Below are 115,343 nucleotides of genomic sequence, written 5' to 3'. Positions count from 1 at the left end.
GGTCGACGTGGTGCGTGCCGAATTCCTGCGCGGGCGCAACCTTGAATACGTGCGTGCGGCGCGGGCACTGGGCATGCAGAACGGCGCAATCATGTTCCGCCACATCCTGCCCAATGCCATGGTGTCGACCATGACCTTCATGCCGTTTATCCTCACCGGCGCAATCGGCACCTTGACCGCACTGGACTTCCTTGGCTTCGGCCTGCCACCTGGCGCACCCTCGCTTGGCGAGCTGGTCGCACAGGGCAAGTCCAACCTGCAAGCGCCTTGGCTGGGTATCAGCGCATTCGCGGTGCTGGCAATCATGCTCAGCCTGCTGGTGTTTATTGGCGAGGCTGCTCGCGATGCCTTCGACCCGAGGAAGTAAGATGAACGACACTGACAACCTCATCGAAGTACGCGACCTGGCCGTTGAATTCGTCACCGGTGAAAACCGCCAGCGCGTGGTGGAAAACATCAACTTTGACATCCGTCGTGGCGAAACCCTGGCGCTGGTGGGTGAAAGCGGCTCTGGCAAATCGGTCACCGCGCACTCCATCCTGCGCTTGCTGCCCTACCCGATTGCCCAGCACCCAAGCGGCACCATTTGCTACAAGGGTGAAGACCTGCTGAGCATGAACGAGAAAAAGCTCCGCGGTATCCGTGGCAACCGCATCGCCATGGTGTTTCAAGAGCCCATGACCTCGCTCAACCCGCTGCACAGTATCGAAAAACAGATCAACGAAGTGCTCGCCTTGCACAAAGGGCTCAGCGGCAAGGCGGCGACCGCGCGCACCTTGGAACTGCTCGACCTGGTGGGCATCCCTGAGCCACGCAAGCGGCTCAAGGCCTACCCCCATGAATTGTCGGGCGGTCAGCGCCAACGCGTGATGATCGCCATGGCACTGGCCAACGAGCCAGAACTGTTGATTGCCGATGAGCCCACCACTGCGCTCGACGTCACGGTGCAGCTGAAGATCCTTGAATTGCTCAAGGATTTGCAAGCGCGCCTGGGCATGTCGCTACTGCTGATCAGCCACGACCTGAACCTGGTTAGAAGAATTGCCAACCGGGTATGTGTCATGCAGCGCGGAATGATCGTCGAACAGGCGTCATGTGAAGATTTGTTCACTGCGCCACAGCATTCCTATACTCAGGAGCTGCTTGGTGCGGAGCCCAGCGGTGACCCGGTCGATAACCCGCCAGGCGAACCAATACTGGAAGTTGACGACCTGCGCGTGTGGTTCCCGATTAAAAAAGGACTCATGCGCCGCACAGTTGATTATGTAAAAGCGGTGGACGGCATCAACTTCAGCCTGCCCCAGGGTCAGACCCTGGGCATCGTTGGCGAAAGTGGTTCCGGTAAATCCACGCTCGGCCTGGCGATCCTGCGCTTGCTTGGGAGCCAGGGCGCGATACGCTTCCAGGGCCAGGCGGTAGATGGTCTTTCGCAAAAGGAAGTGCGGCCGCTACGGCGACAGATGCAGGTGGTGTTCCAGGACCCCTTCGGTAGCCTGAGCCCGCGTATGTCGGTTGGCCAAATCATCGGTGAAGGGCTGGACATTCACAACATGGGTAGCGCAGCCGAGCAGGAACAGGCTGTGATTGATGCGCTCAAAGAGGTAGACCTCGATCCGGAATCCCGGCATCGCTACCCTCATGAGTTTTCAGGCGGACAGCGGCAACGTATTGCCATTGCCCGGGCACTGGTACTTAAACCGGCGCTGATACTGCTGGATGAGCCCACTTCGGCGCTCGACCGCACCGTTCAGCGTCAAGTTATCGAGTTGTTGCGGTCGTTGCAGGCCAAGTACAACCTGACCTACCTGTTCATCAGCCACGACCTGGCCGTTGTTCGGGCAATAAGCCACCATTTAATGGTGGTCAAGCAAGGTCAAGTGGTTGAACAGGGTCCGGCAGAGGCGATATTTGCCGCACCGCAGCATATTTATACTCAGCAACTGCTGGAGGCAGCCTTCTTGGCGCCAGCAAAAGCTGACTAATCCTTGTAGATAGGAAGAGGAACAACACATGGGTTTTCTAACCGGTAAGCGCGTACTGATCGTTGGCGTTGCCAGCAAACTCTCCATTGCCTCAGGCATTGCTGCAGCCATGCACCGTGAAGGTGCCGAACTGGCGTTCACCTATCAGAACGAAAAACTCAAGGGCCGGGTTGAAGGCTTTGCCGCTGAGTGGGGTTCAAGCGCTGACCTGTGCTTCCCGTGCGACGTGGCCAATGATGATGAAATCGTTTCTGTATTTGAAGCCTTAGGCAAAAAGTGGGACGGTCTTGACTGCATTGTTCACTCGGTCGGCTTCGCTCCGGGCGACCAGCTCGATGGCGACTTCACGGATGTCACCACCCGCGAAGGCTTCCGCATTGCCCACGACATCAGCGCCTACAGCTTCGTAGCCTTGGCCAAGGCTGGGCGCGAGCTGATGAAAGGCCGCAATGGCAGCCTGCTGACCCTGTCGTACCTGGGCGCCGAGCGCACCATGCCTAACTACAACGTAATGGGTATGGCCAAGGCCAGCCTCGAAGCCGGTGTTCGTTACCTGGCTGGTAGCCTGGGCCCTGAAGGCACCCGCGTAAATGCCATCTCGGCCGGTCCAATCCGTACGCTGGCAGCCTCGGGAATCAAGAGCTTCCGCAAGATGCTGGCCGCCAACGAAAAGCAAACACCATTGCGCCGCAATGTCACCATCGAAGAGGTTGGTAACGCTGGCGCGTTCCTCTGCTCTGACCTGGCCTCAGGCGTAAGCGGTGAAATCATGTATGTCGACGGTGGCTTCAACACCACTGCCATGGGTGCGATGGACGAATAACTTTTCGCACACAAATAGGCAGTTTCCCCAAGAACCCGGCGTATGGATTACGCCGGGTTTTTTGATTGAAATAACCAGTTGCTGGATTGTTTCTATCAGCCTTATACCGCTTTAGCTCGGGGCTAAATTTGTTTTTTCGCACCACGAGGACGAAAGAACCAGCTACGCTTTATTAACGGTCTATTCATGCGCATGGAGCCATAGCAATGTCGAAAGCCTATACCGGTCGCAACGGTAATCCCTTTAAGCCCAGCAACCGTACGCTGGCATTGGAGCCGAGGATTCTGTTCGACGGTGCAGCAGCAGTTGCCACAGAGCAACACACTACTGACACCTCGGCAAATTCTGCCCCCGATGGCCAAGACAACAGCCACATTCCTGCAACCCCCGTCGAGGCAGCCCGCTCTGCCCCGCCACCTACCTCGGCAGCACGCGCATTGCTGGTGATCGACAGTCGCCTTGAGAATAGCCAGCAGCTCTCCCAGCAGCTGCCACAAGGTGTCAAGGCCATTATTGTCGACACTCAGCAAGACGGCATTGCCGCCATTGAAAAAGCCCTGGAAACCATGGGCCAGGTGGACTCTGTACAAATCCTCTCCCACGGCGCCGCTGGCCAATTCACCTTGGGCAGCACGACCGTGTCGAGTGACAATATCGATCAACTTGGCAGTCGCTTCGCGCAATGGAGCAATAACCTCAGCGCCGGTGCGGACATTCAACTCTACGGCTGCCGGATTGGCGCTGGCGAGGTTGGCAAAACCCTGGTCGCTGAACTGGCCCGCTGGACGGGCGCTGATGTCGGGGCATCCAACGACGACACCGGCAATAAGGCCGCAGGTGGCGACTGGGAACTGGAAGTGCGCGATGGCGATATTGATAAATCAATTGCCCTTGGCGCTGCAACCATCGACGGCTTTTCTGGCTTGCTGGCCGACGCAGCGCCTACGCTATCTGCGGCAGGCACAGGGGCCGATGTGCAACTGGGCAGCAACTTCACCTTTACCCTGAACTTCTCCAACACCTCATCCCAGTCCGGCTACGCCCCCTTTGTCGATGTGTTCCTGCCTACAACAGGTATCGATGGCGCCGGCGCGGAGATTGATGACGGTATCAGCTTCGTTTCAGCCAGCTACCAAGGCCAGGCACTGGTCGCTCACGTCATTACCTTTGATGCCAATGGCCAGGCAGTCCACCCCTTGGCCGTCGGCGCTGATGGCCAGCCACTGGTCGTGAACGCCGCCGCCTACGGGATGCGCGCCGGTGACCAGATGGTGGTGCTGGAATTACCCTTTGCCAGCGTCAGCCAGGGCCAGCCCAATATTGGCATCCAGGTTACAGCGACCCTGAGTGATCTAGCAGACACCGATTTCTCGTCTTCGGCAGCAAGCCCTGATTTGACTATTCGCGCGCGCAGCGGTTTCCAATACGGCAACGATGCACTGAACAACCCAAGCGTTGACCCAAGCCTGGTTCAGTCCGGCTCCACCAGCTATGTGATACACCCAACGGTCATCACATTCGATCAACAGATCATAGCGCCCGAGGGTGAAACCGCGACCGGCCCCAACTATGGCCGCGAACTGCAAATTACGGTGAGCCCGGCAACCTCGCAGACCATCACCGACCTGGAGATCACCCAACCGGTTCCCGACGATGTGATCATCACCCAGATAACACCGGGGGCCAACGGCACCCTCACCTCGATCACCCTGTACAACGGCGACACCATCAGCAACCCGACATTGATCAATGCGGTATTTGCCCGCAATAACGATGCCGACCAGACCAACGACGTCTATATCCAGTCGTTTACGGTCGCCTACAGCGACTTCTCGGCGCCTGTAACGACCAATGTCGATTTCTTCGTGCCTGACGCCGATGTCGACGGCAATCCGGTGATCAACCCGATCACCGGCGATGACACCACTATTACCTTCGGCCCGCCCACGGCTACTGGCCAATGGCAACCGCTTGACCCGCGCGACGTTGCCAATCCGGGCGATACCATTGCCTTCAGCGGCGATGGGTTTGCGACCAGCATAGTCGCCAAGTCGATCACCCTGGAAAAACAAGTCAGCCTGCAGACCGATATCGGCAGCGCCGGACTGAGCCCGGGCGACACCCTCAACTACGTCATCAACATCAATGTCTCTGACTATTTCGCCTTTGGTAAAACCCTGCTCAACCAGGGCAGCTTTGTCATTACCGACACCCTGAGCGACGGCCAGACACTGGTCGATGGCACATTGACGATCTCCGCCAATATCGATGGTGTCGACTATCAAATCCCGGTCGTCTTCACCCAGGTTGTAAACCCGGACGGCACCACCTCGCTGGTGTTCGATATCGCCGCCTCGATTGAGAACTACTATCCCAATCACCAGTGGATCAACGGTGACCTGGCCTTTGATGACATCCTGCAGGGCGCCAGCACAGCGGTGCTCAGCTACCAGGCGGTGATTGGCCAAAGCTATACGCCCCCCGCAGGCGCCCCCCACAGTGAGATCAACGAGGGCGACTCATTCGGCAACAATGCGACCGTTACCGCGACCATAATGGAAGACGAAGTCAACCTCACGGGTGAAGACCAGTCGGACTCATCAAGTACCACCAGCACCATTCCAACCAGTACCATTGATATCGAACTTGCCGACCTGAATGGCAATGGCGCCCCGCCGCCAGGCACCGAATTGCGCCCAGGCGATGAAGTCACGTTCAGCCTGACCTATGATCTGGTAACCGGGGACTACGAAAACTTCACCCTTACCGCCTACCTGCCATTGCCGCTGTTCGACCTGACCGGTCTCGATGCCAGCACCATCTGGCAGCTCGGCACTGACAATACCAACCCCAACAGCCCAAGCTCGGTCACTATCGGCCCGGGCAACTCGTTGATCTTTACCTTCGACGACTACGTCAACAGCGGCACTGACGGCAGCACCATCCAAATTGATTTCACCCTCACGGTCAGCGATCAACCCTTTGCTGACCAGCGCTCATTCAACGTGTTGGCCGAATCTAGCCAAACCACAACCCTCGACAAGACCGAAATCCTGTCTTCGGATGATGTCACCCTTATTGCCTCGGTCGCCGAACCAGACCTGAGCATCACCCACGGCGTGGTTTCCTCGAGCAACGGTACAGTCACCGGCACCACCGGCGGCTGGAACGCCCCCGGCACCGGCGGTGCCCCGTTCACCGGCAGCGTTACCGATATCAATGCGATTGAAGGCAACGTCACCGATATTGACGCCAGCGACACCATTCGCCTGGCCACTGCAATCGAGAATACCGGTGGCGGCAATGCCTTTGATGTCAGCACCCAGATCACCCTGCCACCTGGCCTGTCTTTCGTCGGCGGAAGCTTGTCCAGCGCCAACCTGCTGATTTTCCGCGGTGATGGCTCACAACTGATCGCCGGGGTCGACTTCACCGTCGACAACGCCACCAATACCATTACCTTTGTTGACAATGCCGGGGTTGGCGCTCTCCTCGCGGGTCGTCCGGGGACAGCCGCCGATAACAGTGGCGCCAACCTGATTGTCATCACCTACGACACTGTGGTTGCGGGCAACATCAACGCCAGCGCAACACTTGAAAGCACCGGCACATTGCTCAACTACGCCAGCATTGAAGGCGGCGCGAATTTCCTCGACAGCGGCGTGCTCAGTGATACCGCAGCGCAACAAGTGGCAGCCCCCGAGATCAGCAAGGGCTTTGCCGGTGGCGGCCTTGATAACTCAGATTCGAGCGCCAGCCACACCACAGGCGCTGACCTGGTCGTGGGCGAAAGCATGCTCTACGACATCATTGTCACCCTGCCTGAGGGTGTCACCCAGTCACTCAACATCAACGACCTGATTCCACCCGGCATGCGCCTGGACACCAGTTACAGCGGCAGTGGCTATCAATTGATCACCACCGCCGGAGGCTATCTCACCCTGGACTTCGGCGGCACGGTAAACATCAGCCAGCTCAATACAACAGGCACCGATGGCGGTGATTCAAACTTCGTGTTCAGCATCTCCTCGGTCAATGGCGACAACAACAGTTCAGCATCTCCTCGGTCAATGGCGACAAAAACCCCGACAACAACAAGTTTGTGATTCGCGTGCGCTTGATCGCCACCGATGTCAGCAGCAACCAGGCCAATAAGGTTCTGCAAAATGACGCGACGCTCACCTACAACGACACCGACGGCGACACCCCAAACAGCACTGATCCGGCCGATGGCATCAACCGCATTGTCACGCTCACCGGTGATAAACCGACAATCACAGTGCGTGAACCGACGCTGCAAATCAGCCAAACCATCAACACCCCGACTGACTTCGGCTTTGACCAGGATGACCCCGTCGACTTCACCATCACCATCAGCAATGGCAACAGCGCTACGGACTTTGATGCCTTCGATATCGATTTCAGCGACACCCTTCCCACTGAACTTGATAACCTGACACTGACCAGCGTGATCTATACGGTCAATGGTGTAAGCACCGACATCACCAGCAGTTTCAGCCTGGACCCAGTGACCCGCACGCTGGTCAACACCGGCAATATCGATATCGCCAAGGGTGGCAGTATTGCGATCAATGTCAGCGGCGTAGTCAATGCCAGTGGCGCCTCGGTTCCGGACTTTGACAACCAGGCCCAAGTGCAATGGACCAGTATCGATGGGGTCAACAGCGACGAACGTACAGGCGTGGACGGCCTGCTCAATAGCGGCGCCCTCAACGATTACCGCCTCGAAAGTACCTTGGTGATTCCGGTTGCTCAGGGCATCAGGATTTCCCGTGTAGGCGGTCTGGATGACACCACTGCGCCGAACCCGACCAATGCCGAAGTCGAAAATGTCGCGGTCGGCGAGTTGGTTCGCTACCGCGCTGCCGCACTGATTCCAGAAGGTGAAAACCCCAACTACTCGATCAGCATCACCCTGGATGCCGGGCTGACGCTGGCCGACCTCGCCAGCATGCGCGTGGCCTTCGTCTCCAATGGTGGCCTGGTAACCGACCTGAGCGACTTGATCACTAGCGGTGTGCTGGCCATTGATGGCGACGAGAACTCCCCCGAAGCCCTGTTTATCACCCCGGACTTGTCTGGCGCGGGGCCGACCGGGGTGCTCAATCCCGATTATGTAACAGTCACTACCGATGCCAATGGGCGCCAGGTCATTACCATCAACTTTGGCAACGTCACTAACGGTGCAGGCGCCGCAGGTGATGACAGCAACGATGACAACCTCGAAGGGATCATTGTTGAGTTCAGCGCCCGGGTAAATAACCAGGTCAGCAACCAGGCCGGGGATCAGCTAGGCGTATTTGTTCAGGACCGTGTAGACGGCGCATTGCGTGCCACCAGCGATACTCTGTTTGAGCGTATTGTCGAAGGCGGCTTTAGTGGCCTGGACAAAACAGTCACCAACTTTGACCCCAATGTCGGCGATAGCAGCGGCACCGCAACAGTGACCATCGGCTTTAACCAGAGCGGCGAACTGCCCGCCTATGACGTCAACTTGAGCGACAGTTTTCCAACGGGCAGCAACTATCAACTGGTCAGCATCACTGTTGGCGGCACCACTTACGCGGCCGCTGATCTGCCTGCGGATGGCATCAGCTTCAGCACCGCCGGGGGGCTCAGTGTGGACTTCAGCCAGGTTGATGTGGGCAGCCAGATCAGCGTGGTCTACACCGTCGATGTGCCCAACGACGCCATTGTTGCCAACACCAACGCCAGCCTCACCTGGAGCAGTCTGCCGGAAACCTTCACCACCTGGGGCGGCAGCACCGTCGGCGCCGATGGCAGCGCCGATGGCGAGCGCACCAGCGCTGACGGCGTTGGCCCGGATAACGACGCGGTGCTCAACAACTACCAGCTGGTGGAGGCCGCGGGCCTGGGCATCATCAGCGGAACCCTGTGGAACGATACCGGCTCGGCCGACGGCTCCATTACACCCGATGGCCCGGGCATTGCTGGCCAGGATGTAACCCTGACCTGGGCTGGCAATGATGGCATTTTCGGCAACACCGACGATGCGACCTTTACCGCAACCACCGATGCCAATGGCCAATTCATCTTCGGCGTATTGCCTTCGGGCTTGTATCGCATCGACGCGCCTACCGAGGTCAACGGTATCGTCGCCTTTGGCGACATGCGCATTCGCATCGACACCGATGGCAGCACCCTTGGCCAGGTTAATATCACTCTCGGCGAAGCTGACAGCCAGAACGCCGACTCGGGCTATGTCGAAATCAACGACGCACCGGTCAACAGCCTTCCCGGCACCCAAAATGCCCAGGAAGATATCGCCCTGGCCATTTCAGGCATATCTGTCAGTGACGTCGATGCCGAGCGCGACCCGGATATCACCGACCGGGCAATCCAGGTGACCTTGAGCGTCACCCAAGGCACCCTGTTTTTCACCGGCGCCACCACGGGTGTGACTGTCACTGGCAGCAACAGCATCTCAGTGGTGCTGGTCGGTCGTATCGCCGATATCAATGCGGCGCTGGCCAGCCTCAACTACCTGGGCAACGCCAACTTCAATGGTAACGACACCCTGACCGTACTGACCGATGACCTGGGCAACTTCGGTGATTTCGACGGCAATGGCATCCCCGGCGAATCAACTGACGCTCGCACCGATCAGGACTCACTGCTGATCGTGGTGGCTCCGGTCAATGACCCACCGACGGCTGTAAACGATGAAGCAACCGCCGTCGAAGCAGGTGGCCGGGACAACCAGACCCCGGGCGTAAACCCCACCGGCAACCTGACCGACAACGACACCGACGTCGACCTGATTACCAATCCGGATACCGAAAATCTCATCCTGGTTTCGGTCACTTTCAATGGTACGACCGTCCCCGTCCCTGCGACTGGCACCGTTGAAATCGAAGGCAATTACGGTAGCCTGTTTGTCGATAGCAGCGGCGCCTATGAATATGTTGTCGACAATGACAACCCTGAAGTCCAGGCCCTGCGCCTGAGCGGCCAAACCCTGAGTGAAACCTTCAGCTATGAGATCAGCGACAGCGGTGTACCGCTGGCGACTGCCAACTCCTCCGCGCTGCTGACCCTGACCATAGAGGGCGCCAACGACACACCAGTAGGCGTAGACGATAACGGCCTGGCCATCGAACAAGGTGGCGTCAACAATACCGATGTCGGCAATCCTGGCGACACTCCACCGAGCGGTTTCCCAGTTCCAGGCCAGGACGCAACCGGTAACGTGCTCGACAACGACACCGATGTCGATGGCGGCGCTGGCGACCCGGTAGACTATGGCGAAAGCAAAAGCGTAACCGCTATCCGCAATGTGCCTAAAGATGAAATCGGCACACCGCTGATCGTGCCTCCAGGCGGGTCCATCAGCATTGATGGCACCTACGGCACCTTGACGATCTTTTCCGATGGCGAGTACAGCTATGTAATTGATAACGACAACATCGCCGTACAGCGCCTCGGCCCGAATGACACCCTGAGCGATGAGTTCAGCTATCAGGTGACCGATGCACTGGGTTTGAATGATCTGGCCAACCTGACCATCGTCATCCAAGGCAACTACGACAACCCGGTTGCCAGCGATGACCATGCCCAGGCGCAAGCCAGTGAGGTTGATGACGACGGTAATGAAGTCAACCCAACCGGCAATGTCATTACCTTCCCTAGCCGTCCTGACAACACAGGCCTGCCCGGTGGCAACGGTATCGACCAGGATGTCGACAGTGCTGACCGCCCCAACACCAACCTGACCGTTACCGGCATCCGCAATGGCACCGAGGTTGCTGGCGGCGCATTGGGTGCAGTGACGACTGGCACCACGCTCGACACCCTGTACGCCCAAGACTCAACAGGCACGCCACTGACCAATGCCAGCAATGAGTCCTACGGTGAACTGACAATCAACCCCGACGGCTCATTCAGTTTCGACGTCAACAGCGACCATCCAGAGATAGTCGCCCTGGCGCTTGGCCAGACCCTTGATGTGGTCGTGACCTATCAAATCACTGATACGGCAGGATTGACCGATACCGCGCAGCTTGTGATCACTGTCACCGGCGCCAATAACGTGCCCCTGGCAAACAATGGTGTGGCATTGGCAACCGAAGCTGGTGGTGTCAACAATACAACTCCCGGGGTCAACCCCGCAGACAATATCTCGGCCGAAGACCCGGATGGTGACCCTCTTACCGTTACTGCAATTCGGACCGGCGCGGAAACCGCAGGCGGTACCTCTGGCATCGTCGGCCAGGCACTGCAGGGCCTATACGGTCAGTTGACCATGAACGAAGATGGCAGCTACAGCTATGTGGTCGACAATAGCCTGGCAGCGGTACAGGCTTTGCGCCAACCGAGCGACACCCTGATAGAGCGCTTCACCTATACAGTGACAGACCCCGGTGGACTCAGCGATAGCGCTGAAATCATCGTGGTGATTCGTGGCCAGAACGATAACCCGGTTGCCGACAACGACACCGCAACTGCGATTGAAGCTGGCGGCGTCAACAATGCAACCGGCGGTGTTAACCCCGTGGGCAACGTGCTGGACAATGACGCCGATGTCGACAGCGTCGCCAATGGCGAGACCAAGGCTGTTGATTCAGTGCGTACCGGCGCAACCGAAGGCGCGGGCACTGCCGGCACCCTGGACGTAGAACTGCGCGGCACCTATGGCTGGTTGACCATCGGCGAGGATGGCGAGTATCGCTACCGGCTGGACAACTCCATGGCGGCGGTCCAGGCCCTGCGTGCAGGCAACAGCCTGACCGACAGCTTCAACTACACCGTCATTGATGCAGCTGACGCAACCGATACAGCAGTATTAACCATTACCATTCAAGGCAGTAACGATACCCCGGTTGCCAACGATGACAGCGCCGCAGCGGTTGAAGCAGGCGGGCTGAACAACACAACGCCGGGGGTCAATCCAAGCGGTAATGTGCTGGACAATGACACAGACGTCGACCGCTACGGCGAAACGCTCACTGTTTCAGCCGTTGCTGGCGGCAGTATTGGCAGTGCGTTCTCTGGCAGCTACGGCAGCCTGACGCTCAACAGCGACGGCAGCTTCACCTACACCGTCGATAACAACAACCCACTGGTCCAGGCGCTGCGCACCAATGCCAACAAACTGAGCGAAAGCTTTACCTACACCATCCGCGATTTGGCCGGCGCAACCAGCAGCGCAGTACTGACAATCACCATTTCAGGTCGCAACGACAACCCTGTAGCAGTCAACGATACCAATACAGCGACTGAAGCCGGTGGCGTCAACAATGGTACGCCGGGCACCAATCCAACCGGTAACCTGCTGGCCAATGACACTGATGTCGACAGCGGTGATAGCAAAACCCTCGATGGGATTCGCACCGGTCTGGAGGTCGCCGGAGGTAGCTTTACCAGCGTCGGTGCCATCCGATCGATCGTCGGCCAATATGGCACCCTGACAGTCCGTGCCAATGGTGACTACAGCTACGTGGTCAATAATAGCCTGGCCGCAGTGCAAGCCCTCAAGCCTGGCGACACCCTGCGCGAAGCCTTTAGCTACCGCATGCACGATACGGCTGGCGCACAAGATATCGCCCAGCTACTGATCACCATTGAAGGCGCCTGGGACACCCCGGTGGCGGCCAATGACCTGGGTATCGCGGTAGCCGACAATGGCGACGGCCGGTTTATCGACCCAAGCGGCAACGTGCTGACCAATGACACCGATGTCGATGCTGGCGACAACCTGACCGTTACCGCGATCCGCACCGGCCAGGAAGCAGGCAGCGGTACTGCTGGCACGGTCGGCAGCGTTCTGGTGGGGCAATATGGCAGCCTGGTACTCAATGCCGACGGCAGCTACCAGTATGTGCTGGACAAGACCAACCCGGATGTACTGGCACTCAACCTGCTCGATACGCTCTACGACTACTTCACCTACACCGCGACCGACGATGGCGGGTTGAGCGACCCTGCGCAATTGTCGATTCTGATTATCGGTCGCAACGATCCACCAGTGGGTGTTGATGACAGCGCCACGGCCATTGAGGCAGGCGGCGTCAACAACGGCACAGCCGGGGTCAACCCGAGCGGCAATGTGCTAAGCAACGACACCGACTTGGAAAACGGCGTGCTAACCGTAACCGGCGTCCGTACCGGAACAGAGTCAGGCACAGGTACCAGCGGCGCAGTGGGCACCAGCTTGCGCGGCCTCTACGGTAACCTGACCCTTAACAGCAATGGCAACTGGACCTATGTGCTCGATAACAGCCTTGCGGCCGTCCAAGCACTGCGTATCAGCGGCCAGACCCTGACTGAAACCTTCACCTACACAGTCGAAGACCCCTATCTTGCCGATGACACCGCGCAGTTGGTGATCACCATTGACGGGCGTAACGACACGCCTGTAGCCGTAGACGATAACGCCACGGCGGTGGAAGCCGGTGGCATTTTCAACGGCACGCCAGGGGTCAATCCGCAAGGCAATGTGCTGGATAACGACACCGACGTCGACAGTGTAGCCAATGGCGAAACCAAGCAGGTGGTCAGCGCCAGCAGCGAAACCGGCAACACTTCAAGCGCAGGCCAGGTGCTGGTGGGCCGCTACGGCAGCCTCACGCTTAACGCCGACGGCACATACCAGTACGTGCTGGACAACAACAATCCAACAGTTCAGGCCTTGCGCACGGCAAGTGAAACCCTGCGTGAAACCTTCACCTACCGCATGCGTGATACCGCCGGTGCAGAATCCACTGCACGCCTGAACCTGTTGATTCAAGGCGCCAACGACAACCCGCTGGCCGTCAACGACAGCAATGTGGCCAGTGACCAGGTCCCTGCCCCGCAGACCAGCGGCAACGTGCTGCCCAATGACAGCGATGTCGACGGTGGCGACAGCCTGCAGGTCGTGGCGATCCGCACTGGTGCGGAAAACGCCAGCGGCACGGCCGGGACGCTGGGCCAACCACTGGTCGGACGCTACGGCACCTTGGTACTCAATGCCGACGGCAGCTACACCTACAGCATCGACCTGACCAACAACGAAGTCCTGGCTGCCGCAGGATTGGGCCAGGTGCTCAGCGATGTCTTTACCTACACCTTGAGTGACCTGGCCGGAGCCACGGACCCTGCCGAACTGGTGATTACCCTGGATATCACGGCGCCCTTTATTCCAGCGCCCAAAGATGGTCCATTCCACCACGAAGACGACCGGGATCCGGCGGGTCAATATCAGCCACTGCTCAAGGATATCGAGCCGGTGGTGTTCATCAGCCCCGTGGTGCAACGCGATAGCAGGCTCAACGCCTTCATCGCCCGTGAGTCGGACGGCAGCAAGGTACTGCTACCGGCGTCGGCAGGCTTGCTCAGCGACATCGACGAGGCTTATCAGGTGCCTGGCCAGTTTGTTCACCAACAGCTGCTCGACAGCCAGTTCGACAGTGAATTGGACATGACCTGGATTCTGGGTCGGCAACAGCGGGTCGACTTGACCGCCGACGGTCTACTCAGCGACCCATCGTTGTTTGGCACCAGTGTCGATGGCTTGACCCAGCCATGGCAGGCGCCCGAGCGCCAAGAGCAGCCACAACAGCCGCAAGAACAGGCCGCCCCTGCGCAAACTGCCAGCAGTTTCCACAGTCAACTGAAGAATGCCGCGCTGCAGCGCAGCCTGATCAGGCCACAAAGCTAGTACCAGGAGGTTGCCATCACCCTGAACGTGCAGGGTGATGGTGGCTTCATTGGTGCTTCACTCAGCCTTGGCCACCTTGCCGATACTGTGCTCGCGCAGCTTGTTGGCAATGGTGGTGTGCGATACACCAAGCCGCTTACCGAGTTGGCGACTGCTTGGATACTCACTGAACAGGCGCTCAAGCACGGCTTTTTCGAAACGCCCGACAATCGCATCCAAGCCCCCTTCCAGCGAGAAATCACCAATCGGCTGAGGGGCACCATAATCTGGCAAGCGAATGTACTCGGGCTTGATCATCCCCCCATCACACAAGGAAACAGCCTGGAAAAGCACGTTTTCAAGCTGGCGCACATTGCCTGGCCAGTGATAGTGAGCGAGCCGCTCCAGCACCTGAGGCGCAACCTTGGGCAATGCACAGCCAATCTGCCGACTGGCCTGGTCGAGAAAGTGATCAACCAACGGAGCCAGCCCATCCAGGCACTCGCGCAAGGGTGGGATATGCAGGCTCAGTACATTGAGCCTGTGATACAGGTCTTGACGAAACTCACCGCGCGCGCAGAGTTCCGATAGATCCACCTGTGTCGCACAGACCACGCGCACATCGAGGTACACCTCTTCATCGCTGCCAACCCGGCGGAAACAGCCATCTTGTAAAAAGCGCAGCAACTTGGCCTGCAAGCGCGGGCTCATCTCTCCCACGCCATCAAGAAACAGCGTACCGCCAGCCGTCAATTCGAGCAGGCCCAGCTTACCTTCGGGCCTGGCGCCTTCGAATGCGCCCGGCCCATAGCCAAACAGCTCGGTCTCGGCCATCGACTCGGGCAAACCGGCGCAGTTAAGCGCCATGAAGGGTGACTGGCCTCGTGGGCTGGCCAAGTGGCAAGCACGGGCCAGCAGTTCCTTTCCCGTGCCGGTTTCCCCTTCGATCAACAGTGGCGCATCCAGTGGCGCCATGCGCCGTGCCTCGCGCACTACCGCAGCCATGACCTTGGAACTTTGGAAGATACTGTCGAAACCACGCAGTTCCTGCTTGCGCACATTGTAGATACGCTCGCCGACACGGTCCGCGCGATGCAGGGTCAGCACCGCGCCAGCCAGGGCTTCGCTTTCATCATGTTCCGATTGCAGCGGCGCGATATCGGCCAGAAACACATCGCCCTTGACCTTGACCCTCAAGCCATTGATCCGCGATTTGTTCGCGCGCACCAACTCCGGCAAGTCGAAATCCTCGGCATAACGCGACAAGGGAATGCCCGGCACCTCGTCGACCCGCACGCCAAGCAGTTGCGCCGCGGACCGGTTGGCAGCAACGATAGAACCGCCCATATCGATGGACAACACTGGAAAATCCAGGGCTCCGAGCAACGCATTGAGCTCCAGGTGCCGCCGTTCACTGGGCATCAGCCCTACGCGCTTGACGCCAAACACACCGGTAATGGCTTCAAACTTGGCGCGCAGTGACTGGAACTGCAGGTTGATCAGGTTCGGACAGTGCAGGTAGATGGCATTGCCATGCTCACCGCCGACCTCGCCACGGGCCACGTTGATGCCGTACTCGACCAGCAGATTAAGGATGTCGCGCAAGATGCCAATGCGGTTTTGGCAGTGAACTTTGATACGCATGACTGGGCCCGGATCGTATTTTTATGGGCCGCGATGCCGAAAAATCAGTATCACAGCGGATTATTCGTCAAGAATATGTGACAGCTTAGACCTTCGGCAAGATGATACTTAGCCAACGCCAGCAACTTGTAATTTTTTCTTTACGATTTTAGCCACCCAAACAGCACCCGGACCACAAAACCAGGGCTGTAAAGACGCTGCTTCCGAGTTATTCATAGCTGATCAAAACAACAAAAGCTCCATCAGGAGGCGATTAGATGAAGAGCACGCAATATGTGGCTCGGCAACCGGATGACACCGGTTTTATTGATTACCCCGAAGCCGAGCATCAGCTTTGGAACACCCTGATCACGCGTCAGCTGCAAGTGATTGAGGGCCGTGCGTGCCAAGAATACCTCGACGGCATTGAGCAACTTAAGCTGTCCCATGAACGCATTCCGCAGCTCAATGACGTCAACCGGGTGCTGCACTCGACCACCGGCTGGCAAGTTGCCCGGGTTCCGGCACTGATCCCCTTCCAGACATTCTTCGAATTACTGGCCAGCAAGCAATTCCCAGTCGCGACCTTCATTCGCAGCCCGGAAGAACTCGACTACCTGCAAGAGCCCGATATCTTCCACGAGATCTTCGGTCACTGCCCCCTGCTGACCAATCCCTGGTTCGCCGAGTTTACCCATGCCTACGGCAAGCTGGGCCTAAAGGCCAGCAAGGAGCAACGTGTGTTCCTGGCTCGCCTGTACTGGATGACCATCGAGTTTGGCCTGGTCGATACCAGCCAGGGCCGCAAGATTTATGGTGGCGGTATCCTTTCCTCCCCCAGGGAAACGCTGTATTGCCTATCCGACCAGCCGCAACACCTGGCCTTTGATCCTGTTGAAGCCATGCGCACACCCTACCGCATAGACATTCTGCAACCGGTCTACTTTGCCTTGCCCAACCTAAAGCGCTTGTTCGACCTTGCCCACGAAGACATCATGGCAATGGTCACTCAAGCCCGCGAGCTAGGCCTGCACGCGCCCCTGTTTCCACCTAAACACGCCGCCTGAACGCCTGCCATTTTTCGGCGTCACAGCTGTGTGACTAACATTCAATGAATTTCAAGGAGTCATCATGACTGCTCTTAGCCAAGCCCATTGTGAAGCCTGTCAAGCTGGCGCCCCCCAGGTATCGGATCAGGAGTTGCCGGAGCTGCTCAAGCAAATCCCGGATTGGAACATCGAAGTCCGTGACTCGATCATGCAGCTGGAAAAAGTCTATCTGTTCAAGAACTTCAAGCATGCACTGGCCTTCACCAATGCCGTTGGCGAAATTTCTGAAGCCGAAGGTCATCATCCTGGCTTGCTCACCGAATGGGGCAAAGTGACAGTGACCTGGTGGAGCCACTCGATCAAGGGCCTGCACCGTAACGATTTCATCATGGCTGCCCGTACCGACGAGGTCGCCACACACGCCGAGGGCCGCAAGTGAATCACTTTGCGTCCATCGCCCGCGTACCCGGAGACCCTATCCTGAGCCTGATGGAGGCCTACCGCGCCGACAACCGCCCGGAAAAACTCGACCTTGGCGTTGGTGTCTATAAGGACGGCCAAGGCCTGACGCCTATTCCCAAGGCGGTCAAGCTCGCGGAGCAGCGCTTGATTGATAGCGAAACAACCAAGAGCTATGTCGGCGGTCACGGTGATCCAGTGTTTTGCCAACTGCTGGCAGAATTAGTCCTCGGCACTGACAGCCAGGCGCTGGCCGAACAGCGCGTCGGCGCCACCCAAACTCCTGGCGGCACCGGTGCATTGCGCCTGGCCGCAGACTTCATCAGCCATCACCTGGCCGGGCGGGGCATCTGGTTGAGCGACCCGACCTGGCCGATCCACGAAAGCATCTTTGCCGAAGCAGGCCTTGAAGTCAGCCATTACCCCTATGTCGGCGCGGATAACCGCCTGAATGTCGAGGCGATGCTCACGGCCCTGGGCCAAATCCCGCAAGGCGACGTGGTGCTCCTGCATGCCTGCTGCCACAACCCCACCGGCTTCGACCTGAGCCATGAAGACTGGCAACGCGTACTCGAAGTGGTCAAGGCCCGGGGGCTGCTGCCACTGATCGATTTTGCCTACCAGGGCTTTGGCGAAGGCCTCGAGCAGGATGCCTGGGCAGTTCGACTGTTCGCTCAAGCGCTACCGGAACTGCTGATTACCAGTTCTTGCTCGAAAAACTTTGGCCTGTATCGCGAGCGCACGGGCGCGTTGCTGGTTTGTGCGGCGGACACTGAGAAGCTCGTCGATATTCGCAGTCAACTGGCGTTTCTGGCGCGCAACCTATGGTCGACACCACCGGCCCATGGTGCAGCCGTGGTCGCTATCATCCTGGCCGATCCGGAACTGAAAGCAATCTGGAGCCATGAGTTGAACAGCATGCGTGAACGAATTGCCAGCTTGCGCGAGGGCTTGGTCAACGCACTGGAACCCCACGGATTGGCGCAGCGCTTTGCGCATATCAATCAGCAACGCGGCATGTTCTCCTACACCGGCTTGACGCCATCGCAGGTCACGCGGCTTCGCGAAGCGTTCAGCATTTATATGGTCGGTTCAGGTCGAGCCAATGTCGCCGGAATCGATGCCGAGCGTTTCCCGCAGCTGGCGCGGGCCATTGCCCAGGTCTGCACCGAATGACCGCCCTGGCCGCTTGGCAGCGCTGCCAAGCGGCCAGCCAACAAGGGTCCGGCACAACGAAACGGCTCGTGAAGCTGCATTTATTGTTTTATGGCCCAAGCCTACTTTAGCTATAGTTCGGTGACTGTCTGATAAGGAACGCCAGTGATCAGTCCATCGAACATCCTCTTTCGCGTCTACCAGCGAACCATTCATAGCCTGGCCTTCTATCCCACGCTGATTGCCTTGGGCTTTGTCCTGGCCTGCCTGCTGAATATCTCGATCGAATACCAACCCTGGCTGATGGAGCTCAAAGCTAAATTTGACATCGGCCTGGTGCGCAATGCCGATAACGCCCGGCTGATTCTCGGCACCCTGGTCGGCGGCCTGGTATCGCTGATGGTATTTAGTTTCTCAATGGTGATGGTGGTTCTCAACAATGCAGCCTCGGTGCTCTCTCCCCGCGTCCTTCCAGGGCTGGTAAGCAGCAAGAGCCACCAGAAAACCCTTGGTTTCTACCTGGGCACCATCATCTATGCACTGCTGCTGATAACCACCATTGAGCAAAATGGCAGCGACAAAGTCCCCAGCCTTGGCGTCCTTATTACCCTGGCGCTGGGAATTGCCTGCCTGGGATTGTTCGTTTACTTCATTCGCTCAATTTCACAGTCGATCCAGGTCGAGCACATCCTCAGCAACCTTTATCAAGTGACGCGCAAAAAACTGGAGTCGCGCATCTGCAAGATGGCGGCACAGAGCCCGGCGCCAAAGTGGCCCAATGACCAGAAGTGGCAGCAGATTCGCTCTGAACGCAGTGGTTACTTCAAGGAAATCAACGCAACAATGGTCAATGAACTGCTCTGCGAGCATGACCTGAAAATGACCATTCAGGTGCATCGCGGTTTTTTCGTCATGGAAGGACACCCACTGTTCAAGCTCGACCGCAAGGTCGACGAAGCGCTGATAAACCAGTTACTCGATTGCTTCGACTTTTTTATCGAGGAGTACCCCAGCACCCATTACTTGTTTGGCTGCAAGCAGATATCCGAAATTGCAGTAAAGGCACTTAGCCCCGGGATCAACGACCCAGGCACTGCGATCAAGTCCATCGACATGCTCAGCGTGCTTTTAAGCCAGCGCCTGAACCTGCCAGCCTTTGACTTCAGCGAGCTCGAAGACGAGCCGCCGCGCCTGTTCCTCAATGAGCTATCACTGGACCAGTTGCTGCAACAGGTCCTCGGCCCCATTCGCACCTATGGCGCTGCTGATCCCAGCGTATTGGTCAGCTTGCTCCAGGCCTTCAAGAACCTGCTTCACCAAAACCCCAAGGCTGAGTACAAAGTGCAGCTTCTGCGCCACGCCCGTAGCGTTATTGAAAGCGCTGACGAACATTTGACGACGCCGCGAGACCGTGAAGAAATCAATGATTTTATCGAGCGAATCAACAGTGCAGCCAAGGAGAGCCTGCCTGCACTGTCGCGGATAAAAACGCCTTAGCTCGCATAAAACCGCACCAACCCGGTGCAAGCCTGCTTCATGAAAAATTAAATAAAATTTTTTAACCACAACTAATCCATATAAATCATACACTTAACAAAACAAATCAAAAGTTAGTGGCGCGCTTTGTGCTTGCTATCTTAGGACTAGTTCCATAGGGTAGATCGCCATGTGGTCCCTTATTGCCCCTATCAGCTCACTGCTGAGCGGGGTCGCGTTACTCCTGCTCGGCAATGGCCTGCTCAACACTCTTCTGACCCTGCGCGGCGTAGCCCAAGGCTATTCCACCGGGATGCTCGGGCTGATTATGTCCGGGTACTTTGTCGGCTTTCTCCTCGGCACCTGGCTGGCGATCCCGCTGGTACGGCGCATTGGACATATCCGTGCGTTCGCGTTTTGTGCTGCATTGGCGGCCATCACCGCCCTGCTCCATGTGCTGATTGTCAACCCCTGGGTCTGGCTCGGCCTGCGAGTCATCTATGGCCTGGCGCTCGTCAGCCTGTACATGGTTATCGAAAGCTGGCTTAACGCGCAGGTGCCCAATGACAAGCGCGGCACCGTATTCGCGATCTACATGGCGGTCAATTTGGGCGCATTGGCAGCGGCGCAACAGTTGCTGAACCTGGCCGAACCAACCGAGTTTCTGCTGTTCGCCCTGGCAGCAATTCTGATCAGTGCAGCATTGATGCCGATCACCCTGACCCGGCAAATTCAGCCAACGGTGCCTGAAACCCTGCACACAGATGTTCGCCAGATCGCAAGAATCGCGCCTTTGTCTATCGCCGCCGCGGGCTTGTCTGGCTTGGCCCTGGGGGCCTTTTGGGGCATGGCGCCGGTGTACGCCAACCTCAGCGGCTTCGACGCCAGGGGCGTCGGCCTGTTGATGAGCAGCGCCATTCTTGGCGGCGCATTATTGCAACTGCCCATTGGCCGTTATTCGGACAAGCACGACCGTCGCCTGATCATGTTCTGGGTCGTGACGCTGGCCGTGGCAGTCGCCCTGCTGATGAGCTTCATGCCTGCTGGCCCATTGCTGTTGGGCTTGATGTTTATTTGGGGTGGCCTGGCGTTTGCCATCTATCCCATTGCAGTTGCACAGCTGATCGACCAGTTGCACAGCGACGAAATCCTTGCAGGCTCAAGCAGCTTGTTGATGGTCAACGGTATCGGCTCGGTTTGTGGCCCGCTCCTTGCTGGTGTTCTGATGCAGCACCTGGGCGCCCACGCCTTGCCACTGTACTTTGCGGTAGTACTGGGATTACTGGCCGCCTACGCACTTTACCGCCTGCGCCATGTCACTGACCTGGTCAGCGGTGATCAGGCGCACTTCGTGCCCATGCTGCGCACCAGCCACACTGTATTGGAGCTCATGCCTGATACACCGCCGGCCGACCTGGACTCAGGGACCAACAACGCAGGCCCGGAACCCGAATCACCGTAGCAGCAGGCACGTCCTGTTGCTGCATAACAACAAAGGCAGTCACCCACGATGTGGATGCAACTGCCCGAAACGCAGAGCCTGCTGCCCCAACAACAGGCTCAAGCTCGTCGGCTGATGTCGGCGCGTCAACTGCACCCACTATATGGACAGGGAGACAGCGCATGCTACTTGCAACCGATCTTGACGGTACTTTTCTTGCTGGCGATCCAGAGGATCGTTTAAGCCTTTACCAAACCATTGCCGCCCACCCAGAAATCAAGCTGGCCTATGTCACCGGGCGCAGCCTGGAAGCGGTATTGCCCTTGCTGGCGGACCCGACACTGCCACATCCCGACTACATCATTGCCGATGTTGGCGCGACCATGGTCCATGGCGACAGCTTGCAACCCATTCAACCCTTGCAAAATGCCGTCGATGCCCTCTGGCCAGGTGAAAGCCAGGTCGCAAGCGCCATCGAGGGCTTCAACCTCGAGCGCCAGGACGTGCCGCAAGTCCGTCGCTGCTCCTACTTCTGCACCCCCGAGCAAGCCGCAGCGCCAGAGCTGCAAGCCGTCGCCGACTCGCTGGGATGCGACCTGCTCTACTCCGCAGCCCGCTACCTCGACTTTTTACCCAAAGGCGTGAACAAGGGCAGCAGCCTCGAAGCATTGGCAACCTGGCTTGAACTGGATGACGACCAGGTCCTGGCTGCTGGCGATACACTCAATGACCTTGGCATGCTCGACACCAAGTTTCACGGTGTCTGCGTGGGCAAGTCCGAACAGGCCTTGCTCGACGCCACCTTGCACCACTCACGCACCCTGCATGCGCAACGCACCGGTTGCGGCGGGATTCTCGAAGCATTTGCCCACTTTGGCTTTCTTGGCGAGCACGGTATAGCCGCGGAAAAGCGCCAAGCCGCACAACCGGGCAAATCCGAGATGGTCATGGTTTATCACCGCCTGCCCTATGAAGAATATCGCGGCGCCGACGGCAAGCTGCAGCGCCGCCGGCCAACGTCTCCCAATGGGATCATTCCCACTCTGTTGAGCTTCTTTGGTGATGGCCGTCCCGGCTCCTGGGTCGCCTGGGCCATCCATGAAGGCGATGAGCAAGAACCCTTTGAAACCCACACCACGGTTGATGCCGAGCGCTATCCGAAGCTCAAGGCTGCGCGGGTCGCACTGACCAAGGAAGAAGTCGATATCTTCTACAAGCGCTTCTCCAAGGAAGCCTTCTGGCCAACGCTGCATACCTTTTGGGAGCGTGCAACCTTCCGCGAAGATGACTGGCAAGTGTTCCTCAAGGTCAACCGGGCCTTTGCCGAGCGCACCGCCCTTGAAGCGGCCGAAGGCGCAACGGTGTGGCTGCACGACTACAACCTGTGGATGGTGCCGGGCTACCTGCGTGAACTGCGCCCAGACCTGAAGATTGCCTTTTTCCACCATACCTACTTCCCTTCGGCTGACGTGTTCAATGTGCTGCCATGGCGTCGCCAGATCATCGGCAGCCTGTTGCAGTGCGACTACATCGGTTTCCATATCCCACGCCAGGTTGAGAACTTCGTCGATGTTGCGCGTGGCGTAACGCCACTGCAGACGGTCAGCCGCCAGAACTGCGCACCACGCTTTATCACCTACGGCTGCGCGGTTGGCCTTGAGCGCATGACCACTGCCGTCGACACCGGCAGTCGCACGGTCAAGCTCGGCGCGCATCCAGTTGGCCTGGACATCGACCGGGTACGCAGCGCGCTGGACAATCCGAAAATTCGCGAAATGATGGCGCGCCTGCGTGAAGAACTCACCGGCATCAAGCTGATCCTCTCGGTCGAACGCCTCGACTACACCAAGGGCATCCTGGAAAAGCTCAACGCCTACGAGCGCCTGCTCGAGGAAAATCCGGAACTGCTCGGCAAGGTCACGCTGGTCACCGTTTGTGTACCTGCCGCCAAGGAGATGACCATCTACGACGAACTGCAATCGCAGATCGAACAGGCAGTTGGCCGCATCAATGGTCGCTTCGCCCGCATAGGCTGGACGCCGTTGCAGTTCTTCTTCCGCAGCTTGCCATTTGAAGAAGTCAGCGCCTGGTATGCCATGGCCGACGTGATGTGGATCACTCCGCTGCGCGATGGTCTCAACCTGGTTGCCAAGGAGTTTGTTGCAGCCCAGGGCCTGCTTGGTGGCAGTGGCGTGCTGGTGCTTTCCGAATTTGCTGGCGCTGCCGCCGAACTCAAGGGGGCGCTGCTGACCAACCCCCATGATCCGGCCGACCTGACCAGCACCTGCTATTGGGCACTCAACTTGCCAAAAGTCGAGGCGCAAGCGCGATTGCGCGAGTTGTTCGATATTGTCAGCTACAACGACATTCGCCGCTGGGGCGACGAGTTCCTTGGCGCAGTGGCCGAGGCACCGCTTGAGGTGGAAAAGCCTGATAATGTCAGCTCGATTGGCCTGGCCTCTTAATTTGCCTGAAGCCTGAAAATGCCCGCTACAACCCTGCAGTTGTAGCGGGCATTTGCTTTACTCGCTGACCTCGCAGTTAATCAGCCAGGGCACCCCAAAGCGATCCTTGACCGAACCAAAGCGAGTCGCCCAGAAGGTTTGCTGGAAGGGCATTTCGATGGTCCCGCCCTGGGCCAGGGCATTGAAGATCCGCTCGCCCTTTTCGATGCAGTCCAGATTAATGGCCACCGAATTGCCTCGGATGCCTTCGTAAGGACTCATGGGACATGCATCTGAAGCCATCAGGACCTGATCACCCACGACTAGGCGCGCATGCAAAATACGCTCAGCGAGTTCGGGCGGAACATCCCCCGCCGCAGCAGGCATCTCGGAAAAACGCATGAGAGCCTCAACCTTGCCGCCCAGGCAGTCGGCATAAAAGTTGAAAGCCTCTTCGCAGTTACCATCAAATGTCAGGTAGCTATTAATTTTCATCGTTCACTCCCAATCAATTCACTTGGCTTTTTGCTCGATCTGCTCGCGCAGACGTCGCTCTTGCTCTTGCAGTTCCGGGGTAAATTCCTCGCCAAAATCCTCGGCCTCGAATATCGGGCGGATTTCGATCTCAGAATCACTGGCCATAGGGTTCGGGCAACGCTTGACCCAGTCGATGGCCTCTTGCATGGAAGCCACATTGAATATCCAGAACCCGGCGATCAGTTCCTTGGTTTCCATAAATGGACCATCGACCACAGTACGCCGATCACCTGAGAACTGAACGCGCACGCCTTTGCCGCTCGGATGCAAACCTTCACCTGCGAGCATCACACCCGCCTTGACCAACTCTTCGTTGAAATTACCCATCTGCTCAAGCAAGGCTTCAGAGGGCATCTCACCTGCCTCCGACTCGGGACTGGCTTTGACTATCACCATGCAACGCATAACAAACTCCTTATTATTTTCGGCTTCACTGTGCAGTAGTCGAACCGGCGCACGGCAAATCGACAGGTCCCGAAAATTAATTTCATGCAATGCTGGCTGGACGCTCAAACGCAGCGAGCATCACGACAAAGAGGGTTGTTTAAGCGATGCGCTGGAACGGTCGAATGACCATAGAAGAGAGATGCAACCGTCGCCAGAGAAGTCGACTGGCGGTGAAGCTGAAAAACAGCGGGTCGACTGGTTGCCAGGCGACCCGCAGACCACGACCTAGCTTGCCAATAGCGCCAAAGCCTCTGCGCTGGCTTGCTCAACCCGCGCCCAGTCTCCGGCCTTGATCCAGGCACTGTCGAGCATCCAGGTGCCGCCCACGCACATCACGTTAGGCTGGGCCATGTAGCTTTGCACATTCGCCAGGCTGACACCGCCCGTCGGGCAGAAGCGCACGGCCGGAAACGGCCCGCCAAGGGCCTTGAGTGCCGCAGTACCGCCGCTGACTTCAGCCGGGAACAGCTTGAAGCGACGATAACCCAGGGCATAGCCCATCATGATCTCCGAGGCACTGGCGATCCCCGGCAACAGTGGAACATCGCTGGCAAGGCTTGCCTCGAGCAACTCGGGGGTACAGCCGGGCGTCACAATAAATTGCGCGCCAGCCGCTTCAGCCGCTGCAAGCATGTCGACATCGAGCACCGTGCCGGCACCCACCACCAAGTCCGGACGCGCTTCACGCAAGCGGCGAATGGCGGTCAGGCCATGCTCCGAGCGCAGCGTAACTTCAAGCACGCTAAGCCCGCCTGCGGCCAATGCATCAGCCATCGGCAAGATATCTTCCTCGCGGGAGATGGTGATGACCGGCATTATCTTCGCTTGCGCGCAGATGGCATCGATCTGCGCGATCTTGGTCACCATTCGCTGCTGATGGGTTTCGTGAGTTGTCATAACCAAAGGTCCTTAAAAACTAGAGCTACCGGGCTATGGGCACCAGTAAATTTCAAGAGGAGATTGCAAAAAAGCACGCACCGGCATAAGCGCCACCGCATCAGGCTGCAACGCTTGCTTCAGCGTCGCCAGCTTGTTCTTGCCCTGCATGGCCAACACCTTGTGCCTGGCTGAAGCGAGTAACGCCAAGCTCATGGTCAAGCGCTGATGCGGCACAGTCGGAGCGAGCATTGGCAAGCAACGTCGCTCGGTATCTGGCGCCAGCGCCTCAGGCAGGTTGGGACTTTGAGGAAACAGGGACGCGGTATGGCCGTCATCCCCCATGCCCAGCACCAACACGTCTATCGACGGTAGTTCCTTCAGCGCCTGGTCGGCGGTAACCGCCGCCTCTTCAACCGAAGCGGCGCTGGAGTAAAGGCCGAACATCCGGGCGCCAGCCGCTTGTCCTTGCAGCAGATGGCGACGCACCAGGCCTTCATTGCTGTCGGCGTGGCTAGTCGGCAGCCAGCGTTCATCAGCCAGGCTGACCACCACGCTGGACCACTGCAACGGCTGCTTGGCCAAGGCCTCGAAAAAGGCAACCGGACTGCGACCGCCCGACACCACCAATGTCGCCCTGCCCTGTTCAGCAATGGCTGAACGCAAGGCATCGGCAACGTCGGCGGCCAGCTTATTGGCCAGTTGCGTGGAATTGTTAAGACTGTGCGCCACAACGCCAGCCGGTAACTGCAGGTCAGAGATCGCCATACCAAGCCTTTCCATCACGAGTAATTAGGGCGATTGAAGCCATTGGCCCCCAAGAGCCTGCGGCATAGGGCTTGGGCTTATCGCCAAGACGCTTCCAGCCATCAATCAACTGGTCGCACCAGAGCCATGCGTGTTCGATTTCATCTTTGCGCACAAACAGGTTCTGATTGCCGCGCATCACCTCAAGCAACAAACGCTCATAGGCATCGGGGATGCGCGCACTTTGATAGGTGTCCGAAAAACTCAGCTGCAAGGGCCCGCTGCGCAACTGCATGCCTTTATCGAGGCCTTGATCCTTGGTCATGACCTGCAGGGAAATCCCCTCGTCAGGCTGCAGACGGATAATCAGTCGATTGCTGATCAGCGGCCGTTGTTCGGCGGCAAAGATGTAATGCGGCGGCTCTTTGAAATGAATCACGATCTGTGACATTTTTTCCGCCATGCGCTTGCCGGTGCGCAGGTAGAACGGCACGCCCGACCAGCGCCAGTTGCGGATATCGGCACGCAATGCAACGAAGGTTTCGGTATTGCTCTCGGTGTTGGAGTTTTCTTCTTCAAGGTAACCAGGCACAGCCTTGCCAGCACTGTTGCCGGCCACATACTGACCGCGCACAACACGTTGGCTGAGCTGCTCGGCGGTAATAGGCTCGAGAGCCTTGAGCACCTTGACCTTCTCGTCACGAATGCTGTCGGCAGACAAGTCGCTGGGCGGGTCCATGGCGATCAGGCAAAGCAGCTGCAACAGGTGATTCTGGATCATGTCACGCAGCTGGCCAGCCTGGTCGAAATAGCCCCAGCGGCCTTCAATGCCGACTTTCTCGGCCACGGTGATTTCAACGTGGGAAATGTGATTCTGATTCCACTGGGTCTCGAACAGACTGTTGGCGAAACGCAGTGCGATCAGGTTCTGCACGGTTTCCTTGCCCAGGTAATGGTCAATACGGTAGATGCGAGTTTCCGGGAAGTACTGCGCCACCGCATTGTTGACCTCACGCGAGGAAGCCAGGTCATGGCCAATGGGCTTTTCCAGAACCACCCGCGTGCGGTCCACCAACCCCACTCGCGCAAGATTTGCACAAATGCTGCCATACACCGATGCAGGCGTCGCAAAGTAGGCAATCAGGCATTTGTCGCCGGCCACCTGCCCAGCCAATGGCTGGTAATCATCGGCCTGCAGGAAATCCATTCGCACATAGCTTAAGCGTGCAAGGAAGCGCTGCATGACGCCTTCATCAAGGTTCTTTGCGTCTATATAGCCGCGCAGGGCATTTTCAATCGTGGCGATATACTGCTGGGGCTCGCCGGCGTCGCGCGCCAGGGCCAGGATTTGCGTGTCGGCGTGCAGCAAATCAGCCTGATCCAGTTGAAAAAGGGCTGGAAACAGCTTGCGCAAGGCCAGATCACCCAGCGCACCGAACAAAGCAAAGGTACAAGGTTCAACAGTTATGCTTGGCATGATATATGTTCTTCTATCAACTTCAGCGAGAAACACCCTGATGGGCATACTACACCGCAATATGTCGTAATAAAAACAACATTTAGCGGAAATTAACAGAACAAGTGGTGACAATCAGGGCCGATCAGTACGATAGGCCTGCATTTTCGTCGGTTGCCTGTCTGCATAAGGAACAAAAATGGATCGCGTGCGAAACCTACTGGAGCAAATCCAAACCCGCCTCGACAGCCTCAACAAGGCAGAGCGCAAGGTTGCCGAAGTGATTTTGCATAACCCGCAGCAGGCGACACGCTTGAGCATAGCCGCGCTCGCCCAGGCAGCCTCGGTCAGCGAGCCAACGGTCAATCGCTTCTGTCGCTCATTTGGCGTCAACGGTTATCCTGAGCTGAAAATGCAGCTCGCCCAGAGCCTTGCCAGTGGCGCCGCCTACGTCAGCCGGGCGGTTGAAGCCGATGACGGCCCCGAAGCCTATACCCGCAAAATTTTTGGCAGCGCCATTACCTCGCTCGACAGCGCCTGCCAGTCACTCGACCCACAACTGATCAGCCGCGCCGTTGACCTGCTGATCCAGGCCCGGCAGATCCATTTCTTTGGACTTGGCGCCTCCGCACCTGTCGCACTGGATGCCCAACATAAGTTCTTCCGCTTTAACCTCGCGGTAACCGCCCATGCCGATGTCTTGATGCAGCGCATGCTGGCCTCGGTGGCGCATACCGGTGACCTGTTCGTCATCATTTCCTACACCGGGCGCACCCGCGAACTGGTTGAAGTCGCCCGCATTGCCCGGGACAAAGGCGCCTCGGTATTGGGCCTGACCGCGGCCAACTCACCATTGGCCAAGGCCAGCACCCTGAGCCTGGACATCCCCCTGCCCGAAGACACCGACATCTACATGCCGATGACCTCACGCATCATCCAATTGACCGTCCTTGATGTGCTCGCAACCGGCGTGACCCTGCGCCGTGGCGTCGATTTCCAACCCCACCTGCGCAAAATCAAGGAAAGCCTCAACGCCAGTCGCTACCCAGCGGATGAAGATTAAGCGCAGTGGCGGCCCAGGCAGCCTGAACCGCCGCCGGGCCTACTTCCACCAATATTCGACCTGAACCCCAAAGTTCGAGCCATGCCGGGCGTTATCAAACACGCCCGAGTCAGATAACGCCGAGCCGGCAGCCATCTGGCTTGCCGCACGTTGAGCCGCTTCGTTCCAACTGGCATAGGTGTAATACAGGCGAAACTCCGGGCGCGCCCAAAACCCCGGGCCAGCCGGTGACCAGGTTGGTGCAACGGTAAACTTGGTCAGCTTGCGCGTACCATCCGCTGCATCAACCTGATCGCGCCCCAGCTCACCGACCAGCTTGAATTGATCGGTGAGCGCATAAGTGGTGCGACCACCGACCGACAACCAGTCCTGATCATCACTGTCGGGGCGAATATCCTTCTGGTACACCACTTCGACCTGGCCACCCAGACGTGGCGTTATCTGCCAGTCAAAGAACTCGACCAAACGGTAGCTCTTGCTGTCGCGATCAAGCCCGACATCACCAGTGGTCCCCAGCCCGGTGCCTGGCCCCTCGCCGTATTGCAGGGCAAACTTGTTGGTGCCACCCAGAAACAGCTTTTGTACATGCTGCCCGGTAATGGCCCAGCCACTGCTGCTGTCACCGCGATCCGGGTTGTCGATATAGCTGTAGCCCACTTCGACCTCTCCGCCCGGATTGGTCTTGAAACCGCCCACGTTGAAGTCATGGCGGGTGGTGTAGTCATCCTGAAAGTAGCTGTCCTTGCGGGAGAAGACGTAGCTGTACTTGAGATCGCCAATGACCATTTCATCGACGCCGAAGCCGGTCGCGCTCTGGTTCCAGTAATAGAAGTCAGAGATATGAATGTCATTACGCTTGTAGAAACGGCGCCCCGCCCAGAGCGAGCCGCCATTGAGCGCGGGCATATTGCTCCACTCTGCGTACATCTGGTTCATCCGGGCAAAACCATAGTCACCGGTGAATTTGGGCGTGTGGCCATATTCGTTGTACAACTGAGCCATGCCTTCGACACTCAAGGTGGAACCGTCGTCAAGACTCAGCAAGTCCTGGCGCAAGTCCAGCTCCGAATAGGTTTCGCACTCGTTACCCAGGCGATACTTGGACTGCGCGCCCGGCAACTGGAAACACGACTGGCTTCCTCCGTTTTCCGAGCTTCCCGCGCCGCTGCGCACATAACCGCTGAACTCCAGCGCGTCGGCCGTCATTGGCATAGCCAAATAACTCACCGCTAGCGCAAGGCTGATACGTGTTGCTGCTCTCATTTCAACTCCAATTATTTTTATTGTTAAGTCCGAAAAGGCTCAGCTCAGGTGACGAAACAAGGCAGCCGCCACTTAAACTGCTAAGGGTGATATCCCTATGCACGCACAGCTCCAGCAACCGGGCTCAAGAACCCGGTTGAACATCATCAAAATGCAATGAACCTGGCCAACGGCCAGAGGCTGTTAAATCGCCACGGCTAAAGGCTTCTCAGGCGCGTGACATTGCTGGCTGACTGAGCCGTTGTGGCTGACAAAGGACGAAGACGCTCGCCGCTGTTGGCGTCAAACAGCATGATTTTTTCCGGATCGAGTTGCAGTTCGATAACCTGGCCGACACGGGGCGCGTCATCAGGCGACATGCGACAACACACCTTGGTTTGATTGAGCGTGACAAAGACCAGGGTGTCCGGACCGGTCGGCTCGATAATCTCGACTTCGGCGGCAATTGGCACCAGTCCCGGCGTCCCGGCAGTGGTCTGGATTTGCTCGGGCCTGACACCCAGAATCACTTCGCGCCCCTCGACGCCTTCGGCCATCGCCGCCAACGGCAATGCACAGCTGAGCTCAGCCTTTTCACCGCTGCGCAATTGCGCAAACAGTTGGTTGCCAGCAGGCTCGAGCTTTACCGGAATAAAATTCATCGGGGGGGAGCCAATGAAACTGGCTACAAACAGGTTGGCAGGATCGTTGTAAATCTGCTGCGGTGTGCCGAACTGCTGAATGATGCCCTCCTTCATCACCGCCACCTTGTCACCCAAAGTCATGGCCTCGATCTGATCATGGGTGACATACACCGTGGTGGTCTTGAGACGCTGGTGCATCAGCTTGATTTCGGTACGCATCTCGACGCGCAGCTTGGCGTCCAGGTTGGATAAAGGCTCATCGAACAGGTAGATTTTCGGGCGTCGCGCCAAGGCACGCCCCATGGCTACGCGCTGTTGCTGGCCGCCTGACAGTTGCCCAGGCTTGCGCTTGAGCAAATGCTCGATTTGCAGCAGCCTGGCGACCCGGGCGACTTCCTCATCAATCGCCTCAGGCGCCATCTTGCGCATCTTCAAGCCGAAGGCAATGTTGTCGCGAACGCTCATGGTCGGGTACAGCGCATAGGATTGAAACACCATGGCGATGTCGCGATCCTTCGGGCTCATGCCGCTTATATCAGCGCCTTCGACCAGGATTTCACCGCCGCTGATGCTTTCCAGACCCGCAATGCAGTTCATCAACGTGGACTTGCCGCAACCAGAGGGCCCGACCAGGATCAGGAACTCACCCGAATCGATTTTCAGTTCGATATTCTTCAGCGTATCGGCCAGACCACTGCCGTAGCTCTTGTGTACCTTGCGTAGTTCAAGCGTTGCCATCTTTGTCTCTCCGGTCGAAAGCGACCTGTTAGCCTTTCACCGCGCCGGCTGTTAGCCCGCGCAAGAAGTACTTGCCAGCCAGCACATAGACCACCAGCGTGGGTAGTCCGGCGATCATCGCGGCCGCCATGTCGACGTTGTATTCCTTGGTACCCGTGCTGGTATTGACCAGGTTATTGAGCGCCACCGTAATCGGTTGGGTATCACCACTGGCGAACACCACGCCAAACAGGAAATCGTTCCAGATCTGGGTGAACTGCCAGATCAGGCAAACCATGATGATCGGCACTGACATCGGCAGCAGAATGCGTCCGAAAATGGTGAAGAATCCGGCGCCATCCAGACGCGCAGCGCGCACCAGGGCATCCGGCACGCTGACGTAGTAGTTGCGGAAGAACAAAGTGGTAAAGGCAATCCCATAGACCAGGTGCACCAGCACCAAGCCGCTTTTGGTGTTGGCCAGACCCAGCTTGCCAAGGGTGAATGAGGCTGGCAGCAACACCACCTGGAACGGCAGGAAGCAACCAAACAGCAACAGGCCAAAGAACAGTTGCGAGCCTTTGAAACGCCACATCGCCAGCACATAACCATTGAGCGCGCCAAGCAAGGTGGAGATCAGCACCGCTGGAACCGTGATCTTTACCGAGTTCCAGAAAAAACCGCCAAGACTGTCCCAGGCCTTGACCCAGCCAATTGCGGTAATCACATCCGGCCAGGACAGCAGGTTGCCACTGCGTATATCTTCAGGCGTCTTGAAACTGGTGAGCAGCATGACGATCAGCGGCACCAGATAAACCGCGCAGGCCGCGAGCAATGTTGCGTAGATCGCCAAGCGACTGAAACTGAGCTTGTTTTGCTTAATCATGGCGCTTGCCCCGCAACTCGGAGTACAGATAAGGCACCAGGATCGCCAGCACCGCGCCCAGCATCAGAATCGCACTGGCCGCGCCAAGGCCCATCTGGCCGCGAGTGAAGGTATGGGCATACATGAACATTGCCGGCAGGTCGGACGAATAACCGGGGCCCCCAGCCGTCATTGATGCGACCAGATCGAAGCTCTTGATCGCGATGTGCGAGAGGATCATGACCGCACTGAAAAACACCGGGCCAAGGCTCGGCAGCACTATGCGCAGGTAGATATTCGGCAAGCTGGCGCCATCGACTTGCGCGGCGCGAATGATCGATTGATCAACCCCGCGCAGCCCGGCCAGAAACAACGCCATCACAAAACCCGAGGCCTGCCAGACAGCGGCAATCACCAGGCAATAGACCACCCGATCGGTATCCACCAGCCAGTCGAAGCGGACCCCTTCCCAGCCCCAGTCGCGCAGCAGCTTGTCCAGCCCCAACCCCGGGTTGAGCAACCACTTCCAGGCCGTGCCTGTGACAATCATCGAGATCGCCATCGGATACAGGAAAATAGTGCGGATAAAGCCTTCACGGCGGATACGCTGGTCAAGCAAGACCGCAAGCAAAACACCAAGGATCAGGCTGATGCTGATGAACAAGCCTCCAAACAGCATCAGGTTCTTGCTCGCCACCCACCAGCGATCGTTATCCATCAACCGCTGGTATTGCTGCAAACCCACCCATTTGTAGCTGGGCATAAAGCGCGAACTGGTGAAGGACAACAAAAAGGTCCAGAGGATGTAACCGTAGAAGCCAACCAGCACAATCAACATGGTCGGTGCCAGCACCAGCTTGGGCAGCCAGCGCTGTAGCGCATCCAGTGGTGAAACTTTGCTCGTAATTGCTACTGAGCTCATACAGGCCTCTCAAGCTAAGACAAAACCGGGGCAAAGCACTGCCGCAATGCCCGTGAAGGCACTGGAAAGCGCTTTACATGAGATCCCTGAAGCTGCCGGCGTACCGGCAGCCGGGTTATTTACTGAACCGCCTGGATGGCTGCAGCCAGTTGTTGCGCAGCCTTCTTCGGGTCCGCGTTGGCGTCGTTGAAGAAGTTGGTCACCACATCAAAAACCGCGCCCTGCACATAGCTTGAAGCCGCCATGCCATGGGCCAGGCTTGGCTGAAGACCACCATTGCCGGCCGCTTCCTTGAAGTCCTTCATTGACGCCTGGGCGCAGCTGTCGAAGCTGCTCATGTCCATGTCCTGACGCACCGGGATCGAGCCTTTGTTCTTGTTGAAGATGGCCTGGAATTCCTTGCCCATGACGATCTCTGCCAGGTCTTCCTGGGCCTTGCGGTTGTCCGCATCGGCCAGCTTGAACATGGCCAGCGAATCGATGTTGTAGGCAAAGCTGCCCTGGGTGCCGGGAAATGGGATGCAGCTGTAATCCTCACCGGCAATCTTGCCAGCAGCGGTCCATTCGCTCTTGGCCCAGTCGCCCATGATCTGCATACCGGCCTTGCCGTTGATGACCAGACCCGCCGCAGCGTTCCAATCACGCCCTGCGGCGTTGGCATCAATGTAGCCGTGCAGTTTTTTCAAGGTGGCGAAGACTTCAACCATCTTGTCACCGGTCAGGACCGCTTCATCTTGATCGACAAAGGCCTTGCGAAAATCAGCGGGGCCGAGAATGGCGAACGCCAAATCCTCGAAGACGGTGCCGTCTTTCCACGGCTGACCGCCGTGGGCGATGGCGATAAAACCTGCAGCCTTGAGCTTGTCCGCAGCAGTGAAGAGTTCATCAAGAGTGGTTGGCGGCTTCGCACCGGCCTTGGCAAATACCTCGGGATTGATCCAGAGCCAGTTAACCCGATGCACATTGACCGGCACGGCAACGTAATCACCATCGTATTTCATGATGTCAGCCACTTGCGAAGGCAACAGCTCGTCCCACTTCTGACGCTTGGCGACCTCATTCAAATCAGTCAGCAAGCCCAGCTCGCCCCACTCTTGAATGTCCGGCCCCTTGATCTGCGCAGCAGCAGGTGGATTGCCAGAAACGGCGCGGGTCTTGAGTACGGTCATGGCTGCCTCACCACCGCCACCGGCGACCGCGAAGTCTTTCCAGGTGTGGCCTTTGGCTTCAACCATTTGCTTGAGGGTATCGGCGGCACGCTTTTCACCACCCGAGGTCCACCAGTGCAGCACTTCTACTTCACCGGCGTGGGCAGCAAACGGAATCAGTGAGGCAAGGTAAACAGCAGTTGCCAGGCGAGAGATAACTTTCATCAACAGTACCTTTCTTGTTGTTATTCGCGGACAAGTCTGACGCTTGTGCTGCCATGGATACTAACCAAGGCATCAGCGAAAACGGGTAACGAAGGGATATAGAAACGTCACAGGATGGTTACAAAACCTAATCGGCAAAGCGCGCCAGATACAGCGACACACGAAAGCCGCCATCGCGCAGGTTTTTCAGTGTCACCTCGCCACCATGGCTGTGGGCGATGTTTCGCGCGATACCCAAGCCAAGACCATAACCCTGCTGCTGCGCGGACAGGCGAAAATGCGGCTCGAACACATACTCCAGTTGCTGCTCTGGCACGCCGGGGCCCTCGTCATCCACATGCAGGGCAAAGGCGGTCTGGTCATCTTCGATATGCAAGTGCGCCCGCTGGCCATACTTCAAGGCGTTATCGACCAAATTGCCAATGCAGCGCTTCAAGGCCAGGGGCTTTCCCGGATAGCTAGACACTGTTTGCCCGGTCAGCGTCACCAGGCCATTGCCAGCTGGCGCCAGGTATGGCTCAACCACACAATTGATCAGGTAATCGAGATCTATCGGCTCGATGTTCTCGTGAATATCAGTGTCCTTGACGCACTGCAAGGCACCCTTGACCAACAGTTCAAGCTCATCAAGATCGCGGCGGAATTTTGCCTGCACCTTCTCGTCATCGAGCAATTCCACACGCAAGCGCAAACGGGTAATGGGCGTGCGCAGGTCATGGGAAATCGCACTGAACAGCTGGCTACGCTCTCGCAGGTAACGACCAATACGCTCACGCATTGTATTGAACGCACGACTAACCTCGACCACCTCGCTACCGCCCGCCTCCTTGAGGGGCTCGACCTCGGTACCCAGGGACATTTCACGCGCAGCCACAGCCAGGTGTTTCAGCGGACGGCTTTGCCAATGCACCATCAGGCCGATGAGCAGCAGCAAGAACACACTGGTCAGAATGATGAACCAGAGCTGCTGTGCAGGCAGCCCAGGCTGCTCAAGGCTGACATAGGGCTCGGGCATCAGTGATGCCAGGTACAGCCACTCCTGCGGGCCGATCCGGATCTGGGTGACCAGCACCGGCGGATTCATGGGTTCCAGGCTCAAGGCATAGTGAGCCCAGGAGCGCGGCAGCTCATCAAGCTTTACCGCATTATTGAAAATACGCAGGTCATTGGGACTGACAAACTGTACCGACACATCGAGGTCGTGCCCCAGGCGCTCACGCAAGGTTGCATCCACGGCATCGAGCACCGCACGCTTGCGCGGCGTGACGGGCAACACATCCATGCTCAGCGGCTTGTCGTTGAGCGAGACGAAAAAGCGGGTCCCGCCCATGTTGCGCAACTGATCAAGCACCATCGGCCGATAGCCCAGCGGCAAGGAGCGAAAATAACTGACACTGGCGGCCATTGACTGCGCCAGGCTGCGCGAGCTGGCAACCAGGCCTTCAACCTGGCTGGCACGCAATTGTGAAACCCAGATAAAACTCGACAGCGCCTGGGCGATCAAGACCACCAGCAGGGTCAGCACCAGCATCCTGGCCAGCAGCGAGCGCGGCACCAGCCTGGCGAACAGGCGCTTAATGACCATGGCCCTGATGCGGCTCGACATTGGCAGCCAGCAGGTAACCGCTACCGCGCACCGTGCGAATCAGTCGTGGGGGCTTTTCAACATCGCGCAGGCGCTGGCGCAAGCGACTGACAGCCATGTCCACAATGCGCTCCAGCGGCATGACTTCACGGCCCCGGGTGGCATTGCCAATGGTGTCGCGATCAAGGATCTGTTGCGGGTTATCGAGGAACAGTTTGAGCAGGATAAAATCTGCCCCTGAAAGAATCACCTCTTCCCCATCGGCATGAAACAAGCGATGACTGACCATATCCAGTCGCCAGTCATCGAACGCCAGCACCTCGGCACCGCGCTCCTGGCTGAAGTTGACCCGGCGCAACAAGGCCTTGATCCGTGCCAGCAGCTCGCGCGGACTAAAGGGCTTGCCCAGGTAATCATCGGCGCCCAGTTCAAGGCCAATCACCCGGTCAGCCTCGTCCGAACTGGCGGTCAGCATGATCACCGGAACATGGGCAAAACGCTGGTGCTCTCGGACCCAACGACACAGGCTGAAGCCATCCTCATCGGGCAACATTACATCCAGAATCACCAGATCGGCCGAATCGGCTGCAAGCCGCTGACGAAAGCCCGCACCGTCGGCGACCGCACACACCTGGAATCCGGCGCGGCTCAAATAGGTTTGCAGCAGTTCGCGAATTTCCTGATCGTCGTCAACCAACAAGATCGACTTTCCACTCTGACTCAAGACATGGCCCTTTTATTCTTATCAATCACCGCCTGCAGCGGCCAATCAGCCCTGGTTCTGTTGCTGCAGCGCAACACCTGCGCCCATCAACCCCGGGTACTGCGCTGTGACCAGCCAAACCGGAATCCCGGTAAAGTAATCGCTCATGCAGCCCTTGTCGCTGAAACAGCGCGCAAAACCACTGTGGCAAAAGAACTCGGCAAACCTGGGCACAATCCCACCGGCAATATAGACACCACCACGTGCCCCCAGACTCAGCACATTGTTGCCTGCAGCGCGACCCAGCCAGCAACAGAACTGCTCGAGCACCGCGCTTGCCGTGGCGTCGCCAGCCAATGCCGCAGTGGTAATCTCGGCCGGACCGAGTAATTCCGGCGCGACGCCATCGAGCTCGCACATGGCGCGATAAAGCACCAGCAAACCATTGCCGCTAAGCACATCCTCCGCCCGCACGTGACCCAGTTGCCTGTATAACACTTGCCACAGCTGCGCCTCACGCGCACTGCCAATGGGCAGGTCTACATGCCCGCCTTCGCCGGCAAGTGCTGTCCAGCTTCCATCGGCTTGTGCCAGCAATGTGCCAACCCCCAGGCCGGTGCCTGCACCTATCACCACAAATGGGCGGCTGGCATCCGACTCCCCGGGACATACCTGCAGGCATTCGCCTTCAGCCAAACGGGTCATGCCCAGCGCCATGGCGGAGAAATCATTGATCAACAACAACTGGTCGATCTGCAAGCGCTGGCAAAACCCATCGCGGTTGATCCGCCAATGATTATTGGTAAAGCGAAACTGCGCATCGCTGACCGGCCCGGCGCAGGCCAGGCAGACCGCACCAAGCGAGCCTGGAGCCACGCCTTGTTCGTCAAGATACTGCTCGATCGCCGCCTCAGGTGTGTCGAAGTCGGCCGTGGCCAGCACGGATACCGACTCCAATTGCTCATCGCGCCACAAGGCAAAGCGCGCATTGGTGCCGCCAATATCACCGACCAGCGCCAACTTCACTTAAGCGACTCCAGGCTTTCAGTGAAGGCACTGGCGCCCTGCTCCGCCGTACTGAATGAGTGGCGCATAAAGGTGAACAGCTCACGGCCACATCCTTCGCCACTTGCAATCGAAGGGCTCGCCAATTCACGGGTAGCCAGCGCTTTATCCTCGACCAACACTTGCAGTTCGCCGGTATGACCGTTGACCCGGATAATATCGCCATCGCGCACACGCGCCAGCGGGCCGCCATCATAGGCCTCGGGGCAGACATGAATCGCCGCCGGGATTTTGCCCGAGGCCCCCGACATGCGACCGTCAGTCACCAGCGCAACTTTAAAGCCGCGATCCTGCAACACGCCAAGGAACGGCGTCATCTTGTGCAATTCAGGCATGCCATTGGAACGCGGCCCCTGAAACCGCATCACCGCCACCATGTCATGTTCAAGCTCGCCAGCCTTGAAGGCATCCGCCAGCTCCTGCTGGTCCTCGAATACCCGCGCTGGCGCTTCCACCACCTGATGCTCAAGGGCGACTGCCGACACCTTCATCACGCCACGTCCCAGATTGCCCTCCATCACCCGCAAGCCACCTTCGGCCGAGAACGGATTGGCCACTGGACGCAATACCGTTTCGTCATGGCTCTTGCTCGGGCCATCGCGCCACACCAGCTTGCCATCCTCAAGGAAAGGCTCCTGGGTGTAACGGCTCAGGCCATGACCGGCAACAGTGTTGACGTCTTCATGCAGCAATCCGGCCTCAAGCAACTCACGGATCAGGAACGACATGCCGCCAGCCGCCTGGAAGTGATTGATATCGGACTTACCATTCGGATACACATGGGCCAGGGTCGGCACCACGGCTGACAGGTCCGCCATGTCCTGCCAGGTCAGCATGATCCCGGCCGCACGGGCAATCGCGGGCATATGCAGGGTGTGATTGGTCGAGCCCCCGGTGGCACTCAAGGCCACAATAGAGTTGACCAGGCAACGCTCATCAACAATTTCGGCCAGCGGCATGAACTGCCCGCTTTGCTTGGTCAACCGGGTGATTTGCCGAGCCGCCTCGACGGTCAGCGCATCACGCAGGGGGGTATTGGGATTCACGAAGGAAGCGCCCGGCAAGTGCAAACCCATCACTTCCATCAATAACTGGTTGGTGTTGGCGGTGCCGTAAAAGGTGCAGGTACCGGGGCTGTGATAGGCGCTCATCTCGGCCTCAAGCAACTCATCGCGAGTGGCCTTGCCTTCTGCATAGCGCTGGCGCACGTCTGCCTTTTCCTTGTTCGACAAGCCAGAAGGCATGGGGCCCGCCGGGACAAACAGGGTCGGCAGGTGGCCAAAGCGCAATGCGCCCATCACCAGGCCTGGCACAATCTTGTCGCAAATCCCCAGGCACAGCGCGGCATCGAACATATTGTGCGACAGCGCCACGGCCGTCGACATGGCGATGACTTCGCGACTGGCGATGCCCAGCTCCATGCCAGGCTCGCCCTGGGTAACGCCATCGCACATGGCAGGCACGCCACCGGCGAACTGGCCAACGGAGCCGACATCGCGCAGGGCCTGCTTGATTTGTTCCGGATAGCGCTCATAAGGCTGGTGCGCCGAGAGCATGTCGTTGTAGGCGGAAATGATTGCCACGTTGGCAGCATTCATCAAACGCAGGGCTTGTTTGTCATCGCTGCCGCAACCGGCAACGCCGTGAGCAAAGTTGGCGCATTGCAATTTGCCACGCTGCGGACCATCGCTTGCAGCAGCTCGGATCATCGCCAAATAACGTTCGCGAGTAGCTCGGCTGCGGGCAATAAGGCGATCAGTTACCTCTTGGACACGGGGATGCATGTGATTGACTCCAGGCTAGCGGGCAAATTTATTTGTACCTTTAACAAAATATTGCCACTTAAAAGGCTTGATTTCTACATTCACGGGAATAATCTTGTAATTCCAACAACAAAATTATTAACGGACAGCATTATGACTCTGCGTATCGCTATCAATGGCTTTGGCCGCATTGGCCGCAACGTGCTCCGCGCGCTGTACACCCAGGCCTATCGCCAGAATATCCAAATCGTAGCTATCAACGACCTTGGTGATAGCGCTATCAATGCTCATTTGCTCAAATACGACAGCGTGCATGGCATCTTTGCCGGTGATGTTGAGTTCGATCAGGAAAGCCTGACTGTAAACGGTGACCGTATCGCTGTCAGCGCAATTCGCAACCCCGGCGAACTGTCATGGAAAAAACTGGCAATTGATGTGGTGTTTGAATGCACGGGCCTATTTACGACACGGGATAAAGCCGCCGCACACCTCAGTGCCGGCGCGCGCAAAGTGATTATCTCCGCACCCGCAAAAGGCGCTGATGCAACCATAGTCTACGGGGTCAACCAGGGTATTTTGCGCCAGTCCCACCAGATTATCTCCAATGCCTCCTGCACCACTAACTGCCTGGCACCTGTTGCTCACGTACTTCACCGCGAACTGGGTATCGAACAGGGGCTGATGACCACCATCCATGCCTACACCAATGACCAGAACCTGTCGGATGTCTATCACAGCGACCCGTACCGCGCCCGCTCGGCCACCCAATCGATGATCCCAAGCAAGACCGGCGCAGCCGAAGCGGTGGGCCTGGTACTGCCTGAGCTGGCAGGCAAGCTGACAGGCATGGCCGTGCGGGTTCCCGTGATCAATGTATCGCTGGTCGACCTGACACTCACCCTTAGCCGCGAAACCAGTGCAGAAACGGTTAATGCCTTGATGAAAAATGCCAGCGAAAACTCAACTGTACTCGGCTACAACAGCCTGCCATTGGTGTCGTGCGACTTCAATCATAATCCGCTTTCGTCGATTTTCGATGCCAATCACACCAAGGTCAGCGGAAAAATGCTCAAGGTCATGGCCTGGTACGACAACGAATGGGGCTTCTCGAATCGCATGCTCGATACCTGCATGGCCCTGTGCAATGCACCGCACTGAGTGGAGCCAACCATGAACCGCATCAGCTTTGTCACCGCCACCCTCGCTGCCCGCAAGCGCATCGCCCTTGTCGCCCATGATCACTGCAAGGCATTTCTCCTGGACTGGTGCCAGCGTCACCGTGAAAAACTGGCCAATCACGAACTACTGGCCACCGGTACTACCGGCGCACTGTTGAGCGAACGCTTGAAACTGCCCGTCGAAAGCATGATCAGCGGCCCACTGGGCGGTGACCAGCAAATAGGTGCGCGAATCGCTGAACGACGCATCGATATGCTGGTGTTCTTTTGGGACCCGTTCGAACCACAACCCCACGACCCCGACATCAAGGCTCTGCTGCGGGTGGCAGCGGTATGGAATATTCCCGTGGCCTGCAACGAAAGCAGCGCCGACTACATGCTCAGCAGTCATTTGTTAGAACAACAACATTCCTATCGTATTCCCGACTACAGCAGCTATCTGGCTGAACGCTGTTAAGCAACCGCCCCAACCGCTACAGATTGGTGAGCAGGCTTGGCCTTGCAGCAACCTAGGAAGCACCCTGCTCGTGAAGTGGCGCGCAACACTGGCGATTGTCGAGCGCCTCCAGCAACCTGCAGTGCCCGGCCTCGGAGCTCGTGCACTTGGCCATGCGAGATAACTCGGCCTGCATTTTTTGCAGGTCACGAATACGCGCCTCAATGGTCACGAGATGGCTTTGAACCAGTTGATCCGCTTCTGCACAGGGGCTCTGTGGCCGGTTAGCCAGGTCCAGCAGGTTGCGTATTTCATCCAGGCTAAAGCCCAGCTCACGCCCCCGGCGAATAAACAGTACGCGGCGCACGTCCGCATCCTGGTAGTGGCGATAGCCAGAAGCAGTGCGCTGGGGTTCTGGCAGCAGGCCACTGCGCTCATAAAACCGAATCGTCTCAAGGTTGACGCCGCTCTGCCTACTAAGTGCGCTGATGGTAAATGGCTTACTCATGCTTGACTCCGTAGTGACTACAGGGTTTAGCGTAGCGCTTATCGCATTCAAGGAGAAGTCTCATGGGCGCCAATTGCTGCAATCACACCCCGGATCCATCCACCCAGCAACAACCAGAACGCTATCGCACAATTCTGTGGATCGCGCTGGCGGTCAACCTGGGCATGTTCTTTATCGAGATTGCCAGCGGCGTCAAGGCTGGCTCGGTATCGCTGCTTGCCGACTCCCTGGACTTTCTAGGTGACGCCGCCAATTACGGGATCAGCCTCTGGGTGCTTGGCATGAGCATCGCCCTACGCGCCAGGGCCTCGTTGATCAAGGCGGTATCCATGCTGATATTTGGCGTTGGCGTCTTAACCGTGGCGGTCTGGCATGCCATAAGCGGACAGGTCCCCGAACCGCAAACCATGGGCCTTATCGGCACCCTGGCACTGCTCGCCAACCTCGGCGTAGCCGCACTGCTCTACGCCTACCGTGAAGGTGACAGCAATATGCGCAGCGTATGGCTGTGCACACGTAACGATGCGCTGGGCAACATTGCCGTATTGCTCGCGGCAGTCGGCGTCTTTGGCACAGGCACCGCCTGGCCAGACTTGCTGGTTGCCACTGTCATGGCGTTGCTGGCGATCACCTCAGCCTACCAAGTCGCCCGCCAGGCCCAGCAGGAACTGAAAAGCGAGCACGTCCATACCTGACAGCAACCTGACCCAGGCTCAGGCCGTCGCATCATCCAGATGGGGCGGCCTTGACCTTTTGTCGATTTTAAAGCAACGGATCGTACACAATAAATAAAACCACATACGTCAGTAATAAAAGATAAAAGCCCCGTTCTAGAGCAGCAAAAGCATCACCAGCCAGACATTTTGTGACTGACCGTTCGGACAGGTTATGATCATTTTTCTAATAAATTGTATACAAGCACTAGCCAAAGCCCCCCTTTGTTCCCTACATTACGAGCACAAGAAAAAAACGGGAACACCTCACTATGCAATCGCCATCAGTTGAAAGTGCTTCATCGCAACGTCCTGAAGATGAGAACCTCGGTGTCGGAGCCAACATGGCTTACGGCTTGCAGCATGTACTGACCATGTACGGCGGCATTGTTGCCGTACCGCTGATTGTCGGCCAGGCCGCAGGACTATCACCCAGCGATATCGGCTTGCTCATCACCGCATCACTATTTGCCGGGGGGTTGGCCACGCTCCTGCAAACCCTGGGCCTGCCATTTTTTGGCTGCCAACTCCCCCTGGTCCAAGGCGTTTCATTCGCGGGTGTGGCGACAATGGTCGCAATTGTCACCAGCGACGGCGCGGGTGGCATCCCCGCAGTGCTAGGCGCCGTGGTGGTGGCCTCACTTATAGGGTTGTTGATTACCCCCATATTTTCGAAAATCACAAAGTTCTTTCCGCCATTGGTGACGGGCATTGTCATCACCACCATCGGCTTGACCTTGATGCCCGTAGCGGCTCGCTGGGCCATGGGCGGCAACAGTAACGCACCCGACTTCGGCAGCATGGCCAATATCGGCCTGGCCGCGATTACCCTGGTCTGCGTGCTGATACTGAGCAAGCTTGGCAGCGCAAGCATCTCGCGCCTGTCGATCCTGTTGTCGATGGTGATCGGCACCGTGATTGCCATGACCCTCGGCATGGCGGACTTCTCGCGCATTGGCGACGGCGCCTTTGTCGCCATGCCCAGCCCGTTCCATTTCGGCATGCCGACCTTCCACATCGCCGCCATCATCTCGATGTGCATCGTGATCATGGTGACCCTGGTCGAAACCAGCGCGGACATTCTTGCCGTTGGCGAAATCATCGAAACCAAGGTTGACTCCAAGCGCCTCGGCAACGGCCTGCGCGCTGACATGCTGTCAAGCATGCTGGCCCCCATATTTGGTTCGTTCACCCAAAGCGCCTTTGCCCAGAATGTCGGCCTGGTCGCAGTGACAGGAATAAAAAGCCGCTACGTGGTTGCCACTGGCGGCCTGTTCCTGGTGTTGCTCGGCCTGCTTCCAGTCATGGGCCGGATCATTGCAGCAGTACCGACCTCGGTTCTCGGCGGCGCTGGCATCGTCTTGTTCGGCACCGTGGCCGCGAGCGGTATCCGTACGCTGTCCAAGGTCGACTACCGCAACAACATGAACCTGATCATCGTCGCGACTTCCATTGGTTTTGGCATGATCCCAATCGCGGCGCCCAGCTTCTATCACGATTTCCCAAGCTGGTTTGCGACCATCTTCCACTCGGGCATCAGCTCGGCTGCAATCATGGCGATCGTGCTCAACCTGGCGTTCAATCACTTCACCACCGGCAACTCCGACCAGCAGTCAGTGTTTGTGGCCGGTACCGAACGCAGCCTGCGCTACCGAGACATCGAGGCGCTTGAAGACGGCGACTACTTCAAGAGCGGCAAGCTGTTCAATGCCCAGGGTGAAGAAGTGCCCATCATCGGCAGCGATGCACCAAGCCCGCATTCAAACCCTAGCGATGCCCGGACCGGCATGCCGACCGAACAGGTCTAGCCTGTGGTTCAAACAAAAAAACCGGCCTTGCGCCGGTTTTTTTGTGGACCTGATACTCACTGCTCAAGCATTTGCTCGCTCAGGTAATCAATAAAGCAGGCAATGCGCGAAGCCAATGCCGTATTGCGATAGTAGACCGCATTGATCGGCTGACGCACCTCCAGGGTCGAAGACTTGAGTACCTGTTGCAGCCTGCCGTCTTTACGGTCCTGCCCGGTCATGAAATCTGCCAGGCACACTATTCCGGCATCGGCCAGGGCCAGTTGCCGCAAGGTCTCACCACTTGATGCCGACAAGCCAGGGTTGATCAGATAGGAATTACCCTGCCCGCAGCGTAGCGGCCACTGGTTCAATGACTCTGGCTGGGTAAAACCGAGCAGGCTGTGCAGATGTAGCGCCTCGACTGACCTGGGCTCACCATGGCGCTGCAGATAGCCGGGGCTGGCCAGGACACGCAAGGTACTAGTGGCCAGGGGACGTGCATGCAGCGTTGAGTCACGCAGAGGACCGATACGAATGGCAATATCGGTCCGTTGCTCAAGCAAGTCGATGATCTGGTCGCTGCTGTTGAGCTCAAGCTGGATATCCGGATACTGCTGACGGAACCCCGCCACCAGCGGCACTATGCTGTGCAACATAAAAGGCGCAGCAGCGTTGACTCGCAAACGCCCGGCCGGGCGCTGGCGACGCAAAGCCATTTGTTCTTCGGCTTCTTCCACAGATGCCAGGATCTTGCGTGCCTGGGCCAGGAAAACCATGCCCTCCTCGGTAACTTCCAGGCGCCGCGTGGTTCTACGCATCAAGGTTACATCGAGTTTTTCCTCGAGCCGGCTCAATGCACGGCTCACGCCCGAAGCGGTTTGCTCAAGTTGCTCGGCAGCCGCCGTGATGGAACCGCTGTCGACCACCATCACATAAGCTTGCAATTCATCTAAAGTCGTTTTCATTCGTGAACTTTAGTCAATTATGTTTGACCTGTAACCCTATTAATACGCATGAATAAAGCCTGCAAACTCAAGCCAATCCAAACCTGCAGAACGCCTGTCTTGCAACGCTAAAACTAAACGATGAGCCCGTTAGGCTGTCAGCTAGGTTATCGCGCTAGATTTTTACCCATTACCTAAGGAGCAAATAATGTCTCTTCCAGCATTTGGCCTCGGCACATTTCGCCTCAAAGACCAGCAAGCCATAGACTCGGTAACCATGGGCCTCGAGCTCGGCTACCGGCACATCGACACTGCACAGATTTATGGCAATGAGGCCGAAGTCGGCCAGGCGATTGCTGCCAGCGCAGTAGCGCGCGACGACCTGTATCTTACAACCAAGATCTGGACCGATAACCTGGCTGGCAATGCGCTTATTCCAAGCCTCAAGCAAAGCCTGAGCAAGTTGCAGACCGATTATGTCGACCTGACCCTGATCCACTGGCCTTCGCCCAAGGATGAAATCCAGGTCAGCGAATACATGAGCGCCCTGCTTGAGGCCAAGGCCCAGGGCCTGACCCGCGAGATTGGAATTTCCAACTTCACCATCCGGCACATGCAGCAAGCCTTTGAAACGGTCGGTGCCGAGCAGATCGCCACCAACCAAGTCGAAATACACCCCTACCTGCAAAACCGCAAAGTGGTTGAGTTTGCCCGGGAAAATGGCTTGCAGCTAACCGCCTACATGCCATTGGCCTACGGCAAGGTGATGAACGATGCGCTATTGCAGCGTATCGCCGAGACTCACAACAGCACCCCGGCCCTGGTTTCCCTGGCCTGGCTGCTGCAACAGGGTTTCGCCGTGATTCCGTCTTCAACCAAACGCAGCAACCTGCAAAGCAATCTGCAGGCGATGAACCTTAAACTGAGCGAAGCTGAAATGGCTGAAATAGCGCAACTCGACTGTGGCGAGCGCCTGGCTAATCCTGGCTTTGCACCTCAATGGGACTAACCCGGGCGTTTGCCCGTGACTAAAAATCCACACGCCCGCGCCCTGCCTTGATCGCGCCACGCTTGGTCTTGCCTTCCAGCCGACGTTTCTTGGAACCGAGGGTCGGCCTGGTTGGGCGCCGGGCTTTCTCGGTCTTGCCTGCGCTTAGGATCAACTCGCACAGGCGCGCCAGGGCATCTGCACGATTCTTCTCCTGGGTGCGAAACTGCTGGGCCTTGATGATCACCACGCCATCGGCCGTAATCCGGCTATCACGCATCGCCATCAACCGCTCTTTATAGAACGCTGGCAGTGACGAAGCCTGGCTGTCAAAACGCAGGTGCATGGCGCTGGACACCTTGTTGACGTTTTGCCCGCCCGCACCTTGAGCCCTGATTGCGGTTAGCTCGATCTCATCATCAGGAAGCTGAACACTGTTTGAAACCACCAGCATGGCAAGACCTTGCACAAGAATTTGCCTGCACAATACAACATCAGTTGGCGCCGATCTGGATATTCAGGTCGAGATTGAAATGTTTTTTAGTACATTTCGCTGCAGTGCCGCAGGTCAGATCCGGTTAACCTAGGCGCTGCCCGATCACGAGGACTCGCAATGGATTCGCTTACACAGGTGGTGCTTGGTGCCGGTATCCAGGGCGCGTTGCTCGGTCGCTGGCAAGGCCGCAAGGCACTGCTCTATGGCGGCCTGCTCGGCACACTGCCGGATATGGATGTACTGATCCATTACGGCGACGCCGTCGCTCAGATGACCTATCACCGCGGCTTTAGCCACTCGATATTCGTCCTCAGTGGCATAGCACTGCTGTTGACCCTGCTGATCAGGCGCTTTGCGCCCAACCCCGGATATTCCACCCAGCGATTATTGCTGACGCTCTGGTTGGTACTGGTCACCCACCCGCTGCTCGACAGCTTCACCAGTTATGGCACTCAGCTGTTCTGGCCAATGACCACCACACCTGTTGCCTGGTCGAGCATATTTATAATCGACCCGCTCTACACGGTGCCATTGCTGGCAGCGATGCTGCTGGGCCTGATCTACGGCCTGGGCGGCAAGGCAGGCAAGGCGCCTGCGATTGCTCTAGCCATTTCAAGCCTTTACCTGGCATCCAGCCTGGTGGGCAAGAATGTCGCCGAACAGCGTGTCGAAACCCAGTTGCGCCACCAGGGCATCCAGGCGCAACAGATCTTCAGCACGCCGACGCCTTTCAATACCCTGTTATGGCGCGTGATCGTTATTGATGGCGATAACTACTACGAGGCGCTGTCCGGCTGGTTTGATACCGAGCCCCCGACCCTTGAGCGCATCCCGCTGGGTACAAATCTGGGCAAGTCGCTGGCTGGCTCACCGGCGCTGACCCGACTTAGCTGGTTTACCGATGGGGTATTGCGTTACGACCGTATCGGTGACCACCTGATCGTTACCGACCTGCGCCTGGGTATGACCGGGTTTCACCCATTTCGCTTTGACTTTGCCCACTGGCAAGACGGCAAGTGGCAGGTTCAGGATGAGATCCAGCGTTGGCCGGTTGAGCGCGGCGACCTGAATCGGCTCAAGCTATTGTGGACGCGGATTTGGCAACCACAAACATCTGTACCGCTGGCACTTTGGGCCAGTGAACTGAGCAAACCCCTGATAAGCCAGAACAAACTCTAGGGCGGACAGCGCTTTTCTGTCCGCCATTTGCGCCATCCGCACCCAGGCTTGCGTTGCACAAGCTTCGCGTTGTCGCACCCTACTCGACCGGCCGTTGAGTGGACGAGGCTTATGCGTCCACTCAACGGCTAGCATCGAAGGCTTACTGAACCCTGAATTGCTTGACCAGGCCTTGCAGCTCAACACCCAGGCGCGCCAGCTCGGCGCTTGAGGCGGCGGTTTGTTCGCTGGCCGAGGCGCTTTGATCTCCGATGTCACGAACCCGGGTGATGCTCTCGCTGATGTTTTCCGCCACGCTGCTCTGCTCCTCGGCGGCGGCTGCAATCTGATGATTCATCTGCTCGATGGTGCTCACCGACTGGGTAATTCGGCCTAGCGCATCGCCGGCCTGACCAGCCAGCACTACGGTACGCTGGGTCAGGCTCAGGCTGCTGTCCATCTGGGTTACCGCATCCTTGGCCATCGATTGCAGGCCAGCAATCAGCGTTTCGATTTCCTCGGTGGAGCTGTAGGCGCGTTGCGCCAGCGCCCGGACCTCATCGGCAACAACCGCAAAACCGCGCCCCTGCTCGCCCGCGCGCGCCGCCTCGATGGCCGCATTCAAGGCCAACAGGTTGGTCTGCTCGGCGACGGAACGAATCACCTCAAGTACGCTGCCGATGCGCTCGCTCTCCAGGTTCAACGCCTGGATGGCCTGGGCGGATTGCTCGACCTCACCAGCCAGGCTATTAATCTGGCCCACCGCCTGCTGCACAACTTGATTGCCCTGCTGGGCCTCTTGATCGGCCTCACGTGCGGCGACGGATGCCTGGTCCGCATTCTGCGCAACTTCCTGCACAGTCGCGGCCATTTCATGCATTGCGGTTGCCGTCTGTTCGGTTTCGAGCTTCTGCTCTTGCACACCGGAACTGGTTTGCGCCGTGATAGCCGAAAGCTGCTCGGCGGCGGCCGCAATCTGCCCCACGCCACCGCCAATGTGGCCGATCAGCTCACGCAAGCTCAAGGTCATGCGCTGCATGGCTGACATCAACTGGCCGACCTCATCGCCACGGTTGCTCGCGATGTTCTGACTTAGATTGCCCTCGGCAATTTGCTCGGCAAAGGTCACGGTTTGGCGAAATGGCGGGACAATCGAGCGGGTAATCAACAACGCGGCCAACACACCGATAACAGTGGCCGCTATGGCCATAACAATCAGAGCTAGCAATGCTTGATTGCGAATATCGAGCATGCGCTCATCTTCGGTTCTCTTCGCCGCCTCCACCAGGCTCAACACTGCCTGGGCCTTTTCCAGCATGGTTTTTTCAGCGCTTTCGCCCTGGCTGATCACCTGCTGGTAATTATAAAACGCTTGCTGATAGACCTTCAGTGCGTCCAGGGCGGCTGTAATCGAGCTCTTTTGCTCATCAGTAAGCCAGATCATCAGGTTGCGCGCGACGGTTTCCAAATCCTCGTTGGTGTACTTCCAATCCTTCAAGGCGTCCGCAGATCTATCAATGATGTACAGGCTTTCATTACTGCGCAGGTCCAGCATGCGCTTGCTCAAGCCTGAAGCGGTTTCCGCCAGGGTCAGGGGGTCGCTGCCCTTGAGATTGTCGCCCTGCAAGCGCAACTCACGCACGGCGTCATACATTTCAAACTCAATCACATCAAACTGGTCACGGGCCTCGCCCGCGGCCTTGCTCATTTGCTCACGGGCAGCGCGCGATTGATCGTTGAGCCGCACAAAAGCATCGAACTGCTGCTGGTATTGGCCGACCGCTTCATCCATGGCTTGCAGTTGGGCTTTCTGGTCAGCGTCCGCAGAGCTGGCCTGGGCCGCGATCAACTGCTTGACCAGGGTTAGCTGCTGGTTGGTTCTGGCAGCAGCCTCGGCGGTTTTCTTTTGCGCAAAGGCGGCCTCGAAGCGACGCGCCTCCAGGACTGCCACATCGATTTCCGAGAATTGGCTAACCTGCTCGTGCCGACTCGCGACAGCCTCCACAGCCCAATAGCCGGTCAAGGCAACGGCCAGCGTTAACAACAGCACCAAGGCGAAACCGCCAAGCAGTTTTTTACCTACGGCAAGGTCTGTAAAGAGGCGTGTAGCAGACGAAAACATGGGGCACTCCGTTATATTTATTCACTGAGTTCGCCAGCCGGTTAGCAAGATTAGGCTGGCACAGTGCTTGTTGGACCTTGTTCCATCGCAAGGCTTGTGCCATCAATCCGCCATAACCCGCAAGAGCCTCTATTACGGGCACAACAAAGCAACAGACAATCCATGGATGAACAAATCACAACATCCAGACGTGCTGTATCGGCAGCTTTACGCCGAGCTTGACCCGATGCTGGCGGAATTTCGCCATTAATTCAGCGTCAATAATTTGCCCAGCATTTTCCCTGGCATAAAAAAAGCGTGCGGTTTTCGCCGCACGCTTATTGCCCGCCAACTGCTCGTTCGATTAACGCCCTGCCAACGCTGGCATCACTCGCGGACGAAACAGTTCGCCCAGGATGGTCAGCACGCCAATGGCCCCGGCAATCCAGTACCAGCCAGCGATAGGGTCGAAGCCCAGCCATCCCAGTGCGTTGAGGAACACAATCATGATCAGCACCGGGCACACGTAACGCACCATGAACAGCCACAGCGCGTACCCCAGCGGCGGCAAGTTCAGCTCGTCACGCATGATCTCGTCACGCAATGCATAACCGGCAAACAAGACGATGAAGATACCGCCCAATGGCATCATCCAGCGTGACGTCAGGTAATCCAGCCAGTCAAAGAAGTTCTTGCCCATTGGCGTCCAGCCCGCAAGCAGGTTGAACGAAAGCATCGCCAGCAAGCTGATCACCAACAAGACCGCGCCCGAAACCGCGGCGGACTTGACCCGGCTGATACCGTGTTTTTCATTGAGATAGGCCACAGTGGCCTCGATCATTGAGATCGCCGAGGTCAGCGCGGCAATCGACACCATGGCAAAGAACAGTACGCCGAAGGCAGTGCCAAAAGGCATCTGCTGGAATGCCAGCGGCAAGCTCATGAAGATCAAGCCAGGCCCGGCACTCGGGCTCATGCCGTTGGCGAAGATAATCGGGAAGATGGCCAAGCCAGCCAACAAGGCCACTGCGGTGTCGCAGATGGCAACCATAAAGGTGGTCCGCGCAATCGACTGGCCGTCCGGGATATATGAGCCATAGGTCAGAATCGCCCCGGAAGCCAGGCTCAGGGTGAAGAATGCATGACCCAGGGCGGCAAGCAGCGCTTCGCCAGTGATTTTCGAGGCATCAAAGCTGAACAGAAAGTCGAAGCCCGCCGAGAAGCTACCGCTGGTCAAGGCATAGCCGACCAATGCCACCAACATTACCGCCAGGCCAGGCATCATCCAGCGCACCGAGTTCTCGATGCCCTTCTGCACGCCTTTGCCGACAATCCACAAGGTCAACAGCGCGACCAGCACGCTCCAGCCGCCGAGCTGCCAGGGATTGGCGTTGTGCGCTTCAAACACCGCGCCCAGGGCATCAACGCTGGTGGCTGCGAGCGAGCCATCAAGCATTTTCCAGGTGTAGGCAAAGGCCCAACCGGCAACCACCACGTAAAAACACAGAATCATAAACCCGGCCAGCATGGCCATACCGCCAACCGCCTTCCACAGCGGATTGCCGCTGTTCTCCTTGACCACGCAGCCAATTGCATCGATGGGGCTGCCGCGACCACGGCGACCGATGGCGATCTCGGTCATCATCACCGGAATACCAATGGCCAGGATGCAGGCAAGGTACATCAGCACGAAAGCGCCGCCGCCGTACTCACCTGTGATATAGGGGAATTTCCAGATATTGCCCAGGCCCACGGCGGAGCCGGTTGCAGCAAGAATAAAGCCCCAGCGGGAGAGCCAGAGGTTTTTAGGTTTTTCTCGGGTCATGCGTCACCTGTTGTTTTTATCTGTGACGGGATCTAACCCGCTGCGCTTATGGCGCGGCGGAGTGATGAAGAGTTCAGCAGCGCCAGCCTTGGCTGGCACGCCTCTCTCCCCGCAAGGCTGGTAAACCTTAGGTTGCGTCGGGTTGCACCTCCGGAGCCGCCTGTTTGAAGGCTTCGAGGGCTTCACAACGCGCCGTCATGGCGAGAATGCGCGGATACGCATCGAGGTCACAGTTAAAACGGCGCGCATTGTACACCTGTGGGATCAAACAGGCTTCTAGATATCCAGGTCTCTGACCAAGGGACAACTTGCCATCAAATACCGCCAACCCCTGCTCAACCGCCTTCAGGCCACTGTGCACCCAATGTTGGTACCACTGCGTCTTGGCGTCATCGGCAACGCCCAATTCGGTCGAGAGATACTTCAGCACGCGCAGGTTGTTCAGCGGATGGACGTCACAGGCGATGTGCAGCGCAAGCGCGCGCACTTGCGCACGCAATGCTGGCTCGGTTGGGAGCAGTGACGGCACTGGAAACACTTCGTCAAGGTATTCGATGATCGCCAGTGACTGGGCAATCTTGGTTTCGCGTCCGCAAACGTGATCAACCAGCAGCGGCAACAGGCCTTGGGGGTTCATCTGCTGATAGGCTGGCGCCAGTTGCTCACCGCCATCCTTGACCAGGTGCACCGCCACCTGCTGGTACGCAAGCCCCTTGAGGTTGAGGGCAATACGTACGCGGTAAGCCGCACTGGAGCGCCAATAGGAATAGAGCGTCAGCTCAGCCATCGTAGCGTTCCACGACCTGGTCAATAGCCCCGAAAATGCTTTGTCCGGCGGCATCGAACATTTCAATACGCACGCGATCGCCAAACTTCAGGAACGGAGTCTTGGCTTCACCCTGCTCAATGACTTCAAGCATGCGCTTTTCGGCCAGGCAGGATGACCCTGAGCTGCGGTCATAGTTGGAGACAGTGCCCGAGCCAATGATGGTGCCACTGCCCAGCGGCCGGCTTTTTGCCGCGTGTGCAACCAGCGTCGGGAAGTTGAAGGTCATGTCGGTGCCTGCATCCGGCTCGCCAAATAACTGGCCATTGATATGCGAAACCAGTGGGCGATGGACCTTGCCATCCTTCCAGCTCTCGCCAAGCTCGTCCGGAGTCACGGCAACTGGCGAGAAGCTCGATGATGGCTTGCTCTGGTAAAAACCAAAGCCCTTGGCCAACTCGCCCGGAATCAGGTTGCGCAACGACACATCGTTGACCAGCATCAGCAGTTGCACATGGCCAGCGGCCTCGGCAGCGCTAACGCCCATAGGCACATCGTCGGTAATCACCGCCAGCTCGGCCTCAAGGTCTATGCCCCAAGCCTCGTCGGCCATGGGAATCGGGCTGTGCGGGGCGATAAATGCATCAGAGCCGCCTTGATACATCAGGGGTTCGTGCCAGAAGCTCTCTGGCATTTCGGCACCGCGCGCCTTGCGTACCAACTCCACATGATTGACGTAGGCGCTGCCATCGGCCCAGTGAAACGCACGAGGCAAGGGACTGTGGCAAGCACTTTGCTCGAAGGCGAACGCTTCGGCTTCAAGGCCGTCGTTCAAGCGCTGATAACGTGCTTCGAGTTGCGGACGGATAGTATCCCAATCATCCAGGGCGGCCTGTAGCGTCGCGGCGATGGTCGGGACTTTGAGCGCGCGGCTGAGATCGCGCGAAACCACGACCAGTACTCCGTCGCGGCCTTGCTTGAGTGAGGCTAACTTCATAATCGAACCTTAAATTGGCAGAAGCAGCTGACGCAGCTTGAAGCGCTGCGCCAGTGGTGCATGGAGCTTAGTCGGCGGCGATCACACCGCGACGAACCTGGTCTTCCTCGATCGACTCGAACAAGGCCTTGAAGTTGCCCTCGCCGAAACCTTGATTACCCTTGCGCTGGATAATCTCGAAGAAAATCGGGCCAATTACCGTATTGGTGAAGATTTGCAGCAAGATGCCGTCATCGCCTGGCGCACCATCGATCAAGATGCTCAGCTCGCGCAGCAGTTCGGTCGACTCGCCATGGCCCGCAACGCGGGTATCAACCTTGTCGTAATAGGTGCCTGGAGTGCTCATGAAGTCCACACCATTGGCGCGCAATTGGCGAACGGTGGCGAAAATATCATCGGTACTCAGGGCGATGTGCTGGATGCCCTCTCCCTGATACTCGCGGATAAACTCCTCGATCTGCGACTTGTCATCGGCCGACTCGTTGATCGGGATGCGAATCTTGCCGCAAGGCGCGGTCATGGCCCGCGACAACAGGCCGGTGAGCTTGCCTTCGATGTCAAAATAGCGAATCTCGCGGAAGTTGGCGATGCGCTCGTAAAAGCCGGACCAAACATCCATCTGACCGCGCTTGACGTTATGAGTCAGGTGATCAAGGCCCATCAGGCCCACGGCATTGTCCTGCGGTGTACGGCCTTCGATGAACTCAAAGTCCACGTCGTAGATGGTGTTTTCGCCAAAGCGATCCACCAGATACAGCAGCGAGCCGCCAATACCCTCGACACATGGGATATTCAGCTCACCGAAGTTGGCGTGGCTACCCACCAGCTTGGCGCCTTGCGACTCAACATAAGCCGCCGCCTGTGCAGCGTTTTTAACCCGGAAAGCCATGGCACAGGCGCTTGGGCCGTGCTTGAGGCCGAACTCGCGAACATGGCCGGTCGGGCTGCCGTTGAGTACGAAGTTGATGTCGTTCTGCTGGAACAGAAAGACTTCCTTGGAACGGTGCTTGGCGGTTTCGGTGAACCCCATGGCAGTGAACAGCTCGCGCAGTTGCTCGATACCTTCGGGCGTCGGAGCGGTGTACTCAACGAATTCGAAGCCATCGGTACCAATCGGGTTGTGCTGTTCGATTTTATTCACGGCGTTCATTGCGCCTCCTTGTTGTTCTCGGGCGGTTGTGGGCGGCCTCGCAAGCTGCCCAAGTGCAGCCATAACACCCTTAGAACGCCGGGCGAACAAGCACCTAGGCCCCAACCAGAAGCAACCCAGGCCTGCTTGCGCGGCACGTTTTCCTTACACCCAGGATTTATGGCAACAGCCAGCTATTCGGCGCCCAACACCCGTAAACTTATCGTTACAAGGCGGTTCAATAAGCTGCCATTGCAGCGCGCAAGCTAACGCCTGGCAAACCCCAGATAGCAAAAAACCACCCGCAGGTGGTTTTTTGCTTGTGCGGCACCAGCCTATTTGGTGCGTTCCAGCTCAGTGGTGATCACGGGGTCGGATTCAAGGGTTTTATGTACCGGGCAGCGATCGGCAATCTTGAGCATGCTTTGGATCTGCTCCTCGGTCAGCTGGTCGCCCTTGAAGCTGATAAAACGCTGGATTCGCTCAATCTTGCCCTCTCGCCCTTCACACTCGCTGCAATCCTGGGCATGGATACGCTCATGAACAAGGCGAACGTCGATATCTTCAAGTGGAATTCCCTTGCGCGTGGCATACATGCGGATGGTCATTGAGGTGCAAGCCCCCAGGCTCATCAGCAACAATGCATAAGGCGTGGGACCCAGATGGGTTCCGCCGACGCTTTTCGGCTCGTCGGATACAAACTGGTGGGCGTTGGTATAAAGACCGCGCAGGAACTGCTTGTCCAGCTCAGTCACCAACACATGGCCTTCTTCAAGATCTGCGGCGACGGGTTCTGCTGCTGGCACCTCTACATAACGCTCGGCCCAGGCGGAAAGGGTCTTGGCTACATAGCGCGCATCTTCTTTCTTGCTCAACAGGTGATCGGCCTGATCCAGCGACACATAGCTTTTAGGGTGCTTGGCCGCAGTAAAGATCTTCGCCGCCTCATCCACGGGAACAATGCTATCGATTGGGGAGTGAAAGACGATCAAAGGTCGACGCAGCCGCGTGATGTGCTGCAAGTCGGTGTATTGATCCAGGTCTTCGATGAGCTGCTTCTTGATCGAAAACTCACGCGTGCCAAGTTTGACCCGAGCCTGCCCCTGCGCTTCGATCTCGGCTTTGGAGCTGCTGAACAAGTGCTGCACATGATGCGCTGTCGAAGGTGCGGCAATGGTTGCAACGGCTTGCAATGACGGAATTTTATCGACCGCCGAAAGTACCGCGGCGCCACCAAGGCTGTGGCCGATAATCAACTTCGGCGCGGCATACTCGGCCTCGAGCATTTTAGCGGCGGCAACCAGGTCTTCGACATTGGAGGTGAAATTGGTATTGGCAAAATCGCCGTCACTATTGCCAAGCCCGGTGAAGTCGAAACGCAGCACGGCAATGCCCTGGTCAGCCAGCTCACGGCTGATCCGCGACGCGGCGGCAATATCCTTGCCACAGGTAAAGCAATGGGCAAAAAGCGCGTAGTACTTGACCGGTTGCAGGCTATTGGGCAACTCCAGCAAACCTGCCAGTTGCTGCCCCTGACTGCCAGTAAACTCGACTTTGACTCGATTCATTTAGCTATCCCTTGTGTGTGCCTGGGCCACTCCGTACTCAGCCCGAATTTGATAAGATGACGCCTCATTCGACGTCGATCTTGCGCATTTATTACGCCGACTGACCCACGGCTAAATGCTGCCTGCCCTAATCCTAGACTACTGCTGCAAATGCCCATACAGGCGAGCATAAAGACCACCATCGGCGATCAACTGATGATGATCGCCATCCTCGGCGATGCGCCCACCATCAAAAACCAGGACACGATCTGCCTGCTTCACCGCGGACAACCGGTGCGCGATGATCAATGTCGTGCGCCCGACCAGGAAATTACTCATGGCTTTATGCAAGGCGTACTCGGTGGCGGCATCCAAGGCAGAAGTTGCCTCATCGAGAATCACCACCTTTGGCTCTGCCAACACCATGCGGGCAATGGCCAGGCGCTGGCGCTGACCGCCCGATAAACGCACCCCGGAACGGCCAACAATACTGTCGAGCCCCTTAGGTAGTTGCCGGATCGTAGACGCCAACTGGGCGATTTCCAGTGCGTGCCAGCATTCATCCTCACTGCGCTCACGGCCCATGCACAGGTTGGCGCGCACCGTGTCATTGAACAATGCCGGGTGCTGCAAGACCACCGCCACATTTTCCCGCACTCGCTCAAGACCTATGTCTTGCAGGCTTGCACCGCCGTAGCGAATCGAACCACTTTGCGCGCTGTACAGCCCCAGCAACAGCTGCACCAAGGTACTTTTGCCGCCACCGCTGGCGCCGACAATGGCAACTTTCTCGCCCGGCGCAATGCGCAGGTCGAGCTGGTCGAGCACCGGCTCGTCCTGGTAGGAAAACGTCAGCTTGTCGATCTCGATGCCAAGGGTCTGGCGCCCGCTAAAAGGATCGCAGGCGCCGCTGTATTGCGGCTCATCGGCGCGCGCCAGCAGCTCGTTGATCCGTGACAACGCGCCACCTGCCGCATAGAAGGCGTATTGCAGGCTAAGCAGTTGCTCGACCGGGCCAATCATGAACCACAGGTAGCTGAACACCGCGAGCATCTGCCCGATCGACAGGTCGGAAAACAGCACGGTGAGCATGGCCGCCGCCCGGAACACGTCGATGCCAAACTGGAAGAGCAAACCACTGGCACGGCTTGAGGCATCGCTTTTCCACTGTGAGGCAACGGCAAAATTGCGCACCTCTTGTGCGCGCACGCCCAGCCTGCCGAGAAAAAAACCTTGGCGATTGCCAGCGCGAATCTCCTGGATTGCATCCAGGGTTTCGGTCAATGCCTGGGTGAAGCGCGAAGTGCTGTCGTTTTCGAGCTTCTTCAAGTGTTTGACCCGCTTGCCCAGTTGCACCGTGGCATAGATGACCAGCGGATTGAACAGCAAAATCAACAAGGCGAGCTGCCAGTGCATCCACAGCAATATCGCCGAGGTTCCTGCCAGCGTCAGGACCGCCACCAAAAAACGGCTGAGGGTTTCGCCGACGAATTTATCCAGGGTGTCGAGGTCGGTGACCAGGTGCGTCGTCACGGTACCGCTGCCCAGGCTTTCGTATTCCGCGAGGGATATGCGCTTGAGCCGTTCGATCAGGCGTATGCGAATCCGGTACACGATGTCTTTCGACAGCCGTGCAAACAAGCGCGCCTGCAGCACGTTGAAAACCAGGGCACTGGCGCGCAACAAAAAGGTCAGCGCCAACATCAGGGCGATGTAGCCAACTGCGGTTTGCCAGGCAACGGGCAGAAAATTGTTCATGACCTGCAACGCCGAATCACCCTGCTTGAGCAGGACCTCATCGACCAGCAAGGGCAATAACAACGGAATAGGCACACTGCAAAGTGTCGCCAACACGGCCACGGCATTGGCCAGGATCAACGCTTTACGATGCCTCAAGGCCAGCCGGCGAATTTCCGACCAGCTCAACCGGTCACGCATTGGCAGCGCGCTCTAGCCAACGTGCCAACAAGGGCGACAAGCTGTCGAGCGGCTGATAGCCATTAGTCACTAATGCAAGCTGCCCATCACGCTCGGCCAGCAGGGTTGGGAAACCCGCGATTCCCAAATCCTGGACCCAGGTGAAGTCATCAGCCGTGGCCGCTTGCTGTTCGACACTGTCGAAGGCCTCGGCAAAGACGATACGCGGCAGGCCAACCTCTTCGGCAAGCTCAACCAGCACACTGGCCTGAGTCACATCGCGACCTTCGGCATAGAACGCCTGCTGGATCAGCTTGACCAGCGGCCAGGTGCTTTGCGGATCAAGGCTGCGCGCCGTCACCAAAGCCCTGCAGGCAGGCTCGGTGTTGTAAACAAAGCCATCGGGCAAGGCACCATCAAAGCTGAACGGCTGGCCGGTCGCATCGGCGACGGCCCGCCAGTGTTCAAGAATGTAGTTACGTGTGCTGGTATCCAGCGCCGCGCCATTGCCTGTACGCAAACCACCGGCAATCAGGTGCAGTTCAACACCTTGGGCCTGAGCCTGCTCCGCGAGGGACTGAAACACCGGGGCAAAGCCCCAGCACCAGGAGCACATCGGGTCCATCACATACAGCAGGCGAGTTTGCATGGCTTAGCCTTGTTTTTTTGATCGTGGATTGAAGCCAAGGGGGTGCGGCATATTGCGCTGCCTGGCCAATTCAATCTGCTTTTGTCGCTCGCGGGCACCGGCGCGGGTTTTCTCTGGCAATGAGTCCCAGCAATACGGGCAGCTCACGCCTGGGGTGAAAAACTCTGACTCGCGATCGGTTGCCGAAATCGGCGTACGGCACGCGTGGCACTGATCGTACTCGCCTTCTGTCAGGTCGTGCCGAACAGTGACCCGGTTGTCGAACACGAAGCAATCGCCCTTCCAGCTCGACTCTTCCTGCGGCACTTGCTCAAGGTATTTGAGAATCCCGCCCTGCAGGTGATAGACCTCCTCGAAGCCTTGATTGAGCATATAGCTCGAGGCTTTTTCGCAGCGAATACCGCCGGTACAGAACATCGCGACTTTCTTGTGCTTGGCCGGATCGAAGTTGGCCTTGATGTACTCGGGAAATTCGCGAAAGGTCTTGGTCTTGGGGTCGATGGCCCCCTCGAATGTGCCAATCGAAACCTCGTAATCGTTACGAGTATCAATCAGCAGCACCTCTGGATCGGCAATCAGCGCATTCCAGTCTTTAGGCTCGACATAGGTGCCAACCTGCTTGTTCGGATCAACGCCTTCAACGCCAAGGGTGACGATTTCCTTCTTCAGCTTGACCTTGGTGCGATAGAAGGGCTGCTCATCGCAATAGGACTCCTTGTGATCGACATCGGCCAGGCGCGGGTCCAGTGCAAACCATGCGAAAAGACCATCAATGCCTTCGCGGCTGCCGGAAACAGTACCGTTGATACCCTCTTCGGCCAGCAACAAGGTGCCCTTGACCCCGTTTTCAATCAGGGTGTTGAGCAAGGGCTCACGCAGTTCATGGAAATCCGGCAGGGAGACGAACTTGTACAAGGCTGCAACGACAATTTTGTCGGTCATGCTTTTACTTCCTCAGTAGTCGCCCACGTAAAGGGCGGACTGGTGGTTAATGAACAACAACACCGGCCAAGGCCGGTGCGGGGCATAGTTTAACGTTTTTATGGCCGTGGGCGCAGCTTGTCGGCCATCACTCGGAGACCGAAACTGTCAAAGAAGGCCCAAGCCTTGGCAATATCTACAGCGCTAAATGATGGGAGACGCTCTAGTGGTCGTGCTTACTGCCACCCAAGCAGCTTGGCGAAGCTGGTGCGCTGGCATTCTTGGCCCACTCTTGCGCGGTGTAGGTGTGCAACGCCAAGGCATGGATCTGGCCCATCAGGTCACCCAGGCTGGCGTAGACTTTCTGATGCCGCTTAACGGCGTTCAGCCCCTGAAACTGCTCACTGACAATAATCGCCTTGTAGTGCGTCTCCAGGCCACGGCTGTGCATGTGGCTTTCATCCAGCACTTGCAGATGCTCGGGCTGCAGGCTTGCCAGTGCAGTCTCAAGCTGTGCTTGCTTGGTCATCTTCAACTCCAAAATACCGTTGCGACACTTAGCGCATGCTGACTTGATTGCAGCGCAAAAAAAATGACTCAGGCAGTGAGTTTACGAAGTGTAAAGCTCAAGCCAAAGTCATTTTTCAGCATCCGGCAAAATCGCCTGGATCTAGCGCAGGTCCAAGCCCTCAGGACTTGGCTTTTTTGGAGCCTAGCTCCTTGGTCATGTCTTCCAGCAGTTTATTGACCTTGGGCACCGCGGGTTCGAGCTTGCCCTGGGTCAACTCAGCCGACTGCGCGGTAAGGCGCGGCATGGTCTTGAGCACTTTCTCACCGACCGGAGACTCATAGAACTTGATCAGTTCCTTGAGTTCCTGCTCGGTAAAGTTGCTGGTGTAGAGCTTGACCAGATCAGGCTTGACCTTGCTCCAGCTGATCGACTGGTCGAGCACCGCGTTAGCCTTGGCTTGGTAGGATTCAAGCAGCGCCTTTTTTTCACCGCCTGCACCGCTTTGCGCAAAACGCTGGGCGAACATCTGTTGCACCTGGGCGTAGACAGGCACGGCTAGCTTGTCGGCATGGGCCAACTGCAAGAAACGCTCAGCGTCGGCTGCGTGGCTGGCTGCATCTGCGAACACCTGGGCACTGGCGCACGACAGCACAGCAGCAAGGCATAGAACCGGAAAACGAGGCATTGGCAACTCCTGACAATAGGTTTGAATCGAGTTTGACAGCCGCTCGGGGGATTTTGTGCCCCCGCACTGAACAATTTGTAAAATCAGCCCACAACAAACACAAGGTTCAGGTCTTTGTGCGCCCCATCACGAAGCACCTCAAAGCAGATTGCCATGACTTGAAGCCGTTCACTATGCAAGGGCATTCTCGGCCGCATAAATACTCTATTATTACGGGATTGTGGCGCGATCGCGCTGCACCCACACGGATGTGTACGATGAACAGTGCCATTACCATTCCCGCTGCCCGCCAAACAGACTTGTGCCTTCACAACGGCGCACTCAACCCCGATGCCATTGGCTGGTCAAACCGTCCGCAGGTCAACTGTAGCCTTGTACGCCATGCAGGTCGGCGTAAACGCTGGAACCACTGGTGCTTCACCACACCCGGCTGGATGCTCTCCGTCACCCAGGCCAACCTTGATTACCTGGGGTACGGCGCGGCCTATTTTCTTGACCTTGAAACCGGGCAGTCGGCCAGTTTCAGCCAGATGCGCATTCTCGCTCGCGGCTGCCAGCTCCCCGACCATCCCCAGCAAAGCCATGCATTCAACCAGCGCAACCTGTCATTCCAGCTCAGCGAATATCCCGGACGCGCCTGCTTGAGCCTCAGCGCCAGCGAGGCAGGCAGCCAGCCGCTGGAAATCCTGCTGGATATCCAGCGGCCATCCCACCTTGAGTCAGTCAACCTGGTCGCGCCCATGGGTCCAAAGCGCTTTCATGCAACCTGTCGCCAGCTCGGCTTGCCTCTGAGTGGTCGCGTGCAACTGGGCGAGCGCGTCTACAGCTGCATACCTGGGCAAAGCTTCGCGGCAATGGATTTCGGACGTGGCGTCTGGCCGTTAAACAGCCACTGGAAACGTGCGGCATTCGCTGCCCCCGGCGGCATTGCTGGCAATTTCGGCACCGACTGGACCGACTACAGCGGCCTTTCTGAGAACGCCCTGTGGTTTGGCGGTGAGTTGCAGCAACTTGAAAACAGTGTCGAGATAACACCGATGAAGTCCGGCCCGCTGGCGAGCTGGAGCATCAAGGATGCGGATCAGCGGGTAAACCTTAGGTTCACCCCGCGCCAGCTACACCAGGCCGCACCGCACCTTGGGCTGCTTTATGCAGATACGCGGCAATGGTTTGGCCACTTCGACGGCGACCTGATCAGCCCGCAAGGCGAACATGTACCGGTCAAGGCCGCACTTGGCTGGCTCGGGGCGACCGATGCGCGCTGGTAAACCCACAATCTTGCCAATATCGGACGATCAGGGAACCTGCTGCGCTTAAATGCAACCTAAACTGGCTAGTACGCTAACTGGAGGATGTCATGAGCAGCCACACCAAACCTGGCCGGACCGAAACAGACAGCATTGGCCCGATTGAAGTACCCGAAGATGCCTATTGGGGCGCCCAGACCCAGCGTTCACTGATCAATTTTGCCATTGGCCAGGAGCGGATGCCGCTGGCAGTGCTGCACGAACTGGCACTGATCAAGAAAGCCGCCGCGCGGGTCAATGACCGCATTGGCGACCTGCCACAAGATATAGCCCGGCTTATCGAACAAGCTGCCGACGAAATCATCGCCGGCCAGCACGACGACCAATTCCCCCTCGTGGTCTGGCAAACCGGTAGCGGCACGCAAAGCAACATGAACGTCAATGAAGTGATTGCCGGGCGCGCCAATGAGCTGGCAGGTGGCGAACGCGGTGGCAAAAGCCCGGTTCACCCGAACGACCATGTCAATCGCGCACAAAGCTCCAACGACAGTTTCCCCACCGCCATGCACATTGCCACCGCCCGGGCGGTGACCCAGCAACTGCTGCCGGCCATCGCCGAACTGTCGGGTGGGCTTGCCGAACAGTCCGCACGACACGCCAAGCTGGTGAAGACCGGCCGCACCCACATGATGGATGCCACGCCAATCACCTTTGGCCAGGAGTTGTCCGCCTATGTCGCCCAGTTGGATTACGCTGAACGTGCGATTCGCGCTGCCCTGCCCGCGGTCTGCGAGCTGGCCCAGGGCGGCACGGCAGTGGGCACAGGCCTGAACTCGCCACCGGGCTTCAGCCAGGCAATCGCTGCGGAGCTGGCTGCGCTCAGTGGCTTGCCACTGACAAGCGCGCCCAATAAATTCGCCGCCCTGGCGGGTCACGAACCCTTGACCAGCATGTCCGGCGCCCTGAAAACCCTGGCTGTGTGCCTGATGAAAATCGCCAACGACCTGCGCCTGCTGGGCTCGGGCCCTCGCGCAGGTTTTGCCGAAGTGAAACTGCCAGCCAACGAGCCAGGCAGCTCGATCATGCCGGGAAAGGTCAATCCAACGCAGTGCGAAGCCCTGTCAATGCTGGCCTGCCAGGTGCTGGGCAATGATGTCACCATCAGCTACGCCGCCAGTCAGGGCCACCTGCAACTGAACGTGTTCAAGCCGGTGATCATCCACAATATCTTGCAGTCGATCCGCTTGTTGGCCGATGGTTGCCGTAACTTCCAGCAGCATTGCATCTCGGGCCTGCAACCCGATGCCAGGCAAATGGCCAAGCACCTCGACAATGGCCTGATGCTGGTGACCGCGCTGAACCCACACATCGGCTACGACAAAGCTGCTGAAGTGGCCAAAAAAGCCTATCAGGACGGCACCACCTTACGTGAGGCAGCTGTGGAGCTGGGCCATTTGAGCGCCGAGGAGTTCGACCAGTGGGTTCGCCCGGAAAACATGCTGGAACCCCGGCATGACTGAGCCGGCCAAAAGAGGTGCCACGCCCAACGAGGGAGATGGCAAGCGCATCCTGATCATCCTTGGCACGCCGAAAAGCAACAGCCTGTGCCACGCCCTGAGCGATGCATATGCCCATGGCGCCCGTGGCGAAGGCCATGTTGTTCGCCTGCTGCGCCTTGGTGAGCTGAGCTTCGACCCGGTGCTGCGCAATGGCTATGAAAGCACCCAGCAACTCGAACCGGACCTGCTCGAAGCGCAAAGGCAAATCCACTGGGCCGAACACTTGCTGGTCATCTATCCGGTTTGGTGGGGCAGTCAACCCGCTCTGCTGAGCGGCTTTTTCGAGCGTGTGCTGATGCCGGGCTTTGCCTTCAAGTACCGTGCGGACTCACTGCTCTGGGACGAGCTGCTCAGCGGCCGTACGGCCGATATCATGATCACCCTGGATACCCCGTCGTGGCACATGCCGTGGAAATATGGCGCGCCTGGCCTTCATCAAAACACCCGTGCCATTCTCAACAGCTGTGGCATAAAGCCGGGCCGGCTCATCGAGTTCGCCCCAATCCGCACCGCTTCCGAGGAGCAGCGCCTGGACTGGCTGCGCAAAGCTGAAAACCTGGGCGCGCGAGTCTAATCTCGCCAAGGCGGGTCTTAAACGTCACAAAACCGCCGCCAAAATACCGCTATCTGCAGATAAACCACTATCAAAACAACCGCTTATCGCCCAGCAAGGCAAATTATCCATTGCCGATTAAACTCATAAAACCCATGCCCTTAAAAGAGCCTCCGGAAAAGTTGCGCAGTCGTTTTCAGAGGTTCCCTAACCGAGGATAGATACATGCTAGGCCAGCGCGCCATAGATCCCGGACCTGACGTGCACTACCGCAGTGATCGCATCAGTTCGGTAAACGGTCAGTACTTCTTTTCGACCCGCGAGGGCACGCTTGAAGGCCCCTACTTCACCCGCGTTGATGCCGAGCATCAGATAGAACGCTACGTCCAGCGCATGATTCAATCACACCAGTTGATTGAAAGCCGGGCCTTCTGACACCTGCAAATCGCACCCCAAAAAAACCGCGCACAGGCGCGGTTTTTTTGCGGTTCGACGTGGACGATCAAGGCGCCTTGATCAACCGGTATAGGCCTCGAACAAGCCCGCAGCCCCCATGCCGCCCCCCACACACATGGTCACCACGCCATAACGCAATTCACGGCGCTGAAGCTCACGGATCATGTGCCCGACCAGTCGCGAACCGGTCATGCCGAAGGGATGGCCAATGGAGATGGAGCCACCATTGACGTTGTATTTCTCGTTATCGATGCCCAGTTCGTCACGGCAATAGAGGCACTGCGAAGCGAATGCCTCATTGAGCTCCCACAGGTCGATATCGGCAACCTGCAAACCCTTGGCCTTAAGCAGCTTGGGCACGGCATAGACCGGCCCGATACCCATTTCATCAGGCTCACAACCGGCCACGGTAAAGCCGCGGAAGTAAGCCTTGGGCTTAAGACCCAGCTCCAGGGCTTTATCCAGGCTCATGATCAAGGTCATCGAAGCCCCATCGGACAGTTGCGAGGCGTTGCCGGCGGTAACCGAACCGTCGTCGGCAAACACCGGCTTCAAGCCTGAGAGGCTTTCCAGCGTGGTGTCCGGGCGATTGCAATCGTCGTGATCAACCACGCCTTCGACGATGGACTTCTCGCCAGTGGCTTTGTCTTCGACCTGGTAACGGACGTTCATCGGTACGATTTCGTCTGCAAACAACCCGGCTTTTTGCGCCTTGGCCGTGCGCTGCTGGCTTTGCAGGGCAAGCGCGTCCTGGGCTTCGCGACTGATGTTGTAGCGGCGCGCCACAACCTCGGCAGTGCGCCCCATGGGGTAATAAATCCCGGGCACATTCTCCTGCAGGATCGGGTTGTAGAGATTGTCCATGTTGATGCTTTTCAGGGTCAGGCTGATCGACTCGACGCCCCCCGCAACAATCACGTCGCTGCAACCGGAGGCGATCTGGTTGGCGGCGATGGCAATCGACTGCAAGCCTGACGAACAGTAGCGATTGAGCGTCATGCCGGCCACATTGGTGCCCAAGCCTGACAACACAGCCACGTTACGCCCGATGTTCATGCCCTGGGCGCCTTCATTGGAGCCCGCGCCGACGATACAGTCATCCACCAGTTGCGGATCGATACCGGTACGCTCAAGCAACGCGTTGACGCAGTGCGCTGCCATGTCATCCGGGCGGGTCATGTTGAATTTTCCACGGAATGACTTGGCCAGACCGGTTCTGACACTTTCAACAATCACGACTTCTCGCATGGCGGTTCTCCTTGAAGGTTTAGAGGGCCGCGGTAGGCAGAGCCGCGACTTAGTGCCTTGAGCATAAGTTCGTACAATGCTTGTGCGCGACAATCATTCATCAGGCATATGCAAACCCCTGGGGTTACGCGAATAAAGCTTGGTTCGCACCAGGCTTAATCCTTGGCAAACGCGGCCTCGAGCGCATCATTGATGGTGCGTATCACCTTCACCCGGGCAAAGTGCTTGTTATTGGCCTCGACCAGGGTCCAGGGCGCGATGGAGGTACTGGTGCGATCAACCATGTCTTCGACCGCATCGCGATATTGGGGCCACTTCTCGCGGTTGCGCCAATCGTCTTCGGTGATTTTGAAACGCTTGAATGGGATTTTCTCGCGTGCCTTGAAGCGCTCAAGCTGGGTGCTCTGGTCAATCGCCAGCCAGAACTTCACAACCACTGCGCCAGCCTCGACCAGTTGCTCTTCAAAATCGTTGATCTCACCATAGGCACGCAACCAATCGGCTGGCGAAGCATAGCCTTCGACCCGCTCAACCAGCACCCGGCCATACCAGGACCGGTCGAATACGGTGAACTTTCCGCGCGCGGGTATGTGTCGCCAGAACCGCCACAGATACGGCTGGGCCAGCTCTTCATCAGTCGGCGCAGCAATGGGAACAATGCGGTATTGGCGTGGGTCCAGTGCTGCGGCTACACGGCGGATCGCACCGCCTTTGCCTGCGGCATCATTGCCCTCGAACACAGCCACCAGCGAGTGCTTGCGCATCTTTTTATTGCGCATCAGGCCCGATAAGCGCGCCTGTTCTACCGCCAGTTGCTCCTTGTAGTCCTCCTTCTCCAAGGCCTGGCTCAGGTCCAGGCTATCAAGCAGGCCATTGCCTTCAAGGGATGAGGTCAAAGGCGCCGCGTGGGGCTGTGGCACTGGTCGGTCTTTGCTCTTGAGCGCAGCTTGCAAGCCTTCCAGCAGGATTCGACCAACGGTGAGGTTGCGGTAGTTTTCATCCACGCCTTCGACCACGTACCAGGGCGCATAATCGCGACTGCTACGGCGCAGGACACGCTCCCCGTAACGCACAAACTTGTCATAGGTTTTTGATTGCAGCCAATCCAGTGGGCTGATTCGCCAGCTGTGCAGCGGATCATCCTGCAAGGTCTTGAGGCGCACATCCATCTGGTCTTTGGACAGGTGAAACCAGAACTTGAAGATCAATGTCCCTTCATCGCAAAGCATGCGTTCAAGGCTTTCTGCGCTGTCGATAGCCTGATCCAGCGCAGCATTTTTCAAGCGTCCGTGAACCCGCGCCTGGAGCATTTGGCTGTACCAATTGCCAAACATGATGCCGATCCGACCTTTGGCAGGCAGTTGCCGCCAATAGCGCCAGGCCGGAGGCCGCGCCAGTTCCTCGTCGGTCGGTTGATCAAAGGTGCTGACCTCGATCAGTCGTGGGTCCATCCATTCGTTGAGCAGCTTGACGGTCTCGCCCTTGCCTGCGCCTTCTATTCCGTTGATCAGGATGATCACGGCAAAGCGCTTTTGCTGCTGCAACTCATATTGAGCCTCAAGCAGCGCCTCGCGTAGCGCGGGCTCGGCATCATCAAAGGTTTCCTTGTCGATCGTGCGACCAATCTCTGCGGACTCGAACATGTGCATCTCCCTGAACTTATCGCTTCAGACTAGCGGATTAGCCCTGGGGTTGTCTTGATTATGCAGCCACTCAATACTCACTAAAGCGCGTCGAGGTCCATGCTGCGCCTGCGGATTCGGCTAGAATGCGCAACTGATTTCCCGGACGAACACCATGACCGAGCGAGCACAGCATTCAACCCCGCATCAGCAAGCGATACTCGACTGGGATAGCCAGGGCCATCCGCTCTCTTCGGTGTTCGGCGATGTGTATTTTTCAGCGCAGCAAGGGATTGCCGAAACGCAGCATGTGTTTTTGCATAACAACGCGCTTGAACAGCGTTTCAGTAGCCTCACGGCGCATCAACAACTGACCATTGCTGAAACCGGGTTTGGCACCGGGCTGAATTTTTTCTGCGCCTGGCAGCTGTTTGAACAGCTGGCCCTTCCCAGCGCCCGCCTGCATTTTGTCAGTGTCGAAAAATACCCCTTGAACCGCGATGACTTGCAGCGAGCATTGGGTCTGTGGCCAGAGCTCGCGCCCTTTACTCAAGAACTGTTGGCTCAATATGTGGCTATTCATCCCGGCTTCCAGCGGTTGCAGTTCGACAATGGACGCATCACCCTCGACTTGTTGATCGGTGACGCCTGCGAAATGCTCAGTCATCTGGATGCACGGGTCGACGCCTGGTTTCTCGACGGCTTTGCGCCGGCCAAGAACCCACAAATGTGGTCTGCTGAACTCTTTGCCGAAATCGCCCGGCTCTCTAGCCCCGGGACAACGCTAGGCTCCTTCACCAGCGCTGGCGACGTGCGCCGAGGCCTGAAAGAAGCAGGCTTTCAAATCAAGCGCGTGGCGGGCATCGGCGGCAAGTGGCATGTGCTCAAAGGCCAGTTTGTGGGGCTGCCCGAGCAGCCAGCAACACCCCTGAACCGGCAGTCCCCTGGCCCGGTTAAACCCTGGTTTGCCCGCCCTGCACTCAATGCCTCAAGCCGTCACGCCATGGTTATTGGTGCGGGGCTTGCCGGTTGCGCCACCGCCGCCAGTCTCGCAGCCCGTGGCTGGCGAGTAAGCCTGTTGGAGCGCCATTCAGCGATAGCGCAGGAAGCATCCGGTAACCCGCAAGGCGTGCTCTATCTCAAGCTGTCCGCCCACGGCACCGCCCTATCGCGTTTGATCGTCAGTGGTTTTGGCTACACCCGCCGCCTGCTGGAACGCCTTGAAAAAGGCCGGGACTGGAGCGACTGCGGTGTCTTGCAACTGGCGTTCAATGCCCAGGAACACAGGCGGCAAGGCAAGCTGGCCGATGCATTCCCACAAGGCCTGCTGCAACAGGTCGACCAACCCACGGCCGAGCAATTGGCGGGCATCCGATTGCCAGCCGGCGGCTTGTTCTACCCTGAAGCTGGCTGGGTTCATCCTCCAGCCTTGTGCGAACTGCTAAGCCGTCAGCCAAACATCAGTCTGCTCAGCCAGCACAATGCCCTGCAACTGCGTCGTACGGATAACCAGTGGCAAGCCTGGGGGCGCGATCGTCTACTGGCCAGTGCTGACGTTGTGGTCTTGGCCGGTGCTGCGGAAATCAAAGGCTTTGCGCACAGTGCGCAATTGCCGCTTAAACGTATTCGTGGACAGATCAGCAGCTTGCCGCAAACCCCGCAAAGCAACGCATTGAGCACCGTCGTGTGCGCTCAGGGCTATGTCGCCCCTGCTCGCCTGCAAGAACACACACTCGGCGCCAGCTTTGATTTTGACAGCGATGACTTGAGCCTCAACATCGCCGACCATCTGGGGAACCTAGAGATGCTCGAAGAAATTTCCCCCGACCTGAGCAGCCGCCTGGACATTGCGCAGCAAGACCCAAACAAACTGGCGGGACGCGCGGCATTTCGCTGCACCAGTCCAGACTATCTACCCATTGTCAGCCCCCTGGCTGATCAGCAAGCCTTTCTCGACAGCTATCAGGCGCTCAGCAAGGACGCCAGGCAAATACCAGACATTCCCTGCCCCTGGCTGGACGGCTTGTACATCAACAGCGGCCATGGCTCACGGGGATTGATTACCGCCCCGCTGTCTGGCGAGCTGATTGCAGCCTGGCTAAACGATGAGCCCTTGCCTGTACCGCGTGATGTTGCTGAAGGCTGCCACCCGAATCGCTTTATGTTGCGCAAATTGATCCGCAACTTGTGAAGCCCGATACATGGTGGACAAGCTGCGCGTTGTCGCACCCTACGGGGCTCGGTATGTAGCGTGGAAGTCGCTTCACCCTTCCACCATTGGCGGCGTATCCAGATAGTTGGTGGACAAGCTGCGCGTTGTCGCACCCCACGGAGCCCGGTGCGTAGGGGGGAAGACGCTTCACCCTTCCACCATTGTGTCCATCTGCTCGATGGGCGGGCTGCTTTGCCTTATCGCGCGCTACTCGTCTTCGCAGAACTCGGCGGCGCGCAACAATGCGGCGGTCAGGTTGTGCCGTTCCCACTCGGGGATCGCCGCCAAACGCTGGTTGAACTCGGGCGGCAGCAGTGATGGCGCACGTTTTAACAGTTCCCGGCCTTGATCACTGATCAACAACCATTGGCGCCGACGATCCTGGTCGTCGCGCTGACGCTGCAACAAACCGCGCTCTTCCAGGCGATCGAGCAAGCCTGAAAGCGTTGCGGCGGTGAGACTCACCCGCCCGCTCAAATCACTTGCGGTAATCCGCGATTCTTTTTCCAGCACCTGCAGAACCATCAACTGCATGGGTGTCAAACCACCAAAGCGGCTCAGGCGCTTGGCATGCACCTCACCGGCCTGCTGCAAACGCCGCAAGGCTTGGAAAATCGGCATTTCAAATGCAACAACGGATGACAATTTGATTTCAGCTGAAACTTTTTTATCTGCCATTTATCTATCTACTTGTTGCCATAAACTTTGACATGAAAGCATTTTTTTGTTTTGGTGTAAAAGGTTAAGCAAACCAATCCCCAACGGCAATACCGGTAAGGACATATGTGCGGAATAGCTGGAGAACTACGCTTTGATAATCGCCCGGCCGATTTGGCTGCGGTCGAACGAATTACTCATCATCTCGCCCCTCGTGGGCCAGATGCCCACGGCTTTCACAGCCAAGGCCCTATCGCCCTCGGCCATCGCCGACTAAAAGTCATGGACTTGGCGGAGGCTTCCGGGCAGCCCATGATCGATAGCGATCTGGGCTTGTCCATGGTCTTCAATGGCGCCATCTACAACTACCCCGAATTACGTGCAGAGCTGGAAACACTGGGCTATCGCTTTTTCTCGGGCGGTGACACTGAAGTGCTGCTCAAGGGCTATCACGCCTGGGGCAAGGACATGCTGCCCAAGCTCAACGGCATGTTTGCCTTCGCTGTATGGGAGCGTGACAGCCAAGAGCTGTTTATCGCCCGTGACCGTCTCGGCATCAAGCCGCTGTATATGTCGCGTACCGGCCAGCGCTTGCGTTTTGCATCGAGCTTGCCCGCCCTGCTCAAGGGTGGCGATATCAGCAACGCGCTCGACCCTGTTGCGCTTAACCACTACCTCAATTTCCATGCGGTAGTGCCTGCGCCTCGCACCATTCTTGCAGGTGTAGAGAAGCTGCCAGCGGCGAGCTGGATGTGTATTGATGCCAAAGGCAAGTGCGAGCAGCAAAGCTGGTGGAAGCTTGATTTCGGCCCACGCCCCGAGGAAGCGAACTACAGCTTTGAAGACTGGCGCGACCAAGTCCTCAATGGTATGCGCGAAGCAGTTTCGATTCGCCAGCGTGCAGCGGTCGATGTGGGCGTTCTGCTTTCGGGCGGCGTTGATTCGAGCATGCTGGTTGGCCTGTTGCGTGAAGCAGGCGTGGAAAACCTCTCGACCTTTTCGATCGGTTTCCAGGATGCCGGTGGCGAGCGCGGCGATGAGTTCCAGTACTCGGACCTGATTGCCGAGCGCTTCGAAACCAATCACCACCAACTGCGTATCGGCGAGAACGAGGTTCTCGATCAATTGCCAGCAGCCTTCCGCGCCATGAGCGAGCCGATGGTCAGCCACGACTGCATCGCGTTCTACCTGCTCTCCCGTGAAGTTGCCAAGCATTGCAAAGTGGTACAGAGCGGCCAAGGTGCCGACGAACTGTTCGCCGGTTACCACTGGTACCCATTGGTTGACGGTGCCGAAGATCCGTTCAGCGCCTATCGCAAAGCCTTCTTCGACCGCGAGCACGATGAATATGCCGCCTGCGTACAACCGGCCTGGCTGACCGATGACCATGCCGGTGAGTTTGTTCGCCAGCATTTCGCACAACCCGGCGCCAGCGCTGCAGTGGACAAGGCCCTGCGCCTCGATAGCACGGTGATGCTGGTCGACGACCCGGTCAAGCGAGTGGACAACATGACCATGGCGTGGGGCCTTGAGGCGCGCACGCCCTTCCTCGACTACCGCCTGGCTGAGCTGTCGGCACGGGTACCTGGTCGCTTCAAGTTGCCAGATGGCGGCAAATACGTGCTCAAGGAAGCCGCACGCCAGGTAATCCCGGCAGAAGTGATCGACCGCAAGAAGGGTTACTTCCCTGTACCCGGCCTCAAGCATCTTGAGGGCGCGACACTGGGCTGGGTCCGTGAGTTGTTGACCGACCCGAGCCAGGATCGTGGTGTCTTCAACCCGGCGATGCTCGATAAGTTGCTAAGCAATCCCGATGGCCAGTTGACCCCGCTACGCGGCTCAAAACTATGGCAAATGGCCGCACTCAATCTATGGCTCAGCGAACAGGGGCTGTAAATCGCGGTCAACACATAGTCACGGTCGCCAAGACCGCTTCACGTTAACCCGACCGACCGTCGGGTTAACGTACATTTTAATAATCCGGAATCAATCCGGGCGATACGCAAAGCAAAGGAACAGTTCCAATGCGAGCCAATGCCTACAACCAGCGCCTTCTTCGCGGCCAAGTTCCGACCTACGAGCGCCTGCAAGCTCGCTTCGCTGAAGACCGCACAACCCAACCCAGCGAACCGGTCGCCATACATTGTGGCTGGGGCCGGCTATTGATTGGCCACACCTTTCCAGATGCCGCGGCACTGGCCAATGAGCTGGTAACCGAGGAGCCTGGCGAGCGTGATATCGCGCTTTACGTTGCCGCGCCGCACCAAGTCCTGGCACACGCTCCACAACAATTGTTTCTCGACCCATCCGACACGCTGCGCATCTGGTTCACGGATTACCGTCCCGCGCGCCGTGGCTTTCGTGGCTACAACATCCGCCGCGCACAAAATGATGAAGACTGGCAGGCCATCAACTGTCTCTACCAACTGCACGGCATGCAGCCGATCGACCCTGAAAAACTCACCCCTTACGAGCAAGGCGGCCCAACCTACTGGCTGGCTGAAGATCAAGACAGCGGCGCAGTAATCGGCAGCGTCATGGGCCTCAACCATGCACGCGCCTACCGCGACCCGGAAAACGGCTGCAGTCTCTGGTGCCTGGCGGTCGACCCGCACTGCTCGCGCCCTGGCGTCGGCGAAGTGCTGGTTCGTCACTTGATCGAACATTCGATGAGCCGCGGCCTTAGCCACCTCGATCTATCGGTTTTGCACGACAACAAGCAGGCCAAGCGCCTGTACGCCAAGCTGGGCTTTCGCGAGCTGCAGACGTTCAGCATCAAACGCAAGAACGGTATCAACCAGACCCTGTTTATCGGCCCCGGCCCCGAAAGCGAAATGAACCCCTACGCGCGGATCATCGTTGATGAAGCCATGCGCCGCGGTATAGAGGTGAATGTCGACGACGCCGAGGCAGGCCTGTTTACCCTTAACCACGGTGGACGTCGCATTCGTTGCCGTGAATCGCTCACCGACCTGACCAGCGCCGTGAGCATGACGCTCTGCCAGGACAAACGCCTCACCCATCGCACCCTCAGCCGCGCAGGCTTGAGTGTGCCCGCGCAACGGCTCGCCGGGAGCGCTGAAGAAAATGCCGCATTCCTTGCCACCCACAAGCGCGTGGTGGTCAAGCCGGTGGACGGCGAACAAGGCCAGGGCGTGGCGGTCGACTTGCGCAGCCCGACTGAAGTCCACGATGCCATCGAGCGTGCCAAGCCCTTTGATGAGCGTGTACTACTCGAAAGCTTCCATGAAGGTTTTGACCTGCGCATTGTGGTGATTGGCTTTGAAGTGGTGGCAGCCGCTATCCGCTGCCCCGCTGAAATCATTGGCGACGGCCTGCATAGCATTGGCGACTTGATAGACTCGCAAAGCCGCCGCCGCCAAGCCGCAACCGATGGCGAAAGCAAGATCCCCAAGGACGCTGAAACTTTACGCACCCTGCAGGCGGCTGGTCTTGATTACGAAAGCGTCTTGCCGGCTGGCAAGAAAATGTTCGTGCGCAAAACCGCCAACCTGCACACGGGCGGCAGCCTTGAAGACGTGACGGACATCCTGCATCCGGTGCTCGCCGAGGCTGCAGTCCGCGCTGCCCGCGCACTCGATATCCCCGTGGTCGGGCTGGACCTGATGGTGCCAGCAGCCGATCAACCCGAGTATGTGTTTATTGAAGCCAACGAGCGCGCAGGCTTGGCCAACCACGAGCCTCAGCCCACCGCTGAGCGCTTCATCGATCTGTTGTTTCCGCTGAGTCGCGGCGTCAACTGAAGCTGCCGCAGGCGTGCAACTGCACGCCTGCATCCAGGGCTCAGCGCTGATCCAGATTTTTCACCTGCCAGGAGGCTTTAATGCAATCACTCCCAGAGCCAGACCTAGACTACCTGCAGAAAGTACTGCTCGAAATGCTCGCCATTCCCAGTCCAACTGGCTTCACCGACACCATTGTCCGGTATGTGGCCGAGCGCCTTCACGAGCTGGGCATCCCCTTTGAAATGACCCGCCGCGGCACCATTCGCGCCACCCTCAAGGGCAAGCGCTACAGCCCGGATCGCGCCATATCGGCGCACCTGGATACCATTGGCGCGATTGTTCGTGTGGTGCAGGATAACGGCCGCCTGGGCCTGGCCCCGATCGGTCACTGGTCGAGCCGCTTTGCCGAAGGCAGCCGCGTCAGCGTGTTTACCGATCACGGTGTATTGCGCGGCAGCGTATTGCCGTTGCTCGCGTCCGGACACGCATTCAACACCGCAATCGATGAGCTGCCGGTCAGCTGGGATCACGTCGAGTTGCGCCTGGATGCAATTACCACAACCCGCGCAGACAGCGAGTGCCTGGGCGTATCGGTCGGCGATTTCGTTGCCTTTGACCCACTGCCGGAGTTCACCGAAAGCGGCCATATCAGTGCTCGCCACCTGGATGACAAAGCCGGTGTTGCCGCCCTGCTCGCCTCCTTGAAGGCCATAGTCGACAGCGGTATCGAGCCACCAATTGACTGTCACCCGCTATTCACCATTACTGAAGAAGTCGGCTCCGGAGCCGCCGGCGCCTTGCCTTGGGATGTGAGCGAATTTGTCGGCATCGATATTGCCCCAGTCGCCCCCGGCCAGCAGTCAAACGAGCACGCTGTCAGCGTGGCCTTGCATGACTCGGGCGGCCCCTATGACTATCATCTTTCGCGCCAATTGCTGCGCCTTGCCAGCGAGAACGACATTCCGGTGCGTCGCGACCTGTTTCGCTACTATCACAGCGATGCTCAGTCTGCAGTGACAGCTGGCCACGATATCCGCACCGCCCTGCTCGCGTTTGGCTGCGATGCAACCCACGGCTATGAACGCACCCATATCGACAGCCTTGCTGCGCTCACCAGACTGATCAGTGCTTACCTGCTCAGCCCACCGGTCTTCGCCAGCGACGCCCAACCCGCCGAAGGCTCCCTCGAACGCTTCAGCCATCAACTCGAACATGATGCGCAAATGGAAAGCGAAACACGGGTGCCTTGCGTTGACAGCCTGCTTAACACCTTGGACACCAAGGAAAAATAGCAGCCTGACGGAAACAGGCTGTTGCTCAGGTTCAAGAGTGATGGTCAGCGGCGATGCCAAGGGTTAGCATCGCCGCTGTATTTCCAGTCGCTGATGGAGCGCTTGTGTGTTAATCCCCGCCAATATGCTGCAAGCCGAGACGCTGACCTTGCTGATCGAAGACTTCGTCACCCGTGACGGCACCGACAATGGCGATGAAACGCCGCTGCAAACCCGTGTGCTGCGGGTGCGCCAGGCCCTTGATAAAGGCGAAGCGGTGATCATCTTCGACCCCGAAAGCGAACAGTGCCAACTGGCGATGAAACGTGATGTGCCCAAGGAATGGCTCAATGACCTGGCGGACTCGCTCGACTAGCCGGCACTCAAGGGCTGGAAAATCGCGGCCCGAGCAATATAACCAGTGCCCCCGCAATGCATAACCCGGCGCCTAGCCAATCACTTAATAGTGGGCGGCCCTTCTCGATCAGGCTCAGCCACAACAGCGACGCCACTATATAAACCCCGCCATAGGCTGCATACGCACGGCCCGCATAGCTGGCTTCGATGCGAGTCAGTAACAGCGCAAATAGCACCAAACTGGCCAGGCCCGGTAGAATCCACAGCGGGCTTTTGCCCAGGCGCAGCCACATCCAGAATGCGTAGCAACCTGCGATTTCGAAAAGCGCGGCAATAAAGAACCACAGGTAATTCAGCACTGGACCGCCTCGTTAGTTACGCCCGCCACCTTCGCGCTCCCAGGCGCAGCGCACGCGCAAATCGCCCTCTTGCGGGCTATGGAAGTCACCATCGGATTCCCAGCGAAAAGTATGGGTGCCATTTAACTCAGTCTCGAGATGAACCACCGCACTGGCCCAATACAAACGCTTGAGCAGAGCCTCGAACTGCTCAATCCACAGGCTCCACTCGTACTCGACCGACTTATAGCTCGCGCCGAAATGAATCACCTGGGTCTGGTACACAGCCTCGCTCGGGACCTGGCAGCAGGAAAACATCTCACGCCCCAGCAAAGGCCAACAATCACTCGTTGGCAACTCGCCAAGCACCTGACGGTTTATTTGCCGACGCAGGCGACTTTCCAGCGCACTATCCGACGGCCAGTCGCGTATACAGCCATAAACGATCGACTCAGACTCCACACCGCCACTCCACCAAAACCAGGCTGCCTTCTATCACAGGCCGTGAAGCGTGACAACGCAAAGCCTGCCCGCTAATTATCTTAGATGCGTCGCCAATGGTGGAAGGGTAAAGCGTCTTCCACCCTACATACCGAGCCCGTAGGGTGTGACAACGCGAAGCTTGTCCACCAAGCAATTGAAAGAGCCAGCCAAGGTTAGATGGATAAGCCCATCCTGCTACCGGGCCGAGCGGGCGCCGTGGCGCAAGAAGCCAGCGAGCACAGTCATCACCACGGCCATGCCCGTCATCATTGCAAATGGCATTTGGTAGGTACCAGAAGCATCACGTACGAACCCGCTGATCACCGGCATCAAACTGCCAAAGCTATAGCCCATGAACAACATCATCGCAGTCCAGCGACTGACATCCAGCGGGGACTCAGCCTCATACAAGGGCAATACCAGGGACAAGGCAAAGGAACCACTAAGCGCAAAACCCAGCGCCACCGCCCATACCTCCGGGAACAGCCTCGGCATAAAGGCGATCATTGCCAAACACAGGGCCGATGTCGCGCCGCATATCATCAGTAATATGTAGCGATTATTAAAACGCTGGGCCAACCAAGGCAACAGAAAGGCGCTGGGCAAGCCCATCAACATAATGGTGCCGAACAGGTTATTACTGTGCAGCAGGCTCAGGCCCGCCTCGTGATAACGGGCAACCGCCCAGGTGGCGATGGCATAGAACAACCCCGCCTGCAGGGCAAAAAAACCACTGATCATCCAGGCCCTTGGCTTGGCCCAGGGTAAACCTGCAGGTTGCTCTGCAGTTTCTTCGGTCACTTTTAGGTTTGGCACAAACAGCCACAGCACGACGCCAGCGATCCCCAGCAACGCCCAAGCGGCCAGGCCGCGTGACCAATTGTCACCGAGCAACTGCGTGGCAGGCACAGTCAAAACAGCTCCCGCCGCCCCGCCAATGGCCATGCTCAACGAATACCAGGCCACAACCTTGCCCACACGGCCGATAAAATGGCGCTTGATAAAGCCCGACAGCAACGGCCCGGCTATGGCGATCGCTGCCCCCATCACAACAGCACTGCCAATCAGGATGACGGTCGTATCACCGATCAGGCGAATCGCTAAAGCCCCGGTGATAAGCATGAGACACAGGGTAACGGTGCGCTCCAGACCAAAACGTACCGCTAAACGTGGTGCAAAAGGCGCCAACAAGCCCATGCATAAAACCGGCAGCGCCGTGGTCAAGCTGATCACAGTGCGGCTCAGCGCAAGCTCTTCGGCAATGCGCTCAATCAAGGGTGCGAGGGAAGTAATGCCAGGGCGCAGGTTAATCGCCGCAACAATCAGGGCAATCAGCAGCAAGGTCTTTGATGCGGGCTTCACAAGGCGTCCAGTGTCTTCAACGTTAGGTGAGCACGCCACCCTAACTGCCGGCCATGTATTGGGCAAGCCTGAACAGCAGATAACTGACTAAACAGTCAGATTACCTGAAACGCGTTGCCATATAGAAAACACTGGGCCTGGCAGAATCAGGCAGGAAGATGATGTAACATACACAGGTTGGAAAACTTATGATCAAAGCACTTTGGAAAGTCGCTTTAGCGGAGAAGCATTAATGCGGATTATTGTCACCGGCGGCGCGGGATTTATTGGCTCTGCTGTCGTTCGTCACTTGATTGAGAACACGCAGTGCGTCGTCGCCAACCTCGATAAGCTGACCTATGCAGGCAACCTGGATTCACTTGCTGGGGCCAAGGACTCGCCGCGCTACAGCTTTTACCAGGTCGATATCTGTGACAGCGCGGCATTGGATGCGGTATTTGCGCAGTTCAAGCCCAGCGCCGTGATGCACCTTGCAGCGGAGTCCCATGTGGACCGCTCGATTGACGGCCCCGCCGAGTTTATCCAGACCAATATTGTCGGCACCTACAACCTGCTTGAAGCCACGCGCCGTTACTGGAATGGGTTGGGTGACGATGAAAAGCAAGGCTTTCGCTTTCATCACATCTCCACCGATGAAGTCTACGGCGACCTCGAAGGCACCGACGACCTGTTCACCGAAACCACCTCCTATGCGCCCAGCTCGCCCTACTCTGCCTCCAAGGCCAGTTCAGACCATCTGGTTCGCGCCTGGCAGCGCACCTACGGCTTGCCGGTGCTGCTGACCAACTGCTCGAACAACTATGGTCCCTATCACTTCCCGGAAAAACTGATTCCCCACGTCATTCTCAATGCACTCGCGGGCAAGCCCCTGCCGGTCTATGGCGATGGCTCGCAAATACGTGATTGGCTGGAAGTTGAAGACCATGCCCGCGCCCTGGTTGAAGTGGTGAGCAAAGGCGCCGTAGGCGAGACCTACAATATTGGCGGCCACAATGAGAAGCGCAACCTGGAGGTTGTGGAAACCATCTGTGAACTGCTCGACGAACTGGTGCCGCAGGCTTCAGCAAAGAGCTATAAAGAGCTAATCACTTTCGTGAAAGATCGCCCGGGGCATGATCTGCGCTACGCCATTGACGCCTCTAAAATCGAGCGCGAACTTGGCTGGACCCCGCAGGAATCTTTCGACAGCGGCCTACGCAAAACCGTGCGCTGGTACCTCGATAACCAGGACTGGTGGCAGCGCGTATTGTCAGGTGACTATCGACTTGGCCGACTCGGCGCCGAAATCTAAATGATGTTGCGCGGCTCCGGCTTCGCTTTAGTGAACAACCCAGTTTCGTACAGGACGTTTTTATGAAAGGTATCATCCTCGCTGGCGGCTCCGGCACACGCCTGCACCCCATTACCCGTGGTGTGTCCAAGCAGCTGTTGCCGGTATATGACAAGCCGATGATCTACTACCCGCTGTCGGTGCTGATGCTTGCCGGTATTCGGGAGATACTGATTATCTCCACACCCGAGGATTTACCCCAGTTTCGTAAACTGCTGGGCAATGGCGAAGAGTTTGGTATTGAACTGAGCTACGCCGAACAGCCCTCACCTGATGGCCTGGCGCAGGCATTTATTATTGGCGAAAGCTTTATCGGCGACAGCAATGTCTGCCTGATTCTCGGCGACAATATTTTTTACGGCTATGGCTTTAGCGCAATGCTTAAAGAGGCCGCAAGCCGGACCAGTGGCGCCACTGTATTTGGCTACCATGTCAGCGATCCGGAGCGCTTTGGCGTGGTTGAGTTCGACAACACAGGCAAGGCCATCTCCATCGAGGAAAAGCCGTCCAAGCCCAAGTCCAACTACGCCGTGACGGGCCTGTATTTCTACGACAACTCAGTGGTCGAAATCGCCAAAAACGTCAAGCCCTCTGCCCGTGGCGAGCTTGAGATCACCGATGTCAACAACGCCTACCTGCAACGCGGCGACCTGCACGTCAGCATGTTTGGCCGTGGTTTCGCCTGGCTCGACACCGGCACCCATGATTCGCTGATGGAAGCCAGCCAGTTTGTGCATACCATTGAAATGCGCCAAGGCCTGAAAGTCGCTTGCCTGGAAGAAATTGCCTACCACCAGGGCTGGCTATCAGCCGAGCAGCTATCTGCCCAGGCCCAAGCACTGAGCAAGACGGGCTACGGCCAGTACCTAAGCCGCCTGCTTGAACAGGAGAAAGCGCTGTGAAGGTTATAGAAACTGCACTGCCTGGCGTATTGATCATTGAGCCAAAAGTCTTTGGCGACCACCGTGGCTTCTTCCTCGAAAGCTTCCAGACCGAGCGCTATCGTGACGCGGGGATCGACCTGCCCTTTGTCCAGGACAACCACTCGCGCTCGCAGCGCGGTGTCCTGCGCGGCCTGCATTTCCAACGCACGCGCCCGCAAGGCAAGCTGGTCAGCGTCAGCCGTGGCTCGGTGTATGACGTGGCGGTCGATATCAACCCCGATTCGCCAACTTGCGGCCAATACGTGGGTGTTGAATTGAACGATGAAAACCATCGCCAACTCTGGGTACCGCCAGGCTATGCCCACGGCTTTTGCGTGCTGAGCGAGGTGGCGGATTTTCAGTACAAGTGTACCGACCTGTACTTCCCCGAAGACGAAGGCGGCCTGATCTGGAACGACCCCGAAGTCAATATCCCCTGGCCTATCGAACAACCCTTGCTTTCAGGTAAGGACCAACTGAACCCAACGCTGCAACAACTCATCGAGCAAAAGGGCTAAGCATGCGCGTTTTGATTACTGGCGCCCATGGCCAGGTCGGTCATGAACTTGTCCGCCTGGCACCTGCTGGCTTTACAGTCACCGGGCTGGGCTCGAGCGAACTGGATATCAGCAACCTGGAACAAGTCGCCAACAAAGCCAGCGAACTCAAGCCACAGCTGATTATCAACGCGGCAGCCTACACCGCAGTGGACAAAGCGGAAACCGACAGCGAACGCGCCTATGCAGTCAACGCCAAGGGTGCCGAGAATCTAGCCACAGCAGCCGCCAAGCTTGGTGTTCCGCTATTACATATATCTACCGACTATGTATTCAGTGGCGACGCCAGCGCGCCGTATAAAGAAACAGACCCAACCAACCCCAGCGGGGTCTACGGCGCCAGCAAACTCGCAGGTGAGCAGGCGGTGGCCAAGCACTGTACGCAACACATCATCATGCGCACGAGCTGGGTGTTTGGCGCCCATGGCAATAACTTTGTGAAAACCATGCTGCGCCTGGCGCAAACCCGTGATGAACTGGGTGTTGTGGCCGATCAACATGGCTGCCCCACATCGGCAGCCAGCATTGCCAAGGCACTTTGGGCACTTGCCAGCCAATACAGCAACAAGGGCAACCTGAACTGGGGGATCTATCACTTCAGCAACATGCCAGCGACAACCTGGCATGGCTTCGCAGAAGCAATCTTCAGCCAAGCCGTTGCGCTTAAGCAGTTGCCGAGGGCACCTAAGGTTAATCCAATCAACACAGTCGACTACCCAACACCAGCCCGCCGCCCTGCCTGGTCAGTAATGGATTGCAGCCTGATTGAAGAAAAGCTGACTATCGAGCAAAACGACTGGCGTGAGGAGCTAGCTGAAATGCTCAAGGAAATAGCGATCTGATTCACAATAGAGGAGCAGCAAATGCTCCTCTAAAGCCCAGGCCTTAATTACCCTTGGCCTTCATCTTAGTTGCCATCTTGGCCATTTCGTCATAGAGCATTTGCGGGTTCTGCTGCTTAAGCGTCCAGGCCATACGCCCCTGTTCGTGCGGCAAAATCATAAACTCGCCCTGCTCGACTTGCTGGTAGATGTAGTCGGCAATCTCTTGCGCACTGATTGGCGAACTCTCAAGCAACTTGCCCACTTGGGCCTTCATTGCGGGCGTTGGTCCACGAAATGAATCAAGCAAGTTGGTCTGGAAGAAGGATGGGCACACAACATGAACGCCTACACCCTGATCCTTGAGTTCAATCAACAAGCTCTCGGAAAGCGCGACAACACCGGCCTTGGCCACGTTGTAGTTACTCATGGCCGGACCCTGCATCAAGGCAGCCATTGAAGCGATGTTGATGATCTTGCCCTTGCTACGCTCAAGCAATGGCAGGAAGGCCTTGCACCCTTTCACCACCCCCATCAGGTTGATTGCGATCTGCCAATCCCAGTCCTCGAGCGACAATTCGCTGAAGAAACCACCCGAAGCAACGCCGGCGTTATTGACTATCACATCAATACCACCGAATTTCTCGTCGCAAGCCTGGGCAAACTCAGTTAGCTGGCTGTAATCACGCACATCACAACGCTGGGTAAAGCCGTCGCCACCCGCCTCGCGTACAAGCCCGAGGGTTTCGGCAAGGCCTGCAGCATTAACATCGGAGAGTGCAAGCTGACAGCCTTCACGTGCCCAACGCAACGCTATTTCGCGGCCTAAACCTGAGCCTGCGCCAGTAATCATGATGCGATTTTGCATACGGAGGTCGCCTTATGGTGCTGTGGTTAATGCTAGGCAGTGTACCCAAGGACATAATCCCACCCACGTACCATTAGCCTCCTGAATGATCAGGGCAAACCACAGCAACTCAAGGCTTTATCAAGGCTCGAGGCGACGCTGCTGATGGATCCAATCAACGATTTCACCATCGGGCTTGTATCCGCTCACGGTCTCACGCAGCAGTTGGCGGACGCGACCATAATCATCAGCCGCAACTGAACTAACCAACTCGTTGAGCACCTGCCTGAAGTCATCCCATGCAAGGTGTTCTTCACTGGCACGCATGATCATTGGATGTTCTGTAGGGCTGACATTGTCGCCTATCAGCAGCTCTTCATAGAGCTTCTCGCCTGGGCGTAACCCGGTGTATTGAATGGTGATATCACCGTGCGGATTTTTCTCGGAACGAATGCTAAGGCCGCTCAAGTGAACCATCTTTTCTGCAAGATCAACGATCTTGACCGGGTGCCCCATATCCAGAACAAAGACATCACCACCCAGCCCCATCGCCCCAGCCTGGATAACCAGTTGAGCCGCTTCAGGAATGGTCATGAAATAACGGGTGATGTTTGGATGGGTGACGGTAACTGGCCCACCTTGGCGAATCTGCTCATGAAAACGTGGAATAACAGAACCCGACGAGCCCAGCACATTGCCAAACCGGACCATGGTGAAGCGGGTCTTGTTGACGTGGTGAACCGTCTCATTATCACCAAACAAGACCGGGGCGGACTGCTGGCTCAAAGCCTGCAAAACCATTTCGGCCAGACGTTTGGTGCTGCCCATTACATTGGTTGGACGCACCGCCTTGTCAGTCGAAATCAATACAAAATGCTCAACTCCGGCTTTAAGTGCAGCCTGGGCCGTGTTGACAGAACCAATTACGTTGTTGAGCACGCCCTCGGCAATATTGTGCTCGACCATAGGCACATGCTTGTAGGCGGCGGCGTGATAGACCGTATTGACCTTCCAGGTGCGCATCACATCAAGCAAGCGTCCTGGGTTGCGGATCGAACCAAGAATGGGCACAAGGTTCAAAGGCAGCGATTCGCGGGCAGCACGTTGCTCAAGCTCGGCATGAATGCTGTATAGGTTGAACTCACTGTGCTCGAACAAAATAAGCGTGATTGGCCCGGTAGCAATAATCTGCCTGCAGAGCTCAGACCCAATGGAACCGCCCGCCCCCGTAACCATGACTACCTGGCCACGGATGCAACGTTCAAACAATGGCTTGCGTGGAGGAACGGCGTCCCGGCCAAGCAAATCTGCGATATCAACTTCCTGGACATCATCAACCTTCACCCGTCCGCTCGCCAGGTCCATAAACCCCGGGATGCTGCGAACATGCAGCGGGAAGCCTTCAAGGTGCTCCAGGATTTCACGACGCCGAACCCGCGTCGCCGAAGGGATCGCCAAGAGGATCTCTTGCGCCCCAGTCTCATCGATCATTTGCTGGATGTGCTTGGGTTTATAAACCTTGATGCCTGAAATGATGCGCGTGGCGATATCACTGTCATCATCAATAAAGGCAACAGGCCGCATAGCGCGCCCCATACGCAAGGCTGCCACAAGCTGGTTGCCTGCGGCACCGGCCCCATAAATGGCAACCCTGGGAAGGTTTTCATTCTTGTTGAAAAAAGGCACCTGCTGCGCGGCAACATACCAGTCGCCCATGAAATATTGGCGCATGACCAGGCGCAAACCGCCGATCATCACAAGGCTCAGCCACCAGTAGTTGAAGACAACTGAGCGGGGAACCACTACAGGCGAAGCCTGGTACCAATAGACCGCGAGCGCCAGCAGTAGCGAGGAAATACTGATCGCCTTGAAGATAGTGATCAGCGCGTCATTGCCGAAATAACGCATGACCGCACGGTACATACCAACCCGGGTAAAAACAGGGATCGCTATCAGCGGGGCTGTTTTAAACAGCCATAAGTGCCCCGCGAGTGGGTTAATTGGATTCTCGATACCCAACCTGACAACAAAGGCAAGCCAAAGCGCACCCCAGACAAGGCAGGTATCAACCCCAACCTGCAACAGGCGCTTATAACGCCGGGGGAGCTTGAGCAGCCAGTTGCGAAGCGTATCCATATCTTTTAAGACGTCCAAATTAAGTGGTCTTGTAAAAGCCAATCAGCGCGCGGTTTTATTAATGCGCATTTAGCTTTGCATTACCTCAAGCTCGCCCGCATCGAACTTTAAAGCTAATACAGTTAATGGTCCGTAAGCCAAAAGCGTAGCAAAAAACCCATCCATAAAGCCAGATGCAACCAGTAGAGACAAGGGTAGTAACCAGACCAAATTGACAACAATAATAGCAAGCGTCACAGGTGTGTGACCCTGAAAAAGACGAGAAGCATTCTGATATGCATGAGTTCGATGTGCTTCATAAACCTTTTCTCCACGTACCAGCCGTCTAAACAGGGTAAAAGTGGCATCAACAATGAATACACCCAATAAAATCATCCAGCACCAGAAAACCTGCGGTGCAACCCAAGCGGCATGAATCGATACCCCACCTAAGACGATGCCTAGAAATCCACTGCCAGCATCACCCATAAAAATCTGAGCACGAGGAAAATTCCAATATAAAAAACCGAGTACTGAAAATGCGAGAACTAACGGTATATAGGCTGATGAATATTGCCCTGCCAGGTAATAGCACAACGCAGCTCCGAAACAGGCACAAATTGCCTCTACGCTGGCGATACCATTAATACCATCCATAAAATTATATAAATTTAATAGCCAAATTAAATACAAAACAGCCAATAGATGCCCTATCCAGCCGAAATAAAACTCAACACCAGCGATATTAATGACAGGAAGCCCGCCTAAAAAATACAAAACCCAAATAGAAGCTATAAAATGGAAGACCAGTCTCCAGCGAGCTGAGATCGGCTTGCGATCATCTAGAAACCCAACAATGGCAATGCCTATACCTGCGCCTGACAACGCAACAAAAAGCCTAGGCGTAATCAAACCTGAAAAAAATATAATACAGGTCGCTATAGAAAAGCTAATTACAATAGAAACACCACCGCCACGGGGTGTTGGAATCGAGTGAGAGCTACGCGCATTGGGAGCGTCCAATAAATTATGAGATAATGCGTACTTCAGATATAAAGCTGCAATAATAAATGCAAGCAATGTTGAAAGCGGCAATACCCACCAGACACTCATATCCCGACCGCTCCCCAACCAGCAAAACAGAAGCAAACCATCATGCCACGTGATAGCTGGGTGTAATTATATTTATTATCAACAACCATCTACACACCCAATGTGACAGATCGAGCATTTAGCGCATCAAAATTTGGTTACTGGTGCGATAAAAAATAGTATCGCATACCAGAACCCAAGCTGGGTTATAGCTTTATACATGCATGCTTCATTACAGAGGACAATACGTCGCAAGTCTTTTCAACTTCGGCTTCTGTAAGTGTTGGGTGAACCATAAACATGATACTTGTCTCACCCAGATCGAATGCACCTGCAAGACGCTGAGCAGGCCTGAATGTAGTTCCATCAAAAGCCTTTTCAAGATAAACCTCGGAACAAGACCCGGAAAAGCAAGGAACACCTTGTTTGCTGATTTCAGCGAGGACTTTATCGCGACTCCAACCATCAGCAAGCTCATCGGGCTTGACAAAGACGTAGCATTTATAAGCCGCATGTACCGAGTGCTGAGGGACTTCTGGCACCCTGAGCCCAGGCAAAGAACGAGCTGTATCCCAAATACGCATTGCATTGGCAAGCCTTTTAGACTGCCAATCAGGCATACGCGATAACTGGATGCGCCCGATAACACCTTGCACCTCCATCATGCGCCAATTTGTACCAAAACTGTCGTGGACCCAGCGGAAGCCTGGTGCATGTTTCCGCTCGTAGACAGACTCCCAACTCTTGCCATGGTCTTTAAAAGACCACATTTTTGACCAGAGCTCACGGCTATTGGTCGTAACCATTCCACCCTCGCCCCCAGTGGTCATGATCTTGTCTTGACAAAAAGACCAGGCGCCAATATCACCAATTGAACCCACTGGACGACCTTTATACGAGGCGCCATGTGCCTGGGCACAATCCTCAATTACTTTCAAATCATGGAGGCGTGCAAGCTCCATTATAGGGTCCATATCGCAAGGCCAGCCCGCCAAATGCACACAAATAATGGCCTTGGTTTTATCCGTCAGTGCCTCAGCAATTGTAGCTGCTGTAATATTTTGTGAGTCTCGATCAACATCAGCAAATACCGGAGTCGCCCCTGCATTTACAATGCTTGAAACGCTTGCCAGAAAGGTTCTTGAAGTAACAATGACTTCATCGCCTTGCCCGATACCTAGAGCATTCAAGGCCAGATCAAGTGCTACAGTACCGTTGGCCAAAGCGATGGCATAATCAGTTTTCGCCCACACTGCAAACTCTTTCTCGAACGCCCGACACTCTTGCCCTGTCCAATAATTAACCTTGTTAGAGAGGATCACATCTCGAACGGCATCAGCCTCTTCAAGAGTAAAAGATGGCCATGGAGAGAAAGGAGTATTTAGCACAATGTGACACCTAAAGTTACGGAAATTAAAAGTAATAACTAATCAAAATTAAACTATAAAAGTCTTGAATCAAGGTAAACGCTATTTAATCAGAGCCCTAGCCGGAACACCAACAACTGTTACGTTGCTTGGAACATCAGAGACGACCACGGCGCCGGCTCCAACAACGGATTGAGTACCAATTATCATACCCTGCTTTACAATTGCACCAATACCTACCCAAGAACAATCACCAACCTGCACGGACCCGGCAAGGTGGGCCCCTGGACTAATGTGAACAGAACTGCCAATAACACAATCATGGTCAATTGTGCATGCAGTGTTCAAAATTACCCCAGCGCCAATACTCGCATTGGCATTGATAACAACATTGGCAAAGATGACCAAGCCATCTGAAAGCGTAGCAGAGCGACTGACAACTGCTGTGGGATGAATGATCATGGGTAGATGCACTCCAGCCTTTGAAAGCTGCTCAAGCATTGAAAAACGCGTCGCATTATGGCCTATAGCAACTATGACGCCATCAAAGCTCGAGAGACACTCCAGTAACATACTGAAATCCCCGGCAATTTTCCACACTGAATTCTCTTGCTTACGGGGCCAAGAATCATCATAAAAGACTATGTCTTGCCAACCACAGAGCTCTGCAGTTTCAGCAACAACCTTTCCGTGCCCACTAGCTCCAACAATCGCAAGCCGCTTCACGAGTCATTACCAGTAAACTTACTCATGGTCACTTCACCTTCGCCACTAATTCCCTCACGAACAAATACTTTTTTTAGAGTTTTTATAATAATTTTAATGTCTAGTAAAAAACTTTGGTTCTGCACATACCAAGTATCAAGTTTGAACTTATCCTCCCAGCTTATCGCATTACGACCATTAATCTGAGCCCAACCAGTAATCCCTGGTCGTGCATCATGGCGTTTGAGTTGGTCGGCATTGTAGAGCGGCAAATACTCCATTAAAAGTGGCCGAGGACCTACAAGACTCATATCTCCTTTCAGCACATTCCAGAGTTCAGGAAGCTCATCGAGACTGCTGGAGCGTAAAAAACTACCGAAAGGGGTCATACGCTCTGAGTCAGGCAAGGGATCCCCATTAAGGTCTACCGCATCTCTCATAGTCCTAAACTTAACCATCTTAAAGGGCTTCCCTAAGTAACCCGGACGGATTTGCACAAAAAAAATTGGCGCTCCTAGCTTTCGCTTAATAAAAAAACACAACAACATAAAAACTGGAGCTAATAGTATCAAGCCAATCAAAGAAGCAAACACATCAAATAAACGCTTAATCACTTTACCCCCATTAAATCCAACATATGTGCATTAACAGTATGGACATCATATTTTTTTACGGCAACTGACCGAGACGCATTACCCATCCGATGGATAAGACCAGGATCCAAAATAAATTCAACCATTGCCTCAGCCAATAGCTCAACATTTTTAACAGGTACTAAAAAACCATTGTAATCAGGAACCACTGTCTCACGGCATCCAGGCGCATCTGTTGTAATAATCGCGCGCCCGACAGCCATAGCTTCAAGCACAGTACGTGGTGTTCCCTCTCGGTATGAAGGTAAGACATATACACTGCAATCACTGATTGCAGGGCGGACATCACTTAATCGTCCGAGATACCGTATTGTTGAATTTGCAATCCATGCATTCAGCTCGCAATGCGTAATAGAGTCTGGGCCTTCATCAATCCAGCCAGCAAGTGAAAAAACAGCGTCTGGAAATTTACGTTTTACAATTTCGGCTGCAGCCACATACTCTCTAACACCCTTATTGCCTAAGAGCCTAGCAACCAACAAGAAATGCGGAGCGTCTGATGGCGATGTCTGGATGTACTGAGATGTATCAACTCCAGAACCATTAACAACCGAAGAGCTTACATTATCAGCCAAAATTCCAGCTTGAATAAAAAGATTACGATCATCTGGATTTTGAAAGAAAACATGTTTACTACCCTTGAGTGAGAGGGCATAAAGCTTATAAACGATCAGCCGCAACAGATACCTAAAGGAGAGCGAACGCTTTATCTGGAATGTATAACCAAGTCCAGTAATCAACGCAAAACGATTCCGTATATTACACGTTCTTGCGGCTAATAGACCATAAACAACTGGCTTAACAGTGTATGCCATGACTAGCGTTGGGCGTACGGACTTAATAACAGTACGTATATCAAAAAATGTATAAATATCCTGAAAAGGATTCAAGCCTGTGCGTGCCATACGCACTTCGCAAAGTATAACGCCCTTTTGCTCAAGTAATGCACATACGTCTGGGGATTTCGAAAAATCCGGAGCAATAACAAAAACCTCTCCACGCTCTAAAAGCGAGTCAATAAGGTGCCCCCTGAAGCGAACAAGCGACTCTGCAAAGCTACAAATTATAAGAAAACGTTCGACCACATCGACCTCAATAATTGCGGTTAAGGCAATGTGTACCTTAACAAGAGAAATGACACATCCATACAATCAAGAAAGTTCTTTATAAATAGATATCCATCTATCAGAAACCACCCGAATATCGAAGTATTTGGCTATTCTGCTAGCCGACTGCTCGCCCATTTTAAGAAAATCAGAGGCTGGCATTGTCGCCATTGCGATCATTGCCTGTGACACTGACTTAGGGTCATTTATAGGTACAATGTAGCCACAGGTAGAATCAGCAGAGACTATCTCTTCAGGCCCACCACAGGCAGTAACAATAGCAGGTCGGGCGCAAGCCATGGCCTCAGCCACTACCAAGCCATAACCTTCGTAGTGGGAAGCCAAAATGAAGGCATTTGAATTATAAATAATTGGAGCCACATCGTTCAGATGCCCTAAAAAAGAGACTCGATGATCAATCCCTAGAGAAGATGAAAGCGACTGCAGATTGTGTAACTGCTCACCATCACCAACAATCGAAAGATGAAAATACTCAGGAGAAAGTGCAAAAGCCTTCAATAAAACATCAACACCTTTGCTTGGCACTAAGCGACCGACAGAAACCCACTTGAAAACACCTGAGTCAACAAGGTTAGATGCAGGTAAAAAGTGATCAAGATCAATGCCATTATAAACAACGATAGCGCGAGAGGGCGTGACACGTTTGTCTGCTAACGCTGCAGTTAGCGCAGCTTGGCTCACATAAGTGGTCTGATCAGCCAAGTGGTCGGTTATGCGATAGGCAATATTGCGGAGCTGTCCGCCCTCAGTCATGCTATGACATGTACATACAAGCACAGGCATACGGCAAAACAACCTGAGTACACGACTGAGAATATTAGCGTGAACAAGGTGCGAGTGAACAACATCAGGCTTGAATTTTATTAAATGGCGTCTAATTTTTATAGCTGCCGAAACCAATGCTACTGGCGATTTACGGGAGAGTTTAGTACTAAATACATGAATCCCCAATGCCTCCAGTTCTTCAACAAATGCCTTAGGTTGCATAAGTGATACAACACTGACAGTCCAGCCTCGCAAAACAAAATTTTTCGCGAGTTTGACTAACTGAAGCTCTGCCCCGCCATAAGCCAAGCCAGTAATAATAAAGCACACACGCTGTGTCATTAAATATCTTCCGACAATGGCCGTCTTAAAATATTTTTCAACAACAAAGGTAGCCTATAACTACCGAGCTTGAAATTATATCGAAGCAAGATATCAAATCGCCTTAAAAATGAAGATGTTGGATAACCTATATAAGCTTCAAATAGCTTTCGCTTATTGACTTCCATTTTTGAACTATTGATAAGAAAGTAATCCTTCACCGCCAGATAATGCTGTTGGCCAATCGTATAACCACGATTTGTAAAAAACTGTGTGACAACGTCGCACATACCACGAGCAGCTCTACCCGTCACATTAGAACTGTGCTGTCGATACAGGATCAATGCTTTATCTATGTATTCGACTTTTCCATAAGTTAGAGCTGTCAATGTAATCACATGGTCATGCATCGCCACTATGTTAGGCAGAGGAAAACAACAGTCTCGGAGTGCAGCGTTAAATAGCATGGCGCACCCTTGAACACCGCCATTCATAAACAAAGCTTCATTTAAGCTTTGAGGACGGATATAAGTTACATTAGTACCTAGCACACCATCCTGGGTCGAGTAAGTATAGGCATTACAGTAGACAAGTGATGGTGTACGAGCAGCGTCCTCAATCCTTTGCAAAGCGGCGAGCTGAATTTCTAATTTGCCATCTAACCAAATATCATCTTGATCGCAGAGCGCGATATATTCAGATGTTGAGTATTGCAAAAGATGAAGAAAATTCTGCGCGGCACCCAAGCCCACCACTCCGTCATCTAGAACAGTTATTCTAGAGTCTAACAACTCGTAGCGTTTCAATATTTCAAGAGTGCCATCTGTTGAACCATCATCATGCGCAATGATTCGCCAGTTTTTATTCGACTGGGCTAAGATAGATAGTAATTGCTGCTCAATAAATTTCTCGCCATTATATGTAGCAAGCAAAATATCTATTTTATATTCCGACATTTCGTTTACATTAATTTTCTTCATATAGTTTTTTTCGCTTAGTATTTTTATAGAGCAAAACTGCTGACGACAAGATCAGTAACAAATAGAAAGTTCGCTCGTAGGACATTATAGGAAACCCTATTTCAAAACAAAAAAATGAAAACACCACAATAAATAACGAGAGATCAAAACGACCAAGCAATCTAAACATACAAACAATATAACTGAAATACAAAACTATAGTGTAAACCAACCCGCCTCGTACAAGTGATTCTAAATAACCGGAATCCGTCAAATACACCGAAGGAACTTTTATTATCCCGAGCCCAATCAGTGGATTATTAACAAAAAAATTGAAAGCAGAAGCTAAGACTCCATTATCTCCATAACGTGACATAAAGCCATTCGCGTCTGTCCCTAGCATATAAGGGGCAAAAGCTAAAACCATTACAGTCCCAAAACAAACAAACAGACACAAACAACTAACTTTAATAAAAACATTACTTATTAAAGTATAAAACAGTGAAATACAAAAACAAAAAAACAAAATCATCATGAAATATGACGTGTATGAATCTAAGAAAAATATATAAATCAAAAACACAAAGCTAAATATCAAATTTACAAAACCAAAGCCAGCTCTATAATAATACACCCCAGACACAGCTAGTACAAAATATGAAAATGCGGCAATTGAGTGACTAGCAAAAACACCAACTGGTCGATCAGCCGCGATCATATTTGGCACTAACAAATCATAAAAATCAGCATACCAACTTTCTATAATACTACTGACAAAGTCAAACTTCCAAAGCACACCCACACCTAAGAATACCAAAACAAAAGAAACACACAAATAACTATAATATATCCTCAATGCATAATTATAGTTCGGGCAAACCAATAAACTCACAATCAAGATTTTTAGAAAAATGACAACATAACCAAATGTAGCCACCCCCGAACTCAAATTAATAGCGCTTGACAGAACTATAAATAAGCACAATAAGACCGAGAGAACAATGGACACGCTAAATAACTGCCGCGGTCGAATACAGTTCGAAAACAAAGCTGCAGCCAACAACACGCTAATAAAAAAATCACCGAGCAATAGTGAAGGAGTAATAACAGAATTTAAAGAGCTAGGAAGTAGAAAACCAATGACAAAAAGCATTATGAACATAGACTTAGCTCCATGATCGCATTGAAATTATTTTCTAACATCGAAAACCCACATAACAATGCAATCTACAACCATCCTCAAGCTCCAAGTGATTGCTGCACCATTTAAACCGTATACATTTAGCATCAGAATCAAAACTATTGCGTAAGGTATTACTTCACACAAATGAATCTTTGCAGTAAGAAATGAAAACCCTTTTGCCTGAAGGCTATTATATGCAATCAGTGATACAGAGTTGAAAAAAAAGCCAACAATCATTATTCTAAATATATCAGCAGAAGCATTTGCATAATACTCTCCAAGCCAGAGAGCAATGCCATACCTAGCTAATAAGTACGAGCCTAAACATACTGGAATAATTAAACTCAGCATTAGTTTCAATGCATAAATTTTTTCTTTTTTATTCTTTACTTTGCAACTCTGTGCAGCCAACCTCGGAAATACAGCTCTAGTGATAGCGGCCGGCAAGATCGCCATTCTATTAATCAACTCTGATGGTGCTGAATACACGGCAACAGCTTGAGCTCCTACAAGCCTTGCAATCAAAAATCTGTCCATATATACCATCAAAGGACTAATAATATTTGTTACTGTGAGCCATCCTCCAAAAGTCACTAACTCCTTTAGCATGTTGATATTGAAGCGCCACTTTGAAATAGTGCTAAACTTAGAAACTATAAAAAGAATAATGAAGAAAGAAAAAATCCGACTAATAAGCAAACCATACATTAAACACTTAAAACTATTAAAAACCAGCAAAGCCAGCACTGGGATAGAATAAACAAGTACACCAGAAATCGTTCTATATATATTAAACAATTCAAATTTTTGCAGACCTTCAAGATAACTTTGTAGGATTACACTCATCAACATAAACGGGACGCACAGAGCTGCAATTTGTATAGCCGTTGTTGTATCGAAAAAAAAAGCATCAGAAACATTGAATACAGAATTTGCCATTAATGCAGAAAAACCATAAAGACAAGCTGCAGCTGCACTACCAGTTACTATTACAAAAGAGATCGCAGTACCCAATAACTTTTGTTGGATACTGCCGTCGTCATTCATTGAAGTATGTCGAACAACTGCTTTCCCTAGTCCAGCATCGAATATTCCTGCATACCCGACTACGGCGAATATCAACATTAACACACCAAATAAAACTACATCTAATTCTCTAGCCAAGTATCCCAAAGCGGGAATAGCAATCAATGCTGGCAAAACTGCACCTAGCAAATTTAATGTTGAATTTTTAATTAAGCTCAACTTTTTATCCTGTTAGGATTCAATACTTCCACTCAAACAATGGAACTTAATTACTCAAAAAACCCACATACCAAGGCATAACTTGCTCAACCCCTGAATTAATATCAAACATAGGATTATAGGAAAGTAAATTTTTTGATTTGCTTATATCTGCCTGAGAATGACGAACATCGCCAGCTCTGAAGTCTCTATAAACAGGTGACTTAGTATATTTAACGCCATTTGTACTCAAGCTACTTTGCAGAGCTTTAAACAAATCATTTAGAGTTGTTCGACCTCCAACTGCCACGTTATAGACTTGATTCGTCTGGTCGTCAGATTCAGCAGTAGCGGCCAAAATATTCGCTTGAACCGTATTATCGATGTAACAAAAATCGCGACTGGTTTCCCCGTCACCATTAATCATCACATCTTCACCTTTGATCATGGCAGCAGTCCATTTTGGGATAACAGCCGCATAAGCACCGGCCGGATCCTGGCGACGACCAAACACATTGAAATAACGAAGTCCTATGCTGCGGAATCCATAGCTACGTGAAAAAACATCAGCGTAAAGTTCGTTAACGTACTTGGTTACCGCATAAGGTGATAACGGATTGCCGATTACGGCTTCGACTTTTGGCAGTCCAGGATGATCGCCATATGTTGAGCTACTTGCTGCATAAGTAAAACTTTTTACTTTCGCATCACGTGCAGCTACCAGCATATTTAGAAAACCATCGATATTAACTGCATTGGTGGTGATGGGATCATTTATTGAACGCGGGACCGACCCTAATGCAGCTTGATGCAACACATAGTCAACCCCTGCACACGCTTTGTTGCAATCATCTATATTACGAATATCACCACAAATAAAATCAAATCGTGACCACTGCTCTGGTGTTACCGATGTTTTTACTTCGTCAAGATTGTGCTGGTGACCTGTTGCAAAATTATCCAAACCAACTACTTGTTGATTTAACTTCAATAAAGTTTAAAGAAAATTAGAGCCGATAAAGCCCGCAACCCCTGTGATAAGCCATGTTCTGGGTGCCAATTCTAATTTAGCGATAACTTCAGTGATGCGTGACATTCGAAACCTATTAAACTTAAATGAATTGAGAGTTAATATGCTCTACAGACGCAAATCAGAATCTTCTGCGCTAAGTATATACTTAAGGTCATAAATCACGTGATCGGGTTTACCGTATGCTCTTATTTTTTCAGCGCCTAATTTAATGAATTCTGCATGGGCTACAGCAATTATTACAGCGTCATACGCACCACGTTCAGGCTCAGTAATAGGCGTAACACTGTACTCATGCTGAGCCTCTTCTACACTGACCCATGGATCAAAAATATCCACCTGCACATTGTAATCAACGAGTTCTTTAACAATATCAACAACTTTTGTATTTCTAAGGTCAGGGCAATTTTCTTTGAATGCCAACCCCATTACTAATACACGAGCCCCATCGACATGTACTCGGCGCTTTATCATTGCTTTAACTAATTGAGAAACAACATATGCGCCCATGCCATCGTTAAGACGACGACCTGCAAGAATAATTTCTGGGTTGTAACCAATAGACTGAGCTTTATGGGTTAAATAGTACGGATCAACACCAATACAATGCCCACCTACCAAGCCAGGTCTGAAAGGTAAAAAATTCCATTTAGTACCTGCCGCTGACAATACGGCCTCTGTATCAATACCCATTTTATTGAAAATAATTGCAAGTTCATTGATCAGTGCAATATTCAGATCACGCTGTGTATTTTCAATAACTTTTGCAGCCTCAGCGACTTTTATACTACTCGCCATATGAGTGCCAGCAGTTATAATCTCCCGGTACAAAGAGTCAACTAACACAGCTATTTCAGGTGTTGAGCCAGAAGTGACTTTTTTGATAGTGGTCACCCGATGCTCTTTATCACCTGGGTTGATCCGCTCAGGGCTATAACCGGCATAGAAATCGACGTTAAATTTCAATCCAGAATATTTTTCAAGAACTGGAACGCAGTCTTCCTCTGTTGCACCAGGATATACAGTTGACTCGTAAATTACGATATCACCTTTCGATAGGACTTTACCTATAGTCTCAGATGCTTTAATCAATGGCGTTAAATCGGGTTGCCGATGTTCATCTATCGGAGTCGGGACGGTCACAATATAGACGTTACAATCAGCTAACGAATTTACACCGCTACTAAATTGTAGGTGCTTAGCCTCAGCAAGCTCTTGATCACTAACTTCTAGCGTCGAGTCATGTCCAGATTTAAGTGCAAAAATACGCGATTCATTGATATCAAACCCAATAACTGAACGCTTTTTACCGAACTCGACAGCAAGTGGCAGCCCTACATAGCCAAGACCAATAATTGCTATTTTCACGTCATCAAGACTACGCATTACTTTCCCTATCAATACACAATTTATATTCAGCCTGCATAGCTATCAAAATAATAACCAGCCACCGCACATGCTTATACTAAAAAGCCGCGCATTTAATAACTTAGTCTTTAGAGAAACAACTTTTAAATACATATCTAACCAAGACTAAAAAAACACCTAAAACCACACCTAAAATAATACCCAACGCCAATATCAGCATTTTCTTTGGTGCGATCGGTGTTTCCGGCACTAGCGCAGGGCTATCAAAAGTAAATACAGACACATTGTCTGGATTCACGTCGATTTTCTGCAGGAAATCCATTTGGTTTTCGATGCCACGCAGCTCAACGATAAAGGGATCGTCGTTGGTACGTTTTTCCAGTACGGCCAGCTCTGCCTTGACGGCTTTGGCGCCGCGCATGTACATCAGGTTGCCGTCCATAAACTCGGCGAAATCACCGTCCGAGGAGGTTTTTCCTGGTGTCACTTGTGGTGAGTCATAGCCTACGGCATCCGCCACAATCAGCGCCTCTTGCAGGCGTGCAATTCTGTCTTCACGTCTTTTTTCAGCGGTGGCGCGCAGTGCATCCATCTGCCGGGAAAGAGACTGTGCCTTGGTACCAATCTCCGTCAGTTGGTTGGTCTGCATGCCCTCCTCAGACTTGTCTGCAGCCATTTTCACGTACTTGTTGGCCCACTCAGCCACGACTTCAGGCTGTTTGCCTTCGACTTTTACAACAAAATAGTCGGGGTTGTTTTTGGCATCGGGTGCCTGGACACTGAAATCAGAGTTGAAACGGTCCCACAACTTGTCTTTTGCAGCGCCTGCATCTTCAGCTGGCAAGCTGGGCAAATAGACTTCATCGAAGAACTGGCGCTGTAGTGAGCCGGACAGCAAGTTGCGCTTGTAAACGCCGTAGACATCTTCAACGGTAAACTCATTGAGCTTTGCTTCGCTGCGGCCCAGGTTGTAACCGGCAATATCGCTGAGACGAGGCGGCATTACCCCTGCGGAGGCTTGGTAGGTAGGAGTGCTGAGAAATGCATAAGCGGCGGCAAGAGCCGTAATGAGTACTGTGCAGCCAATAATTAGCCACTTTTGCAGCCAGAGTTGTTTAACCAGCTCAACTAAATCGATCTCATCAGAGGTGTGAGATTGTTCAGCAGTTATTCTTTGATTCACAGAAGCTCCCGTTTTTGTCATTGCCCATCATGAGCACGAAGGTCTGCACCTCCTGCTACATAGCATGCGTTATGCGCTATACCTTGGCTGCAAGGTTAAATGGCGGTCCAGCTAGCTTAGACGCCCGTTTCTGACGCAAATTCCATTTCCCGACGTAAACCCAGGAGTTTTTACTGACGATAGATCCCTGCTACGTACAACGCCCCTGCCAAAGACAAAAACGTGCGCAGTTTAACGTTTTAGATAAGCAGCTTGCTACTACAACAAACAGCTAAATCATTGATTGATTAGGCCATTTGTCTACCGAAACAGGAACAGGACTAGTCGTCCTCGTTCACCCGATCACGCAGCTCTTTGCCTGGCTTGAAGTGCGGGACAAACTTGCCGTCGAGGCTGACGGACTGACCCGTCTTGGGGTTACGGCCCACGCGTGGAGCGCGAAAATGCAGCGAGAAGCTGCCAAAGCCGCGAATCTCAATACGATCGCCCGATGACAAGGCGCTCGACATTTGCTCAAGCATTGTTTTAATTGCCAGCTCGACATCCTTGGATGAGAGCTGGCCTTGATGGGTCACGATCCTTTCGATCAATTCCGACTTGGTCATAATTTTCCCTTCGTTTTCAAGCGGCTAGATCACTCGATAGTTAGGTTTTAGCATGCTACCAAGCTTTTGAACAGCCTCTAGAAACGCTTCCATGCCGTTGATTCCATTCACAACCCCTATTGCAGCATTAAAACAACCCGTTCAGGTATTTGTAAGCTTCATCCCATGGTGAGCAGCATGTGAAGCCTGCCTGCCGGGAATTGGCCTCAGGCTAATGACAGAAGTGATTGTTGCATCAATGGTGGAAGGATGAAGCGTCTTCCACCCTACGGACTGTAGGGTGTGACAATGCGAAGCTTGTCCACCAGAGCGGGCCTCAAGCAAATGACCGAAGTGATTGCTACACCAATGGTGGAAGGGTGAAGCGTCTTCCACCCTACGGACTGTGGGTGTGGCAACGCCAAGCTTACCCAACAAATCGCACGCACAAAAAAGGGAGCCCGAAGGCTCCCTTTTTCTTTGGATTACCCGAACTTAGTTCTGGTTTTCCATTTGTGCGCGGATCAGATCACCAATGGTGGTCGGACCAGCAGGAGCAGCTTCGTCCTGCTTGGTGCGCATTTCCTTGATTGCTTCTTTTTCGTCTTCAACGTCTTTCGACTTGATCGACAAGCTGATTACGCGGCTCTTACGATCAACGCTGATGATCTTGGCCTCAACTTCTTCGCCTTCTTTCAGAACGTTGCGCGCGTCTTCAACGCGGTCACGGCTGATTTCAGAGGCTTTCAGTGTGGCTTCGATGCCTTCAGCCAGGGTGATTACAGCGCCCTTGGCGTCAACTTCTTTAACGGTACCGGTCACGATTGTGCCTTTATCGTTAATGGCAACGTAGTCGGAGAACGGATCTTCTTCCAGTTGCTTGATGCCCAGGGAGATGCGCTCACGCTCTGGATCAACAGACAGGATGACGGTTTCGAGCTCGTCGCCCTTCTTGAAGCGACGTACGGCTTCTTCGCCGACTTCGTTCCAGGAGATGTCTGACAGGTGAACCAGGCCGTCGATGCCGCCGTCCAGACCAATGAAGATACCGAAATCGGTGATCGACTTGATGGTGCCGGAGATCTTGTCGCCCTTGTTGAACTGACCCGAGAAGTCTTCCCATGGGTTAGTTTTGCACTGCTTGATACCCAGGGAGATACGACGACGCTCTTCGTCGATATCGAGAACCATAACTTCCACTTCATCGCCAACCTGAACGACTTTGGATGGGTGGATGTTTTTGTTGGTCCAATCCATTTCGGATACGTGCACCAGGCCTTCCACGCCTTCTTCCAGCTCTGCGAAGCAGCCGTAGTCGGTCAGGTTGGTTACGCGTGCAACAACGCGAGTGCTTTCTGGGTAACGAGCCTTGATAGCAACCCATGGGTCTTCGCCCAGTTGCTTCAGGCCCAGCGATACGCGGTTACGCTCGCGATCGTACTTCAGAACCTTAACGTCGATTTCGTCACCAACGTTGACGATCTCGGAAGGATGCTTGATGCGCTTCCAAGCCATGTCGGTGATGTGCAGCAGGCCGTCGACACCGCCCAGATCCACGAACGCGCCGTAGTCGGTGAGGTTTTTGACGATACCTTTGACTTGCTGGCCTTCCTGCAGAGACTCGAGCAGAGCTTCGCGCTCAGCACTGTTCTCAGCTTCGAGGACGCTACGACGAGAAACAACAACGTTGTTGCGCTTCTGGTCCAGCTTGATGACCTTGAATTCCAGCTCTTTGCCTTCCAGGTGAGTGGTATCACGCACTGGACGAACATCGACCAAAGAACCTGGCAGGAACGCACGGATGCCGTTAACGTCGACAGTGAAGCCGCCTTTAACCTTACCGTTGATAACGCCCGTAACCACTTCTTCAGCGGCGAAAGCTGCTTCCAGAACAATCCAGCACTCAGCGCGCTTGGCTTTTTCGCGGGACAGCTTGGTTTCACCGAAGCCATCTTCAACCGCGTCCAGCGCAACGTGGACTTCGTCACCGACCTTGATGGTCAGCTCGCCTTGTTCATTGAAGAACTGCTCGAGCGGGATGACGCCCTCTGACTTAAGACCGGCATGAACAGTGACCCAGTCACCGTCGATGTCGACTACGATACCGGTAATGATGGCGCCCGGTTGCATGTCGAGGGTTTTTAGGCTTTCTTCAAAAAGTTCCGCGAAGCTTTCGCTCATGTTGATTCCTGTTGATTCAGGGCAGTTAATCTGCCCAAACCACACTCCAGACAATGTGGGTACGTTCATATAAAAAGAGGCTTGCAAGACTGGGACTGGTCTCTTGCATGCCTCCCTGGCGAACTATCGGCTCATGCCGCAGCTCTATTAACCAGCCAGATCGCGAATGGCGACCTCGCTGAGAATTCGTTCAAACACCTGCTCGATGGAAAGCTCGGTTGAATCCAGCTGGATTGCATCGGCTGCCGGCTTGAGCGGGGCTACCGTGCGCTGGGTATCGCGCTCATCACGCTCGCGAATCTCATCAAGTAGACTCGCAAGATTAACATCATCGCCTTTCGCCTTCAACTGCAAGTAACGTCTGCGCGCGCGCTCTTCAGCACTGGCGGTCAGAAACACCTTCAAGGGCGCATCCGGAAACACCACGGTGCCCATGTCACGACCGTCCGCAACCAGGCCCGGCATCTCCTGAAACGCCCGCTGGCGCTGCAACAGGGCTTCGCGCACGGCTGGCAAGGCTGCGACTTGTGATGCCCCGGCGCCGACTTGCTCGTTACGGATGGCATCCGTTACTTCTTCACCCTCAAGGATGATGCGCTGCCCCTTGCCGTCGGGGTTGGCGATAAATTGCACATCAAGATGCGCAGCCAACATGGTCACTGACGCTTCGTTGGTGATATCAACCCCGTGATTACGTGCTGAAAATGCCAACAAACGATAGAGGGCGCCTGAATCCAGCAGACCCCAACCTAGTTTTTGCGCCACCAAACAGGCAATCGTGCCCTTCCCTGAACCGCTTGGCCCGTCGATTGCGATTACTGGCGCAGCATTCATCACTTGTCCTCCTCGCCAACCTGCATCCCAACCTGCGCGGCCAGCGCCAGGAAGTTGGGAAATGAAGTGGCGACGTTTGCGCAGTCATGGATACGGATTGGCGCACCGGCGCGTAGCGAGGCCACACTAAAGGCCATGGCAATACGGTGATCGCCGTGGGCATGCACTTCACCGCCGCCCATCGCACCGCCTTCAATGATGATGCCGTCCGGTGTTGGCTCGGCGCTGACGCCCAACTCGATCAGGCCGTCAGCCATCACTTGAATACGATCGGATTCTTTTACCCGCAGCTCTTCAGCCCCGCGCAACACGGTACGGCCTTCGGCACAGGCGGCTGCGACGAACAATACCGGGAATTCATCAATCGCCAGCGGCACCAGGTCCTCTGGAATATTGATGCCCTTGAGTTTAGCTGAACGTACGCGGATATCTGCGACCGGCTCGCCACCGACCTCGCGCTCATTCTCAAGGCTGATATCGGCCCCCATCAACCTGAGGATATCGATCACGCCGGTGCGGGTCGGATTGACGCCAACATGTTCCAACAGCAGGTCAGAGCCTTCTGCAATGCTGGCGGCAACCAGGAAAAATGCGGCGGAAGATATATCCGCTGGCACTTCAATATGGGTGCCCTTCAAGGTATGGCCCGACTCCACGGTCGCCGAGCTGCCCTCAACCGTCACCGGGTAGCCAAAGCCACGCAACATGCGCTCGGTATGGTCACGCGTCGGCGCCGGCTCGATAACAGTGGTCGAACCCGCAGCATAGAGGCCCGCAAGCAACAGGCAGGATTTAACCTGGGCGCTGGCCATTGGCATTTCATAGGTCATGCCGCCCAAGCGACCACCTGCACGCACGGTCAATGGCGGACGCCCTTCGGCAGCCGTCTCGATAATGGCGCCCATGGCGCGCAAAGGCTTGGCCACTCGGTTCATCGGGCGCTTGTTCAGCGAGGCATCGCCAGTCAGCGTGACGTCGAACGGCTGCGCCGCCAACAAGCCACTGAGCAAACGCATGGATGTACCCGAGTTACCGACATAGATCGGGCCAGGCGGCGCCTTGAGACCGCGCAGGCCGACGCCATGAATGGTCACGCGACCATGGTGCGGGCCTTCGATCACAACACCCATGTCGCGAAATGCCTGCAATGTCGCGAGCGCATCTTCGCCTTCGAGGAAACCTTCTACTTCAGTAATGCCTTCGGCAATCGAACCGAGCATGATCGAGCGATGGGAAATGGATTTATCGCCCGGTACGCGAATCTTGCCAGTGACCTTGCCACCAGGATTAGCCAGGAAAATCAGATCATTCGTATGCATAGCGTCCACATAAGCCCTGCGGGCTAGAATTTTGCTGAAGTGTTCGCGGGCAACGCGGGCGCGGGTGAAGACGCCCAGCAGTTTATGCCCATCCCCTGCATCGACCGCGGCACGAAGTGCGTCGAGATCGCTGCGAAATACGTCCAGGTTCTGCAATACAGCTTCGCGATTGGCCAGAAAGATATCGTGCCACATCACCGGGTCGCTGCCTGCGATACGGGTAAAGTCGCGAAAACCGCCGGCAGCGTAACGGAAAATCTCCAGGTTCTCACTGCGTTTAGCCAGTGAATCGACCAAACCAAACGCCAGCAAATGCGGTAAATGGCTGGTGGCGGCCAACACCTGATCATGATGCTCGACCTGCATGTGCTCGACATCGGCACCAAGCTGTCGCCACAACTGGTCGACCAGCTGCAGGGCTTGCGGATCAGTGCCGTCCTGCGGCGTCAATATCACCTTATGCTGGCGAAACAGCTCCGCATTGGCAGCCTCGACACCGCTCTGCTCCGAACCCGCAATCGGATGCCCCGGCACAAAACGAGCAGGCATGCCACCAAAGGCCAGGCTCGCCGCGCGCACCACATTGCCTTTGGCGCTGCCCACATCGGTCAGCACAGCATTACCCAGGTCAAGCGCGGCCAGCTCAGCCAGCACCCGCTCCATGGCCAGAATCGGCACTGCTAGCTGGATCACGTCTGCGCCTTGGCAGGCAAGCGCCAATTGCTTCTCGCAACGATCCACCACGCCGAGGGCGACAGCCGTTTCCCGTGATTGCGGATCAAGGTCAACCCCGACCACCTCACGACAAACGCCACGCTCACGCAAACCCTTGGCAAAGGAGCCCCCAATCAAGCCCAACCCCACCACCACCAGGCGGCCGATCATAGGGGCAGAGGATTGCGCAGAAGTTACAGGCGACTCAGTTGCAGCAGATTTAACCTCGCTCACGCGCCAAGTACCTTACGCAATGCAGCGAGGAAGCGGCTGTTCTCTTCGGGCAGGCCAATGGATACGCGCAGATAGGTTGGCATGCCGTAGTTGGCCGTTGGCCGCACGATAACGCCTTCGCTGAGCAACGCCTGGTTGATTGGCCCAGCATCACGCGCCAGATCGACCGCGATAAAATTGCCTTTCGAGGGGATCCAGTTCAGGCCAAGCTCACGAAAACCCGCCTCAAGCTGGGCCATGCCGTCATCATTGACCTTGCGGCTTTGCGCCAGGTATTCAAGGTCATCAAGCGCAGCGCACGCTGCTGCCTGGGCCAGGCTATTGACGTTGAAGGGCTGACGGACGCGATTCAATATATCGGCCACTTGCGCGCTACTGATGCCATAACCGACGCGCAGCGCCGCCAGGCCGTAAGCCTTGGAAAAGGTGCGCGACACCAACAAATTCGGGTACTGGTCCAGGTAATCAAGGCCATCCGGCAGTTCACTGCCATGGGCATATTCGATATAGGCCTCGTCCAGCACCACCAACACGGACTCGGGCACCTTGGCCAAAAACTCAGCCAAGGCTTGCGGACCAAACCAAGTACCCGTCGGGTTGTTCGGGTTGGCAATGAACACGACACGGGTCTGCTCATTGATGGCCTCGGCCATGGCTTGCAGGTCGTGGCCAAAGTCCCTGGCCGGGACAATATTGCACTGCGCGCCGACTGCCTGCGTAGCGATTGGGTAAACCGCAAAGGCATGCTCGCTGAATACCGCATTAAGCCCAGGCGCCAGGTAAGCGCGGGCAACCAGCTCAAGAATGTCGTTGGAACCATTGCCCAGGGTCACTTGCTGGGCCTGGACACCGCAGCGCTGTGCCAGCAGGCTTTTCAGCGAAAAACCATTGCCGTCCGGGTAACGGGTCAACTCCGACAGCTCGGCGCGAATAGCCTCCAACGCCTTAGGGCTGGGGCCAAGCGGGTTCTCGTTGCTGGCCAGCTTGACGATATTGGCCGGATCAAGCCCCAGCTCACGCGCCAACTCATCAACCGGCTTGCCTGGTACATAGGGCGACAGTTTTTGCACGCCTGGCTGCGCCAGCGCGAGGAAATCACAACTCATTGCTTGCCTCGTTAAATCCGCAAAACTCGTTTGTTGAATATTCGGTGCCACAGATGCCGAATGCAAAAATACCAACCCTGGGGTGGGCAACACGAAGCTTGTCCACCCTAAAATCAAGCCGCTCTTCGGTGGATGGAAAAACGCCATCCACCCTACCTAACATCAAACCCTGGCGAACCGTAGGGTGCGACAACGCGAAGCTTGTCCCCCCTAAAACAAAGCCGCTCTTCGGTGGATGGAAAAACGCCATCCACCCTACCTAACATCAAACCCTGGCGAACCGTAGGGTGCGACAAGGCAAAGCTTGTCCACCCTAAAATCACCCCGCCCGTCGGTGGATGAAAAAGCGCCATCCACCCTACCCACCATCAAACCCTGCGAGCCGTAGGGTGCGACAACGCGAAGCTTGTCCACCCTAAAATCACCCCGCCCGTCGGTGGATGGAAAAGCGCCATGCACCCTACCCAACATCAAACCCTGGCGAACCGTAGGGTGCGACAACGCGAAGCTTGTCCACCCTAAAATCACCCCGCCCGTCGGTGGATGGAAAAGCCCCATCCACCCTACCCACCATCAAACCCTGCGAGGCGTAGGGTGCGACAATGCGAAGCTTGTCCACCATCACCGCACGCAGCGCCCTGGGGGGATGGAAAGCGCCATCCCCCAGGGAATATCAGAGAACGGCTTTGGGGTATGAGCCCAGCACCTTGAGCGCCACGGCTTCCTGATTGATCTTCTCCAGCACATCCTTGATCAGCGGATCGCGGTGATGACCAACAAAATCGATAAAGAACACATAGGTCCATTTACCGCTGCGCGAAGGCCGCGTTTCGATGCGCGTCAGGTCAATGCCGTTCTGATGGAAAGGCACCAGCAACTCATGCAATGCACCCGGCTTGTTGCTCATGGAGATAATGACCGAGGTCTTGTCATCCCCTGTCGGCGGCACTTCCTGGCTGCCGATAATCAGGAAGCGCGTCGAGTTGTCCGGACGGTCTTCGATTTTCTCAGCCAGTTTGGTCAAGCCATAGAGGCTTGCCGCCATGTCGCCGGCGATCGCCGCCGAGTTCCACTCACTCTTGACCCGCTTGGCAGCGTCGGCATTGCTTGAAACGGCGATACGCTCGACATTCGGGAAATGGGCATCCAACCATTTGCGGCACTGGGCCAGGGATTGCGCATGGGAATAGATACGAGTGATCTTATCGGTCTTGGTCGATTCACCCACCAGCAGGTGATGGTGGATACGCAGCTCAACCTCGCCACAGATCACCATGTCGTGCTCGAGGAAACTGTCCAAGGTGTGGTTAATCGCGCCTTCAGTCGAGTTTTCGACCGGCACCACGCCAAAGTTCACCGCCCCGGCAGCCACTTCACGGAATACTTCGTCGATAGCAGCCATCGGCACGCTGATCACCGCGTGGCCGAAATGTTTCATTGCCGCCGCTTGCGAGAAAGTCCCTTCCGGGCCGAGGTAGGCCACTTTCAGCGGGTTCTCGAGCGCCAGGCACGAGGACATGATCTCACGGAACAGACGGGCCATTTCTTCGTTGCCCAGTGGCCCGGCATTGCGGTCCATGATGCGCTTGAGGACTTGCGCCTCACGCTCCGGGCGATAAAAAACCGGCTTCTCGCCTTCCGGCAATGCGGCCATCTTGACCCGCGCGACTTCTTCGGCGCAGCGGGCGCGATCACTGATCAGCTCAAGGATTTTCTCGTCCAGACTGTCAATGCGCAGGCGCAGTGCCTTTAATTCTTGCTCGGAAATTTGATCCGACATTAACCGTGCTCCTTCTCGAACTCAGCCATGTAGGCAACCAATGCCTGCACCGCATCCAGACCAACTGCGTTATAGATGGAAGCACGCATGCCGCCAACCGAACGGTGGCCCTTGAGATTCAACAAACCGCGCGCATCAGCGCCGGCCAAAAATGGCTTGTCCAGACGATCGTCAGCCAGGCGGAACGGCACGTTCATCCACGAACGCGAATTAGGCGTGATCGGGTTACTGTACAGTTCGCTGCTATCAATGGCGCTGTAGAGCAGGTCCTTCTTGGCGCGATTGCGTGCTTCCATCGCACTCACACCGCCCTGCTCCTTCAGCCACTCGAAAACCAGCCCCGACAGATACCAGGAAAAGGTCGCCGGGGTGTTGTACATCGAGCCATTGTCGGCTGCGACCTTGTAATTGAGCATGGTTGGGCAGGCACTGCGTGCGCGCCCCAGCAGGTCCTCACGCACAATCACCACCACCAGGCCGCTGGGGCCGATGTTTTTCTGCGCGCCAGCGTAGATCAGGCCGAACTTGGAGACATCCAGCTCACGGGAGAGAATATCCGAAGACATATCAGCCACCAGCGGCACGTCACCTACTTGTGGAATCCAGTCGAACTGCAAGCCACCGATGGTTTCGTTGCTGGCGTAATGCACATAGGCGGCATTTTTCGAAAGCTGCCACTCGTTCTGCCCCGGAATCGCAAAGTAGTCATAGGGCTTGGCACTGGCGGCAACATTGATGTTGCCGTAGCGCTTGGCTTCCTCGATGCTCTTCTTCGACCAGATGCCGGTATCGATATAGTCGGCCACACCGTCTTCGGGCAGCAGGTTCAGGGCGATCTCGGCAAACTGCTGGCTGGCACCGCCCTGCAAAAACAGGACTTTATAATTCGAGGGAATGGACAACAGGTCACGCAGGTCCTGCTCGGCCTTCTCGGCGATTGCAGTGTATTCATCGCTGCGATGGCTCATTTCCATCACTGACAGGCCCTTGCCTTGCCAGTCGAGGAGTTCAGCCTGGGCACGTTGCAGAACAGCTTCGGGAAGCGCGGCTGGGCCGGCGCAGAAGTTAAAGGCTCGCTTGCTCACATCCACTCTCTCAAAAAATGGACGCTGGCCCTAAGCCAGCGCCTGATCAAACGCCACAGACAACAAAGCCTGCCGAAGCAGGCTTGTTGAGTGGATTACTCTGTATCTACGGGATTTTCATCCGCAGCTGGAGCTTGAGGTTCAGCGCCCTCTTCAAGCGCCTGCTCCTGCTCAGCTTCAAGCTCTTCATGCACGATCAGCTCGCCATTTTCATCGTATTCTTCTTCAACGGAAGGTTCTTGAACACGTTGCAGGCCGACAAGCTTCTCGTCCTTGGCCAGGCGAATCAGGGTCACGCCCTGGGTATTACGACCCAGGCTTGAAACCTCACCGACGCGCGTACGCACCAGTGTGCCCTGGTCGGAAATCAGCATGATCTCCTCACCATCGAGCACCTGAACCGCGCCAACCAATTTACCGTTACGCTCGTTGCTGACCATGGCAATCACGCCCTGGCCACCACGCTTGTACTCCGGGAACTCACCGATTTCGGTACGCTTGCCATAGCCGCGTTCCGAGGCGGTCAGGATCTGGCTGCCCTCTTCCGGAATCAGCATCGAGATCAACTTCTGGCCTTCAGCCAGACGCATACCGCGAACACCGCGAGCGGTACGGCCCATGGCGCGGACATCGCTTTCTTTAAAGCGTGTCACCTTGCCACCATCGGAGAACAGCATTACTTCACGGCTGCCGTCGGTAATGGAGGCGGAGATCAGGGTATCGCCTTCATCCAGGTCAAGGGCAATCAAGCCCACGCTGCGCTGACGGCTGAACTGCTCAAGCGGGGTCTTCTTCACGGTACCGCCAGCGGTCGCCATGAAGATAAAGTGACCTTCGGTGTATTCGTTGACCGGCAACATGGTGGTGATGTACTCACCCTCATCCAGCGGCAACAGGTTGACCAGCGGACGACCGCGCGCAGCACGGGAGGCTTCCGGGATTTCATAGGTTTTCAGCCAGTAGACCTTGCCACGGCTGGAGAACAGCAGCAGCGTGGTGTGGCTGTTGGCAACCAGCAGGTGAGAAATGTAGTCCTCATCCTTGACCCCGGTCGCCGACTTGCCTTTGCCGCCACGACGTTGTGCCTGATACGCAGCCAGCGGCTGGGACTTGGCATAACCGGTGTGGGAAATAGTCACCACGCGATCTTCTTCAGTGATCAGGTCAGCCAGGGTCAGGTCGAGACGGTTATCGAGGATCTCAGTGCGACGAGCATCGCCGAACTCAGCCTTGATGCCTTCAAGTTCCTCGGTGATCACTTCCATCAAGCGCTCGGCGCTGGTGAGGATGCGGATCAACTCGCCGATCTGAGCCAGGATTTCCTGGTATTCAGCCAGCAGTTTTTCGTGTTCGAGACCGGTCAGGCGGTGCAAACGCAGGTCAAGAATGGCCTGGGCCTGCTCAGGCGAGAGGTAATACTTGCCATCACGCAGCCCGTATTGCGGGTCCAGGTTGTCCGGACGGCACGAGTCAGCGCCTGCGCGCTCGACCATACTTTGTACGGCGCTGGATTCCCAGGCTTTTGCAATCAGGGCTTCCTTGGCTTCAGCCGAGGTTGGCGAGGCCTTGATCAGGGCGATAACCGGGTCGATGTTCGACAGGGCAACCGCCTGGCCTTCAAGAATGTGGCCACGCTCACGGGCCTTGCGCAGCTCGAACACGGTGCGACGGGTAACCACTTCGCGACGGTGCAGGATAAAGACTTCGAGCATGTCCTTGAGGTTAAGGACCTTAGGCTGGCCATCGATCAATGCAACAACGTTGATGCCGAACACGCCCTGCATCTGGGTTTGCGCGTAGAGGTTGTTGAGGATCACCTCCGGCACTTCACCACGGCGCAGCTCGATCACAATGCGCATGCCGTCCTTGTCGGACTCGTCACGCAGCTCGGTAATGCCTTCGAGTTTCTTCTCCTTGACCAACTCGGCGATCTTCTCGATCAAGCGAGCCTTGTTCAGTTGGTAAGGCAGTTCGGTAACGACGATCTGCTGGCGACCGCCAACCTTGTCGATATCCTCGATCTCGGCGCGGGCACGCATGTAAATGCGTCCACGACCGGTGCGGTAGGCTTCGATGATGCCGGCACGACCGTTGATGATGCCGGCCGTTGGGAAATCCGGGCCCGGAATGTGTTGCATCAGTTCATCGATGCTCAGCTCCGGGTTTTCGATCAGCGCCAGGCAGCCGTTGATAACCTCGGTCAGGTTATGCGGCGGGATGTTGGTCGCCATGCCCACGGCAATACCGCTGGAGCCGTTGATCAAAAGGTTTGGAACCTTGGTCGGCATGACCGCCGGGATAATTTCAGTGCCGTCGTAGTTAGGCACCCAATCCACGGTTTCCTTATGCAGGTCAGCCAGCAGCTCATGGGCCAGCTTGGTCATGCGCACTTCGGTGTATCGCATGGCTGCAGCGTTATCGCCGTCGACCGAACCGAAGTTGCCCTGGCCGTCTACCAACAGGTAGCGCAAAGAGAATGGCTGAGCCATACGGACGATGGTGTCGTAGACCGCTGTATCACCGTGTGGGTGATATTTACCGATCACGTCACCAACGACACGAGCCGACTTCTTGTACGCCTTGTTCCAGTCATTACCCAGCTCGCTCATCGCGTAGAGCACGCGACGGTGCACGGGCTTCAAGCCATCGCGCGCATCCGGCAGTGCACGACCGACAATTACGCTCATCGCGTAATCAAGGTAGGACTGCTTAAGTTCGTCTTCGATATTGACCGGGAGGATTTCTTTGGCCAGTTCGCCCATGAGTAGCCTGGTTCCTTTTTCTGGTGAAACTCCGCGCCATCCATGCTGAACGAGGCGAAGCCTGTCGCTGTAACATCAAGTCAGCATCGACTCACGACAAATCAATAAGTTATGCCATGTGTATATGCGATTCGGATAACCGCAAGCAGTTGCCCTGATAACTGCCGGAGGTTACCACAAACAGCGCTTTACACCTACCCTAAACCGACCAGCAAAAACGGCCAAATAGCCCTGTGACGCACTGAGAGGCCGCACAAGCCGATTTATTCCTTTGCAGCCTCCACCGCAGGCAATGCATAAATGCCATTAGAACGGCATCAAATCGCGCATGGTGATGTCCACGAATATGCTTGACCAAGGCCACGCATATGAAGAATGCAAAACGCGGCCTGCGCACAGAGGCTGGCAATATGTTCCTTGGGCGTATTAATGCAGGCGCTTGCGACACATCAACTGGGTCATCTTGGCCAAATCCGGGCGCTCGACCACACCTTTTTCGGTGACGATAAAATCGATCAGGTCCGCTGGCGTCACATCGAACACCGGATTGACCGCATCAACGCCCGCCGCCATGCGCTTGCCAGCCACTTCAAGCAACTCGCTGCCGTCACGCTCCTCAATCGGGATGTCTTCGCCGCTTTCCAGATCCATATCGATAGTCGAACTGGGCGCGACGACCATAAAGCGCACGCCATGATGCATGGCATTGACGGCCAGTTGGTATGTGCCGATTTTATTGGCGACATCACCATTGGCGGTGATGCGATCCGCCCCCACGATAACCCAGGTGATGCCACGGGTTTTCATCAGGTGGGCCGCCGCCGAGTCCGCATTGAGGCTCACCGGGATGCCTTCGTTGGCAAGCTCCCAGGCAGTCAGCCGCGAGCCTTGCAGCCACGGACGCGTTTCGTCGGCATAGACCCGCTCGACCAGGCCGTCGAGGTACGCCGCGCGAATCACGCCCAAAGCAGTGCCAAAGCCGCCTGTTGCCAGCGCGCCGGTATTGCAATGGGTCAGCAGGTTTTGCAGATTGCCCTGGTGCTTGCGGATCAAGTCGACCCCGAGTTGGGCCATGGTCAGATTGGCTTCACGGTCGCTCTCATGGATGCCCAGCGCCTCGGTCTCCAACACCGCCAGCACATCATCCTGCGGCTTGAGACGCGCCAGCCGGTCACGCATGCGGTTCAAAGCCCAGAACAGGTTCACCGCAGTAGGTCGCGAATCGGCCAACACCTGGAAATCAGATTCAAGCGCCGCACGCCAGTCGCCGCCTTCCTGGATGCGCTGCCGAGCACCCAGCACCACGCCGTAGGCCGCACTGATGCCAATGGCGGGCGCACCACGCACCACCATCAACTTGATTGCCGAGGCAACCTCTGCGGCACTTTCATAAGCAAGCCATAGCTCTTCAAAAGGCAGTACGCGCTGATCTAGCAGATAAAGACGACCATCACGCCACTCGATAGCCTTGACCTTTTCTGCTGCTAACAACTGCTCGCGCATCAACTCACCCTCGTGAAGCAAAGCCGCCGATTATACGCCCATGCGTGGCCATAGTTGCAGCAAAACCCTTAAATCATTCATCAGGACCAGATTTGCACGATTTACTGCGACGCTCCTGGCTGTGACGCCTTGCTATTTACATAAGCCTTTTGCCTTGTACGCACTGCCTTTTTCAGCCGTTCACTATAGAATTGCAGGCCAATTGCCCTGCGGACGCCTTATCAATGCCCGATTCCCCACTCGACCTCATCCTGCTCCCCACCTGGCTGGTGCCTGTTGAACCGGCTGGCGTCGTGCTGCGTGACCACGGGCTGGGCATCCGCGATGGCAAAATCGTAATCATCGCCCCACGCCAGACCATTCTTAAACATAGCGCCCTGCAGATTCGCGAGCTCCCGGAGCATGTCATTACTCCCGGCCTGGTCAACGCCCACGGCCACGCGGCAATGACCCTGTTTCGCGGGCTTGCAGATGACATGCCGCTGATGACCTGGCTGGAACAGCATATCTGGCCTGCCGAAGCCAAGTGGGTCAGCGAAGCCTTTATCCAGGACGGCACAGAGCTGGCGATTGCCGAACAGCTCAAAGGCGGCATTACCTGCTTCTCGGACATGTATTTCTTCCCGGAAATTGCCAGCCAGCAGGTACACAGCAGCGGCATTCGCGGACATATCACCATTCCGGTACTCGATTTTCCGATTCCCGGCGCCCGCGACGCAGCCGAAGCCCTGCACAAGGGCCTGGAGCTATTCAGCGACCTCAAGCATCACCCGCGGATCAAAATCGCTTTCGGCCCCCATGCGCCCTACACCGTCAGCGATGACAAGCTGAGCAACATCAATGTACTGGCCGAGGAACTCGAGGCAGGCATTCACATGCATGTCCACGAAACCGCCTTTGAAGTCCAGCAAAGCCTGGAGCTTTATGGTGAGCGCCCCCTGGCCCGCCTTGCACGCCTTGGCCTGCTGGGGCCGCGCTTCCAGGCCGTGCATATGACCCAGGTTAATGACGAAGACCTGGAATTGCTGGTTGCCAGCAACACCAGCGTCATCCATTGCCCGGAGTCGAACCTCAAGCTGGCGAGCGGTTTCTGCCCAGTCGAAAAACTCTGGAATGCCGGCGTCAACGTGGCCATTGGCACCGACGGCGCTGCAAGCAATAACGACCTTGATCTCCTGGGCGAAACGCGCACCGCCGCGCTACTGGCCAAAGCAGTCGCGGGCTCGGCCACAGCCCTGGATGCACACAGGGCACTGCGCATGGCAACCCTCAATGGAGCACGCGCCCTTGGCCTCGAAGCCGAGATCGGCTCGCTTGAGGTCGACAAGGCAGCGGATATATGCGCCTTCAACCTCTCCGGGCTGGCCCAACACCCCCCCCCCCCCCCCCCACCCCCCCCCGCCCCCCCCCCCCAGCCAGTGTACGACCCGGTATCGCAACTGATCTACGCCAGCAGCCGCAACTGCGTTGAGCATGTCTGGGTTGGCGGCAAGCAGTTGCTGGAGAACGCCAAGCTAACGCGCATGGATGAAGCGCACATTGTTGCCAAGACCCGGGCCTGGGGCGAAAAAATTGCTGCAAAAGCCTGACAAGCCCTTGAAAGCCAGCGCCAGGCGCAACCCGCGCTGCATTGAAAAGCGGCTGCACCAATAAGCCCGTCGCTGCGACAAACTGACATACACTGGCCTGCTGACAAGCAACCACTAACAGGCCTGGAAGTGGCACCATAATGCAGGCCACCAAATTGCAGATTTAACCAGGAACAGCTAATGAGCAACGTCGACCCAGCTGAAATCGCCAAGTTTGAAGCCCTCGCCCACCGCTGGTGGGACCGTGAGAGCGAGTTCAAGCCCCTGCACGAAATCAATCCACTGCGCGTCAACTGGATTGACGAACGCGTCGGCCTGGCCGGCAAGAAAGTTCTGGACGTTGGCTGTGGCGGCGGCATCCTCAGCGAGTCCATGGCCCAGCGTGGCGCGACCGTTACCGGTATCGACATGGGCGAAGCGCCACTGGCCGTTGCCCAGTTGCACCAGCTCGAATCAGGCGTCTCGGTTGAATACCGGCAGATCACCGCTGAAGCCCTTGCCGAAGAAATGCCCGAGCAATTCGATGTCGTGACCTGCCTGGAAATGCTGGAGCACGTGCCTGATCCTGCGTCGATCATTCGCGCCTGCCATCGAATGGTAAAGCCGGGCGGCCAGGTATTTTTCTCGACCATCAACCGCAATCCCAAGGCCTACATGTTTGCCGTGATTGGCGCCGAATACCTGCTGCGCCTGTTGCCCCGTGGCACCCACGACTTCAAGAAATTCATCCGTCCGTCCGAGCTGGGCAGTTGGAGCCGCGCAGCGGGCCTGGAAGTCAAGGACATTATCGGCCTGACCTACAACCCACTGACCAAGCACTACAAGCTGGCGGCGGACGTAGATGTCAACTACATGATCCAGACGTTCAAGGAGCAATGATGCGACTGCGTGCAGTACTTTTCGACATGGATGGCACCCTGCTCGACAGTGCCCCGGACTTTATTGCGATCTGCCAGGCCATGCGCGTCGAGCGCGGCCTTGAGCCCATTGCCGAGAAACTGATCCGCGACCAGGTTTCCGGGGGTGCCCGCGCCATGGTTTCGGTCACCTTCGGCATGGACCCGCAAGATGAAGGGTTCGAGCCCCTGCGCCTGGAGTTCCTCGATCGCTACCAGCGCCACTGCGCCGTACTGACCCGACCTTTCGACGGCATCAATGAATTGCTCGACGACATTGAGCACGCCAAGCTGATCTGGGGCGTAGTGACCAACAAGCCGCTGCGCTTTGCCGAACCGATCATGCAGCAACTGGGCCTGGCCAAGCGCTCGGCCATTCTTATCTGCCCGGACCATGTCAAAAACAGCAAGCCCGACCCGGAACCGATGATCCTGGCCTGCAAAACCCTGGGCCTGGACCCAGCCTCTGTGCTGTTTGTCGGTGACGACCTGCGTGATATCGAGTCAGGCCGCGCCGCCGGGACCAAGACCGCCGCTGTAACCTACGGCTATATTCACCCCCAGGACAACCCGCGCAACTGGGGTGCCGACGTAGTGGTCGATCATCCATTGCAACTGCGCTCGGTGCTGGACAACGCACTGTGCAGTTGCTGAATACCCGACTGACCTGCGCCCTGGCGCGCAGGTTTGCGTAACCATT

90 protein-coding genes and 3 pseudogenes (1 of these 93 running past the window's edge) are annotated in these 115,343 nt (G+C 55.8%); 33 read left to right on the top strand and 60 right to left on the bottom strand.

Annotated features, from left to right (window positions below; genetic code table 11):
- From PSES9_RS0101855 to PSES9_RS22895, 4 genes and pseudogenes are all read left to right on the top strand, one after another.
- A protein-coding gene (locus PSES9_RS0101855) for an ABC transporter permease (protein WP_010483426.1) crosses the window boundary here: on the top strand, positions 1 to 367 show its end. Its footprint begins 653 nt before the window's first position; only the last 367 of its 1,020 coding nucleotides appear in the window; its start codon lies beyond the left edge, outside the window; its stop codon occupies positions 365 to 367.
- Between the two features lies 1 nt (position 368).
- Complete coding sequence (locus PSES9_RS0101850) at positions 369 to 1,982, top strand: ABC transporter ATP-binding protein (RefSeq protein ID WP_010483424.1); 1,614 nt, start codon at positions 369 to 371, stop codon at positions 1,980 to 1,982.
- Positions 1,983 to 2,010: 28 nt separating this feature from the next.
- Positions 2,011 to 2,805, top strand: coding sequence for an enoyl-ACP reductase FabI (fabI, locus tag PSES9_RS0101845; RefSeq protein WP_010483422.1), 795 nt, complete (start codon positions 2,011 to 2,013; stop codon positions 2,803 to 2,805).
- Between the two features lie 206 nt (positions 2,806 to 3,011).
- Positions 3,012 to 14,485 (top strand): annotated as a pseudogene (locus PSES9_RS22895) (VCBS domain-containing protein).
- Between the two features lie 57 nt (positions 14,486 to 14,542).
- On the opposite strand, the gene PSES9_RS0101835 reads toward PSES9_RS22895, so the two are convergent.
- Positions 14,543 to 16,108: a sigma-54-dependent phenylalanine hydroxylase transcriptional regulator PhhR gene (locus PSES9_RS0101835; protein ID WP_010483420.1), complete on the bottom strand. Its 1,566-nt coding sequence runs from the start codon at positions 16,106 to 16,108 to the stop codon at positions 14,543 to 14,545.
- 257 nt (positions 16,109 to 16,365) lie between these two features.
- Between PSES9_RS0101835 and phhA the strand changes: the two genes are divergently transcribed.
- From phhA to ggpS, 6 genes are all read left to right on the top strand, one after another.
- Positions 16,366 to 17,154: a phenylalanine 4-monooxygenase gene (phhA, locus tag PSES9_RS0101830; protein WP_010483418.1), complete on the top strand. Its 789-nt coding sequence runs from the start codon at positions 16,366 to 16,368 to the stop codon at positions 17,152 to 17,154.
- 64 nt (positions 17,155 to 17,218) lie between these two features.
- Positions 17,219 to 17,575, top strand: coding sequence for a 4a-hydroxytetrahydrobiopterin dehydratase (locus tag PSES9_RS0101825; protein ID WP_010483416.1), 357 nt, complete (start codon positions 17,219 to 17,221; stop codon positions 17,573 to 17,575).
- On the top strand, positions 17,572 to 18,771 hold the full coding sequence (locus PSES9_RS0101820) for an amino acid aminotransferase (protein ID WP_010483414.1): 1,200 nt from the start codon (positions 17,572 to 17,574) through the stop codon (positions 18,769 to 18,771). The genes PSES9_RS0101825 and PSES9_RS0101820 overlap by 4 nt, the downstream gene beginning before the upstream one ends.
- Before the next feature lie 144 nt (positions 18,772 to 18,915).
- The gene (locus PSES9_RS0101815; RefSeq protein ID WP_010483412.1) at positions 18,916 to 20,247 is read left to right on the top strand and encodes a DUF2254 domain-containing protein; all 1,332 of its coding nucleotides are present in this window, start codon (positions 18,916 to 18,918) and stop codon (positions 20,245 to 20,247) included.
- A 169-nt stretch (positions 20,248 to 20,416) separates the two neighbouring features.
- Positions 20,417 to 21,688 (top strand): MFS transporter, encoded by a 1,272-nt coding sequence (locus tag PSES9_RS0101810; RefSeq protein WP_010483410.1) that lies wholly within the window; start codon positions 20,417 to 20,419, stop codon positions 21,686 to 21,688.
- Positions 21,689 to 21,849: 161 nt separating this feature from the next.
- Complete coding sequence (gene ggpS, locus PSES9_RS0101805) at positions 21,850 to 24,132, top strand: glucosylglycerol-phosphate synthase (protein WP_010483408.1); 2,283 nt, start codon at positions 21,850 to 21,852, stop codon at positions 24,130 to 24,132.
- A 57-nt stretch (positions 24,133 to 24,189) separates the two neighbouring features.
- Here ggpS and PSES9_RS0101800 read toward each other — a convergent pair whose 3' ends face one another.
- From PSES9_RS0101800 to zwf, 5 genes are all read right to left on the bottom strand, one after another.
- The gene (locus tag PSES9_RS0101800) at positions 24,190 to 24,606 is read right to left on the bottom strand and encodes a VOC family protein (protein WP_010483407.1); all 417 of its coding nucleotides are present in this window, start codon (positions 24,604 to 24,606) and stop codon (positions 24,190 to 24,192) included.
- Between the two features lie 18 nt (positions 24,607 to 24,624).
- Positions 24,625 to 25,053 carry a YciI family protein gene (locus tag PSES9_RS0101795; protein ID WP_010483405.1) on the bottom strand — a complete coding sequence of 143 codons (429 nt, stop codon included), beginning with the start codon at positions 25,051 to 25,053 and terminating at the stop codon, positions 24,625 to 24,627.
- Positions 25,054 to 25,320: 267 nt separating this feature from the next.
- A complete protein-coding gene (locus PSES9_RS0101785) occupies positions 25,321 to 25,992 on the bottom strand; it encodes a bifunctional 4-hydroxy-2-oxoglutarate aldolase/2-dehydro-3-deoxy-phosphogluconate aldolase (protein ID WP_010483403.1) in 672 nt (223 codons plus the stop codon).
- A 33-nt stretch (positions 25,993 to 26,025) separates the two neighbouring features.
- Positions 26,026 to 26,739 (bottom strand): 6-phosphogluconolactonase, encoded by a 714-nt coding sequence (gene pgl, locus PSES9_RS0101780; RefSeq protein WP_010483401.1) that lies wholly within the window; start codon positions 26,737 to 26,739, stop codon positions 26,026 to 26,028.
- Positions 26,726 to 28,195, bottom strand: coding sequence for a glucose-6-phosphate dehydrogenase (gene zwf / locus PSES9_RS0101775; RefSeq protein ID WP_010483400.1), 1,470 nt, complete (start codon positions 28,193 to 28,195; stop codon positions 26,726 to 26,728). The genes pgl and zwf overlap by 14 nt, the downstream gene beginning before the upstream one ends.
- Before the next feature lie 187 nt (positions 28,196 to 28,382).
- Between zwf and PSES9_RS0101770 the strand changes: the two genes are divergently transcribed.
- Positions 28,383 to 29,237 carry a MurR/RpiR family transcriptional regulator gene (locus tag PSES9_RS0101770; protein ID WP_176443138.1) on the top strand — a complete coding sequence of 285 codons (855 nt, stop codon included), beginning with the start codon at positions 28,383 to 28,385 and terminating at the stop codon, positions 29,235 to 29,237.
- Positions 29,238 to 29,276: 39 nt separating this feature from the next.
- Here PSES9_RS0101770 and PSES9_RS0101765 read toward each other — a convergent pair whose 3' ends face one another.
- The 9 genes from PSES9_RS0101765 to edd all read right to left on the bottom strand — a co-directional run bounded on the left by PSES9_RS0101765 (position 29,277) and on the right by edd (position 40,137).
- Positions 29,277 to 30,500 carry a maltoporin gene (locus PSES9_RS0101765; RefSeq protein WP_010483396.1) on the bottom strand — a complete coding sequence of 408 codons (1,224 nt, stop codon included), beginning with the start codon at positions 30,498 to 30,500 and terminating at the stop codon, positions 29,277 to 29,279.
- Positions 30,501 to 30,697: 197 nt separating this feature from the next.
- Positions 30,698 to 31,861 (bottom strand): ABC transporter ATP-binding protein, encoded by a 1,164-nt coding sequence (locus PSES9_RS0101760; RefSeq protein WP_010483395.1) that lies wholly within the window; start codon positions 31,859 to 31,861, stop codon positions 30,698 to 30,700.
- Positions 31,862 to 31,889: 28 nt separating this feature from the next.
- Complete coding sequence (locus PSES9_RS0101755) at positions 31,890 to 32,726, bottom strand: carbohydrate ABC transporter permease (RefSeq protein WP_010483394.1); 837 nt, start codon at positions 32,724 to 32,726, stop codon at positions 31,890 to 31,892.
- Entirely contained in the window at positions 32,719 to 33,627 is a 909-nt protein-coding gene (locus PSES9_RS0101750) for a carbohydrate ABC transporter permease (RefSeq protein WP_010483393.1), read from the bottom strand. Before PSES9_RS0101750 ends, PSES9_RS0101755 begins: the two co-directional genes overlap by 8 nt.
- Positions 33,628 to 33,746: 119 nt before the next feature.
- The gene (locus PSES9_RS0101745) at positions 33,747 to 35,000 is read right to left on the bottom strand and encodes an ABC transporter substrate-binding protein (protein ID WP_010483391.1); all 1,254 of its coding nucleotides are present in this window, start codon (positions 34,998 to 35,000) and stop codon (positions 33,747 to 33,749) included.
- A 127-nt stretch (positions 35,001 to 35,127) separates the two neighbouring features.
- Complete coding sequence (locus PSES9_RS0101740; RefSeq protein ID WP_274377950.1) at positions 35,128 to 36,606, bottom strand: ATP-binding protein; 1,479 nt, start codon at positions 36,604 to 36,606, stop codon at positions 35,128 to 35,130.
- Positions 36,575 to 37,309 (bottom strand): response regulator, encoded by a 735-nt coding sequence (locus PSES9_RS0101735; RefSeq protein WP_010483386.1) that lies wholly within the window; start codon positions 37,307 to 37,309, stop codon positions 36,575 to 36,577. The genes PSES9_RS0101740 and PSES9_RS0101735 overlap by 32 nt, the downstream gene beginning before the upstream one ends.
- Before the next feature lie 45 nt (positions 37,310 to 37,354).
- Positions 37,355 to 38,314, bottom strand: coding sequence for a glucokinase (locus PSES9_RS0101730; RefSeq protein WP_010483384.1), 960 nt, complete (start codon positions 38,312 to 38,314; stop codon positions 37,355 to 37,357).
- A complete protein-coding gene (edd, locus tag PSES9_RS0101725) occupies positions 38,311 to 40,137 on the bottom strand; it encodes a phosphogluconate dehydratase (RefSeq protein WP_010483382.1) in 1,827 nt (608 codons plus the stop codon). The genes PSES9_RS0101730 and edd overlap by 4 nt, the downstream gene beginning before the upstream one ends.
- Before the next feature lie 132 nt (positions 40,138 to 40,269).
- Here edd and gap point away from each other — a divergent pair, with 132 nt between their 5' ends.
- Positions 40,270 to 41,274: a type I glyceraldehyde-3-phosphate dehydrogenase gene (gap, locus tag PSES9_RS0101720; RefSeq protein WP_010483380.1), complete on the top strand. Its 1,005-nt coding sequence runs from the start codon at positions 40,270 to 40,272 to the stop codon at positions 41,272 to 41,274.
- A gap of 12 nt (positions 41,275 to 41,286) precedes the next feature.
- Positions 41,287 to 41,751 (top strand): methylglyoxal synthase, encoded by a 465-nt coding sequence (locus tag PSES9_RS0101715; protein WP_010483379.1) that lies wholly within the window; start codon positions 41,287 to 41,289, stop codon positions 41,749 to 41,751.
- Between the two features lie 52 nt (positions 41,752 to 41,803).
- On the opposite strand, the gene PSES9_RS0101710 is transcribed toward PSES9_RS0101715, so the two are convergent.
- A complete protein-coding gene (locus PSES9_RS0101710) occupies positions 41,804 to 42,238 on the bottom strand; it encodes a MerR family transcriptional regulator (RefSeq protein WP_010483378.1) in 435 nt (144 codons plus the stop codon).
- Between the two features lie 62 nt (positions 42,239 to 42,300).
- Here PSES9_RS0101710 and PSES9_RS0101705 point away from each other — a divergent pair, with 62 nt between their 5' ends.
- Together PSES9_RS0101705 and PSES9_RS0101700 are read left to right on the top strand one after the other, a co-directional pair.
- Positions 42,301 to 42,933 carry a cation transporter gene (locus tag PSES9_RS0101705; RefSeq protein WP_010483377.1) on the top strand — a complete coding sequence of 211 codons (633 nt, stop codon included), beginning with the start codon at positions 42,301 to 42,303 and terminating at the stop codon, positions 42,931 to 42,933.
- Positions 42,934 to 43,223: 290 nt separating this feature from the next.
- On the top strand, positions 43,224 to 44,759 hold the full coding sequence (locus PSES9_RS0101700) for a nucleobase:cation symporter-2 family protein (protein ID WP_010483376.1): 1,536 nt from the start codon (positions 43,224 to 43,226) through the stop codon (positions 44,757 to 44,759).
- A gap of 56 nt (positions 44,760 to 44,815) precedes the next feature.
- Here PSES9_RS0101700 and PSES9_RS0101695 read toward each other — a convergent pair whose 3' ends face one another.
- Complete coding sequence (locus tag PSES9_RS0101695) at positions 44,816 to 45,706, bottom strand: LysR substrate-binding domain-containing protein (protein WP_010483374.1); 891 nt, start codon at positions 45,704 to 45,706, stop codon at positions 44,816 to 44,818.
- Positions 45,707 to 45,893: 187 nt separating this feature from the next.
- Here PSES9_RS0101695 and dkgB point away from each other — a divergent pair, with 187 nt between their 5' ends.
- A complete protein-coding gene (gene dkgB, locus PSES9_RS0101690) occupies positions 45,894 to 46,694 on the top strand; it encodes a 2,5-didehydrogluconate reductase DkgB (RefSeq protein WP_010483372.1) in 801 nt (266 codons plus the stop codon).
- Positions 46,695 to 46,713: 19 nt separating this feature from the next.
- Here the strand turns inward: dkgB and arfB are convergent, their stop codons facing one another.
- Positions 46,714 to 47,127, bottom strand: a complete 414-nt coding sequence (arfB, locus tag PSES9_RS0101685; RefSeq protein WP_010483370.1) for an alternative ribosome rescue aminoacyl-tRNA hydrolase ArfB — start codon at positions 47,125 to 47,127, stop codon at positions 46,714 to 46,716.
- 159 nt (positions 47,128 to 47,286) lie between these two features.
- Between arfB and PSES9_RS0101680 the strand changes: the two genes are divergently transcribed.
- Complete coding sequence (locus PSES9_RS0101680; RefSeq protein WP_010483368.1) at positions 47,287 to 48,348, top strand: metal-dependent hydrolase; 1,062 nt, start codon at positions 47,287 to 47,289, stop codon at positions 48,346 to 48,348.
- Between the two features lie 142 nt (positions 48,349 to 48,490).
- On the opposite strand, the gene PSES9_RS25620 is transcribed toward PSES9_RS0101680, so the two are convergent.
- The 13 genes and pseudogenes from PSES9_RS25620 to PSES9_RS0101625 form a co-directional block, all read right to left on the bottom strand.
- Positions 48,491 to 49,357, bottom strand: coding sequence for a methyl-accepting chemotaxis protein (locus PSES9_RS25620; protein WP_425439575.1), 867 nt, complete (start codon positions 49,355 to 49,357; stop codon positions 48,491 to 48,493).
- Positions 49,349 to 49,537, bottom strand: a pseudogene (locus PSES9_RS25615) (HAMP domain-containing protein); the annotation flags it as partial. The gene PSES9_RS25620 and the pseudogene PSES9_RS25615, both read right to left, overlap by 9 nt.
- A gap of 1,087 nt (positions 49,538 to 50,624) precedes the next feature.
- Complete coding sequence (locus PSES9_RS24990) at positions 50,625 to 50,780, bottom strand: hypothetical protein (protein WP_157998225.1); 156 nt, start codon at positions 50,778 to 50,780, stop codon at positions 50,625 to 50,627.
- Between the two features lie 12 nt (positions 50,781 to 50,792).
- Positions 50,793 to 52,253, bottom strand: coding sequence for a sodium-dependent transporter (locus PSES9_RS0101670; protein WP_010483362.1), 1,461 nt, complete (start codon positions 52,251 to 52,253; stop codon positions 50,793 to 50,795).
- A 127-nt stretch (positions 52,254 to 52,380) separates the two neighbouring features.
- On the bottom strand, positions 52,381 to 53,040 hold the full coding sequence (gene maiA / locus PSES9_RS0101665) for a maleylacetoacetate isomerase (RefSeq protein WP_010483361.1): 660 nt from the start codon (positions 53,038 to 53,040) through the stop codon (positions 52,381 to 52,383).
- Positions 53,033 to 54,016 carry a fumarylacetoacetate hydrolase family protein gene (locus PSES9_RS0101660; RefSeq protein WP_010483359.1) on the bottom strand — a complete coding sequence of 328 codons (984 nt, stop codon included), beginning with the start codon at positions 54,014 to 54,016 and terminating at the stop codon, positions 53,033 to 53,035. The genes maiA and PSES9_RS0101660 overlap by 8 nt, the downstream gene beginning before the upstream one ends.
- 67 nt (positions 54,017 to 54,083) lie before the next feature.
- On the bottom strand, positions 54,084 to 55,166 hold the full coding sequence (hppD, locus tag PSES9_RS0101655) for a 4-hydroxyphenylpyruvate dioxygenase (protein WP_010483356.1): 1,083 nt from the start codon (positions 55,164 to 55,166) through the stop codon (positions 54,084 to 54,086).
- Between the two features lie 314 nt (positions 55,167 to 55,480).
- Positions 55,481 to 56,713: a bifunctional alpha/beta hydrolase/OsmC family protein gene (locus PSES9_RS0101650; protein ID WP_010483354.1), complete on the bottom strand. Its 1,233-nt coding sequence runs from the start codon at positions 56,711 to 56,713 to the stop codon at positions 55,481 to 55,483.
- 138 nt (positions 56,714 to 56,851) lie between these two features.
- Positions 56,852 to 58,630 carry an ABC transporter ATP-binding protein gene (locus PSES9_RS0101645; protein WP_010483353.1) on the bottom strand — a complete coding sequence of 593 codons (1,779 nt, stop codon included), beginning with the start codon at positions 58,628 to 58,630 and terminating at the stop codon, positions 56,852 to 56,854.
- Positions 58,623 to 59,225 carry a DsbA family protein gene (locus tag PSES9_RS0101640; protein WP_177313035.1) on the bottom strand — a complete coding sequence of 201 codons (603 nt, stop codon included), beginning with the start codon at positions 59,223 to 59,225 and terminating at the stop codon, positions 58,623 to 58,625. The genes PSES9_RS0101645 and PSES9_RS0101640 overlap by 8 nt, the downstream gene beginning before the upstream one ends.
- Positions 59,226 to 59,261: 36 nt before the next feature.
- Positions 59,262 to 60,200: an oxygen-dependent tRNA uridine(34) hydroxylase TrhO gene (gene trhO, locus PSES9_RS0101635; protein WP_010483351.1), complete on the bottom strand. Its 939-nt coding sequence runs from the start codon at positions 60,198 to 60,200 to the stop codon at positions 59,262 to 59,264.
- Between the two features lie 202 nt (positions 60,201 to 60,402).
- The gene (locus PSES9_RS0101630) at positions 60,403 to 60,708 is read right to left on the bottom strand and encodes a BolA family protein (protein WP_010483350.1); all 306 of its coding nucleotides are present in this window, start codon (positions 60,706 to 60,708) and stop codon (positions 60,403 to 60,405) included.
- Between the two features lie 160 nt (positions 60,709 to 60,868).
- Complete coding sequence (locus PSES9_RS0101625; protein WP_010483349.1) at positions 60,869 to 61,375, bottom strand: DUF2059 domain-containing protein; 507 nt, start codon at positions 61,373 to 61,375, stop codon at positions 60,869 to 60,871.
- A 248-nt stretch (positions 61,376 to 61,623) separates the two neighbouring features.
- Between PSES9_RS0101625 and PSES9_RS0101615 the strand changes: the two genes are divergently transcribed.
- From PSES9_RS0101615 to PSES9_RS0101600, 4 genes are all read left to right on the top strand, one after another.
- The gene (locus PSES9_RS0101615; RefSeq protein WP_036988027.1) at positions 61,624 to 62,643 is read left to right on the top strand and encodes a DUF2804 domain-containing protein; all 1,020 of its coding nucleotides are present in this window, start codon (positions 61,624 to 61,626) and stop codon (positions 62,641 to 62,643) included.
- Between the two features lie 89 nt (positions 62,644 to 62,732).
- Positions 62,733 to 64,142, top strand: coding sequence for a class II fumarate hydratase (locus PSES9_RS0101610; RefSeq protein WP_010483347.1), 1,410 nt, complete (start codon positions 62,733 to 62,735; stop codon positions 64,140 to 64,142).
- On the top strand, positions 64,135 to 64,755 hold the full coding sequence (locus tag PSES9_RS0101605) for an NAD(P)H-dependent oxidoreductase (protein WP_010483346.1): 621 nt from the start codon (positions 64,135 to 64,137) through the stop codon (positions 64,753 to 64,755). The genes PSES9_RS0101610 and PSES9_RS0101605 overlap by 8 nt, the downstream gene beginning before the upstream one ends.
- A gap of 204 nt (positions 64,756 to 64,959) precedes the next feature.
- A complete protein-coding gene (locus PSES9_RS0101600) occupies positions 64,960 to 65,169 on the top strand; it encodes a DUF6316 family protein (protein WP_010483344.1) in 210 nt (69 codons plus the stop codon).
- Positions 65,170 to 65,250: 81 nt separating this feature from the next.
- On the opposite strand, the gene PSES9_RS0101595 is transcribed toward PSES9_RS0101600, so the two are convergent.
- Both PSES9_RS0101595 and pap read right to left on the bottom strand, forming a co-directional pair.
- A complete protein-coding gene (locus PSES9_RS0101595; RefSeq protein ID WP_010483341.1) occupies positions 65,251 to 66,438 on the bottom strand; it encodes a thiolase family protein in 1,188 nt (395 codons plus the stop codon).
- 155 nt (positions 66,439 to 66,593) lie between these two features.
- Positions 66,594 to 68,081, bottom strand: coding sequence for a polyphosphate:AMP phosphotransferase (gene pap, locus PSES9_RS0101590; RefSeq protein WP_010483339.1), 1,488 nt, complete (start codon positions 68,079 to 68,081; stop codon positions 66,594 to 66,596).
- A gap of 154 nt (positions 68,082 to 68,235) precedes the next feature.
- On the opposite strand from pap, the gene mnmC reads away from it, so the two are divergent.
- Positions 68,236 to 70,251, top strand: coding sequence for a bifunctional tRNA (5-methylaminomethyl-2-thiouridine)(34)-methyltransferase MnmD/FAD-dependent 5-carboxymethylaminomethyl-2-thiouridine(34) oxidoreductase MnmC (gene mnmC / locus PSES9_RS0101585; RefSeq protein WP_010483337.1), 2,016 nt, complete (start codon positions 68,236 to 68,238; stop codon positions 70,249 to 70,251).
- Positions 70,252 to 70,479: 228 nt separating this feature from the next.
- Here mnmC and PSES9_RS0101580 read toward each other — a convergent pair whose 3' ends face one another.
- Positions 70,480 to 70,950 carry a MarR family winged helix-turn-helix transcriptional regulator gene (locus PSES9_RS0101580; RefSeq protein WP_010483335.1) on the bottom strand — a complete coding sequence of 157 codons (471 nt, stop codon included), beginning with the start codon at positions 70,948 to 70,950 and terminating at the stop codon, positions 70,480 to 70,482.
- Between the two features lie 105 nt (positions 70,951 to 71,055).
- On the opposite strand from PSES9_RS0101580, the gene PSES9_RS0101575 reads away from it, so the two are divergent.
- The 4 genes from PSES9_RS0101575 to PSES9_RS0101560 all read left to right on the top strand — a co-directional run bounded on the left by PSES9_RS0101575 (position 71,056) and on the right by PSES9_RS0101560 (position 76,322).
- Positions 71,056 to 72,825, top strand: a complete 1,770-nt coding sequence (locus PSES9_RS0101575; protein ID WP_010483334.1) for an N-acetylglutaminylglutamine amidotransferase — start codon at positions 71,056 to 71,058, stop codon at positions 72,823 to 72,825.
- A 128-nt stretch (positions 72,826 to 72,953) separates the two neighbouring features.
- Positions 72,954 to 74,693 (top strand): N-acetylglutaminylglutamine synthetase, encoded by a 1,740-nt coding sequence (gene ngg, locus PSES9_RS0101570; protein ID WP_010483332.1) that lies wholly within the window; start codon positions 72,954 to 72,956, stop codon positions 74,691 to 74,693.
- 80 nt (positions 74,694 to 74,773) lie between these two features.
- On the top strand, positions 74,774 to 75,967 hold the full coding sequence (locus PSES9_RS0101565; RefSeq protein ID WP_010483329.1) for an osmoprotectant NAGGN system M42 family peptidase: 1,194 nt from the start codon (positions 74,774 to 74,776) through the stop codon (positions 75,965 to 75,967).
- A 106-nt stretch (positions 75,968 to 76,073) separates the two neighbouring features.
- A complete protein-coding gene (locus PSES9_RS0101560) occupies positions 76,074 to 76,322 on the top strand; it encodes a YheU family protein (RefSeq protein WP_010483328.1) in 249 nt (82 codons plus the stop codon).
- A 7-nt stretch (positions 76,323 to 76,329) separates the two neighbouring features.
- Here the strand turns inward: PSES9_RS0101560 and PSES9_RS0101555 are convergent, their stop codons facing one another.
- From PSES9_RS0101555 to PSES9_RS0101545, 3 genes are all read right to left on the bottom strand, one after another.
- Positions 76,330 to 76,662 (bottom strand): YnfA family protein, encoded by a 333-nt coding sequence (locus PSES9_RS0101555; RefSeq protein ID WP_010483326.1) that lies wholly within the window; start codon positions 76,660 to 76,662, stop codon positions 76,330 to 76,332.
- A 12-nt stretch (positions 76,663 to 76,674) separates the two neighbouring features.
- Positions 76,675 to 77,103 (bottom strand): hypothetical protein, encoded by a 429-nt coding sequence (locus PSES9_RS0101550; protein WP_010483325.1) that lies wholly within the window; start codon positions 77,101 to 77,103, stop codon positions 76,675 to 76,677.
- Positions 77,104 to 77,319: 216 nt separating this feature from the next.
- Positions 77,320 to 78,486 (bottom strand): MFS transporter, encoded by a 1,167-nt coding sequence (locus PSES9_RS0101545; RefSeq protein WP_010483323.1) that lies wholly within the window; start codon positions 78,484 to 78,486, stop codon positions 77,320 to 77,322.
- A 232-nt stretch (positions 78,487 to 78,718) separates the two neighbouring features.
- Between PSES9_RS0101545 and rfbB the strand changes: the two genes are divergently transcribed.
- From rfbB to rfbD, 4 genes are all read left to right on the top strand, one after another.
- Complete coding sequence (gene rfbB, locus PSES9_RS0101540; protein ID WP_010483322.1) at positions 78,719 to 79,777, top strand: dTDP-glucose 4,6-dehydratase; 1,059 nt, start codon at positions 78,719 to 78,721, stop codon at positions 79,775 to 79,777.
- A 62-nt stretch (positions 79,778 to 79,839) separates the two neighbouring features.
- Positions 79,840 to 80,718: a glucose-1-phosphate thymidylyltransferase RfbA gene (rfbA, locus tag PSES9_RS0101535; RefSeq protein WP_010483321.1), complete on the top strand. Its 879-nt coding sequence runs from the start codon at positions 79,840 to 79,842 to the stop codon at positions 80,716 to 80,718.
- Complete coding sequence (rfbC, locus tag PSES9_RS0101530) at positions 80,715 to 81,257, top strand: dTDP-4-dehydrorhamnose 3,5-epimerase (protein ID WP_010483320.1); 543 nt, start codon at positions 80,715 to 80,717, stop codon at positions 81,255 to 81,257. The genes rfbA and rfbC overlap by 4 nt, the downstream gene beginning before the upstream one ends.
- Positions 81,258 to 81,259: 2 nt before the next feature.
- Complete coding sequence (gene rfbD / locus PSES9_RS0101525) at positions 81,260 to 82,138, top strand: dTDP-4-dehydrorhamnose reductase (protein WP_010483318.1); 879 nt, start codon at positions 81,260 to 81,262, stop codon at positions 82,136 to 82,138.
- Between the two features lie 43 nt (positions 82,139 to 82,181).
- On the opposite strand, the gene PSES9_RS0101520 is transcribed toward rfbD, so the two are convergent.
- The 23 genes and pseudogenes from PSES9_RS0101520 to mtnA all read right to left on the bottom strand — a co-directional run bounded on the left by PSES9_RS0101520 (position 82,182) and on the right by mtnA (position 112,158).
- Positions 82,182 to 82,985, bottom strand: a complete 804-nt coding sequence (locus PSES9_RS0101520; protein WP_010483317.1) for an SDR family oxidoreductase — start codon at positions 82,983 to 82,985, stop codon at positions 82,182 to 82,184.
- Between the two features lie 120 nt (positions 82,986 to 83,105).
- Positions 83,106 to 85,100 (bottom strand): polysaccharide biosynthesis protein, encoded by a 1,995-nt coding sequence (locus PSES9_RS0101515; protein WP_010483315.1) that lies wholly within the window; start codon positions 85,098 to 85,100, stop codon positions 83,106 to 83,108.
- A 69-nt stretch (positions 85,101 to 85,169) separates the two neighbouring features.
- Positions 85,170 to 86,192, bottom strand: coding sequence for an MraY family glycosyltransferase (locus PSES9_RS0101510; protein WP_029529318.1), 1,023 nt, complete (start codon positions 86,190 to 86,192; stop codon positions 85,170 to 85,172).
- Positions 86,193 to 86,377: 185 nt separating this feature from the next.
- Complete coding sequence (locus tag PSES9_RS0101505; protein WP_010483312.1) at positions 86,378 to 87,559, bottom strand: DegT/DnrJ/EryC1/StrS family aminotransferase; 1,182 nt, start codon at positions 87,557 to 87,559, stop codon at positions 86,378 to 86,380.
- A gap of 81 nt (positions 87,560 to 87,640) precedes the next feature.
- Positions 87,641 to 88,264, bottom strand: a complete 624-nt coding sequence (locus tag PSES9_RS24435; protein ID WP_010483310.1) for an acetyltransferase — start codon at positions 88,262 to 88,264, stop codon at positions 87,641 to 87,643.
- The gene (locus PSES9_RS0101495; RefSeq protein WP_010483309.1) at positions 88,261 to 88,857 is read right to left on the bottom strand and encodes a sugar transferase; all 597 of its coding nucleotides are present in this window, start codon (positions 88,855 to 88,857) and stop codon (positions 88,261 to 88,263) included. Before PSES9_RS0101495 ends, PSES9_RS24435 begins: the two co-directional genes overlap by 4 nt.
- A complete protein-coding gene (locus PSES9_RS24430) occupies positions 88,854 to 89,981 on the bottom strand; it encodes a glycosyltransferase family 4 protein (RefSeq protein ID WP_010483307.1) in 1,128 nt (375 codons plus the stop codon). Before PSES9_RS24430 ends, PSES9_RS0101495 begins: the two co-directional genes overlap by 4 nt.
- Before the next feature lie 66 nt (positions 89,982 to 90,047).
- Positions 90,048 to 91,130: a glycosyltransferase gene (locus PSES9_RS0101490; RefSeq protein ID WP_010483306.1), complete on the bottom strand. Its 1,083-nt coding sequence runs from the start codon at positions 91,128 to 91,130 to the stop codon at positions 90,048 to 90,050.
- Positions 91,130 to 92,089 (bottom strand): glycosyltransferase family 2 protein, encoded by a 960-nt coding sequence (locus PSES9_RS0101485; protein WP_010483303.1) that lies wholly within the window; start codon positions 92,087 to 92,089, stop codon positions 91,130 to 91,132. The genes PSES9_RS0101490 and PSES9_RS0101485 overlap by 1 nt, the downstream gene beginning before the upstream one ends.
- Positions 92,076 to 93,230 carry a hypothetical protein gene (locus PSES9_RS0101480; protein ID WP_029529317.1) on the bottom strand — a complete coding sequence of 385 codons (1,155 nt, stop codon included), beginning with the start codon at positions 93,228 to 93,230 and terminating at the stop codon, positions 92,076 to 92,078. The genes PSES9_RS0101485 and PSES9_RS0101480 overlap by 14 nt, the downstream gene beginning before the upstream one ends.
- A gap of 27 nt (positions 93,231 to 93,257) precedes the next feature.
- Positions 93,258 to 94,496, bottom strand: coding sequence for a flippase (locus PSES9_RS0101475; protein ID WP_029529316.1), 1,239 nt, complete (start codon positions 94,494 to 94,496; stop codon positions 93,258 to 93,260).
- A 46-nt stretch (positions 94,497 to 94,542) separates the two neighbouring features.
- A pseudogene (locus PSES9_RS22885) lies at positions 94,543 to 95,571 on the bottom strand (NAD-dependent epimerase/dehydratase family protein).
- A 42-nt stretch (positions 95,572 to 95,613) separates the two neighbouring features.
- Positions 95,614 to 96,891 (bottom strand): Vi polysaccharide biosynthesis UDP-N-acetylglucosamine C-6 dehydrogenase TviB, encoded by a 1,278-nt coding sequence (gene tviB, locus PSES9_RS0101465; protein ID WP_010483296.1) that lies wholly within the window; start codon positions 96,889 to 96,891, stop codon positions 95,614 to 95,616.
- 103 nt (positions 96,892 to 96,994) lie between these two features.
- A complete protein-coding gene (locus tag PSES9_RS0101460; RefSeq protein WP_238530349.1) occupies positions 96,995 to 98,056 on the bottom strand; it encodes an LPS O-antigen chain length determinant protein WzzB in 1,062 nt (353 codons plus the stop codon).
- 320 nt (positions 98,057 to 98,376) lie between these two features.
- Positions 98,377 to 98,661 carry an integration host factor subunit beta gene (gene ihfB / locus PSES9_RS0101455; protein WP_010483292.1) on the bottom strand — a complete coding sequence of 95 codons (285 nt, stop codon included), beginning with the start codon at positions 98,659 to 98,661 and terminating at the stop codon, positions 98,377 to 98,379.
- A gap of 474 nt (positions 98,662 to 99,135) precedes the next feature.
- On the bottom strand, positions 99,136 to 100,821 hold the full coding sequence (gene rpsA / locus PSES9_RS0101450) for a 30S ribosomal protein S1 (RefSeq protein WP_010483290.1): 1,686 nt from the start codon (positions 100,819 to 100,821) through the stop codon (positions 99,136 to 99,138).
- Positions 100,822 to 100,968: 147 nt separating this feature from the next.
- Positions 100,969 to 101,655, bottom strand: a complete 687-nt coding sequence (gene cmk, locus PSES9_RS0101445) for a (d)CMP kinase (protein ID WP_010483287.1) — start codon at positions 101,653 to 101,655, stop codon at positions 100,969 to 100,971.
- Complete coding sequence (locus PSES9_RS0101440; protein ID WP_010483286.1) at positions 101,655 to 103,859, bottom strand: bifunctional prephenate dehydrogenase/3-phosphoshikimate 1-carboxyvinyltransferase; 2,205 nt, start codon at positions 103,857 to 103,859, stop codon at positions 101,655 to 101,657. The genes cmk and PSES9_RS0101440 overlap by 1 nt, the downstream gene beginning before the upstream one ends.
- Positions 103,860 to 103,918: 59 nt before the next feature.
- On the bottom strand, positions 103,919 to 105,028 hold the full coding sequence (gene hisC, locus PSES9_RS0101435; RefSeq protein ID WP_010483284.1) for a histidinol-phosphate transaminase: 1,110 nt from the start codon (positions 105,026 to 105,028) through the stop codon (positions 103,919 to 103,921).
- 673 nt (positions 105,029 to 105,701) lie between these two features.
- A complete protein-coding gene (gene pheA / locus PSES9_RS0101425) occupies positions 105,702 to 106,808 on the bottom strand; it encodes a prephenate dehydratase (RefSeq protein WP_010483282.1) in 1,107 nt (368 codons plus the stop codon).
- On the bottom strand, positions 106,808 to 107,893 hold the full coding sequence (gene serC, locus PSES9_RS0101420) for a 3-phosphoserine/phosphohydroxythreonine transaminase (protein ID WP_010483281.1): 1,086 nt from the start codon (positions 107,891 to 107,893) through the stop codon (positions 106,808 to 106,810). Before serC ends, pheA begins: the two co-directional genes overlap by 1 nt.
- A 95-nt stretch (positions 107,894 to 107,988) precedes the next feature.
- A complete protein-coding gene (gene gyrA, locus PSES9_RS0101415) occupies positions 107,989 to 110,655 on the bottom strand; it encodes a DNA gyrase subunit A (protein WP_010483280.1) in 2,667 nt (888 codons plus the stop codon).
- 426 nt (positions 110,656 to 111,081) lie between these two features.
- Positions 111,082 to 112,158, bottom strand: coding sequence for an S-methyl-5-thioribose-1-phosphate isomerase (gene mtnA, locus PSES9_RS0101410; protein WP_010483278.1), 1,077 nt, complete (start codon positions 112,156 to 112,158; stop codon positions 111,082 to 111,084).
- A 224-nt stretch (positions 112,159 to 112,382) separates the two neighbouring features.
- Here mtnA and PSES9_RS0101405 point away from each other — a divergent pair, with 224 nt between their 5' ends.
- From PSES9_RS0101405 to mupP, 3 genes are all read left to right on the top strand, one after another.
- Positions 112,383 to 113,747: a TRZ/ATZ family hydrolase gene (locus PSES9_RS0101405; protein WP_010483276.1), complete on the top strand. Its 1,365-nt coding sequence runs from the start codon at positions 112,383 to 112,385 to the stop codon at positions 113,745 to 113,747.
- 180 nt (positions 113,748 to 113,927) lie between these two features.
- On the top strand, positions 113,928 to 114,626 hold the full coding sequence (gene ubiG, locus PSES9_RS0101400) for a bifunctional 2-polyprenyl-6-hydroxyphenol methylase/3-demethylubiquinol 3-O-methyltransferase UbiG (RefSeq protein WP_010483274.1): 699 nt from the start codon (positions 113,928 to 113,930) through the stop codon (positions 114,624 to 114,626).
- Entirely contained in the window at positions 114,626 to 115,297 is a 672-nt protein-coding gene (mupP, locus tag PSES9_RS0101395) for an N-acetylmuramic acid 6-phosphate phosphatase MupP (protein WP_010483272.1), read from the top strand. Before ubiG ends, mupP begins: the two co-directional genes overlap by 1 nt.
- Positions 115,298 to 115,343 lie beyond the last annotated feature (46 nt).

It is taken from the genome of Pseudomonas sp. S9 (genome assembly GCF_000222125.1).
GTDB classification, from domain to species: domain Bacteria; phylum Pseudomonadota; class Gammaproteobacteria; order Pseudomonadales; family Pseudomonadaceae; genus Aquipseudomonas; species Aquipseudomonas segetis.
The sequence above is the reverse complement of the archived record's forward strand: the minus strand, read 5'-3'. Positions and strand labels throughout refer to the sequence as shown.

What these genes read in the sequence shown, in the direction of transcription:
- PSES9_RS0101850 (WP_010483424.1), top strand. Translation starts at nt 369, where the DNA reads ATGAACGACACTGACAACCTCATCGAAGTACGCGACCTGGCCGTTGAA.
- fabI (WP_010483422.1), top strand. Translation starts at nt 2,011, where the DNA reads ATGGGTTTTCTAACCGGTAAGCGCGTACTGATCGTTGGCGTTGCCAGC.
- PSES9_RS0101835 (WP_010483420.1), bottom strand. Translation starts at nt 16,108, where the DNA reads ATGCGTATCAAAGTTCACTGCCAAAACCGCATTGGCATCTTGCGCGAC.
- phhA (WP_010483418.1), top strand. Translation starts at nt 16,366, where the DNA reads ATGAAGAGCACGCAATATGTGGCTCGGCAACCGGATGACACCGGTTTT.
- PSES9_RS0101825 (WP_010483416.1), top strand. Translation starts at nt 17,219, where the DNA reads ATGACTGCTCTTAGCCAAGCCCATTGTGAAGCCTGTCAAGCTGGCGCC.
- PSES9_RS0101810 (WP_010483410.1), top strand. Translation starts at nt 20,417, where the DNA reads ATGTGGTCCCTTATTGCCCCTATCAGCTCACTGCTGAGCGGGGTCGCG.
- ggpS (WP_010483408.1), top strand. Translation starts at nt 21,850, where the DNA reads ATGCTACTTGCAACCGATCTTGACGGTACTTTTCTTGCTGGCGATCCA.
- PSES9_RS0101800 (WP_010483407.1), bottom strand. Translation starts at nt 24,606, where the DNA reads ATGAAAATTAATAGCTACCTGACATTTGATGGTAACTGCGAAGAGGCT.
- PSES9_RS0101795 (WP_010483405.1), bottom strand. Translation starts at nt 25,053, where the DNA reads ATGCGTTGCATGGTGATAGTCAAAGCCAGTCCCGAGTCGGAGGCAGGT.
- PSES9_RS0101785 (WP_010483403.1), bottom strand. Translation starts at nt 25,992, where the DNA reads ATGACAACTCACGAAACCCATCAGCAGCGAATGGTGACCAAGATCGCG.
- pgl (WP_010483401.1), bottom strand. Translation starts at nt 26,739, where the DNA reads ATGGCGATCTCTGACCTGCAGTTACCGGCTGGCGTTGTGGCGCACAGT.
- zwf (WP_010483400.1), bottom strand. Translation starts at nt 28,195, where the DNA reads ATGCCAAGCATAACTGTTGAACCTTGTACCTTTGCTTTGTTCGGTGCG.
- PSES9_RS0101765 (WP_010483396.1), bottom strand. Translation starts at nt 30,500, where the DNA reads ATGAGAGCAGCAACACGTATCAGCCTTGCGCTAGCGGTGAGTTATTTG.
- PSES9_RS0101760 (WP_010483395.1), bottom strand. Translation starts at nt 31,861, where the DNA reads ATGGCAACGCTTGAACTACGCAAGGTACACAAGAGCTACGGCAGTGGT.
- PSES9_RS0101755 (WP_010483394.1), bottom strand. Translation starts at nt 32,726, where the DNA reads ATGATTAAGCAAAACAAGCTCAGTTTCAGTCGCTTGGCGATCTACGCA.
- PSES9_RS0101750 (WP_010483393.1), bottom strand. Translation starts at nt 33,627, where the DNA reads ATGAGCTCAGTAGCAATTACGAGCAAAGTTTCACCACTGGATGCGCTA.
- PSES9_RS0101745 (WP_010483391.1), bottom strand. Translation starts at nt 35,000, where the DNA reads ATGAAAGTTATCTCTCGCCTGGCAACTGCTGTTTACCTTGCCTCACTG.
- PSES9_RS0101740 (WP_274377950.1), bottom strand. Translation starts at nt 36,606, where the DNA reads ATGTCGAGCCGCATCAGGGCCATGGTCATTAAGCGCCTGTTCGCCAGG.
- edd (WP_010483382.1), bottom strand. Translation starts at nt 40,137, where the DNA reads ATGCATCCCCGTGTCCAAGAGGTAACTGATCGCCTTATTGCCCGCAGC.
- gap (WP_010483380.1), top strand. Translation starts at nt 40,270, where the DNA reads ATGACTCTGCGTATCGCTATCAATGGCTTTGGCCGCATTGGCCGCAAC.
- PSES9_RS0101715 (WP_010483379.1), top strand. Translation starts at nt 41,287, where the DNA reads ATGAACCGCATCAGCTTTGTCACCGCCACCCTCGCTGCCCGCAAGCGC.
- PSES9_RS0101710 (WP_010483378.1), bottom strand. Translation starts at nt 42,238, where the DNA reads ATGAGTAAGCCATTTACCATCAGCGCACTTAGTAGGCAGAGCGGCGTC.
- PSES9_RS0101705 (WP_010483377.1), top strand. Translation starts at nt 42,301, where the DNA reads ATGGGCGCCAATTGCTGCAATCACACCCCGGATCCATCCACCCAGCAA.
- PSES9_RS0101700 (WP_010483376.1), top strand. Translation starts at nt 43,224, where the DNA reads ATGCAATCGCCATCAGTTGAAAGTGCTTCATCGCAACGTCCTGAAGAT.
- PSES9_RS0101695 (WP_010483374.1), bottom strand. Translation starts at nt 45,706, where the DNA reads ATGAAAACGACTTTAGATGAATTGCAAGCTTATGTGATGGTGGTCGAC.
- dkgB (WP_010483372.1), top strand. Translation starts at nt 45,894, where the DNA reads ATGTCTCTTCCAGCATTTGGCCTCGGCACATTTCGCCTCAAAGACCAG.
- arfB (WP_010483370.1), bottom strand. Translation starts at nt 47,127, where the DNA reads ATGCTGGTGGTTTCAAACAGTGTTCAGCTTCCTGATGATGAGATCGAG.
- PSES9_RS0101680 (WP_010483368.1), top strand. Translation starts at nt 47,287, where the DNA reads ATGGATTCGCTTACACAGGTGGTGCTTGGTGCCGGTATCCAGGGCGCG.
- PSES9_RS25620 (WP_425439575.1), bottom strand. Translation starts at nt 49,357, where the DNA reads ATGACCTTGAGCTTGCGTGAGCTGATCGGCCACATTGGCGGTGGCGTG.
- PSES9_RS0101670 (WP_010483362.1), bottom strand. Translation starts at nt 52,253, where the DNA reads ATGACCCGAGAAAAACCTAAAAACCTCTGGCTCTCCCGCTGGGGCTTT.
- maiA (WP_010483361.1), bottom strand. Translation starts at nt 53,040, where the DNA reads ATGGCTGAGCTGACGCTCTATTCCTATTGGCGCTCCAGTGCGGCTTAC.
- PSES9_RS0101660 (WP_010483359.1), bottom strand. Translation starts at nt 54,016, where the DNA reads ATGAAGTTAGCCTCACTCAAGCAAGGCCGCGACGGAGTACTGGTCGTG.
- hppD (WP_010483356.1), bottom strand. Translation starts at nt 55,166, where the DNA reads ATGAACGCCGTGAATAAAATCGAACAGCACAACCCGATTGGTACCGAT.
- PSES9_RS0101650 (WP_010483354.1), bottom strand. Translation starts at nt 56,713, where the DNA reads ATGAATCGAGTCAAAGTCGAGTTTACTGGCAGTCAGGGGCAGCAACTG.
- PSES9_RS0101645 (WP_010483353.1), bottom strand. Translation starts at nt 58,630, where the DNA reads ATGCGTGACCGGTTGAGCTGGTCGGAAATTCGCCGGCTGGCCTTGAGG.
- PSES9_RS0101640 (WP_177313035.1), bottom strand. Translation starts at nt 59,225, where the DNA reads ATGTGCTCCTGGTGCTGGGGCTTTGCCCCGGTGTTTCAGTCCCTCGCG.
- trhO (WP_010483351.1), bottom strand. Translation starts at nt 60,200, where the DNA reads ATGACCGACAAAATTGTCGTTGCAGCCTTGTACAAGTTCGTCTCCCTG.
- PSES9_RS0101630 (WP_010483350.1), bottom strand. Translation starts at nt 60,708, where the DNA reads ATGACCAAGCAAGCACAGCTTGAGACTGCACTGGCAAGCCTGCAGCCC.
- PSES9_RS0101625 (WP_010483349.1), bottom strand. Translation starts at nt 61,375, where the DNA reads ATGCCTCGTTTTCCGGTTCTATGCCTTGCTGCTGTGCTGTCGTGCGCC.
- PSES9_RS0101615 (WP_036988027.1), top strand. Translation starts at nt 61,624, where the DNA reads ATGTGTACGATGAACAGTGCCATTACCATTCCCGCTGCCCGCCAAACA.
- PSES9_RS0101610 (WP_010483347.1), top strand. Translation starts at nt 62,733, where the DNA reads ATGAGCAGCCACACCAAACCTGGCCGGACCGAAACAGACAGCATTGGC.
- PSES9_RS0101605 (WP_010483346.1), top strand. Translation starts at nt 64,135, where the DNA reads ATGACTGAGCCGGCCAAAAGAGGTGCCACGCCCAACGAGGGAGATGGC.
- PSES9_RS0101600 (WP_010483344.1), top strand. Translation starts at nt 64,960, where the DNA reads ATGCTAGGCCAGCGCGCCATAGATCCCGGACCTGACGTGCACTACCGC.
- PSES9_RS0101595 (WP_010483341.1), bottom strand. Translation starts at nt 66,438, where the DNA reads ATGCGAGAAGTCGTGATTGTTGAAAGTGTCAGAACCGGTCTGGCCAAG.
- pap (WP_010483339.1), bottom strand. Translation starts at nt 68,081, where the DNA reads ATGTTCGAGTCCGCAGAGATTGGTCGCACGATCGACAAGGAAACCTTT.
- mnmC (WP_010483337.1), top strand. Translation starts at nt 68,236, where the DNA reads ATGACCGAGCGAGCACAGCATTCAACCCCGCATCAGCAAGCGATACTC.
- PSES9_RS0101580 (WP_010483335.1), bottom strand. Translation starts at nt 70,950, where the DNA reads ATGGCAGATAAAAAAGTTTCAGCTGAAATCAAATTGTCATCCGTTGTT.
- PSES9_RS0101575 (WP_010483334.1), top strand. Translation starts at nt 71,056, where the DNA reads ATGTGCGGAATAGCTGGAGAACTACGCTTTGATAATCGCCCGGCCGAT.
- ngg (WP_010483332.1), top strand. Translation starts at nt 72,954, where the DNA reads ATGCGAGCCAATGCCTACAACCAGCGCCTTCTTCGCGGCCAAGTTCCG.
- PSES9_RS0101565 (WP_010483329.1), top strand. Translation starts at nt 74,774, where the DNA reads ATGCAATCACTCCCAGAGCCAGACCTAGACTACCTGCAGAAAGTACTG.
- rfbB (WP_010483322.1), top strand. Translation starts at nt 78,719, where the DNA reads ATGCGGATTATTGTCACCGGCGGCGCGGGATTTATTGGCTCTGCTGTC.
- rfbA (WP_010483321.1), top strand. Translation starts at nt 79,840, where the DNA reads ATGAAAGGTATCATCCTCGCTGGCGGCTCCGGCACACGCCTGCACCCC.
- rfbD (WP_010483318.1), top strand. Translation starts at nt 81,260, where the DNA reads ATGCGCGTTTTGATTACTGGCGCCCATGGCCAGGTCGGTCATGAACTT.
- PSES9_RS0101520 (WP_010483317.1), bottom strand. Translation starts at nt 82,985, where the DNA reads ATGCAAAATCGCATCATGATTACTGGCGCAGGCTCAGGTTTAGGCCGC.
- PSES9_RS0101515 (WP_010483315.1), bottom strand. Translation starts at nt 85,100, where the DNA reads ATGGATACGCTTCGCAACTGGCTGCTCAAGCTCCCCCGGCGTTATAAG.
- PSES9_RS0101510 (WP_029529318.1), bottom strand. Translation starts at nt 86,192, where the DNA reads ATGAGTGTCTGGTGGGTATTGCCGCTTTCAACATTGCTTGCATTTATT.
- PSES9_RS0101490 (WP_010483306.1), bottom strand. Translation starts at nt 91,130, where the DNA reads ATGACACAGCGTGTGTGCTTTATTATTACTGGCTTGGCTTATGGCGGG.
- PSES9_RS0101485 (WP_010483303.1), bottom strand. Translation starts at nt 92,089, where the DNA reads ATGAAGAAAATTAATGTAAACGAAATGTCGGAATATAAAATAGATATT.
- PSES9_RS0101480 (WP_029529317.1), bottom strand. Translation starts at nt 93,230, where the DNA reads ATGTTCATAATGCTTTTTGTCATTGGTTTTCTACTTCCTAGCTCTTTA.
- tviB (WP_010483296.1), bottom strand. Translation starts at nt 96,891, where the DNA reads ATGCGTAGTCTTGATGACGTGAAAATAGCAATTATTGGTCTTGGCTAT.
- ihfB (WP_010483292.1), bottom strand. Translation starts at nt 98,661, where the DNA reads ATGACCAAGTCGGAATTGATCGAAAGGATCGTGACCCATCAAGGCCAG.
- rpsA (WP_010483290.1), bottom strand. Translation starts at nt 100,821, where the DNA reads ATGAGCGAAAGCTTCGCGGAACTTTTTGAAGAAAGCCTAAAAACCCTC.
- cmk (WP_010483287.1), bottom strand. Translation starts at nt 101,655, where the DNA reads ATGAATGCTGCGCCAGTAATCGCAATCGACGGGCCAAGCGGTTCAGGG.
- PSES9_RS0101440 (WP_010483286.1), bottom strand. Translation starts at nt 103,859, where the DNA reads ATGATCGGCCGCCTGGTGGTGGTGGGGTTGGGCTTGATTGGGGGCTCC.
- hisC (WP_010483284.1), bottom strand. Translation starts at nt 105,028, where the DNA reads ATGAGTTGTGATTTCCTCGCGCTGGCGCAGCCAGGCGTGCAAAAACTG.
- pheA (WP_010483282.1), bottom strand. Translation starts at nt 106,808, where the DNA reads ATGTCGGATCAAATTTCCGAGCAAGAATTAAAGGCACTGCGCCTGCGC.
- gyrA (WP_010483280.1), bottom strand. Translation starts at nt 110,655, where the DNA reads ATGGGCGAACTGGCCAAAGAAATCCTCCCGGTCAATATCGAAGACGAA.
- mtnA (WP_010483278.1), bottom strand. Translation starts at nt 112,158, where the DNA reads ATGCGCGAGCAGTTGTTAGCAGCAGAAAAGGTCAAGGCTATCGAGTGG.
- PSES9_RS0101405 (WP_010483276.1), top strand. Translation starts at nt 112,383, where the DNA reads ATGCCCGATTCCCCACTCGACCTCATCCTGCTCCCCACCTGGCTGGTG.
- ubiG (WP_010483274.1), top strand. Translation starts at nt 113,928, where the DNA reads ATGAGCAACGTCGACCCAGCTGAAATCGCCAAGTTTGAAGCCCTCGCC.
- mupP (WP_010483272.1), top strand. Translation starts at nt 114,626, where the DNA reads ATGCGACTGCGTGCAGTACTTTTCGACATGGATGGCACCCTGCTCGAC.